The sequence below is a fragment of the Thermocoleostomius sinensis A174 genome, from assembly GCF_026802175.1.
GTDB classification, from domain to species: domain Bacteria; phylum Cyanobacteriota; class Cyanobacteriia; order Elainellales; family Elainellaceae; genus Thermocoleostomius; species Thermocoleostomius sinensis.
Map to the genome: position 1 here is coordinate 5,417,038 of NZ_CP113797.1, position 115,343 is coordinate 5,532,380.

At 49.1% G+C, this 115,343-nt stretch carries 102 protein-coding genes, 1 tRNA gene and 1 pseudogene (1 of these 104 running past the window's edge); 53 read left to right on the top strand and 51 right to left on the bottom strand.

The window, feature by feature from the left end; genetic code table 11:
- From OXH18_RS23475 to OXH18_RS23495, 5 genes are all read left to right on the top strand, one after another.
- A protein-coding gene (locus OXH18_RS23475; RefSeq protein WP_268609942.1) for a CIS tube protein crosses the window boundary here: on the top strand, nt 1-315 show its 3' portion. The gene continues 198 nt to the left of window position 1, outside the view; 315 of the gene's 513 nt are visible here — the last part of the coding sequence; the start codon falls outside the window, past its left edge; the stop codon is at nt 313-315.
- 41 nt (nt 316-356) lie between these two features.
- Nucleotides 357-2,099, top strand: coding sequence for a VgrG-related protein (locus OXH18_RS23480; protein WP_268609943.1), 1,743 nt, complete (start codon nt 357-359; stop codon nt 2,097-2,099).
- Between the two features lie 57 nt (nt 2,100-2,156).
- Complete coding sequence (locus OXH18_RS23485) at nt 2,157-2,873, top strand: hypothetical protein (RefSeq protein ID WP_268609944.1); 717 nt, start codon at nt 2,157-2,159, stop codon at nt 2,871-2,873.
- A gap of 73 nt (nt 2,874-2,946) precedes the next feature.
- Nucleotides 2,947-7,563, top strand: a complete 4,617-nt coding sequence (locus OXH18_RS23490) for an eCIS core domain-containing protein (RefSeq protein WP_268609946.1) — start codon at nt 2,947-2,949, stop codon at nt 7,561-7,563.
- Between the two features lie 48 nt (nt 7,564-7,611).
- On the top strand, nt 7,612-8,358 hold the full coding sequence (locus tag OXH18_RS23495; protein ID WP_268609947.1) for a hypothetical protein: 747 nt from the start codon (nt 7,612-7,614) through the stop codon (nt 8,356-8,358).
- Between the two features lie 134 nt (nt 8,359-8,492).
- On the opposite strand, the gene OXH18_RS25590 is transcribed toward OXH18_RS23495, so the two are convergent.
- The gene (locus OXH18_RS25590; RefSeq protein ID WP_390904342.1) at nt 8,493-8,720 is read right to left on the bottom strand and encodes a PIN domain-containing protein; all 228 of its coding nucleotides are present in this window, start codon (nt 8,718-8,720) and stop codon (nt 8,493-8,495) included.
- Between OXH18_RS25590 and OXH18_RS23500 the strand changes: the two genes are divergently transcribed.
- A complete protein-coding gene (locus tag OXH18_RS23500) occupies nt 8,617-8,874 on the top strand; it encodes a hypothetical protein (RefSeq protein WP_268609948.1) in 258 nt (85 codons plus the stop codon). The genes OXH18_RS25590 and OXH18_RS23500 overlap by 104 nt on opposite strands.
- 406 nt (nt 8,875-9,280) lie before the next feature.
- Nucleotides 9,281-9,559, top strand: a complete 279-nt coding sequence (locus OXH18_RS23505; protein ID WP_268609950.1) for a hypothetical protein — start codon at nt 9,281-9,283, stop codon at nt 9,557-9,559.
- On the opposite strand, the gene OXH18_RS23510 is transcribed toward OXH18_RS23505, so the two are convergent.
- Together OXH18_RS23510 and OXH18_RS23515 are read right to left on the bottom strand one after the other, a co-directional pair.
- Complete coding sequence (locus OXH18_RS23510) at nt 9,540-10,220, bottom strand: hypothetical protein (protein WP_268609951.1); 681 nt, start codon at nt 10,218-10,220, stop codon at nt 9,540-9,542. The genes OXH18_RS23505 and OXH18_RS23510 overlap by 20 nt on opposite strands.
- 98 nt (nt 10,221-10,318) lie before the next feature.
- Nucleotides 10,319-11,245: a pantothenate kinase gene (locus OXH18_RS23515; RefSeq protein WP_268609952.1), complete on the bottom strand. Its 927-nt coding sequence runs from the start codon at nt 11,243-11,245 to the stop codon at nt 10,319-10,321.
- 87 nt (nt 11,246-11,332) lie between these two features.
- Between OXH18_RS23515 and OXH18_RS23520 the strand changes: the two genes are divergently transcribed.
- On the top strand, nt 11,333-13,378 hold the full coding sequence (locus OXH18_RS23520) for an amylo-alpha-1,6-glucosidase (RefSeq protein ID WP_268609953.1): 2,046 nt from the start codon (nt 11,333-11,335) through the stop codon (nt 13,376-13,378).
- A 144-nt stretch (nt 13,379-13,522) separates the two neighbouring features.
- Nucleotides 13,523-14,272: a 2-phosphosulfolactate phosphatase family protein gene (locus tag OXH18_RS23525; RefSeq protein ID WP_268609954.1), complete on the top strand. Its 750-nt coding sequence runs from the start codon at nt 13,523-13,525 to the stop codon at nt 14,270-14,272.
- A gap of 295 nt (nt 14,273-14,567) precedes the next feature.
- On the opposite strand, the gene OXH18_RS23530 is transcribed toward OXH18_RS23525, so the two are convergent.
- Both OXH18_RS23530 and OXH18_RS23535 read right to left on the bottom strand, forming a co-directional pair.
- The gene (locus tag OXH18_RS23530) at nt 14,568-15,500 is read right to left on the bottom strand and encodes a pentapeptide repeat-containing protein (RefSeq protein WP_268609955.1); all 933 of its coding nucleotides are present in this window, start codon (nt 15,498-15,500) and stop codon (nt 14,568-14,570) included.
- A 474-nt stretch (nt 15,501-15,974) separates the two neighbouring features.
- Nucleotides 15,975-17,375 (bottom strand): TldD/PmbA family protein, encoded by a 1,401-nt coding sequence (locus OXH18_RS23535; RefSeq protein ID WP_268613242.1) that lies wholly within the window; start codon nt 17,373-17,375, stop codon nt 15,975-15,977.
- Between the two features lie 105 nt (nt 17,376-17,480).
- Between OXH18_RS23535 and OXH18_RS23540 the strand changes: the two genes are divergently transcribed.
- On the top strand, nt 17,481-17,750 hold the full coding sequence (locus OXH18_RS23540; RefSeq protein WP_268613243.1) for a YciI family protein: 270 nt from the start codon (nt 17,481-17,483) through the stop codon (nt 17,748-17,750).
- Between the two features lie 24 nt (nt 17,751-17,774).
- Here OXH18_RS23540 and OXH18_RS23545 read toward each other — a convergent pair whose 3' ends face one another.
- The 3 genes from OXH18_RS23545 to OXH18_RS23555 form a co-directional block, all read right to left on the bottom strand.
- On the bottom strand, nt 17,775-18,587 hold the full coding sequence (locus OXH18_RS23545) for a cobalt-precorrin-6A reductase (RefSeq protein WP_268609956.1): 813 nt from the start codon (nt 18,585-18,587) through the stop codon (nt 17,775-17,777).
- Between the two features lie 19 nt (nt 18,588-18,606).
- Nucleotides 18,607-19,344 (bottom strand): class I SAM-dependent methyltransferase, encoded by a 738-nt coding sequence (locus tag OXH18_RS23550; RefSeq protein ID WP_268613244.1) that lies wholly within the window; start codon nt 19,342-19,344, stop codon nt 18,607-18,609.
- Nucleotides 19,345-19,445: 101 nt separating this feature from the next.
- Nucleotides 19,446-19,625, bottom strand: a complete 180-nt coding sequence (locus tag OXH18_RS23555; RefSeq protein ID WP_268609957.1) for a hypothetical protein — start codon at nt 19,623-19,625, stop codon at nt 19,446-19,448.
- Nucleotides 19,626-20,444: 819 nt separating this feature from the next.
- On the opposite strand from OXH18_RS23555, the gene OXH18_RS23560 reads away from it, so the two are divergent.
- On the top strand, nt 20,445-23,006 hold the full coding sequence (locus OXH18_RS23560; protein ID WP_268609958.1) for a mannose-1-phosphate guanyltransferase: 2,562 nt from the start codon (nt 20,445-20,447) through the stop codon (nt 23,004-23,006).
- A gap of 6 nt (nt 23,007-23,012) precedes the next feature.
- On the opposite strand, the gene OXH18_RS23565 is transcribed toward OXH18_RS23560, so the two are convergent.
- From OXH18_RS23565 to OXH18_RS23580, 4 genes are all read right to left on the bottom strand, one after another.
- Nucleotides 23,013-23,489, bottom strand: coding sequence for a hypothetical protein (locus tag OXH18_RS23565; RefSeq protein ID WP_268609959.1), 477 nt, complete (start codon nt 23,487-23,489; stop codon nt 23,013-23,015).
- 67 nt (nt 23,490-23,556) lie between these two features.
- A complete protein-coding gene (locus tag OXH18_RS23570) occupies nt 23,557-25,803 on the bottom strand; it encodes a ComEC/Rec2 family competence protein (protein ID WP_268609960.1) in 2,247 nt (748 codons plus the stop codon).
- 157 nt (nt 25,804-25,960) lie between these two features.
- Nucleotides 25,961-26,446, bottom strand: a complete 486-nt coding sequence (locus OXH18_RS23575; RefSeq protein WP_268609961.1) for a DUF4079 domain-containing protein — start codon at nt 26,444-26,446, stop codon at nt 25,961-25,963.
- A 56-nt stretch (nt 26,447-26,502) separates the two neighbouring features.
- Nucleotides 26,503-26,754 carry a hypothetical protein gene (locus OXH18_RS23580; RefSeq protein WP_268609962.1) on the bottom strand — a complete coding sequence of 84 codons (252 nt, stop codon included), beginning with the start codon at nt 26,752-26,754 and terminating at the stop codon, nt 26,503-26,505.
- 184 nt (nt 26,755-26,938) lie between these two features.
- On the opposite strand from OXH18_RS23580, the gene OXH18_RS23585 reads away from it, so the two are divergent.
- The 3 genes and pseudogenes from OXH18_RS23585 to OXH18_RS23600 form a co-directional block, all read left to right on the top strand.
- Nucleotides 26,939-27,130 (top strand): ribbon-helix-helix domain-containing protein, encoded by a 192-nt coding sequence (locus tag OXH18_RS23585; protein WP_268609963.1) that lies wholly within the window; start codon nt 26,939-26,941, stop codon nt 27,128-27,130.
- Between the two features lie 195 nt (nt 27,131-27,325).
- Nucleotides 27,326-27,550 carry a hypothetical protein gene (locus OXH18_RS23590; protein WP_268609964.1) on the top strand — a complete coding sequence of 75 codons (225 nt, stop codon included), beginning with the start codon at nt 27,326-27,328 and terminating at the stop codon, nt 27,548-27,550.
- 341 nt (nt 27,551-27,891) lie between these two features.
- Nucleotides 27,892-28,623: pseudogene (locus OXH18_RS23600) on the top strand (formylglycine-generating enzyme family protein); the annotation flags it as partial.
- Nucleotides 28,624-28,814: 191 nt separating this feature from the next.
- On the opposite strand, the gene OXH18_RS23605 reads toward OXH18_RS23600, so the two are convergent.
- A complete protein-coding gene (locus OXH18_RS23605; protein ID WP_268609968.1) occupies nt 28,815-30,230 on the bottom strand; it encodes a cytosine deaminase in 1,416 nt (471 codons plus the stop codon).
- Between the two features lie 57 nt (nt 30,231-30,287).
- Here OXH18_RS23605 and OXH18_RS23610 point away from each other — a divergent pair, with 57 nt between their 5' ends.
- Entirely contained in the window at nt 30,288-30,548 is a 261-nt protein-coding gene (locus tag OXH18_RS23610; protein ID WP_268609969.1) for a DUF2087 domain-containing protein, read from the top strand.
- A gap of 65 nt (nt 30,549-30,613) precedes the next feature.
- Here OXH18_RS23610 and OXH18_RS23615 read toward each other — a convergent pair whose 3' ends face one another.
- The 7 genes from OXH18_RS23615 to OXH18_RS23645 form a co-directional block, all read right to left on the bottom strand.
- On the bottom strand, nt 30,614-31,399 hold the full coding sequence (locus tag OXH18_RS23615; protein ID WP_315874789.1) for an ABC transporter permease: 786 nt from the start codon (nt 31,397-31,399) through the stop codon (nt 30,614-30,616).
- Nucleotides 31,400-31,641: 242 nt separating this feature from the next.
- Nucleotides 31,642-32,928, bottom strand: a complete 1,287-nt coding sequence (locus tag OXH18_RS23620; RefSeq protein ID WP_268609971.1) for a glycoside hydrolase family 10 protein — start codon at nt 32,926-32,928, stop codon at nt 31,642-31,644.
- 43 nt (nt 32,929-32,971) lie between these two features.
- Nucleotides 32,972-33,802: an ABC transporter ATP-binding protein gene (locus OXH18_RS23625; protein WP_268609972.1), complete on the bottom strand. Its 831-nt coding sequence runs from the start codon at nt 33,800-33,802 to the stop codon at nt 32,972-32,974.
- Between the two features lie 115 nt (nt 33,803-33,917).
- Complete coding sequence (locus tag OXH18_RS23630) at nt 33,918-35,033, bottom strand: ABC transporter substrate-binding protein (RefSeq protein ID WP_268609973.1); 1,116 nt, start codon at nt 35,031-35,033, stop codon at nt 33,918-33,920.
- A gap of 187 nt (nt 35,034-35,220) precedes the next feature.
- Complete coding sequence (gshB, locus tag OXH18_RS23635; RefSeq protein WP_268609975.1) at nt 35,221-36,246, bottom strand: glutathione synthase; 1,026 nt, start codon at nt 36,244-36,246, stop codon at nt 35,221-35,223.
- A gap of 83 nt (nt 36,247-36,329) precedes the next feature.
- Nucleotides 36,330-36,599 (bottom strand): glutaredoxin 3, encoded by a 270-nt coding sequence (grxC, locus tag OXH18_RS23640; protein WP_268609976.1) that lies wholly within the window; start codon nt 36,597-36,599, stop codon nt 36,330-36,332.
- A 71-nt stretch (nt 36,600-36,670) separates the two neighbouring features.
- Entirely contained in the window at nt 36,671-36,913 is a 243-nt protein-coding gene (locus OXH18_RS23645) for a hypothetical protein (RefSeq protein ID WP_268609977.1), read from the bottom strand.
- Between the two features lie 233 nt (nt 36,914-37,146).
- Here OXH18_RS23645 and OXH18_RS23650 point away from each other — a divergent pair, with 233 nt between their 5' ends.
- The 5 genes from OXH18_RS23650 (at nt 37,147) to OXH18_RS23670 (ending at nt 42,372) form a co-directional block, all read left to right on the top strand.
- Nucleotides 37,147-38,658, top strand: a complete 1,512-nt coding sequence (locus tag OXH18_RS23650) for a UbiD family decarboxylase (RefSeq protein WP_268609978.1) — start codon at nt 37,147-37,149, stop codon at nt 38,656-38,658.
- 24 nt (nt 38,659-38,682) lie between these two features.
- The gene (locus tag OXH18_RS23655) at nt 38,683-39,270 is read left to right on the top strand and encodes a DUF3318 domain-containing protein (RefSeq protein WP_268609979.1); all 588 of its coding nucleotides are present in this window, start codon (nt 38,683-38,685) and stop codon (nt 39,268-39,270) included.
- 42 nt (nt 39,271-39,312) lie between these two features.
- Nucleotides 39,313-40,173, top strand: coding sequence for a fructosamine kinase family protein (locus OXH18_RS23660; RefSeq protein WP_268609980.1), 861 nt, complete (start codon nt 39,313-39,315; stop codon nt 40,171-40,173).
- 132 nt (nt 40,174-40,305) lie between these two features.
- Nucleotides 40,306-41,781 (top strand): aminobutyraldehyde dehydrogenase, encoded by a 1,476-nt coding sequence (locus OXH18_RS23665; protein WP_268609981.1) that lies wholly within the window; start codon nt 40,306-40,308, stop codon nt 41,779-41,781.
- A gap of 222 nt (nt 41,782-42,003) precedes the next feature.
- The gene (locus OXH18_RS23670; RefSeq protein ID WP_268609982.1) at nt 42,004-42,372 is read left to right on the top strand and encodes a response regulator; all 369 of its coding nucleotides are present in this window, start codon (nt 42,004-42,006) and stop codon (nt 42,370-42,372) included.
- A gap of 140 nt (nt 42,373-42,512) precedes the next feature.
- Here the strand turns inward: OXH18_RS23670 and menD are convergent, their stop codons facing one another.
- Nucleotides 42,513-44,294 carry a 2-succinyl-5-enolpyruvyl-6-hydroxy-3-cyclohexene-1-carboxylic-acid synthase gene (gene menD, locus OXH18_RS23675; RefSeq protein ID WP_268609983.1) on the bottom strand — a complete coding sequence of 594 codons (1,782 nt, stop codon included), beginning with the start codon at nt 44,292-44,294 and terminating at the stop codon, nt 42,513-42,515.
- Between the two features lie 516 nt (nt 44,295-44,810).
- Between menD and OXH18_RS23680 the strand changes: the two genes are divergently transcribed.
- From OXH18_RS23680 to OXH18_RS23725, 10 genes are all read left to right on the top strand, one after another.
- On the top strand, nt 44,811-44,894 hold the full coding sequence (locus OXH18_RS23680; RefSeq protein ID WP_268613245.1) for a hypothetical protein: 84 nt from the start codon (nt 44,811-44,813) through the stop codon (nt 44,892-44,894).
- A gap of 123 nt (nt 44,895-45,017) precedes the next feature.
- A complete protein-coding gene (locus OXH18_RS23685) occupies nt 45,018-46,217 on the top strand; it encodes a class I SAM-dependent methyltransferase (RefSeq protein ID WP_268609984.1) in 1,200 nt (399 codons plus the stop codon).
- Nucleotides 46,218-46,380: 163 nt separating this feature from the next.
- Complete coding sequence (locus OXH18_RS23690) at nt 46,381-46,764, top strand: ATP synthase subunit I (protein WP_315874790.1); 384 nt, start codon at nt 46,381-46,383, stop codon at nt 46,762-46,764.
- 67 nt (nt 46,765-46,831) lie between these two features.
- Nucleotides 46,832-47,584, top strand: coding sequence for a F0F1 ATP synthase subunit A (gene atpB / locus OXH18_RS23695; RefSeq protein WP_268613246.1), 753 nt, complete (start codon nt 46,832-46,834; stop codon nt 47,582-47,584).
- A gap of 170 nt (nt 47,585-47,754) precedes the next feature.
- Nucleotides 47,755-48,000, top strand: coding sequence for an ATP synthase F0 subunit C (atpE, locus tag OXH18_RS23700; RefSeq protein ID WP_088893994.1), 246 nt, complete (start codon nt 47,755-47,757; stop codon nt 47,998-48,000).
- Between the two features lie 92 nt (nt 48,001-48,092).
- Entirely contained in the window at nt 48,093-48,584 is a 492-nt protein-coding gene (locus OXH18_RS23705; RefSeq protein ID WP_268609986.1) for a F0F1 ATP synthase subunit B', read from the top strand.
- Nucleotides 48,585-48,610: 26 nt separating this feature from the next.
- The gene (locus OXH18_RS23710) at nt 48,611-49,144 is read left to right on the top strand and encodes a F0F1 ATP synthase subunit B (protein ID WP_268609988.1); all 534 of its coding nucleotides are present in this window, start codon (nt 48,611-48,613) and stop codon (nt 49,142-49,144) included.
- Nucleotides 49,141-49,698, top strand: a complete 558-nt coding sequence (gene atpH / locus OXH18_RS23715; protein ID WP_268609989.1) for an ATP synthase F1 subunit delta — start codon at nt 49,141-49,143, stop codon at nt 49,696-49,698. The genes OXH18_RS23710 and atpH overlap by 4 nt, the downstream gene beginning before the upstream one ends.
- A 125-nt stretch (nt 49,699-49,823) precedes the next feature.
- Complete coding sequence (atpA, locus tag OXH18_RS23720) at nt 49,824-51,344, top strand: F0F1 ATP synthase subunit alpha (protein ID WP_268609990.1); 1,521 nt, start codon at nt 49,824-49,826, stop codon at nt 51,342-51,344.
- A 123-nt stretch (nt 51,345-51,467) separates the two neighbouring features.
- On the top strand, nt 51,468-52,421 hold the full coding sequence (locus OXH18_RS23725; RefSeq protein WP_268609992.1) for a F0F1 ATP synthase subunit gamma: 954 nt from the start codon (nt 51,468-51,470) through the stop codon (nt 52,419-52,421).
- 570 nt (nt 52,422-52,991) lie between these two features.
- On the opposite strand, the gene pirA is transcribed toward OXH18_RS23725, so the two are convergent.
- Nucleotides 52,992-53,162 (bottom strand): arginine synthesis PII-interacting regulator PirA, encoded by a 171-nt coding sequence (gene pirA, locus OXH18_RS23730; protein ID WP_268609994.1) that lies wholly within the window; start codon nt 53,160-53,162, stop codon nt 52,992-52,994.
- A gap of 131 nt (nt 53,163-53,293) precedes the next feature.
- Nucleotides 53,294-53,488, bottom strand: a complete 195-nt coding sequence (locus OXH18_RS23735; RefSeq protein ID WP_268609995.1) for a chlorophyll a/b-binding protein — start codon at nt 53,486-53,488, stop codon at nt 53,294-53,296.
- A gap of 1,054 nt (nt 53,489-54,542) precedes the next feature.
- On the opposite strand from OXH18_RS23735, the gene OXH18_RS23740 reads away from it, so the two are divergent.
- Both OXH18_RS23740 and OXH18_RS23745 read left to right on the top strand, forming a co-directional pair.
- Nucleotides 54,543-54,737 carry an NblA/ycf18 family protein gene (locus OXH18_RS23740; RefSeq protein WP_268609996.1) on the top strand — a complete coding sequence of 65 codons (195 nt, stop codon included), beginning with the start codon at nt 54,543-54,545 and terminating at the stop codon, nt 54,735-54,737.
- Between the two features lie 502 nt (nt 54,738-55,239).
- Nucleotides 55,240-56,127 carry a universal stress protein gene (locus OXH18_RS23745; RefSeq protein WP_268609997.1) on the top strand — a complete coding sequence of 296 codons (888 nt, stop codon included), beginning with the start codon at nt 55,240-55,242 and terminating at the stop codon, nt 56,125-56,127.
- Nucleotides 56,128-56,169: 42 nt separating this feature from the next.
- On the opposite strand, the gene OXH18_RS23750 is transcribed toward OXH18_RS23745, so the two are convergent.
- The 10 genes from OXH18_RS23750 to OXH18_RS23795 all read right to left on the bottom strand — a co-directional run bounded on the left by OXH18_RS23750 (nt 56,170) and on the right by OXH18_RS23795 (nt 66,619).
- Nucleotides 56,170-57,711 (bottom strand): serine/threonine protein kinase, encoded by a 1,542-nt coding sequence (locus tag OXH18_RS23750; RefSeq protein ID WP_268613247.1) that lies wholly within the window; start codon nt 57,709-57,711, stop codon nt 56,170-56,172.
- Nucleotides 57,712-57,917: 206 nt separating this feature from the next.
- The gene (locus OXH18_RS23755; RefSeq protein WP_268609998.1) at nt 57,918-58,802 is read right to left on the bottom strand and encodes an ABC transporter ATP-binding protein; all 885 of its coding nucleotides are present in this window, start codon (nt 58,800-58,802) and stop codon (nt 57,918-57,920) included.
- On the bottom strand, nt 58,792-60,105 hold the full coding sequence (locus tag OXH18_RS23760; RefSeq protein ID WP_268609999.1) for a branched-chain amino acid ABC transporter permease: 1,314 nt from the start codon (nt 60,103-60,105) through the stop codon (nt 58,792-58,794). Before OXH18_RS23760 ends, OXH18_RS23755 begins: the two co-directional genes overlap by 11 nt.
- Nucleotides 60,106-60,327: 222 nt before the next feature.
- Nucleotides 60,328-61,158, bottom strand: coding sequence for a tetratricopeptide repeat protein (locus OXH18_RS23765; protein WP_268610000.1), 831 nt, complete (start codon nt 61,156-61,158; stop codon nt 60,328-60,330).
- 182 nt (nt 61,159-61,340) lie between these two features.
- A complete protein-coding gene (locus OXH18_RS23770) occupies nt 61,341-63,068 on the bottom strand; it encodes a PhnE/PtxC family ABC transporter permease (RefSeq protein WP_268610001.1) in 1,728 nt (575 codons plus the stop codon).
- Nucleotides 63,065-63,838: a phosphonate ABC transporter ATP-binding protein gene (locus OXH18_RS23775; RefSeq protein ID WP_268610002.1), complete on the bottom strand. Its 774-nt coding sequence runs from the start codon at nt 63,836-63,838 to the stop codon at nt 63,065-63,067. The genes OXH18_RS23770 and OXH18_RS23775 overlap by 4 nt, the downstream gene beginning before the upstream one ends.
- A 10-nt stretch (nt 63,839-63,848) precedes the next feature.
- Complete coding sequence (locus tag OXH18_RS23780; RefSeq protein WP_315874791.1) at nt 63,849-64,784, bottom strand: putative selenate ABC transporter substrate-binding protein; 936 nt, start codon at nt 64,782-64,784, stop codon at nt 63,849-63,851.
- Nucleotides 64,785-64,893: 109 nt separating this feature from the next.
- Nucleotides 64,894-65,049 (bottom strand): hypothetical protein, encoded by a 156-nt coding sequence (locus OXH18_RS23785; protein ID WP_268610006.1) that lies wholly within the window; start codon nt 65,047-65,049, stop codon nt 64,894-64,896.
- Nucleotides 65,050-65,055: 6 nt separating this feature from the next.
- The gene (locus OXH18_RS23790) at nt 65,056-65,244 is read right to left on the bottom strand and encodes a CPXCG motif-containing cysteine-rich protein (RefSeq protein ID WP_268610007.1); all 189 of its coding nucleotides are present in this window, start codon (nt 65,242-65,244) and stop codon (nt 65,056-65,058) included.
- A 148-nt stretch (nt 65,245-65,392) separates the two neighbouring features.
- Nucleotides 65,393-66,619, bottom strand: coding sequence for a site-specific integrase (locus OXH18_RS23795; protein ID WP_268610008.1), 1,227 nt, complete (start codon nt 66,617-66,619; stop codon nt 65,393-65,395).
- A gap of 212 nt (nt 66,620-66,831) precedes the next feature.
- Between OXH18_RS23795 and hemH the strand changes: the two genes are divergently transcribed.
- A complete protein-coding gene (gene hemH / locus OXH18_RS23800; RefSeq protein WP_268610009.1) occupies nt 66,832-67,995 on the top strand; it encodes a ferrochelatase in 1,164 nt (387 codons plus the stop codon).
- A gap of 335 nt (nt 67,996-68,330) precedes the next feature.
- Here the strand turns inward: hemH and tkt are convergent, their stop codons facing one another.
- Complete coding sequence (gene tkt, locus OXH18_RS23805) at nt 68,331-70,343, bottom strand: transketolase (RefSeq protein ID WP_268610010.1); 2,013 nt, start codon at nt 70,341-70,343, stop codon at nt 68,331-68,333.
- Between the two features lie 628 nt (nt 70,344-70,971).
- Here tkt and OXH18_RS23810 point away from each other — a divergent pair.
- The gene (locus tag OXH18_RS23810; protein WP_268610011.1) at nt 70,972-71,184 is read left to right on the top strand and encodes a hypothetical protein; all 213 of its coding nucleotides are present in this window, start codon (nt 70,972-70,974) and stop codon (nt 71,182-71,184) included.
- A gap of 156 nt (nt 71,185-71,340) precedes the next feature.
- Here OXH18_RS23810 and OXH18_RS23815 read toward each other — a convergent pair.
- Nucleotides 71,341-71,413, bottom strand: a tRNA-His gene (locus tag OXH18_RS23815).
- Nucleotides 71,414-71,632: 219 nt separating this feature from the next.
- On the opposite strand from OXH18_RS23815, the gene OXH18_RS23820 reads away from it, so the two are divergent.
- The gene (locus OXH18_RS23820) at nt 71,633-72,022 is read left to right on the top strand and encodes a DUF4359 domain-containing protein (RefSeq protein ID WP_268610013.1); all 390 of its coding nucleotides are present in this window, start codon (nt 71,633-71,635) and stop codon (nt 72,020-72,022) included.
- 288 nt (nt 72,023-72,310) lie between these two features.
- Here the strand turns inward: OXH18_RS23820 and lnt are convergent, their stop codons facing one another.
- Nucleotides 72,311-73,990, bottom strand: a complete 1,680-nt coding sequence (gene lnt / locus OXH18_RS23825; protein WP_268610014.1) for an apolipoprotein N-acyltransferase — start codon at nt 73,988-73,990, stop codon at nt 72,311-72,313.
- Nucleotides 73,991-74,082: 92 nt separating this feature from the next.
- Here lnt and OXH18_RS23830 point away from each other — a divergent pair, with 92 nt between their 5' ends.
- Nucleotides 74,083-75,282: a serine hydrolase domain-containing protein gene (locus tag OXH18_RS23830; RefSeq protein ID WP_268610015.1), complete on the top strand. Its 1,200-nt coding sequence runs from the start codon at nt 74,083-74,085 to the stop codon at nt 75,280-75,282.
- Between the two features lie 54 nt (nt 75,283-75,336).
- Here OXH18_RS23830 and OXH18_RS23835 read toward each other — a convergent pair whose 3' ends face one another.
- The 3 genes from OXH18_RS23835 to OXH18_RS23845 form a co-directional block, all read right to left on the bottom strand.
- The gene (locus OXH18_RS23835) at nt 75,337-76,044 is read right to left on the bottom strand and encodes a uracil-DNA glycosylase (protein WP_268610016.1); all 708 of its coding nucleotides are present in this window, start codon (nt 76,042-76,044) and stop codon (nt 75,337-75,339) included.
- A 709-nt stretch (nt 76,045-76,753) separates the two neighbouring features.
- Nucleotides 76,754-77,323 carry a DUF1499 domain-containing protein gene (locus OXH18_RS23840; protein WP_268610017.1) on the bottom strand — a complete coding sequence of 190 codons (570 nt, stop codon included), beginning with the start codon at nt 77,321-77,323 and terminating at the stop codon, nt 76,754-76,756.
- Nucleotides 77,324-77,425: 102 nt separating this feature from the next.
- Complete coding sequence (locus tag OXH18_RS23845) at nt 77,426-77,839, bottom strand: VOC family protein (RefSeq protein ID WP_268610018.1); 414 nt, start codon at nt 77,837-77,839, stop codon at nt 77,426-77,428.
- Between the two features lie 172 nt (nt 77,840-78,011).
- On the opposite strand from OXH18_RS23845, the gene OXH18_RS23850 reads away from it, so the two are divergent.
- From OXH18_RS23850 to OXH18_RS23860, 3 genes are all read left to right on the top strand, one after another.
- Complete coding sequence (locus tag OXH18_RS23850) at nt 78,012-79,178, top strand: pyridoxal phosphate-dependent aminotransferase (protein WP_268610019.1); 1,167 nt, start codon at nt 78,012-78,014, stop codon at nt 79,176-79,178.
- 206 nt (nt 79,179-79,384) lie between these two features.
- The gene (locus OXH18_RS23855) at nt 79,385-80,050 is read left to right on the top strand and encodes a hypothetical protein (protein WP_268610020.1); all 666 of its coding nucleotides are present in this window, start codon (nt 79,385-79,387) and stop codon (nt 80,048-80,050) included.
- Nucleotides 80,051-80,141: 91 nt separating this feature from the next.
- The gene (locus OXH18_RS23860) at nt 80,142-81,506 is read left to right on the top strand and encodes a CRTAC1 family protein (RefSeq protein WP_268610021.1); all 1,365 of its coding nucleotides are present in this window, start codon (nt 80,142-80,144) and stop codon (nt 81,504-81,506) included.
- A 36-nt stretch (nt 81,507-81,542) separates the two neighbouring features.
- Here the strand turns inward: OXH18_RS23860 and OXH18_RS23865 are convergent, their stop codons facing one another.
- From OXH18_RS23865 to ndhM, 4 genes are all read right to left on the bottom strand, one after another.
- Nucleotides 81,543-82,490 carry a GDP-mannose 4,6-dehydratase gene (locus OXH18_RS23865; RefSeq protein ID WP_268610022.1) on the bottom strand — a complete coding sequence of 316 codons (948 nt, stop codon included), beginning with the start codon at nt 82,488-82,490 and terminating at the stop codon, nt 81,543-81,545.
- A gap of 71 nt (nt 82,491-82,561) precedes the next feature.
- Complete coding sequence (locus tag OXH18_RS23870; protein ID WP_268610023.1) at nt 82,562-82,942, bottom strand: hypothetical protein; 381 nt, start codon at nt 82,940-82,942, stop codon at nt 82,562-82,564.
- A gap of 135 nt (nt 82,943-83,077) precedes the next feature.
- Nucleotides 83,078-85,555, bottom strand: a complete 2,478-nt coding sequence (locus OXH18_RS23875) for a PP2C family protein-serine/threonine phosphatase (protein WP_268610025.1) — start codon at nt 85,553-85,555, stop codon at nt 83,078-83,080.
- A gap of 261 nt (nt 85,556-85,816) precedes the next feature.
- The gene (gene ndhM, locus OXH18_RS23880) at nt 85,817-86,194 is read right to left on the bottom strand and encodes an NAD(P)H-quinone oxidoreductase subunit M (protein WP_268610026.1); all 378 of its coding nucleotides are present in this window, start codon (nt 86,192-86,194) and stop codon (nt 85,817-85,819) included.
- 391 nt (nt 86,195-86,585) lie between these two features.
- Here ndhM and OXH18_RS23885 point away from each other — a divergent pair, with 391 nt between their 5' ends.
- Both OXH18_RS23885 and OXH18_RS23890 read left to right on the top strand, forming a co-directional pair.
- Nucleotides 86,586-87,656, top strand: coding sequence for a DUF4230 domain-containing protein (locus OXH18_RS23885; protein ID WP_268610027.1), 1,071 nt, complete (start codon nt 86,586-86,588; stop codon nt 87,654-87,656).
- Nucleotides 87,657-87,999: 343 nt separating this feature from the next.
- Nucleotides 88,000-90,702 (top strand): pre-peptidase C-terminal domain-containing protein, encoded by a 2,703-nt coding sequence (locus OXH18_RS23890; protein ID WP_268610028.1) that lies wholly within the window; start codon nt 88,000-88,002, stop codon nt 90,700-90,702.
- 159 nt (nt 90,703-90,861) lie between these two features.
- Here the strand turns inward: OXH18_RS23890 and OXH18_RS23895 are convergent, their stop codons facing one another.
- Nucleotides 90,862-93,135, bottom strand: a complete 2,274-nt coding sequence (locus OXH18_RS23895) for a RelA/SpoT family protein (RefSeq protein ID WP_268610029.1) — start codon at nt 93,133-93,135, stop codon at nt 90,862-90,864.
- Between the two features lie 517 nt (nt 93,136-93,652).
- Between OXH18_RS23895 and patD the strand changes: the two genes are divergently transcribed.
- Together patD and OXH18_RS23905 are read left to right on the top strand one after the other, a co-directional pair.
- Nucleotides 93,653-94,030: a heterocyst frequency control protein PatD gene (patD, locus tag OXH18_RS23900; RefSeq protein WP_268610030.1), complete on the top strand. Its 378-nt coding sequence runs from the start codon at nt 93,653-93,655 to the stop codon at nt 94,028-94,030.
- A gap of 80 nt (nt 94,031-94,110) precedes the next feature.
- The gene (locus tag OXH18_RS23905; protein ID WP_268610031.1) at nt 94,111-94,665 is read left to right on the top strand and encodes a TFIIB-type zinc ribbon-containing protein; all 555 of its coding nucleotides are present in this window, start codon (nt 94,111-94,113) and stop codon (nt 94,663-94,665) included.
- Nucleotides 94,666-94,718: 53 nt separating this feature from the next.
- Here OXH18_RS23905 and OXH18_RS23910 read toward each other — a convergent pair whose 3' ends face one another.
- A complete protein-coding gene (locus OXH18_RS23910; RefSeq protein WP_268610032.1) occupies nt 94,719-95,030 on the bottom strand; it encodes a hypothetical protein in 312 nt (103 codons plus the stop codon).
- Nucleotides 95,031-95,173: 143 nt separating this feature from the next.
- On the opposite strand from OXH18_RS23910, the gene OXH18_RS23915 reads away from it, so the two are divergent.
- Nucleotides 95,174-96,142 (top strand): glycosyltransferase family 2 protein, encoded by a 969-nt coding sequence (locus tag OXH18_RS23915; RefSeq protein WP_268610033.1) that lies wholly within the window; start codon nt 95,174-95,176, stop codon nt 96,140-96,142.
- 155 nt (nt 96,143-96,297) lie between these two features.
- A complete protein-coding gene (locus OXH18_RS23920; protein ID WP_036531950.1) occupies nt 96,298-96,435 on the top strand; it encodes a photosystem II reaction center protein K in 138 nt (45 codons plus the stop codon).
- Nucleotides 96,436-96,563: 128 nt separating this feature from the next.
- Here OXH18_RS23920 and OXH18_RS23925 read toward each other — a convergent pair whose 3' ends face one another.
- The 3 genes from OXH18_RS23925 to glgB form a co-directional block, all read right to left on the bottom strand.
- Complete coding sequence (locus OXH18_RS23925; RefSeq protein ID WP_268610034.1) at nt 96,564-97,196, bottom strand: TenA family protein; 633 nt, start codon at nt 97,194-97,196, stop codon at nt 96,564-96,566.
- A 114-nt stretch (nt 97,197-97,310) separates the two neighbouring features.
- Nucleotides 97,311-97,508 carry a DUF2283 domain-containing protein gene (locus OXH18_RS23930; protein WP_268610035.1) on the bottom strand — a complete coding sequence of 66 codons (198 nt, stop codon included), beginning with the start codon at nt 97,506-97,508 and terminating at the stop codon, nt 97,311-97,313.
- Nucleotides 97,509-97,743: 235 nt separating this feature from the next.
- Nucleotides 97,744-100,050, bottom strand: coding sequence for a 1,4-alpha-glucan branching enzyme (glgB, locus tag OXH18_RS23935; RefSeq protein ID WP_268610036.1), 2,307 nt, complete (start codon nt 100,048-100,050; stop codon nt 97,744-97,746).
- A 626-nt stretch (nt 100,051-100,676) separates the two neighbouring features.
- On the opposite strand from glgB, the gene OXH18_RS23940 reads away from it, so the two are divergent.
- Nucleotides 100,677-102,356 carry a mechanosensitive ion channel gene (locus OXH18_RS23940; RefSeq protein WP_268610037.1) on the top strand — a complete coding sequence of 560 codons (1,680 nt, stop codon included), beginning with the start codon at nt 100,677-100,679 and terminating at the stop codon, nt 102,354-102,356.
- Nucleotides 102,357-102,458: 102 nt separating this feature from the next.
- On the opposite strand, the gene miaA is transcribed toward OXH18_RS23940, so the two are convergent.
- On the bottom strand, nt 102,459-103,370 hold the full coding sequence (gene miaA / locus OXH18_RS23945; RefSeq protein WP_268610038.1) for a tRNA (adenosine(37)-N6)-dimethylallyltransferase MiaA: 912 nt from the start codon (nt 103,368-103,370) through the stop codon (nt 102,459-102,461).
- 329 nt (nt 103,371-103,699) lie between these two features.
- Here miaA and gyrB point away from each other — a divergent pair, with 329 nt between their 5' ends.
- Nucleotides 103,700-105,637, top strand: a complete 1,938-nt coding sequence (gyrB, locus tag OXH18_RS23950; protein ID WP_268610039.1) for a DNA topoisomerase (ATP-hydrolyzing) subunit B — start codon at nt 103,700-103,702, stop codon at nt 105,635-105,637.
- A 129-nt stretch (nt 105,638-105,766) separates the two neighbouring features.
- Here the strand turns inward: gyrB and OXH18_RS23955 are convergent, their stop codons facing one another.
- Both OXH18_RS23955 and OXH18_RS23960 read right to left on the bottom strand, forming a co-directional pair.
- A complete protein-coding gene (locus OXH18_RS23955; RefSeq protein WP_268610040.1) occupies nt 105,767-106,702 on the bottom strand; it encodes a methyltransferase domain-containing protein in 936 nt (311 codons plus the stop codon).
- A gap of 132 nt (nt 106,703-106,834) precedes the next feature.
- Nucleotides 106,835-108,022, bottom strand: coding sequence for a glycosyltransferase family 4 protein (locus OXH18_RS23960; RefSeq protein ID WP_268610041.1), 1,188 nt, complete (start codon nt 108,020-108,022; stop codon nt 106,835-106,837).
- Nucleotides 108,023-108,481: 459 nt separating this feature from the next.
- Between OXH18_RS23960 and OXH18_RS23965 the strand changes: the two genes are divergently transcribed.
- The 6 genes from OXH18_RS23965 to OXH18_RS23990 all read left to right on the top strand — a co-directional run bounded on the left by OXH18_RS23965 (nt 108,482) and on the right by OXH18_RS23990 (nt 115,236).
- Nucleotides 108,482-109,663, top strand: coding sequence for a histidine kinase (locus OXH18_RS23965; protein WP_268610042.1), 1,182 nt, complete (start codon nt 108,482-108,484; stop codon nt 109,661-109,663).
- Between the two features lie 610 nt (nt 109,664-110,273).
- Nucleotides 110,274-111,107, top strand: coding sequence for a DODA-type extradiol aromatic ring-opening family dioxygenase (locus OXH18_RS23970; protein ID WP_268610043.1), 834 nt, complete (start codon nt 110,274-110,276; stop codon nt 111,105-111,107).
- Nucleotides 111,108-111,220: 113 nt separating this feature from the next.
- Nucleotides 111,221-111,658: a DUF6918 family protein gene (locus tag OXH18_RS23975; protein WP_268610044.1), complete on the top strand. Its 438-nt coding sequence runs from the start codon at nt 111,221-111,223 to the stop codon at nt 111,656-111,658.
- 111 nt (nt 111,659-111,769) lie between these two features.
- The gene (glpK, locus tag OXH18_RS23980; protein ID WP_268610045.1) at nt 111,770-113,272 is read left to right on the top strand and encodes a glycerol kinase GlpK; all 1,503 of its coding nucleotides are present in this window, start codon (nt 111,770-111,772) and stop codon (nt 113,270-113,272) included.
- 62 nt (nt 113,273-113,334) lie between these two features.
- On the top strand, nt 113,335-113,796 hold the full coding sequence (locus OXH18_RS23985; RefSeq protein ID WP_268610046.1) for a MarR family winged helix-turn-helix transcriptional regulator: 462 nt from the start codon (nt 113,335-113,337) through the stop codon (nt 113,794-113,796).
- A gap of 99 nt (nt 113,797-113,895) precedes the next feature.
- Nucleotides 113,896-115,236, top strand: a complete 1,341-nt coding sequence (locus OXH18_RS23990) for an SCP2 sterol-binding domain-containing protein (RefSeq protein ID WP_268610047.1) — start codon at nt 113,896-113,898, stop codon at nt 115,234-115,236.
- The last annotated feature ends 107 nt before the right edge of the window (nt 115,237-115,343 follow it).

Consider the following 115,343-nt stretch of genomic DNA (forward strand, 5'->3'; position numbering starts at 1 on the left):
TTTGATACCTATGAAGATCAAAAAGATGTCGTCAAGCAATACATTAATCCTTTAAAAGAAGCCGTGCAGTTTGTGGGTGGACAGCAGCGCCCTCCCATCTACCGTTTTGTTTGGGGTAGCCATATTTATTTACAGCGCTGTTTTGTCGAACAACTGACCTACAAACTGACGTTGTTTCTCCCTAATGGTACTCCTGTGCGGGCGATCGTTGATAGCCTCACTTTGAAAGAAATTGATGAGCCACAGCGTAATACCTCCTTGGCTCCAGAACAATTTCCTGATCGCAGTGGTGATAGTCTGGATGCTCGACGGTAGATTAAACCAGTTTTGATGAGTTATTGATTAGTGGATTGATTATGTCAACTGCCAACTATCGATCGCTACCCATCATTGAAATCGACGGACAAGTTGCTTCGACCAACTTTATGGAAGACTTGCTACAAGTGACCGTCGAAGAAAGTTTGCACTTTCCGGCGATGTTTACCCTGATGATGAAAAATGATTATCAGTCGGGGATACGTTCCGATCGCCCCTGGGAACACAAAGACCTGTTGCAAATTGGCAAACCGATTCGGATTGGGTTTACCTCTAGCACGATTGAATCCTTCGACTTCAGCGAATTACAACAGGGATTATTAATTGTTGGTGAAATTACTGCCATTGAAACTCATTTCACCGACAAAACTAAGGCTCCCATTATTATTCGAGGCTACGATGCTTCCCATCGGTTACATCGTGGGCGACATAATCGATCGTTTCAGAATATGACGGATAAAGATATTGTCAAAAAGATTGCTAGTGAAAATGGAATTGAACTAGGAACGATTGAAGATAGTGGCGCTCCCCACGAGTACCTGTTCCAAGAAAATCAGACGAATATGGAATTTCTACGCGAGCGAGCCGCTCGCATTGGATTTGAGCTATTTGTTCAAGATGGTAAGCTACATTTTCGTCAACCCAAGGCTACGAATGAACTTGACCTCGTCTGGTTGAAGGATATTGATACATTCCGAGTGCGAGTAACCAGTGCCGAACAGGTGCAATCGGTGGAAGTACGAGCCTGGGATTACAGCGAGAAACAAGCGATCGTCTCTACAGCCGCCGTTGATCAGGTGATTACCGCTACGGAAAACGGTCGCGGTAGTCAAACTAGCTCTCAGTTCAACGGTAAACCTATTCAGCCCAAGATGATTGTTGTCGATCGCCCTGTTGCTCATGCCAAGGAAGCCGATGCCATTGCTCAAGCTGTCTGCAACGAACTGGGTGGGCAGTTTGTACAAGCCGATGCCAAAGGTGAGGGCAGTCCTGCTCTGCGCCCTGGAAAGGTGGTAAAGCTGGCTGGGCTGGGCCCCCACAGCGGACGCTATTACATTACTGAAACTCGGCATTCCTACAGCCAGCGAATTTATCTCACTGAGTTTGGCGTGCGGGGGCTGCGATCGAACCATCTGCTAACGACCTTGGCTCCTGCGCCGCAACTACAACCGGGACAAACGCTGCTTGTGGGAATTGTCACGGACAATGACGATCCAGAAGGTTGGGGGCGCGTTAAAGTCAAATTTCCCACTTTAACCGATGATCATGCCAGCACTTGGGCCCGAGTCGTTGCCGCCGGAGCCGGAACCAATCGGGGTTTTGATTGTTTGCCCGAAATTGATGATGAGGTGCTGGTAGGGTTTGAACACGGAGATATTCATCGTCCCTATGTCATTGGCGGCGTGTGGAACGGCAAAGATCAGCCCCCCGAACCTGTAGCAGAAACGGTGCAGCAGGGCAAAGTACGCTTGCGGACGTTTAAGACCCGCAGTGGGCATCAAATTCAGTTTGTAGAAGAGGAGCAGCGCCGCAGCAAAGCGGGGATTCGCTTGGAAACCAGCGGCGGGCACAAAATTTATCTAAATGATAGTGACCAGTCGATCGCGATTCAGACTACAGGCGGACATCGACTGCAATTGGACGATCGCACTGGCACTATCAGCCTAGAGGGGACAGCCGCCGTTAATCTCACCGCTGCTGGAGCCATTACGCTTTCTGCCAGCACCATTCGCCTCAATGCTGGACTCATTACTTCTAGCGTGCCGATCGTCGTTGGAATATAAATGTAACCAAAAATGTAATCAAAAAATGCAATCAAAATAACCAATTGGAGAACTATTATGGCTAGGCGACGAACATCCAAAAAAGATCTGCCAATTCCTGAACCGGATCAAACTAGAACCAGTTTGACTCAACGCCCCTTCTATGACGAGATGGATGCAGATGCAGTACCCGTTTCGGCTCCGGTTTCAGGACGCACCACCCAAGTTCCACTGACCCAGGGACAGCAGGATCGCATTGCCCGCACTACCCCCAATATTGCTGATATTCCGCTGTACCCACCCGAGCAATTGGCAACTCCTTCAGAACCAGAGGTGGCGCAGCGTCAGCTTGACACAACTGCAATGCACGCCCCCAGAGGTACTATGCAGCGTAAAGCTACCAAGCAGGCAACCAAAGAAGAACAGCTTCAGCAAACTCTCCCTGAAGACGCCGCAAAACCCGCGGTCGTGGCAGAGGCAACCGAGAAAACTGCTGAGGAGCAGGATTCTGAACAACGCCAAGATGTACAAGAAGCCCAAAAACAAAAACTCGATCAAGAAATGACGCAAACTCGCGAAGCCCAAAAAGATCAAAAACAAGCAAAACAAGAGCAGATACAGGAAGAAGTAGAACAACAGAAAGATGTCAAAGAAGAAGAAAAAATGGAAAAGAAAACCCAGAAAGAAATGAACCAAAAAACAGAAGAGAACATAAAAGAAAAAGAGCAAATGCAAGCCACTGCCAAAAGCGATCGCCAGCAACAACGCCAAGAATTAAAACAAGCAAAAAAGTAAGAAAAAGATAACCACATAAGCAAAAACTTACCTTTTCTCCGACTCCCGACTCCCGACTCTCCACTCCCCACCCATGAGCAGCAAAGCCCAGATTCCCACTAAAAATACCGCCTACCCAACTCAGGAAAACACCCGCCTGAAGTTGGAGTCGCGGCCGTTTGGTGAGACAGCGGCTCTATCGATCGCAGCGGGCACCTTGGGATCTGGGACATCGGGATCTGCTGGCATTGGAGGAACATCTGGGGGAACAGCAGGCGATTCCACGATGCCATCTATTCAAACCCAACAGGAAAGAAGAGGACGGGCTGGCTTTAACCTTGCGGATGTGCCGCTACGTCCCACCAAACCCAATTCGCCGATCGTCACTAATCGCCCTACTGTACAAGCCAAGTTTGAGGGAATTCAACGCAATGTTGATGAATCGAATGATGATCCGCTGAAGACTTTTTCGGTGATTCAAACGAAGCTGACAATCGGCAAACCAGGGGATCGGTATGAGCAGGAGGCCGATCGAACGGCGGCTCGGATTATGCGAATGCCCGATCCGCAGGCGAGTGAAGCGATCGCACCTCCACAGTCGGCTGAGCCACAGATTCAACGGATGTGTTCAAAGTGTGAGGAGGAACAGGAGCAACCTGCGGTTCAACGGAAGGAGGGCGATCGCTCTACCTCTGATCCCACTACAGCTTTAGAAAGCCGTTTGTCTAACCAGAGTGGAAAGGGACAACCGTTGCCAGATCGAGTGCGATCGTTCATGGAACCCCGCTTTGGCAATGATTTTAGCGGAGTGCGGGTACATACCGATTCGTCTGCGGTACAGATGAATAAAGAACTTGGGGCACAGGCGTTCACCCACGGAAATGACATCTACTTCAATGCAGGTAAGTACAATCCGCGGTCGAGTGGTGGGCAGGAGTTGTTAGCCCATGAGTTAACGCATACAGTCCAACAAACGGGAGGAGTACAGTTCAAGCCTGAAGCAAACCAAGTTCATTCCCATATACATACCGAAACTCCACAAATTCAACAGCGGCAACAGCCTGGAGCGAAAGCTGCTAGCAACGGGGCAAACGGTTCTCACTTCCTTTGGCGAATGGTGCAGACCAAGAAGAATCTGCATCCAATGGAGGAAACAGAGGAAAGCGTGGAAACGACTGAGGAGCCTCAGGCTGCGCCACCGCCACCCGATGCCCCTACAGATAACGGGGACGGACAACCCAACGAGAATACTCCTAACATTCAGGCTAAATGCAGCCAGTGCGAGGAAGAGACGATTCAGCAAGACCCAATTACACCGATCGCTTCTGGCGATGAAACCGTTCAAGCTGCCCCAGAATGGATGGAAGCAACTGGGGAATGGCTTGGCGATCGCGGACAAGATGTTGTCGATAGTGGTCAAGAGTTGCTGGGGGATGTAGCTGATGTAGGGTTGAATTTAGTTGCTCGACTTTCTCCAGAACTGGCTGATCTGATTCGCCAAGGTCCAATTGAAGTTCTTAAAGAAACCGTTGGGGAAAGTATCAAAGACTGGTTTGAAGGATTACTCGACGAGTTAGGCATTTCAGATATTGTCGATGACTTTAGAAGCTCGTTCGACAACCTATTTGCCACTGTTCGGCTAATTATGGAAGGCGATCCAGAAACCTGTGAAGCGGTAGCAGACAAGCTCAACTCCATGACGGAATTTGTCAGAGGGGTGATGGACAATCCCAAAATTCAGGCGTTGCAAGATGCCTTTACTCAAGCGGGTGAAATCTTTCAGCAAATCCTGGATGTTTTCGTTGCTCCAGTCTTCAATACCATCATGGATCTGGTGGGGGACGCGTTCCAAGGCATCACCGACTTTGGCCGACAAATTTGGGAATGGAGCAAACCTGTCCGAGATTTTATTGGGGATGCCTGGAATTGGGTGATGGAACAGCTTGGCATCGGTGGCGGTGATGGCGACAGTGAAGGCGGCTTAATCAATTGGGTGAAAGACAAAGCGAGTGAGGCTTGGGAAGCCATTAAGGAAACCCTTGGACCAGTGGTTGAACCGATCCGAAATGTTGTGATGGTGGCAGTGGCGCTGTCTCCGATTACCTGGATTGCCGCAGCCGTCAGATATGCACCTCAAGTGATTGAAATGGTGCAGTGGTTGTGGCAAAACCGCAACAATCCCAACATCGTGGAATCAGCCCATGAGGAAATGGGACATACGATTTTGCCGCAGTTGTTGTCTAGTTTGCAGGGCTTTGGAGATGGGCTGCAAAGCGCTGTAGATACCCTCATTACAGAGGTCACAAAAATTAGCGATGGGTTCATCTCTCTGGTTAGTTCACTAACGGGTCTGCCGTTGCTGAACATGATTAAAGGCACGATGGAAACCATCTCAAACAGCGTTCGTGATTTTGTCACCTGGAGCCGCGACAAATTTGATTCCATCAGCAAGGCGGTTGTTGAATTTGCCCAAAAAGTTCAGGAGAAAATTAGACCCTGGATTGAAGTTCTGACCTCGATTGGCACTGCCATTCTTAATCCAGGAGCGATTCCAGGAATTCTTCTAGGATGGGCATGGCGCAAACTTCCAGACTGCTACAAAGGTCCCATTATCGATTTCTTGCTAGATACCCTAATTGAAATCCTATCGGGAATGCCAGACTTCCCCTTCTTTGGTGTTCTGTGGCCTTTGATTAAAGAAGGAGTTTTAGGCTATCTGCGCGGGTTGAGAGCACAAACGACCGAAGTTAAAGTTACTATCTCGAATAAGGTTGCCAAGATTGTTAGCGGTAGCAGCGTGGACTTCGCTGTCGGATTTGTTAAAGGATTCCTCCGTGGGCTTTGGCAAGGTTTGACCGATCCATTCGTTTTAATTTATCAAATCATTCAAGGCTTTGCTGGTCTCGTTACTTGGCTGAATGACGCTGCAACCCAGGCTCTCAATCCTCAACCAGAACCGCAAGCTGCTTCTGCTAATACAACTAATGCAGGAGTTACTCCCGAAACTGTAGCTTCAGTTGAGGAACCAGGTGCTGTTTCAGAAGAGACTAAATCGAATCTTGGTCATCGCATGGGAGATATGAAGGGTGAACTTGAACCTCCTGTGAATGACGTGACAGAAAACTTTATGGGTGCCGTGCAAGAGGTCTTCACAGGTAGTGGAGAAGGTTCATCGTTTGATACCTTGACGCAACTGTTTGGAAACGCCTGGGAGTCTATGAAGACTGCTATGAGGGAAGCCGGAACGCAGCTTGCTAACAGCATTTGTGAATTCATGATGCAGGATGAAGCTGAAAGCAAAATCGGAGACACCGTAGGTTGGCTGGCTGGAACGATTGTCTTTGAAGTATTGCTGGCAGTTTTAACAATGGGTACTAGCGTGCCTGCACAAGGAGCGTTAGGAGTGCTGAAAGTGTTCGCTCGAATCCTGGATTGGACGGGCGAGGCACTGGGCATGGCATTCCGGGCAATGAAACAGCTAGGTGGCTTTGTTCTCGATATTGTCAGGGGTGTTGGCAATTTCCTGAATAAAACAGATGGACCCTTTGCCAGAGTGATGGATGCGCTAAGGCAAATTGGCGATACTCTTCAGCGATATGCCGATGAGCTTTTGGGATCGACTCCTCAAAGAGCACCTGGTCAACCTGCTGGGACGGGTACTGGAGGAACAACCACAACGGGCGGTGGAAGTGCTACCACAGGAACCGGAGGTCAAACCACTGAGCAGACCCTGACTACCAACACACAGACACCATCAACAAGAGTAGAACCAGAAACCTCAGCTCCCAGAAATGCAGATGGAACAGCAGATATTCGTAACACTAAACCTGAACCCACTCCTGCTCGTGAATCTAGCGTAGCCGAGAGCGGACGAGTTGAAAGTGATCAACTGAGCAGCCAACAACTAAGAAATGAAGTTGATTATGTTAGCGAGCATCCAGAAATTATCAGTGGTAAATCACCGAATCGTAAAGCAGAAATTGGTAATCATGAATGGCAAGAAAATCCTGATGGAGCTTGGTGCCGCCATTCTGAAGAAGTTTGTCTAATCAGCGAAAGTGAAAATCCTGGTCAACTGTTTGATCCAGAAGCATCTGGTGACCCAATTACGGCTGGTGCTACACCCAGAAATCCAGTCGAACAAGATGCTGCTGAGGATTTTTATGGAGATTATGAGCTGATTAAATCCGAAGGACTTTATGGAGATATTGATTATTGGGACGCTCTTTTAGATGATGCACGCCGTATGACAGGGGTTGATAGGACTGTAACTACTGTCCCCGAAAAGCGTCCTAGAGTCCAAGGTGGTACTGTTGCAGTGGGAAGTGTTGGTGGTTCTCCTGCGGTAGCGGAGGTAATTTTTGAAGGTCATTCAAGACAAGCACATCCAAATGGCATTTCCCACCACAGTCAAGTTCCTCAAGTATATAGCCCCTCTAACCCAAACCCTATAGCTCAGGATCATGCAGAGCAAGAACTTGTCAATTTTATGCATAATGCTCTTGGAGATCCTAACCAAGCTGGGATAATTAGATTACATGTAGAATCTTCCCCATGCATCGGCAATTGTCGCGCAGGTTTGGGTCCAAAAGCTTCTGGAAACCCAGGTGTCCTCTCTGCATTTAGTAGGGACTATCCTAACCTCACAATTTGTATAACAGTGAAAGACTCAGATGAAGTCTTACTTATCAGAAATGGCAGGAAGATCTAAAAAAAAACACAATAAATGCTTTATAAAGCAGATTTTGAATGCACAAATATGAGTTTCCAAGAAATCTATCACCTTTGGTTCAATCTTGAAAAGTTTTCGTGTTTTTTGATCGCTCAAGACCAGATTCCAATGGAGGGGGATTATCAAATTTGCAATCTTCATGGCAATCAAAAGTCAGTTAACTTTAACACGATTACTTCTTTCCAAATTGCTGAGGAAAAAGCAAAGTCTTACATCAAAGCAGAACGCGATCGCGCTTGGCAAAATGCAAAAGAAGCGTTCCCCATTTTCACTAAGTTTGCAGCGGTGGCTCAAGGAAAACCCAATGATTCCTCAGCTAACTCACCTGTTATTGATGCGATTGCATCTCTTCTTCTCATCACGCTAGAAGAACGCCAAAGTGATCCTGGTGCCCTCAAAGAAGGCTTAGGCAATCTCTTCAATGGCTTCCAGGACATTCTGCAAGGAGCCGTATCAGATGATCCGGAGCAGATTGAAATTGCCCGAAACCGAATGCGATCGCTCCGGCAGTATTTGGAAACTCAAGGCGTTACTGTCAGCAATGATTTTGAGGTCCTCCCCGACAAACTGCGCGATCGCTGTCAAACCGCCACATCTGATCCTGAACTCAAAGAAAAAGCCCAACAGTTTGTCGAAGCGACTGAAGAAGTCAAACAATCATTCACCAATCTACTGCAAACTCTCAAAACCGGAGTTGAAAAATTCAAGCAGGCGATCGATGAAATCAACGAGAAGGCAGAGGCTGAACAGGACGCAGAAGACCAGGATCACTGATTTGATGATGTAGAAAGAGTGCTACAAACCCAGTATTGACGTTGAAGGCGATCGGACTTCTATATCAGAATCAGAGTCAGTACCTCATCACCCTAAACGAGAATATGCCAGATAGAAAAGTGAATTCTGAAGTATCAGGATTCCAAGCCAGTTTCCAAAGATGCCAGGAAAAAATTAACCCCAAGCAAGCGAATCTGATGAATAGCTATAGCTGATCGCAAGACCTCATCATCGCGCAAGTCATTATTCCCAGACACAATGACATCTGCCCTACCATCGATTGCAGTTGCCAGTACTGGCAGATCTCTTGGGTCGCGGCAGTTAGGAGGTATATTAGCAGTACGATCGCCCCACCCCCTCAAGAACCAGACCCAGAGGGCGATCGGGCGTCTGCATCAAAAACAGAGTCAGTACAATGAAGTTAAATTCAACCCATTGCAAGGAAAACTGCGTGCAGCCATTGATCAGGTCGCTGAGGAACAACAAATTGCCTATGCCTTTCCTGCACTGAAATGATGTAGTTTTGGCAATCGTTCGTATCAATTGTAGGCAAGCAGTGCAGTGCCGAAATTCAGTGACGTTTCTAAGCTGAAATAGCGGAATTTACGTCTTAAAGGTTACGGCTTTCCATACTAGAGAGCTATCTAAGAAAAGCTGAGCGGGCGTTAATCTAGCTAATAGTCTTAAGTGAATCGCTGTTCCTGCCGTCGTGGTTCGCCTACTGGAACCTGGAAACCCGATCGCAGTCGATGTATTTACTTCGAGCGAACTTTATCAAGCTAATGTCTAAACTGCCGCTGTGTGCTTTGGGGTTTCACCATTGCGCATCATTCAGCGACGTTTAGGTTGGTTACGTTTTGCTGTCTTTGCTCTTTTAGCATTGGTCAGTTTGTATTCAATTGACATCAGGAGATCCATGGTTATGTTTACCCCCACTCACTTCCTAGTTTCGCGTTCCAGAAAAACTCCCGTTCAACTGATTCCATCTGCCAGCGGGTTCAAAATTTTAACTGAACCGGAATGGCAACAAGGCAAGGAACCCGCCTTTGAAATTCGCAGTCGTCAAGGGTTCTTCTGTCAGGGTGTATCAGTCGTCGGTTACCGCTTAGAGCCGATCGCCGTTGCAGTTACCCCGACCCATACAACCGAAACGAACCCAGAGATTCAAGAAGCATCGCCGCTTATGCCGAAGTCGAGATAGGTTTGGGATAGTGCACCATCCAGCTAATCGGATAGTTGCGAGTACCAAGATGAGACTGAAGGCGAGCAGAGGCTTCATGAACTTCCACTACTTCCCAGATTGCAATCAACTCAGCGCTCGTCAGTTTAGGGTTCGCCAACAAAACCACGGCATCTCCTACCTTTAGCAGGGGTTGATTGCAATCAGAGTGCTCTAGGGTGTGCCAACCCTGTAAAGCTCGGACATCTGTGGCAGGACTCGCGACGGCGGTTTGACGAATTTGCTTTAACTTGAGTTTGATGGTTTCTGGGGTGTGACTCCAGACTTGACGTTTTTGAGCGGTTGTCAATGCTTCTAAGATAGTGAGTTCTTCAACGGTGGCGATCGTTGTCAAGATCTCTAATACCGTTGCCAAACTGGACTCATCTAACAGCAAATCTTGCGTGGTATCTGCTGTCGAGATTGGGAATGGCTCGGTCTTTGGTGTCAGATGCGAGTCAGCCAGTAATTCTTCATCTCCCAGCAAATTGTTTTCGAGTTCCTCGTCCTCGACAAATTCCTCAGCCTCAGCCTCAGAATTGGATAGTGAGATCAGTTCGGTCGGGGTTGATTGATTGAATGGTCGAGACGATCGCCCCGCTTCGCGAACCAGGCTGGGCTGAATGATATTGAACCTTGGCATAGTCCAGATCACGGCAAAAAGCACAATAACATCGAGATGCTTTCTCTATCCTGACATTTCTTTTTAGAAATAGTAATTTTGTACTAGTAATTTTGTACTTACTTGGGTGATTGGGGCGATCGAGGTGAAAAATTCTTCGATGCTTCCTGCTCTACAATGCCCTGCATTCCCCAGAATCCTAAGTTTTGATCAATGGTAATCTGTGTACCAATAGCGGGTTCCTGCTGTTGCCAGGCGTCAAACAGGCGATGGCTGTCTCCTCCAGTCAGCAGGATGGCACTAGTTGGATAGTCCTGCTGCCACACTTGGACAAAATCACGCAGTCCTGCGATCAGGGTATACATCACACCGCTGAGCATGGCATCGGGCGTATTCGTGGCCCAACGAGGAATAGCGGCTGGGTTGAAGGTACCTAGTTGATCTTGTAGCGCCGGCAAGGCAGCCGTTTGTTGAGTCAGCGATCGCAACTGAAGCCCCAATCCCGGTAAAATGGCTCCGCCAATTAGGTTGGCATGGGCATCGGCAGCGGTCAAGGTCAGCGCGGTTCCCGCATCAATGACAAGGGCGGGTAGTCCATACCGGATAGCGGCTCCCCATAGGGACAGAGCGCGATCGATGCCAAACGTAGGGTAGAGATGGTGCAGCGGGATGTGATCAAGTGTTAGTTGATGGATCTCAACCGAATGTGACTCAGCATGATGCAGCCAATGTTGAGTTTGCACTGGCACTACAGACGCCATCCACAACGGCAACGGAGCATCGATCGACGGGGTGATTGAAGACCATGGGTGAGCTTCAGTACCGCTGGTTTGAGAGGTAATCGACGATGCCTGAATGAACTGAAAACAGCAGTTAAAATCAAAGCGGTGTTTTATCAAGCAAGCAACCGCTTTAGCCGATAGATGGGGTGTATTCCAGGTTTGTTGAAGACAAGTTTGTTGAACTAGGGAGTGGTCAAACCATGCCCAATGCAAGTGGGAATTTCCGATTATTAACGCTAGCCAATCCCTTGCAAGCTCTGTCATGAGAACCGTTCATTATTTCTTAAGCATATTCTCAGTATTGCAGGAGATTCAGGCTCCATACTCGTTGAAGGTGGAAAAACAACACTTATGAAGATTGGATTCGGTCGAGAAGTTTGCGGCAATCTGGAAACCGCCGCCTCGCGAGAGTGGCTGGTGACGAATGGTATTGGAGGGTATGCCTGTGGAACAGTGGCCGGCGTGCTAACTCGGCGCTATCATGGCTTGTTGGTGGCCGCCCTAGACCCGCCGTTGGGGCGAACCTTGTTGCTGACCAAACTAGAGGAGGTGGTGCACTATCATCATCAGGTTTATTCATTGAGCACCGATCGCTGGACAGATAACAGCATTGACCCGGCTGGGTATCGCTACATTGAACGGTTTTCTTTGAATGGCACCATTCCCACCTGGCGGTTTGCCTGTGGCGATGCCCTGCTAGAAAAGCGGGTCTGGATGCAGCAAGGAGCAAACACGACGTATGTTCAGTACACGTTGCAGCGGGCAACTCAGCCCTTAGCGTTGATGATGAAGGCGTTGGTCAACTATCGCGATCATCATGGCGGCATTCGTAGTTGGGGTTGGCAAATGCAGGTCGATCGGCTGGAACAGGGTGTGGGAGTGACGGCCAGCGACCATGCCACACCATTTTATTTGTTGAGCGATCGGGCCGATGTGCTGCTCACTCATGATTGGTACTACGGGTTTGATCTAGCAGCCGAGCGCTATCGTGGACTGAGCGATCGAGAAGACCATCTGCACGTGGCCACCTTTCACCTGACGCTGTTGCCCGGCGAAACCGTAACGATTGTAGCCAGTACTGAGCCAACCCCCAACTTAAATGGAGCCACCGCCCTGAAGCAGCGCCAAGCCTATGAACAAAAGCTGCTCAACCTTTGGAAAACCGATCGCCCGGATGTTAACCGCGATGCCTCGCATTGGATTAGCCAGCTTGTATTTGCCGCCGATCAGTTTATTGTCAACCGAGCAGTGAATTTTCTAGAGAATTTTCCAGAGGCAGAGGCGGGAGATATAGCCAATTCGCTTGAGGCAACGTCTCCTCCGCTGCTCAACGGCAAAACGATTTTGGCGGGCTATCCTTGGTTTAGCGACTGGGGACGTGACACCATGATCAGCCTGCCGGGGCTGACGTTAGCAACGGGGCGATCGGAAGTGGCGCGGCTAATTTTGCGCACCTTTGCTCACTATGTTGATCAAGGCATGTTGCCCAATCGCTTTCCCGACGAAGGAGAAGAGCCAGAATATAACACCGTTGATGCCACGTTGTGGTACTTTGAGGCCATTCTTCAGTACTATCGCCTGACACAGGATGATGATCTGTTGATGGAATTGTTTCCGGTACTAGCAGATATTATTCATTGGCACTGTCGCGGCACCCGCTATAACATTCACCTCGATCCCACCGATGGGTTACTCTATGCTGGAGAAGCCGGATCGCAATTGACCTGGATGGATGCCAAGGTTGGGGACTGGGTAGTAACACCGCGTATTGGGAAGCCGATCGAAGTCAATGCCCTTTGGTACAATGCTCTGCGCACCATGGCCAAGATTGCCCGGCAGTTGGGCAAACCGCATCAAGAGTATGAAGCCATTGCCGATCGGACGTTGGCGCGGTTTTCGCGGTTTTGGAATACCGAATTGGGTTATTGCTATGATGTGCTGGATGGGCCAGACGGCCATGACAGTGCATTGCGCCCTAACCAAATTTTTGCCGTATCGCTGAGCGAAAGCCCCCTCACAGTTACTCAGCAGAAAGCTGTTGTTGATGTATGCGGTCGATCGCTGTTAACATCTCATGGGTTGCGATCGTTGGCCACCGATCATCCGCATTACCAGGGTCAATACGGCGGTACACCACTGCAACGCGATGGAGCCTATCACCAAGGCACGGTATGGGGCTGGTTGATCGGCCCGTTTGTGGTAGCCCATCTGCGGGTTTATAGTGATGCGGAACAAGCCAGACAGTTTTTGCAGCCGATGGCGGATCACTTGGTGGCCCACGGGGTTGGGTCTTTAAGCGAAATTTTTGATGGGGATGCCCCCATGACGCCGAGGGGCTGCTTTGCCCAAGCTTGGACGGTAGCCGAAGTGCTGCGAGCCTGGATGGTGACCGAATGACGATCGGTTGTTATCTATTCAATCCAAAGGCAAAAAACCATAGAGACACGCAAACAATCTTATAGAATGTAGAACGACTGTAAAAATTTCAGCATTCATTTTTATTCTTCATTTTCATTATTCATTAGCAGGTGTGAATTCCTTGTGAAACTGTTTGTCTTCCACACGCCAGAATTGACGCCAGCGGAGCCAACTCCTGACTGTGCCATTGCGATCGATGTTTTGCGAGCGACCACCACAATGGCAACAGCCCTCAACGCCGGGGCGGAAGCAGTACAAGTCTTTAGCAGTATTGATGAGTTAATGCAGGTGAGTGAAGCTTGGCTACCGGAAAAACGGCTGCGGGCGGGTGAACGCGGTGGAGCAAAAGTGCCAGGTTGCGACTTGGGTAACTCGCCGTTAGACTGTACGCCAGAGGTGGTAGGAGGGCGGCGGCTGTTTATCAGCACAACCAACGGCACTCGCTGTTTAGAGCGCGTTCAACACGCTACCACGGTTTTGACAGGTGCTTTAATTAATCGATCAGCGGTGGTCAGCTACCTGTTGCAACATCAACCCGAACTGGTCTGGATGGTGGGGTCGGGCTGGGAAGGTAGTTTTTCCCTTGAAGATACGGTTTGTGCCGGAGCCATTCTGTACAGCCTTAGCCAACAGCTTGCTGCATCTGGGCAATCCTTAGAAGCGATAGCCGGCAATGATGAAGTGTTTGGGGCGATCGCGCTTTATACCCAATGGCAAGATCAGCTATTGCAACTGTTGCACCACGCTAGCCATGGTCAACGTCTGTTGCGCTTGAATGGCCACGCTGATTTAGAATACTGCGCCCAAACCGATATCTTGAATATCCTTCCCATTCAGAAAGAACCCGGTGTTCTGATTAAACAAACCCTTTAGCCGACAAGTCTGTCTGACGAGTCTGTCTATAGCTGCACATTAGACATGCACAAAGAACGTCTGGGGCGCTCGACAAAGCGCCCTTGTCGCACCTTACAGATTTAAGGATTTGTCGCAATCGCTATTTTGCTCGGCATGGCGACAAGTGGATATAGCCGTTGGATGTAGCAGTAAAATGATGAGGATGATTCGGACTGTTTTGTGCCCTAAATCCATTCGTGTCGAATGTTAGCTATCTGAAATTGTTCGCCCGAAATTGTCCTCACTCACTGATCCCACTGATTCTGTTGCCAGGCTAATTCAAAGAATTACCATTCCACACATTTCGATCCCATTTTGTGTTCGTTAGAATTGCATCGCTAAAGTCGGTGCTTTTGAGGACAGCCCGGCTGAAGTCGGCATCTGTTAAATCGGCTCCTCGGAAACTGGTACCCCATTTAGTAGCCAAAAAATTGGCAATGGTCCAGGTAATGGTGTGCTTGCGATCGCCCTTGAGGGTACGCCATCCTACATAGCCTGCTAGGGGAAGTACAATGGCTGCTACGGCTATGGCTGAGGCAATGCTGCTGGTAGGCACCGTTGCCTCGGTATAAACCAGTGCCAGCGCAAAGGAACCGATAAATCCTCCGGCTACAACTAAAGCGATCGTAATCCGAAAGGCTAGTACCGCTGCCACCATCAGCGAACTCACCGCCGCCGTCGCTCCAGCCACCAGCGAGTTTACAGCAATAGCCGCCGCCACGCTGCCAGCAAACGGTACGGCCGCTGAGCTAATCAACGCTCCAACCGTGGCAATGACGAAGGCGAGCGCAAAGATGCCAAAGCCCACCGCCATATTGCGCGTCAGAGACACAAACGTGAACCCCATAATCACAATCGGTGTAATCCAAGCGAAAGCCGCTTCATCGGTTTCATCCACCGCCACAAACCGAACTTCGGCAAACGCGCCGATAATTCCCGCCACAACACCTAACACGATCGCTGCCACAATCAACACAGCCAACAAAGTCATTGCCTGCCGTTTCTGTAAGCCAGCCGTGACATTAGTAAAGTTCACCCCTGTAAGGATGGCATTGGTAAAATCTGCCCCTCGAATATCACATCCACTGAAATCACAACCAGACAAATCCTCCCCTCGGAAACATTTTCCTTTGAGGTTTTGCCGACGGAAGTTGCGCTCACCTAGTTCATAAAGCCACACAACTTCTTCTTTGCGCGTATTTTTCATGGCCCCTACCTCATCAAACAGTTGCCCTAAACATGACGGATAGGCACCCTGCAACTGAACAAAAACCCTGAGATAAATAGAACCAACCGTACGCAGATTAAGACGTAGTTAAAATCAACATAACGGTCAAGCTTAGCAATTAAAATGAATGATTCAGGTTTTGCACTGTTAGTTTCTAGATACAGTGAGTTTATTAACTGCTCGGAGTCCGATCGAGATTGGGAACACAACCATGCATCAACACAATGAACCCGTATGGTGCTGTATCAAGCGGTATCAAAAATTAACCCTGATCACATTTCACTTATTCTTTACAGGCTACTCCAAGTTTCTTAATTTTTCCACTGTCTGTTGCGGCGTAAACTATTTGACTTAGCTAGCACTGAAGAGTGGGGCTGCTGGAAAACCGTATCCAAAACTATAATCCAAAATTATAGGACGTGGTCAAGGCGTAACGTTCAACTTGCACGATGGTCAGTCGATTGCCTCGCCACCAACCACTACATTGCGAATTCTGAGACTAGGTCCGCCCACGCCAACGGCTAAGCCACTTTGCCCTCCTTTGCCACAGCCGCCCGATTCATCCCAGAAGAAGTCATTGCCGATTGCTTCAATGTCTGCCAGGGTCGTAAACACATTGCCAGACAAATTCACGTCACGGACAGGTTCTGCAATTTCACCGTTGCGAATCATCCAGGCTTCCCCGGCTGCAAAGGTAAACATTTCGCCGTTGGTCATTCCCCCTAACCAATTACGGGCATACACCCCTTCCTTGATATCGGCAAACAAGTCGGTCACGGGGGTTTTTCCAGGTTCAATCCAAGTGTTGGTCATGCGCACGATCGGCGGGTAATGATAATCTAAACAGCGAGCGTTACCCGTAGGGGATTCACCAAGTTTGCCAGCGGTTTCCCGAGAGTGCAGCCGACCAACCAACACCCCATCTTTGATTAACTGAGTGGTGGTTGCTGGTACCCCTTCGTCATCGTAATAATAGCTACCTCGGTGTCCTTCTGGGGCGGCTCCATCAAAGATCTGTAACTCTGATGAGCCAAACCGCCGACCTAGAGTCATCACCTCCAGCAGGTCAGGATTTTCATAGGTCATATCAGCCTCCGACAAATGTCCAAAGGCCTCATGCACAAATAAGCCAGACAAAATTGGGTCAATCACCACCGTGTAGGTATTACCTTTAACCGATGGTAACGCCAACGCATCCACAGCCCGTTGAGCGGTTCCTCGCACCTGCTCATCCAGGTTCGCTAAATCTTCATAGGCTTTACGAGAGCCAGTGGTTTCTCGCCCAGTTTGAACGGTTTCACCATGGCGAGCAGTGGCAGCAAAGCGCATTTCCAAATCAACCCACGATTGTTCAATCAATGTTCCGTCAGAGGTTGCCAACACAATGCGTTGAGCACTATCGCCATAGCGAACCGAGGTGGTGGTAATCCGATCGTCTACACTTCTGAGAATTTCAGCATAGCGATGGCAGAGATGCTTTTTTTGAGCTAAGGGAATATGACGCGGATCGATACCTGTTATCGGAATTTGCCGAGAATCTTGGATCGAGGGCACCGGGGCCAACAGCGTTTCTTCGTCTCCAACCAACCGGGCTGCGGCGATCGCTTCTTCAATGTGTTGATTGAGGTTGCTTAAGCGGTTGAAGCTGGCAAATCCCCACCCACCCTTATAGCAGGCACGAACCTGTCCTCCAATAGAAATTCCTTCACTTAAAGTCTCTATCCTACTGCCGCGCAGCAAAATGTCAGTGCCCTCGGCTTCCTCCAAGCGAATAGCCAGGTAGTCTACTTGAGCTTGGTAGCGACGAATCAAATCCGTCAACACGTTCTTGGCATCAGCCAGCAGAGTCGGCATCATCATCACAGGATTGAATCACTGATTCTATTTTGTCGCAAAGTGGGGAAGCAATTGTCGTAGGCTGGTAAGAGATGACAAATTCTTAATTTTGCTGTGGTGGCTATGCCAAAGTATGTGGTGTGGGGACGCTATTGCCAAGACGTGGTAGAAAAACGTGCTCCCCATCGTCAGGCTCATCTCGATCGTCTGACCCAACTGAAAGCATCAGGTGAATTAGTGACGCTAGGGCCCACTAAGGATTTGACCTTGTTTTTTGGGGTCTATGATGCCGCAGATGAGGCTGCTGTAAAACAGTTAGTAGAAGCCGATCCCTACTGGCAACATGGCATCTGGACCGATTATCAGGTAAAAGAGTGGATTCAAGCATTCTAGCGTTCGGCGTTAGCTCAGCCCACCTTACGAAGGGGTTGGTGGATAGGCTGTCCCAAGGGTGTCGCAAAAGGACAGGGCTGTTTGGAAGTCGCTAGTTTGGCAGGGGTAAGCAATGGCTGGACGATCAATCACAATCAGTTGAACACCCAATTCGGCGGCAATTTGGTACTTGATGTCTTCGCCACCAGCGCTGCCAGAGGCCTTTGTCACAACTTTTGTGATTTGCCATTGTTGCCATAAAGCCCGTTCGAGTGCGGCTGTGTAGGGTGGGCGCAGGGCAATGAGGCGATCGCTGGTAAAGCCAGCTTGTAGAGCTGCCTCTAAAGCAACCGTAGACGGCAGAATACGAGCAAACAGGCAAGCCCGATCGTGCCAAGCGTGAAACAGTGCCAGGTTTTTATAGCCAATCGTCAGTAAGACCCGTTGCCCAGCTAGATAATTGTCTGTCAGCAGCGCTTGCCAGGAAATAAGATGCAGGGGTGAGTTAAGGGTTTGGACGAAAGAGGGGGATGCCAAGACCGGGCGCTCGTAGCGTAAGTACGGCAGGTGATAGTGCTGAGCAAGGGCGATCGCCAGTGTCGAAATTTCCACCGCGAAGGGATGAGAGGCATCAAGAATGCAGCCGATGTGATAGGTTCGCAGCAAGGTTTCAGCTTGTTCTCGGTGCAACGCCCCCACCCGAACCTGTAAGGTTGGCGTTGTGGGATATAGCGATCGGGCGGCGTCCGTCGTGACAGTGACCAGGCAAGGGACCTGACGGTGGGCGATCGCGTTGGCCAATTCCGCGCTTTCTTGCGTTCCCCCAATCAACCAAATAGTCGGTGAAGTACTGGTCATGGAAGCTTGGCACTCGTTCTTATGGAAAGCGAACTTTATAGAGTTGGAACAATTCTCCTGGTAAGGTTTTCACCAGTCGTCCGTTCAATTGTTGAATTAACTTCTGCCAGTTTTCCAGAGGTTCCAGAAATACTTCAGCCCCCAAGTAAGTTTCCAGGATAGCCCAATTCTCTGCTAACTCGGTTGCCGGATCTAGCACGTCAAATACAAAAAAACCGTCTGGTTTCAAAACGCGCTTCACTGCGTCTAGTACATCTCCCCAATAAGCCAGTGGATAGTAGCAGCTAAAGCCAGTGGCGATCACCAGATCAAACTGGGATGGTTCATAGTTTAGTTCGTGGGCGGCAGCCAGTTGAACCCCTTTGAATAGTTTAGAGTTCAATTGAGAGCCACGCGCGTTCAATAAATCGCAAGCAACAAGGCTAATGTCTTGTCCATAAAAAAAAGCGTCCCATTCATACCAAGGATAAACCAAGAAGCTAACACCACAGCCTAGATCCAAACAGCGTTGATTTTTCTTGGGTTTAGCGATTTGCCAAAACGGAGAATTGATTTTTCCTGCCAGCAATCCGGCTGACCATTCTTGAAAAATTGGCATGGACTCGACTTCGGCAGGCAAGTCGAACGGCTCACGGCGATAGTCTCGATTAAACCGCAGAGCGACAGCATCTAGTTGGGGTTGCCAGGAGGGGGGACGATCGCCCAAAAAATCAGAAAGGTTGCCATTTAAAAAATTTTGCTCTTTCTCACGGGCCATACTCAACCGTCACTCCTATCCCAACGTTCCAACCTTTGGCGATCGGTCAGTTGTAGATTAGAACCGATCGCGCTTAACTCCCATAGTTTTAGCCTTAGTTATCAACCCTTTAAGGCTCGATTAAAGTTTTGCCGATAGGATTTATTAGCAATTAGGAAAATGGGCCACAACAACGACAGATGCAACCGACCACTACTGAAATTAGTGCGGTTAAAGCCCGTCCAAAATTTCCAAGCTCCACCACCATAGATCAACAAGCCCAGCAGAATCAGAAGATTCATTCAGTTAGACCTCCCTACAAGCTAAACCTTAGCAATTTGTAACACTTATAAATAACGAAGCGTCAGAATGATACATCGTCAGCCATAAGCGACAAGTATATCAGTTCGCTCTTTGCCTCTCTTTCAGTGTAGAATAGCCCACTAAACTCCTGCCACCGATCGGTCTAAATCGTGTTAATTAGATAGCAGGATAAGACTTAACAGATTTTTCAGGTTTGACTTGAGCGATACTAGAAGAGCGGTCGATCGATGAACCAGCAGGCTAGGAGATTCGGTACAAAGGAGACACTGACATTGCTGCATCGAGCTATGAATCTGAGCCTCCCCCTCCCCCTCGCCCTGTTGGGAGAGGGAACGCGCAATCCGGCTCTCTTCTCCTCGAAGGAGAAAGGTTGGGGATGAGGGCAAATCCTACGTGAATGTAGCAACGCCGAGACACTCAATGATCTAGCTTGAGCACCTACCAAGGCTATTGGGTTCAATGAGGAGTGGAATACAAATTTGCATCTTTAAATGAGAAGTTGGGTGAACAAGATGGACTAGGCTTGAGGGCAAAGCGATTCATTGATTGTCACCCACTAGTTTTTTGAAGCAGATTCAATAGAACCCACTGAAGATGTGAATGGAAGATATGAATAGAAAATTGAATTAGGTCTAAATTTTGTTCCATCGACTCAATCAAATTAATGTTTGAGATTGGTTTCACAACCGTCTTTTTTCGCCTCTCCTTTCCATAATCTTTTCACTAGTTTCACACAGCAATTCAACAGATTAACAGATCAATTCAATGCTACAGACAGTTGGGCGCAAGGAGGATTTATGAGAGCAGTACTGATGGCTGGTGGATCGGGAACACGGCTACGCCCCCTCACCTGTGACTTACCCAAACCAATGGTTCCAATTTTGAACCGTCCGATCGCACAGCATATTATCAATCTGCTCAAACGCCATCACATTACTGAAATTATTGCAACGCTGCACTATTTGCCCGACATTATGCGGGATTATTTCCAAGACGGCAGCGATTTTGGTGTGCAAATGACCTATGCCGTCGAAGAAGATCAACCGCTGGGCACAGCCGGCTGCGTGAAAAATGTGGCGGAATTGCTCGACGAAACCTTTGTGGTGATCAGCGGCGATAGCATTACTGATTTTGATCTGTCAGCCGCCATTCAGTTCCACAAACAACATCGATCGAAAGCCACATTAGTGTTGACCAGTGTGGCCAACCCGATCGAGTTTGGGGTGGTGATTCTTGACGACGAAAACCGGATTCAGCGGTTTCTGGAAAAGCCCTCCAGCAGCGAGATTTTCTCGGATACAGTCAATACCGGAACCTACATCCTGGAACCGGAGGTGCTAGATTATCTGCCAATTAATCAGGAAACTGATTTTTCCAAGGATCTGTTTCCGCTGCTGCTGGAAAAGGGAGAACCCATGTATGGCTATGTGGCAGAGGGCTATTGGTGCGATGTGGGCCATCTAGATGCCTATCGAGAAGCCCAGTATGCGGCATTGTATCAACGAGTCAAGCTAGAGTTTGACTACACCGAACGATCGCCGGGCTTGTGGGTAGGACAGAACACGTTCATTGACTCCACGGCTCACATTGAAACGCCCGTGCTAATTGGACACAACTGCCGAATCGGGGCCCGCGCTCAGATTGCATCGGGCACGGTGATTGGTGACAACGTGATTGTGGGGGCAGATGCAGATATCAAGCGCCCCATTGTTTGGAATGGTGTCATTATTGGCGAAGAAGCGCATTTGCGGGCCTGTGTGGCGGCCCGAGGCACACGAATCGATCGTCGAGCCAATGTCCTAGAAGGGGCGATCGTAGGATCACTCTCAACCGTTGGTGAAGAAGCGCTGGTAAATCCGAATGTGCGGGTTTGGCCCAGCAAAAAGATTGAACCCGGAGCCACCCTTAACATGAACCTGATTTGGGGACATGCAGCGCATCGAAATCTGTTTGGGCTGCGGGGGGTTTCGGGCTTAGCTAACGTGGATATTACACCAGAATTTGCTGTGCGGCTAGGAGCCGCCTTTGGCTCAACGCTGAAACCCGGTTCTCAAGTCACCGTATCTCGCGATCAGCGCCCAATCTCTCGCATGGTGACGCGATCGTTAGTAGCAGGGTTGATGTCGGTGGGCATTAACGTCCAGCATTTAGAAGCTACAGCTATTCCTGTCTCGCGGGCGGTTGTACCAACATTGGCAGTAGCGGGCGGCATTCATGTGCGAGTGCATCCAGAGCGATCGGATCATATTTTGATTGAATTCTTTGATCAAAAAGGCATTAACCTCTCGAAGGGGCGTGAAAAGAAGATTGAAGGTGCATATTTCAAGGAAGATTTTCGCCGGGCGCAAGTGCAAGAGATTGGCAATGTCGTGTACGTGACGCAAGCCAGCGATATCTACAGCGCTAGTTTCGAGCGGCATTTGAATGTGGATGCAATTCGCAACAGCAACTCGAAGGTGGTGATCGATTATGTGTATGCTGTATCGGGCGCGATTTTGCCGCAAATTTTAGGTAAATTTGGCTGTGATGCTGTTGTGCTGAATGCCAGCCTGAGTCATCTTGTGCCGTCCATGTCCGATCGCGAAGTGTTGCTGAACCAGTTGGGGCACGTGGTGGAAGCGTTGAAAGCCAATTTGGGGGTGCAGGTTTCGGCCAATGGGGAGCAACTGATTTTAGTCGATGAGTCGGGCAGCGCCATTCGTGGCGAAATGCTGACAGCCTTGATGGTGCACATGATCCTGACCGATCATCCTAGAGGAACCGTAGTCGTGCCAGTGAATGCATCGAGTGCGGTGGAACAAATTGCCCGTCGCCATGATGGCAAAGTGATTCGTACCAAAGCAAACCCCACGGCCCTGATGGAAGCGTGCCACACCAACCCCAACGTTGTACTAGGGGGTAGCGGTGAGATGGGATTCATCTTTCCCCAATGGCATCCGGGGTTTGATGCGATGTTCTGCATCGCCAAGTTGATTGAAATGCTGACGTTGCAGCAACGCGACACGTTTAGTATGCCGCGAACGTTGGGACAAATTCGTACAGAATTGCCGCGTGTCTCACATCGCATGTTGACGGTGCGGTGCCCTTGGTCGGTGAAAGGATCGTTAATGCGCCATATGGTGCAAACTCACCCGCCGGAGGTGTTAGATCTAACCGATGGAGTCAAAATCTTTAATCCTAATCACGATAGTTGGATTTTAATTTTGCCAGATGCCGGAGAGCCATTGGTGCATCTTTATGCAGATAGTCACGATCGCGGTTGGGTTGATGAAACGCTGCGAGAATATCGCGCCAGTGTGCAAGAATTTGTCGATCGCGATCACGGCATGGAGGATGTACAAATGGAGGAGGTTGAGTAGAGCTACCTACCGTTCGGCATCAACTCGAAATTTCTTCAACTCGCGCCACCATCGATCTGCCAAAACACTGTCATCATACAAATCATTGATTTCGCTAGCAGTGGTTAATTTGACCAATGTTGTAGGAATAAAAATGATTCGGCGGCGGCGATAACTGACGATCGGATGGGGTAATTCTTGCAACGGCGATAGTTCTAATTTGTAGTAGTAATTTTGACTCTTTCGGTTCTTTTGTTCTTCTGGAAATAGTTCACACCGCATTACTTTATGAATTATTAGAACACGAGCATAGTACTGAATTGAATACGCTTCGCTGCCAAAAACTTTGGTTTGGTAAAACGCTATCCATTCTGGCGGCCATCGCCGCTGAAGGGATTTTTTAACGCTGGCAACGGGAATACGATACCAATGCTGCTCGCGAGCAATCTCTAGATCCCGTTGGTTATTCATAATGGCAACGAGTACCTCACCAGGTTTTGACATACAGCAGAAGGAAAGATGAAGGATGAAGAGCACGTAAGGGCAGTACCGCTGTGTTTGCCCATAGAAATCAATCAACCGCTTCTAGTTGAGAACGAAATCCTCTTTGCGGTGTCCACTGTACGGCTCCATCTCGATCGGTGACAAAGGTCGTAACGGAATGTGCTTGCAGCCAGCGATCGGCTGATGGTGCAATAGTGCGTCCCGAAACAATGGCAACGGTAGGATTGATGGCAGCTAAGATTTCTGCGCTCAATTCCTCACCAGTCCACCACAGAACCGAAGCAGAGGGTAATTGAACCTGTTGATTCACCGCAGGTAGGTGATTCAGGAAAAGCCACCGCTGCCCGGCCATGTCTAGCACCAAGGCGCTGGCAGTCTCGCTAGTATTGTGACCGAGCGATCGCACCGTGGCCGCACCCAGTTGCATAGGTCGATCAAACGCTAGAGGAGCGATCGAGGTACCCGGAAGGGATGCCGATGGGGCAGCAGCATACATTGCTTGAATAGCAAGATGAGACTGAAGGCGCTGCCAACCCTCCCGATCGACGGATTGCAGGGATGGAGAAACAGCCCAATCGATGCGATTCACGCCCTGCTTCAGCAAAAACGGCAGCACGGTGAATTTAGCGTCGGTTTCACTACCGCTGTTAATAAGCGCTACCTGCCCCTGCTCTTGCCATACCAGCACCGGGCGATCGGTGGTGTCTAACACTGTAGCTTGCAGCAGAGTCGTTGAGGTATACCAAGCGGGAATCAGAATCAAACTCATGCCTACAATCAGAGCGATCCACCAGTAGCGCTGTGCTGCTTTCCATGCCCAAATCAAGCCCATTAACCCATACAGCAGCAGTAATCGAACGATCGAAATGCTGCCAACAGCCCAAGTATTGCCCGGTAGCTGATTGCCCCACTCCGCCAACTGGATGAAGAGATAGCTAGGCAGATGCAGTAACCCTGCCAAGACGCTGCCTGCTGAAGGATAGATCAATGCTGCCACAGCACTGATCATGCCACCAACACTGATTACGGCGATCAGTGGAGTGGCAACAATATTAATGAGCACGCTGTAGGGCGAGGTGATGCCAAAGGCAAACAGCAACAGCGGTAACGTCCAAAGGAACGCAGCGATCGGTACGGTAAAGAGGGGAATCAAGAGAGCAGGCAACCAATCCAACCATTGGCTTAACACAGGAACCGTGACCAGTAATCCGAGGGTGGCTAAAAAACTAAGCTGAAAGCCCAAATCAAACATCCACAGCGGGTTCCACAGTAAGAGCAATGTGGCGGCAAATAGAATCGAGGCGATCGGGTTAACTTTGCGTTCTACTGTTAGTGCTACCAAGGCGACAGTTCCCATTATGGCGGCCCGCAGCACTGAAGCCTCAATGCCAGTCAGACTGAGGTAAAACAGCAAGACACTGAGGCCTAGTCCCAGCCTTAAATTGGGCTGAAGCCGCTGAGTGCAGGTGAGGACAATGCCTACCAAAAGGGAAACCTGTGCACCAGAAGCCGCTAACGCATGAGCTAACCCTGCCCACCGAAACTGATCGCGCATCTCATAGGGCAGGTCCACCGATCGCCCCCCCATCACCATTGCGCTCACCAGTGGGCCCTCTGGCACTCCCAACCCAGCTACCTGCGATCGAATAATTCGCTGCCGAATTGACCAAAGTGGCGGTGGGAGGTGGGGGGCTGTCACCGTCACTGTTTGACCACGCAATCCCGTGAAAATACCTTGTTGGGCTAGATATTTGGCAAAGTCAAATCCGCCTGGATTTGTTGCAGGTTTGGGTTGATAAAGCGATCCGGCGATCGTCACCCGTTGTCCGGGATATAACCCAGTGGCTTGCAGCGGCGGCACCGTCACCAAAACACGACCTGTAACGGGCCTGGGTGAAGAATTCGGGGGATCAATCGCTTGGGCTTGCGTTGCCTCCAGTTCAAACTGAATCCGCTGGCTTTGCGTTAGGCGGGGCGATGTGGCAATCGTGCCCTGTACCTGATAAAGTTGACGCGGCAGAATTTCAGTCGTGGCGTTTGAACTCAGGAACAAGTGGCTAATGTCAGTGGCAGTAGGTCGAGGAATGCGTGCTTGAAAATATAAACTCGCCAGAACACCAATCACCGCCGCCACCAGCCAAACTCGCGAACGTGGCCCCATGCGCCAAAACCGAGGAACCAGGAAAGCTACAACCACACCAATCACTAACAGCCCGATCGCCCCGATTGGAATATTTGCTACCTTTCCCGGAATTCCCGTCAGCAATAAGCCGAGAATGTAAGCTAGACAAATTACCGCAGCGCTGGTAGCCATGAAACCTCCGATCGGCAAGGGTCTTGCCTGTGTTCCGTGGCACGATGCAAGGTGAAAGGGGAAAAGCGAAAGGGAAAAGCGAACAGTAGTAAAGAGCTTCAGCATTCAGCCAAAACTGATGCCAGGACAATTTTTGCCCTTCATTCTTTCGCCTTTTCTAGATTGCCATTCCCAGCTTCAAGCCCAACAGCGCATGAAGGAACAACAGACATAGTGCTGCACTGCCTAAATAAGCGTGAGTGGTACGCAGCACTGCTTTATTCTTCCCAAATCCAGTCAGCGCGACGACGCTATTGAGGGTTAGCAGCACAATCACAATCGATCCAGTCCAGAAGTGCGGGCTTTGAAAGATTGGTTCGCCTTGCATCACCAGCGACAGCACGCCGCCTGTGTATCCCAAGGCAATGAACAGAAACATGAACGGCGCAATTTTGCGGTGATCCAGACGGCTTTGCACAGCGGCATCTTTGTTGACTGCCATTAGGGCTCGACCACGCCACCCTGTTAACCCCACAAAACTCCCCATGACAAACACCACAATTGCCATCATGACCGGATGCCCCCAATGCACGATCGGTTCAGGGACACCAAGCGTGCGAAACCAAGCCGCGATCGGCTCCAACCATTCACGAATATTCGACATTGTGTTCTCCTTTTCTTTCCCTAGCAAGGCAAGCATTAAGAAATATTAAGGATATTTCATGAACCTGGCAATAGTTGTTCTAGCAATTGGCTGAATTCACTTCTGCCCCAAGTTTGATCGCCCTCATTTGAATCAGACCCAACCGGATCAAACACGACAACAAACTCAGCATCGGGAATCAACCGTTGCATCGCCTGAGCGTGCCCCTCCGCATTCGATCGACTGCGAAAGCGATTCACCACGACCCGTTGGAAATTTGGCAGTAGACGCACCACCGCCCAGTGATTGAGGCGATCTCGATAAGTCATAATTAAATTGTCTCCATGAAAATGTGGAACCAGAGCCAGTCCCCCGGAGCCTGAGAAACTTGGGAGGGCTGGCTTTTGGTTTTTGATTAATCTGAATCTACCACACATAACCACAAAATGACGCATTGTGACGCACAATGTGCTATTTGTAGATATGGTGGTTTAAAGCAGCGTAAAATAGGCTATGTTGCGACATTTTGTGATTGAATTCATGGCTACACGTGGACGTGTGACCGCCTATTTGCCAGAGGACATTCAGAAGGCATTGGAGGAATGGGCCGCTGAGGAGAGTCGATCGATCAGTAGTCTGGTAACGTATTTGCTGACTCAAGCGGTGAAAGAACATCAAGAGCGAAAGTTGAAGGGATCTGATTAAGAATTAGCTTGACGATTAGCCTCTGACACCATTGCAGCGTTGCAGAAAATCAATCAGGATGCTGCGAAGGATTTTGTTCGGCTGTATTTGGGCAATATTGCTGATGAGTTGGACTTAAAGTAGTAGTGTTGTGGTTCCGTTGTAGGAAGGCGATCGCTTAAGCTACGATCGACCCATTAGTTCAGCTTTAACTCAATGCAACCTCAGTTTGAAGTGGAATACTTAACGGATAAAGCCGGTCAACCCAAAGCGGTGGTGATTCCGATCGAGCTATGGAATCAGCTATTTCCTCAAGAGGATTTGTCTACGGAAGAGATGGTAGAGGCAATTGAGGACTACTGTTTAAGTCGGGCAATGAATGATGCAGAAAATAGCCCACTGCTCGATCGAGATGCAGCATTGGCTTATCTAGAGGAGTGAGGCTTTGCCGATGAGCTTGGCTTGGAGTAGGAACCGTTCACCATTTGCAGTTTTTTACCGTTATTTGCCAGAATAAACCCAGCTTCTTTTTATTCTAGGTGCGCTGCAATGACCGCATTAAAGGGTACGCTGCTTCGTGGTCGCTACAGAATCACCCAGTCTCTTGGCAGCGGCGGCTTTGGAGATACCTATTTAGCCGAAGATCAGGATTTGCCCGATCGCCCCTTCTGTGTTGTCAAGCACCTTAGCCCCAAACAGTCCTCTCCAGAGCTTCTCATAACAGCGCGACGCTTGTTCAATGCCGAGGCAATTGTCCTGCACCGCTTAGGACAGGAGCATCCAATGGCATCACCCTGGAAATGGTGGAAATTCTGGGGGGGACATTCACGATGGGATCGCCAGCCGATGAGCCAGAGCGACGGGATAGCGAAAGTCCACAACGTCAAGTCACGGTTCCGGGATTTTTCATGGGACGGTTTCAGGTGACGCAGGCACAGTATGAGGCGATCGTGGGCAGTAACCCTTCAAACTTTAGTGGAGCAAATCGTCCAGTTGAACAAGTGAGTTGGAATGATGCGATCGAGTTTTGTGAAAAGCTGAGTCAGCGCACGGGACAAACATATCGATTGCCAAGTGAAGCAGAGTGGGAATATGCCTGCCGAGCCGGAACCACAACCCCATTTCACTTTGGTGCAACCATCACGACCGATTTAGTGAACTATAACGGTAACTTCACTTACGCTTCAGCCCCGAACGGAGAATATCGTCAGCAAACAACGGATGTCGGCAGTTTTCCGCCCAATGCTTTTGGGCTGTACGACATGCACGGCAATGTCTGGGAATGGTGTCAGGATGTGTGGCATGAGAATTACGCTGGCGCACCGACCGATGGTAGTGCCTGGATAGAAGGTGGAGAGAGTAATAACCGGCTCCTGCGCGGTGGTTCTTGGAACAACAACCCTAGGAACTGTCGTTCTGCGAATCGCAACAGGAACTTACCGGATAATCGGAACAACAACAACGGCTTTCGGGTTGTTCTGTCTGCCAGCACTCCTGACTGTCAGAGTCGGTAGATATCAGATTTACCGAGCGTACTCAAGGAGTCCAGACCTGCTCCAGCGATCGAGGCAACTTGATCCAAAAATCAGCCAAGGTCAGATAGCTTGGTAGATCCACGATCGAACAGCTATCTGATCCAAATATTATGCGCCCACATGTCCATCATTGAATTCTGCAATCACCAAATCTCCTTTGGGAAGAAGAGTTAGGACAATTGCAGGAGATCGTCGAGTTCAGAGTAGTCCGGTAGGGTGGTGTCGATCGGCTGTCCATTGCGGAGAACAATGCGATCGTGCTGTGACCGCGAAAACAGTTCACTGTAATATCGCGCTTTGAAGACAATCAAATCGGCTGGCTGTGACGCGGCAATTCGTCCAGCTTCAGATAAGCCCATTAAGTCGGCAGGGGTCATGGTGACAGTGCAGCACCAATCGCCGTAGGGAGCGTCTAAATGCTCAATTCGCGTGGCTTGTGTGTAAACTTCCAGCACATCATGATCGCCAAAAGCATAAAACGGATCGCGGCAGTTGTCGCTGGCGACTGCAACGGGAATTCCCTGGTGCTTCAGTTCGTGTAATAAGGTGACGCCACGCCAGCGGGGCGTTAGGGAAGGAAAAGATGCAAGGCGAGATGCATCCGGATTGGATGCTGAACGATTTGTCTCTCCATCCTGAATCCAGCCCCAGGAGGCAGACTGATTGCGATCTTGCAGATATAAGTTGCACATGGGCAAACTAACAATGCCAATCCCTGCTTGTTTTACCAAGGTGAGGGTTTTCATGATTTCTGTAGGTGACTGCACAGCCAGACTACAGCAGTGACCACAGACGATTTGCCCTGGAAAATCATGCCGGAGAGCGGCGGCGGCCACACGTCGCAAGGTGATGGTGTTGGGATTGCCGCTTTCATCGGTGTGAAAATCTAGATCCAGGTTGCGTTCTTTGGCTAGTTCAAACACGCGATCAAGTTGCTTGTCCAATTCCTCACTCATCATTGGTAAACCGCCCAAAAGCCCGCCAACTTCGGCAATTTGATCGGCTAGTTTCTCACCTTGTGGTGTTTGAAAATAATCCAGCGACACCAACGATACAGCTTGCAACGTTAGCCGATCGCGCCATTCGTCACGCAAGGATTGAAACACCTCCAGGCTAATATCGGCTTGATTGCCAAATGCGTCAATGTGGGTACGAAGTGCTTTTGTTCCGTGAGCATAGCTGCATTTCAAGCCAAACTCCATGCGGCGAAACACATCGTCTGCATTCCAGTATTGTTCGCTGTCCTTCTGCACAACCGTCAAGGCATGATCAAAGGTTCCCGCTAAATTGGGCGATCGTTCCCATGTGTGCCCTTTGTCCAAGTGGGTGTGCATGTCCACAAAGCAAGGAAACACAATTCTTCGTTGAAGATCGATTGCAGGAACAGATGCCGGAACAGCAATGGTATTTGGCTGAATTTGTACAATTCTTCCTGATTCCACTTCTAGACTGACGCAAACGAGACCGTCGCGGGTGGATTGAAGTGTCTGCGTAAGACTGGGTTCTTCTAATAGAGCAACTGGGACATGTGCATTCGTCAGCCAGTAGTGGGTTGACCCTGGAAAGTCGAAAAAACGGTTGACCATGTTGTTGTTAAAGTAGATGGAGTCGGTGCAAACAGGATCATAAACGCTCTAGCTGAATTGGAAAACTATCTAGATGCAAAGGGACGAGTTACACAATGGCCGTCTAAGCGCCATCGAGCCAAACAGCGCTTAGTGCTAGAGTATCTGGCGCTGAAATTCGATCCTACCGTGACTTATACCGAGAAAGAGGTGAATGCGCTGCTGAGACAATTTCACTGTTTTAATGACCCGGCCTTGCTGCGACGAGAATTGTTTGAAGCTGGATGGCTCGATCGAGAACGCAATGGCTCAGCCTATTGGAGAATAGACAAATGGTAAAAACAGAAGAATAAGGGATGCCCTACTCCCCGCTCCCTAACCCCCTGCTCCCCGATCGCCAACTTTTAATTTTCCCGCTTAATGGCGCTTTCATGCCAATGGCGCAATAACAGATCTGAGAAAACCGTAAGAGCCACAAAAATCATGACACCAAGCAACGTCGTCATGAACAAGGCGGCAAACATCCGAGGAATTTGCAGATTAAAGCTGGAGATTAGAATTTGGTAGGCAATGCCCGATCGCGTTCCTCCAGTTCCAGCCACGAATTCAGCCACCACGGCTCCAATCAAAGCCAGTCCACCGCTGATGCGTAAGCCCCCCAGAAAATAGGGCAAGGCACTAGGTAGGCGCAAATAGAGGAGGGTTTGCCAGCGGGAAGCTTGATAAAGTTGAAACAGATTGATCAGATTATGATCTGCGCTGTGAAGTCCTAGGGTTGTGTTTGACAAAATGGGAAAGAATGCCACAATCCACGCACAAATAACCAGCGAAATGAAGGTAGATTGCTCTCCTGGTACAAATTGCCGTACCCAAAGAATGATTAATGGCGCGATCGCTACGATCGGTGTCGTTTGCAAAATTACTGCATAGGGAAAGAAACTGCGTTCAATCCATTTGCTTTGCGTAAACACAATTGCAATCAGCAGACCCGATACTACGGCTGCAATGAAAGCGACGATTGTGATTTGCAGCGTAATCAACAGCGATGGAAAGAGATCTCCCCAGTCCCTGATCAAAGTTTGGAGTACAAGTAGAGGCCCAGGCAGAATGTAAGGAGGAGTGTTGGTGAGGCGGACAGCCACTTCCCAACCAATTAGTACTAACAAGCCAACAATGATTGGCGCTAGCACATCGGGTGAAAGCCACGGTTTCCACGCAGAGACAGGAGAGGCAGACTGTTTACCTGCGCTAAAAGAAACCGTTTGATTAGACGAACGATCGAAAGTTTTCACAGGCAAAACGACTTACACAAAGATGTCCCTGAGAACACGGTCGCATGTTCTGCTCCAGCTTGACAAGCCTATCCTATCGCAATGACGCTTGATGGAGTGTTCAAGTTCAACAAGTCGCAACTGATCGAAACTACACAGGTTTATTGGAAAAGCTGTTGTAGTTGCGATTGACTGCGAGGAACGGTAACGGGAAACAAAGCTTCGTTCAACAGAGTTTCATAGAAAAAGAAGGAAATACCGGCAAAATTGCGATGACGGACGGCGTGGATTTGTTGCTGCAATCGATCGCTGCTGACCGATTTTTGTTTCAGCCCCGCAAGAAGACCGATGGAAACGGGAATTTGTTGGCAACTCCTGACAACTTCTGGCTTCTCAAGTTCGTTGATCAAGCTGGTCAAATTGTCTCGATACACTTGCAAAACCAATTCGTCCACCAGTCCGCGCTGAATCCAAGTGAGCCAGTCTACACAATAGTTCGTTTGAGAGAAAGCCAACGGATTTGGGGAAATGGAAATCACACAATTGGGATGGTTCACTTTAATGCGGTGGACTAAATCACTCAGCAATTCAGTCATTTTCTGAGTCTTCCAAGCGTTGCGATCGACCGACTTAAACCATTGCGTTAACCAGTTGATGTGGTTCTCTTGATTAAAGCATTGGGTTGTAAATGCATCCTGCCCTAATTCTACGGGAAAGCCAAAATGATCATCTAGTTGAATCCCATCCACGTCATAGCGATCGACCACATCCATAATCAAATCCACAAAAAATTGTTTGACTTCTGGATGACAAGGATTTAGCCATACAAACGTATCAGGTTTACCATCGGTTCGTTTGGTGCGAATTGGATTTCCAGTTTTGTCGGTGGTCACACAATGGGGTTTTTGAGTGGCTAAAACCGATTTCGGCAGCGTCGCCAACCCATACTCAAACCAGGGAATCACTCGTAATTGCAGCGCTTTGGCAACGTCTACTATCTCTGCCAACATGTCTCGCGTGGCAAACTTGGGATCGGGAACCGTGGCAGGACCAATAAAGGCTTGGGCGATCGGGCTAGGATATAGGGTGAATCCGCGCTGCCACACCACAGGATAAATGGTATTGATACCAAGCTGTTTCAGGTGTTGCAAGCCCTGTTCAATCCTAGCTTTGGATTCTAAAACCCGGCTGTCTACGTTCGTCATCCAGACGCTGCGAATTTCTTCAAGCTGGGTTTTAACATGCGGTAAGAAGAAATAGCCGATTTTGCCGACAGGTTCGATCGGTTGAGATAGCTTGACCCAGCAGTGTTGCCCCACACGATAGGCTGCTTCGAGTTCCAGGACTTGCCCGGCGAGCACACTCGCTTTAGCGGAGGCTGACAAATCAGATGATTGGGCCGTTGATTTTTTGAAAACAGTGGGTTGAGTTACAGTTAGCGACGCCATTGCCTCTCTGATTCTAGTCTCTGTGGTTGATCAAGCAAGTTGATCAAGCAACCGGATCATACACGCTGGCAGAGTGCGCATTCATTGAGTCAGAGTCAGTTGATTGATTGGCGGCTCGGGACAAGGCCGCCGAAATTTGACGGCAGTAGTCATTGAACAATGGAGACGTGCGAAATGCCTCGGTGCGGGGATAGGGGGCGGCGATCGGCACTTCGGTAATGACACGACCGGGACGAGCCGCCATTACCACCACCCGATTCGACAGATACACCGCCTCGTAAATATTGTGGGTGACAAATACCACCGTCCATTGCATCCGGTTCCACAAGTCCAGTAGATCGCTGTTTAACCGACTGCGGGTCATTTCGTCGAGGGCACCAAACGGTTCGTCCATCAACAGCATTTCGGGATGGGTCACCAGCGCTCGGGCAATTGATACCCGCATTTTCATCCCGCCGGACAACTCACGCGGATAGCATTGCTCAAAGCCGTGCAAATCGACAAGTTCGATCGCTTCCATCACGGCACTTTTGGCGGACCGCTTGGTAATACCTGCTAGCTTTAGCGGTAAGTAAATATTGTCCCACACTGTTGCCCATGGCATCAGAGCCGCTTCCTGAAACACATAAGCCAGCTTGCGATGTTGAGGTGTATCCTCTAACAACGGCGACTGATGCCAAGCAATCTCACCTGAACTTTTTTGCCCCAATCCTGATACCAACCGCAACACCGTACTTTTACCACAACCCGACGGGCCCAAAAGGCTAACGAATTCACCATGCTGCACCGTCAGGTTCAAATCCTGCAACGCAACCGTGCCATTGGAGTAAACTTTGCTGATATTGCTCAGCGTAATGACAGGAGTAGGAGTCATCTAGGAGTTCCTCTAGCGATCGGGATTAGATGGAGGTGAATCAACAAACCGAGAGATGGTGAAATGGATTTACAGTAGCGTAATCCATTCCGCCGCCCATCATAGTCGATCACCTCTAGGCTCGATATGTTTCAGCGCCCTTGTTCACGAACTCTAGGGTGTAAGCTTGGGTGTAATCTGTATCCGGTTGAAAAACCCCTTCCTCAGCCATAGTTTCAAAGAACGACCGCCAGCGTTCATCGGTCATAGCTCCTATGCCATCGGTTTCGGCTTCCCCCGAAATGACAATGCCATACTCTTTCATCTTTTCGATGCCATAGGCAATTTGCTCATCCGTCATTTCCGGATTGTCTCGCTTGATCAGTTCATTCGCTGGAGCCGGATCACCCTCTAGATAGCTGTACCAGCCTTTAATTGACGCTTCCACAAACCGCTGTACCAAATCTGGGTTTTGCTCGACCAATTCTCGTTTACATTCGATCGTCGTAGAGTAGGGATCATAGCCATGATCGGCCAGCAGGAACACGACTGGCTCAAAGCCACCTTCCTTTCGGATGGACAAGGGTTCAGAACTGAGATAGCCCTGTTGTACCGAGTTTTTATCTGCTAAAAAGGGTCCGGGGTTAAAGTTGTAAGTGCGTTTTTGATCGTCAGTGAAACCGTATTTTGCCTTCAGGAACGGCCAGTAGGTTGTATTCGCGGCAGCCGAAATGAAAATGGGGCGACCCTTCAAATCTTCGATCGAATCTGCTCCCGTATTGGGATGAGCAATCAGGATTTGCGGGTCTTTCTGGAAAATTGCCGCTACAGTTACTTTGGGAATGTTTTCCTCGATCGCCTTGATGGCATCAGATGTATAGCCCATGAAAAAGTCAACGGCTCCACCCATCAATAGCTGCGTACCATTCACCTGGGGTCCGCCCATCTGGATTGTGACATCCAGCCCGTAATCTTCATAAATTCCCGTAGCCACCGCTTGATAAAAGCCACCATGTTCAGCCTGAGCGTACCAGTTTGTGCCATAGGTGACTTTAGTTAGCTCTCCAGATGCCGCCGGACTCCCGCTATCGGCAGGTGCTTCAGCCACCGGAGATTCAGCCGTTGACGTAGAAGATTGATTGGATGCACACGCTGCAACTAGCCCGCTACCAACAGCAAGCGCCCCATACTGGATAAACTTTCGCCGACTGACGCCCAAAATTTGACGTGGCGGATACCGTAGTAGACTCATTCATTTCTCCTTGTGACACGCTGAAAACCGTTTGCAAAACGCACTACCGCTTTTTACCTAATGAAGCTACTAAAACCCATTGCATCAAATTGTATTTTCAAATACCGCCTTTAGGGATTCACTCGGCTCTAACAATGCCGATCAAGCATCAGGAGAGATAGCTAAAGAGAAACTAACCCACATTTTGTCATGCCTCATGTCCTGCCTCATACTCCATTCCCGACTCCCGACTCGCGATGCCCGACTCCCTTCTTCCCCGATCGACCACCCACTCAATCACCTGCTTACCTAGACTCACCCCATTGAGCCGATCGATCTCACGAATTCCGGTAGGGCTAGTGACGTTGACCTCTGTAAGATAGCCGCCAATCACATCAATACCGACAAACACCAAGCCATCGCGTTGCAGGGTTGGGGCAAGCTGTGCACAAATTTCCCGATCGCGATCGGTGAGGTCTACAGCCGCCACTCGTCCCCCCACAGCCATGTTGCCGCGAAACTCACTGCCCGTGGGAATGCGATTGACGGCTCCGATCGGTTCACCATCTAGTAGGATAATCCGTTTATCGCCCTCTTTGGCGGCAGGCAAAAACTGCTGCACCATGACAGGGACTTTGCCTTGAAAGGTGCTGATCTCAATCAGAGAGTTGAAATTGCGATCGCCCGGTTCCACAAACAAAATCCCCTCCCCGGCTTTGCCACCCAATGGCTTGATCACAGCGGCTCCCTGTTGTTCGACAAACTTGCGGATGATCTGCTTATCTTGGCTGACGATCGTGGTGGGAATGGCATTCGTAAACTGAAGCGCGTACATTTTTTCGTTGGCTGTTCGTAACCCGTGCGGCGAGTTGATCACCCGCGTTTTGCTTGGATCAACATAATCCAGAATATAAGTAGCATAGAGATAGGGAATCGTCACGGGTGGATCGGTACGCATAAACACCGCATCCATCTCATTTAACGGCAGCAGGTGACTCTCGCCCAAGCGAAACCACTCAACCACCGACACCCAGCGCCCTTCCACAAGCTCAACCGCTTGCAACTCAATGGGTTGTGCGATCGCCCAGGCGCTACCATCCGCCACACTAAGCCGTTGCGCTTCGGTAATCCAAACCTCATGACCTAAGCCTTGTGCCGCTTCCATTAACGCCACACTTGTATCATGACCCGGATCAAGCATTTGGATCGGGTCAATAATAAATAGAAATTTCACCAGATTCTCCTTTGAAAAGGCTAAAGGCTAAAGGCTAAACATGGACTCTACCCCTGATATCTTTTGACTTTATCCTTTCCGCCTCACCCAGCCGCGCCTTGCAACAAGGAATCAAGCTGTCCTTTGGCATTGAGCGCATATAGATCATCACAGCCGCCAATGTGGGCGTCGTTAATAAAGATTTGCGGTAGACTGCGCCGTCCATTGGCTCGTTGCGCCATCTTGGCTCGCGCTCCTTCGTCACCATCAATGCAATATTCGGTATAGTCTACCCCTTTTTTATCTAGCAAAGCTTTTGCCCGGATGCAAAAAGGGCAAGCACTCCAGGTGTAGATCTCAACATTGGCAGCCATAATTAGTTTTAGTTGCGCAACACGGTATATTTACCGATCTTAATATAAGCGCTTCCGAAGAGATAGCCGTGCTACGAAGTCGGCACAGGACGTTGGTGGTGATGATGCGACTTGACCCACTCGTCTAAGTAGATCACCTTGGTCGTGGCGATCGGTCTCCAACCGACTTGTTTGAGTTGCTCTGGACTGCCTGTTGTCACAATCTCGTATTGTGGACAATATACCACAGCCATCTGTTCATTCATTAGGGTGAGATAGCAAACTCCCCAATTCAATCCTTCACATTCGACGCGCTGTCCCTCTTGCCAGTTCATGAACCCACCTTGAACGCTACGTATTACCAACTTTAAGGCGCAGGTTTTAATGACCCTTCCTGCGCTTATCTCAACCAAACGGGTGATTAAGATTGTTCGAGTGTTCCCTCAGCCATTCGATCGTTTGCATTGCAATCGTTAAGAAAACCCTAAGGCGAGCCAACGTCAACCCGATCGACCAAGATGGCCATAGCAACTCATAATAAAAGAAGCACGCTTTACATTCCTTTACTATGGCGAGAGATTTGCGGGAATTCCTCAAACAGTTGGAACAGCGAGGACAATTGCGACGGGTTAGTACAATGGTAGACGCCAATTTAGAAGTTGCCGAAATAGCGAACCGCTTGTTGCAACAGGGTGGCCCTGCCTTACTGTTTGAGAATGTCAAAGGAGCGAGCTATCCCGTTGCTGTGAATGTACTGGGAACGGTAGAGCGTGTCTGTTGGGCTATGAACATGGAGCGCCCAGAAGAATTAGAGGAGTTGGGCAAAAAGCTAGCCATTTTGTATCAACCGCGCCCACCCAAGAAGATGTCGCAGGCGATCGAACTTGGCAAGGTTTTGTTAGATGTGGTTAAGGCCAAACCTGGGCGCGATTTTTTTCCCGCTTGTCAACAGGTTGTGCTCAAAGATGAGCAGGTCGATTTGACGAAACTGCCCCTGCTGCGGGTGTATCCCGGTGATGCTGAGCGGGTGATTACACTGGGACTGATGATCACCAAAGATCCGGAGACCAAGATTCCCAACGTGGGTGTGTATCGCTTGCAGTTACAGTCTCGAAACACGATGACGGTACAGTGGCTCTCAGTGCGAGGAGCGACACGACACTTGCGCAAAGCCGCAGAACTGGGTCAGAAATTAGAAGTAGCCGTGGCGATCGGGGTGCATCCGCTGGTGATTATGGCCGCAGCAACTCCGTTACCTGTAGACTTGTCCGAATGGCTCTTTGCAGGTCTCTATGGCGGTTCTGGACTTTCGTTAGCCAAGTGCAAAACGTTGGATTTGGAAGTGCCAGCCGATTCAGAATTTGTCCTGGAAGGTACGATCGACCCTAAAGATACGGGTGTGGATGGGCCAGCGGGAGATCACATGGGCTTTTATGGTGGCGTCAATGAACAAGCGCCGTTGGTTCGCTTTCACACCATGACCCATCGTAAAGACCCGATTTACCTCACAGCTTTCAGTGGTCGCCCTCCCAAAGAAGACGCAATGATGGCGCTGGCATTGAATCGCATCTATACGCCCATCTTGCGGCAACAGGTTCCCGAAATTGTCGATTTCTTCTTGCCGATGGAAGCCCTAAGCTACAAGGCCGCCATCATTTCCATCGACAAAGCCTATCCAGGACAAGCACGGCGAGCAGCACTGGCGTTTTGGAGCGCGCTGCCGCAGTTTACTTACACCAAGTTTGTGATTGTGGTAGATAAAGACACCAACATTCGCGATCCGCGCCAGGTCGTGTGGTCGATCGCCTCCAAAGTTGATCCGGGGCGCGACGTGTTTATTCTGCCCGATAATCCCTTCGATCGATTGGACTTTGCCACTGAAAAACAAGGTTTGGGCGGCCGCATGGGGATTGATGCTACAACAAAAATCTACCCGGAAACCGATCGCCCTTGGGCCGAACCGCTGCAATCTGATCCAGATACCGCTGCAATGGTCGATCGCCGCTGGGCTGAATATGGATTAGCCGATTTACAACGAGGCGATGTTGACCCCAATTTGTTTGGCTATGATCTGCAATGAACCTGGACTCTTGCTCGACCCTCGATGAATACTGTCTCTGAAATCGATCGCTTGCTTGATCTGATGCCAGCTTCTGGGCGCATGTGGACAAAACTGGTCAGTGCCCCAAACCAATCACAGGTGATTGCGGCTAAGTTTCCGTTACCTCGATCGCAGGTGCGTGCAATTACCATTAATTTCGATTTGTGGGAGAAGCTACCCCAACCCCAACGCGATCTCTTGTTGCTACATACCGTGTGTTGGTTGATTGGAATTCGTTGGTTCAAAGTGGGTTTGTATGAGGGATTAGCTGCTGTTGGGCTTTCCGGAATGGCGGTAGAACTGCTGCTAGGAGATGTTGCTGGTATAGTGACAGCAGGTGGATTGACCGTTGTTGCCATCAGTCGAATTTGGCGAAAAAATCGTGGAGTTCAACCTTTGCAGGACGCCGATGAAGCAGCGATCGCCGTCGCTAAACGACGGGGCTATGACGAAGCAGACGCTGTCCGGCACTTACTCGCCGGCATTGAATCGGTGGCGCAACTAGAAGGGCGCTCTTTAAGTGTCACAGAACTGATGCGTAGCCAACATTTGCGATCGCTGACTGGACCGTTACCCGTTGATTTAATCTAAGCCATTATCAAACCAATAGCTATCCTGCTGGCAAAAACACGAATGTGGAATCAAATTGCAGACCAAATTAGTCGGGCAACTGGCAAAGCGTTTCAAGTGGAACAGCATCGCTCGGTGAGCGGGGGCAGCGTTAACCAAGCTTATGCCTTGGTTGGAGGTGCTCAGTCCTATTTCGTCAAATTGAACCAAGCTAGCCGGGTAGATATGTTTGCGGCAGAAGCATTGGGATTACAACAGATCTTTAGTAGCCATACGATTCGGGTGCCACAACCAATCTGCTGGGGAATTGCTGGAAATTCGGCTTATCTTGTACTGGAGTGGCTAGAGTTAGGACGGGGTGACTCCCAAGCTTGGGCCGCCATGGGGCGTCAGCTAGCGGCGATGCACCAAGTCACTAGCTCTCAAGGGTTTGGCTGGGAGCGAAATAATACGATCGGCTTTATTCCCCAGGTCAACCACTGGTCTACAGACTGGGTTGATTTTTTTACAACCCATCGATTGGGCTATCAGTTTCGCTTGGCTAAGCGCCGTGGGGGACATTTTCCCCTACAAGAGCGCTTGCTGGCAGCGGTTCCAGACATTCTGGCGGGCTACAATCCGCAACCCTCTTTAGTACATGGAGACTTATGGACGGGCAATGCGGCGGTAACGGTGCAAGGTGATCCTGTCATTCTTGATCCGGCAACGTATTTTGGCGATCGAGAAGTAGATTTAGCCATGAGTCAATTATTTGGTAGTTTCCCGTCCAACTTCTACAGTGCCTATGATGAGGTATGGCCCCTAGAGCCGGGGTACCAGCAGCGCAAAATTCTTTACAACCTGTATCACATCCTGAATCACTTCAATCAGTTTGGCGGCAGCTATGAACATCAAGCCAATCAGATGATCGCTTCACTGCTGTAAACCACGAGTGAAGCCTAAGGAAACATTGAGATTTTCTGGAGCGTTGCTCAATCTGTATCAGCATGAAGGAAAAAACGCTTCGTTTTCTGAGAATTTAGATTTAACCTTTTGCAAGCACAAATAGAGGACCTAATGGAAGAAAAATTAACGCATTACCCAATGGTAATTGGCAAGGACTGGATCGCAACTGGTAGTGAAGATTTAATAGAGCCAGCCACCGGTAGCCCCTTTGCCACTGTGGCCTTGGGAACCAAAGAGGACGTCGATCGCGCGGTTGCTGTTGCCAAGCAAGCCCAAGCCGAGTGGGGCAAGCTGTCTTACGGAGAACGCAGTGCAGCGTTGCTAAAATTTGCCGATGCGCTGGAAGCCAACAGTGAACATCTAGCTCGCTTAGAAAGCCAGAATGCCGGAAAACCACTGAAATTGACTACAGGCGGCGATATTCCCTTTGCAATCGACAATTTGCGCTACTTTGCCTCGGTGGTGCGACGTCAAGAGGGCACAGCTGCTGGCGAATATGTAAGCGGCTATACGAGCCTGATTCGACGAGAACCGATCGGTGTGGTGGGAGCGATCACGCCGTGGAACTATCCGTTTATGATGGCGATTTGGAAACTGGGCCCAGCGTTGGCAGCGGGCAATGCGGTAGTAATTAAACCTGCCCCTAATACCCCAGTAACAACGATCGAACTGGCAAAGATTGCCCTAGAATCGGGGTTGCCCGCCGGATTAATCAACGTGGTGACGGGCGGCGCAGAAGTAGGAGAAGCCATTTGCACCCATCCTGATATCCGCATGATTAGCTTTACAGGCAGCACTCGCACTGGTCGCCGCATTGCTGAACTGGCGAGTCCGCAGGTAAAGCGCGTTACGTTAGAATTGGGTGGCAAAGCTCCCTTTGTGGTATTTGCCGATGCCGACATCGAAGCCGCTGCTCGCGGAGCCATCCCTGCTGCCTACATGAATACCGGACAAGACTGCACTGCTGCTACGCGAATTTATGTGCAAAACGACGTGTTTGACGCCTTCTTGTCTCGCTTTACTGAACTCACCCAAACCCTAAAGGTGGGACACCCGTTTGATGAAATGACTGACATTGGCCCTCTAGTCAGTGAAACTCAGCGCCTCAAAGTCAAGGGGTTTGTGGAAGAAGCCAAGCAGCAAGGCGTCAAAATTGCTACAGGTGGTACTCTTCCTGAAGGCGAGGGATTTTACTATCCACCTACTATTTTGGTAGAAGCAGCCCAATCGGCAAGCTGTGTGCAGGAGGAAATCTTTGGCCCGGTGGTGGTGGTCAATCGCTTCTCAGATGAGGCAGAAGCCGTTCGTCTCGCTAATGACGTTCCCTATGGCTTGGCGGGCAGCGTTTGGACAACCAACGTGCAGCGGGCCATGCGCATGTCAGCGGCGATGGAATGTGGAACGATTTGGGTTAACGATCACTTGCCCATCTGTAGCGAGATGCCCCACGGTGGCTTCAAGCAAAGCGGCATTGGCAAAGACATGTCCTACTATGCCCTCGAGGAATACACGATCGTCAAGCACGTTATGTTTGATGTGACAGGGGATCAGAAAAAAGCGTGGCACTCGGTTGTGTTCGATGCTTAGAAGGCATGATTTTTTCACCTTGATCCCAACTGTAAGGGCGTTTCACGAAATGCCCTTACGAGATTCATCCATCCGAGCAGCAACGCCGAAGTTTTCATCAATGATCTATCCCTCATTACTGATTCCCCTTTGACAGCTTGGGAATCCTGTAATCCAACTAGCAGTTGTGGGAATACTGCTATAGAAGGGCTGAAATTAAAGGGTTGCGGGGGCAAAGGGGGGATGAGCACAGTTCTGATTGTGGACGATAGCCAAACGCTGCGGCAAATGCTCACGGAACTGTTAGAGAACAGTGGACTGCGGGTGGTTGAGGCAATTAACGGAGCGGAAGCTAAGGAAAAAATTCAAGCAAAAGCACCTGATCTGGTGATTACAGACCTGATTATGCCGCAAATGAACGGCTATGAACTTTGTCGCTGGATTAAAAGCGACCCTACCACGCAAGCAATTCCTGTCTTAATTTGCTCGACTAAAAGCGAAGAGTTCGATCGCTACTGGGGCATGAAGCAAGGGGCCGATGCCTACATCACCAAGCCCTTTCATCCCGTTGAGATGATGAAAACGGTAAAGCAACTATTGCGCAGCAGATAAATGATGATCTAATTAATCTAATACCGCCTAGTACCGCTTTAAATAATCTTCGCGACAAACAAACCACTCGTAAGGGCGAATCGCGAATCGCCCTTGTCCAATCTGCCACGTTCTCAATTCAAATTGGTGTAACGATTGATCTAACGATCGCAATCGCTAAACTGAGAAAACAATTGCTGTCGCCAGTGGGCGCTGGCTTTTCGATCACACGGTATTTCTAGCACTCGAACCCCTTCTGTTGGCAACGGCTTTAAGCGCTGAATTAGTTGCTCCCATGTTTGAATTTGCTCATATTCTATGCGGTAGGCGGCACAGAGTTGCGCCACATTGACAGATTGCGGTGTGGCAAAAAACGCTTCAAAGGGTGGATCGAATTGGGCGATCGGCAAAAGTTCAAAAATACCACCACCGTTGTTATTGATTAAAACGATGGTTAAATGGCCCTGAAATTGGTTTCTCAGTAAGAACCCATTTGTATCGTGCAGCAGTGCTAAATCTCCCGTCAGCAACACACTACTTTGATAGCCATGTGCTATCCCCAGTGCTGTTGACAGGGTTCCGTCAATGCCGTTTGCTCCTCGGTTGAAATAGGGTTGCGCTTTTGTATTTCCCGGTTTCCAAAACCATTCCACATCCCGCACTGCGGTGCTATTGGCAATGATCACAGGGGTTGCCTCTGGCAGATGCTGTGACAGCAGCCATGCTACTTTGCTTTCAATCAATGGGTCGAGTTGTGCCATTGGGTGATCAATCGCCTGCCGCGCCCATGCTTCTGCCTGACACCAGTGCTGTAAATATAGATCAGATGGTCGTTCTGGGCTGTTTGCACCGGATAAACACGCCGCTACTTGGTCGATCGATCGACGAAGATGAACAGTTGGTAAATGTAGCGGATCGAGGTGGCGATCGGTCGCGTCGATAATCCATTGCCGAGGCTGAGTGCGTGTTAACCATTGTCGTAGCTCCTTGCTGGTGGGCATCTCCCCAATGCGAATGACAAAATCTGGTCGCAGCTTATCCGCCCAATCTGGTTGACGCAGAATCAGATCATAGGTTGAAATTAAATCTGGGTTCAACACGGCATAATTACGCACCGGAGATAGCCCTTCTGCCAATACAGGTAATTTCAACGTTTGAGCAAGATGAGCGATCGCTTCACAGTAGGCTTGGGGCGATCGGGGTTGAGCCACTCCCGCAATTACAATTCCCCGATCTTCTGCAAACCACTCGGACGGAACAATGTTATCACTGTTCTGTCTCTCTGACTTTTTGCGATTTCTCAAGGCTGTAACCGCTCCACCCACTGCGGCAAAAAATGTCTCTTGCTCTAACTCATCAAACTGCGCAGCAAACGCTTGTGCCTCTGCTTGCGGTACGGGAGCCAACGGATCGCGAAACGGTAGATTTAAATGAACACATCCGGAAACTGGATACTGTGATCGCTCCCACGCATAAATCACGGTTTGCCGCAGATATGCTAAGAGGGATTGTTCCAAGGCTGGCACAGAAAGTTCACTGTACCAATTAGGATAGGTTCCATAAAGCTTTTGTTGATCTACCGTTTGCCCGGCGTTGCAATCGCGCAGTTCTGGCGGGCGATCGGCAGTTAATACCAGCAGCGGTACGCAGCTTTCTTTCGCTTCAATGATAGCTGGATAGAAATTGGCTCCGGCCGTTCCCGACGTACATACCAAAACTACAGGTTCTCCAGTGCGTCGAGCCATCCCCAGCGCAAAAAAAGCCGCCGATCGCTCATCCAACACCGGAATGGCTTCAACTTGCGCATGAGCTGCAAAAGCAATCGCTAATGGAGCCGATCGCGACCCCGGACAAATTACCGCTGTTCTTAATCCCAACCGAACCAGCGTTTCAACGAAAACCGAAGCCCAAACAGAATTAGTGTTGCGAAAATCGATCGGCATGGAGGAAAGTACCCAGACGTATCCAGAAAGCAGTCTAGCGATAAAGGCGAATTACCGGAGTTCCATTGGTGCGGGAGGAGCAGGAGAAACACCCCTACTAAACGCTTAAACAACCTCACTAAAAAACCTCGATCCGTTGCGATCGAGGTAACGTGAACGCTTTTTTGAACGAACACCAACCTAAATAGAACGTTTAGAAAGGATTACAAGACAGCTTGCAATCTTTCTCTAATAGGTTCCTTGCAAAAGAATTTCTCGGCTCAACTGGATCAGCAGCGACTTAATTTCTGTAACCTCTGCATCCGTCAACGTGATCATAAATCTACCTCTAGCATAGATGATTAACGTCAAACAATGTTAAATAGCAACTAATAACGTTTTATAACGCTATCATATTCGTGCTGTGACATCTTAGAATTTTTGAAAAATGTTGACGTTAATTGGCACCAAGTGGCTACAGACAAGGAGCGAATTACGGTATACCTGCCCTCAGAGCTTAGAGAGAAGTTGACTAAAATGGCTGAGAGGGATAAGCGATCGGTGAGTGCCACGATCGAAATTTTGTTGTCTGAAGCGCTGCAAGCCAGAGGTGAAGATTAGCTGGCAAGCTTAGCCCTGTTGATAGAAACGTCGATCGCCAGAGAGGAATGCCCGCTTTTCGATACACTCAGATCGGATGAGTTCGCGAGCGATATTCTGCATTCAGCAGTCGAAAATTTTTCTATGTCAGATCCCCAAGCCGTTAGTGCCGCCGTTGCCAAGCTCTACGATACCTATCCTTTCCCTCCAGAACCGCTGCTAGACGAGCCGCCACCGGGATACAACTGGCGCTGGAACTGGCTAGCTGCCTATAACTTTTGCACCGGACAGAAACCCACCAAGCAAACCGTGCGAATTCTTGATGCTGGCTGTGGCACGGGTGTGGGCACAGAGTATTTGGTACATCTTAACCCTTATGCCCAAGTGGTGGGCATCGACTTAAGTGCAGGTGCGTTAGAGGTTGCCAAAGAAAGATGTCGCCGATCGGGGGCCAATCGTGTGGAATTTCATCATCTCAGTCTCTATGACGCCGATCGCTTGCCAGGAGACTTTGATCTCATCAACTGTGTTGGCGTGTTGCATCATCTGCCTGATCCCATTCGCGGCATTCAAGCCTTGGCCAAAAAGCTGGCTCCGGGTGGACTGATGCACATTTTTGTTTATAGCGAGTTGGGGCGCTGGGAAATTAAGCTAATGCAGCAGGCGATCGGTCTATTGCAAGGCAACCAGCGAGGCGACTATCGGGACGGCGTGCAAATTGGGCGACAAATTTTCTCGTCGCTGCCGGAAACTAATCGCTTGGTGAAGCGGGAACAGGAACGGTGGTCGCTGGAAAATCAGCGAGACGAGTGCTTTGCTGATATGTACGTGCATCCCCAAGAAATTGACTACAACATCGAAACGCTGTTTGAGCTAATTGATGCGTCTGAGCTAAAATTCATCGGCTTTTCCAACCCGCGCACCTGGCAACTAGAGCGGCTGATTGGGAAAGCCCCAGAACTGATAGATCGCGCCCAAGCCTTGAGCAATCGCCAGCGATATCGATTGATTGAACTGCTTGATCCGGAAACCGTGACGCACTATGAATTTTTCCTTGGGCGCGATCCGTTGCCTCAAAGAGATTGGTCATCCGATCAAGACCTGTTAGCTGCGATTCCAGAACGTAACCCTTGTATGGAGGGCTGGGACAGCCGCTGTTTGTTTAACTACGATTACCAGATCGTGAACTTAAGTGAAGCGGAATGGAATTTCCTCAAAGCGTGCGATGCTAATCAACAAGGGCAAACAGTCGCGGAAATTCTCCAAACAATCGATCTGGAGCTGGAAACCGTGCGATTGCTCTGGACGCAACAACTGATTCTTCTCAGTCCAACCAACATTTAATTCATTGCAAGCAAGTCATTAAGTATTGTTACCTGTCAGTGATATGATTTTGTAGGGTCAGTAGTGACCCAGCCAACACTCTGGACTTAGTTCGATAACGCCTGTGAACTCACCAGAATCCTTGCCCGGAACCCCATCTCAAGAGACCGAACCCACCTCGGATATGGCCGTGCCAGCCGAACCGAATGCTTCGATGCAGGAGTACTACCAGCTTCAAGCAGCGTTGCTAAAGACAACCCTGATCCTAACAGGGATTACTTTTGGCTCTGTGTGGATTTTTTATTCTCTTAATACGGCTCTGAATTATCTGATTGGAGCGTGCACAGGTGTGGTTTACTTGAGAATGTTGGCTCGAAACGTAGCGCAGCTTGGAAGAGAGCGCAACAAGTTAGGCAGTGCCCGACTTGCGTTGCTCATTGGGGTGATCGTTCTTGCAGCTCAGTTAAACGAGTTACAAATTATGCCGATTTTCCTTGGCTTCCTAACTTATAAAGCTGCCGTCATCTTCTATATGCTGCGAACCACCATCCTGCCTGACTCAAATTAGGTTCTGGATATCCTAGCACTCCTCTCGGTTTCTAGGAAGCCCATCACATCAATGAATTTGCATGGAAATGCTGAACGCCTTCAATTTATCCAATGTTCTCTTAGCTGAGCTAGAGGTTGGCAAGCAGTTCTATTGGCATTTAGGCAATCTTGAGCTACACGGCCAAGTTTTCTTGGTCTCCTGGTTTGTGATTGGTCTACTCGTCGTTGCCTCTGTCCTTGCAACCCGCAAAATCCAGATGGTTCCTGCTGGTGTCCAGAACTTGATGGAGTATGCCCTGGAATTCATCCGAGATTTGGCTAAAACACAAATTGGTGAAAAGGAGTATCGCCCCTGGGTTCCCTTTATTGGAACATTATTCCTGTTCATCTTTGTTTCCAACTGGTCGGGTGCGTTGGTTCCCTGGAAGTTGATTCGGTTGCCAGAAGGTGAACTGGCGGCCCCCACCAGCGATATCAACACGACGATCGCGCTGGCGCTACTTACCTCGTTGGCTTACTTCTACGCTGGTTTCAGCAAAAAGGGATTGGGCTATTTCGGTAACTATGTCCAGCCCGTGCCTTTTATGTTGCCGTTCAAAATTATTGAAGATTTCACCAAGCCTCTTTCCCTTAGCTTCCGTTTGTTTGGCAATATTTTGGCAGACGAGCTAGTGGTTGGAGTGCTAGTTCTCCTGGTTCCTCTATTTATTCCACTGCCAGTTATGGCATTAGGACTATTTACGAGTGCGATTCAGGCGCTAATTTTTGCCACACTCGCCGCCTCGTACATTGGGGAAGCCATGGAAGATCACCACGGTGAAGGACACGAAGAGCATTAGTCTCTTCGGCGGGGATAACGCCTCGATTTTCCCCAGTTCAAGTGTTTCGATTACGGGTTGCTGGTTTTAGGCATCTGTAATTTTGAAACGACACATAGCGTGTAAACGCTGGTCTCACATCTCGTCCATTTCGTTCTTTCGTTCTGTAGATAAAGGTAAGGAAGATCATCATGAATCCAACAATTGCTGCCGCTTCTGTTCTTGCTGCTGCTCTCGCTGTCGGACTGGGCGCGATCGGTCCTGGTATCGGCCAAGGGAATGCGGCAGGTCAAGCTGTGGAAGGGATTGCCCGCCAGCCTGAAGCAGAAGGTAAAATTCGCGGTACCTTGCTCCTGAGCTTGGCGTTTATGGAAGCGCTGACGATTTATGGTCTGGTGGTGGCATTAGTGCTCCTATTCGCTAACCCCTTCGCTTAGGTTAATCCGCTTCGATGGAGACGCGCAACTCGCGTCTCTACTCATATTTTGTTCTTTCGTTGTTTCACCCCTGATGAATGGGGTCACTCAATATGATGTATTGGACTATCCTGCTAGCGGCTGAAACGGCTGCTGAGGGCAGCAAAGGGGGATTGTTTGACATTGATGCCACACTTCCCCTCATGGCAGTTCAGTTTATTCTCCTGGTCATTGTACTCAACGCACTGTTTTATAAACCGTTGGGAAAGGCAATTGACGATCGCAATGCTTTTATTCGCAATAACCTAGCCGACGCTAAAGAGCGGCTATCGAAGGCTGAAACCCTGGCAAAGCAATATGAGCAGGAATTGGCGGAGACGCGCCGTCAATCTCAAAAGATCATTGCAGATGCAGAGGCGGAAGCTGAAAGTATTGCAGCACAGCAGCTTGCAGAAGCCCAACGAGAGGCTCAGGCTCAACGGGAAGAGGCGCAGCGAGAGTTGGATCGGCAAAAGGAAGAAGCATTCCAATCGTTGGAACAGCAGGTCGAAGCCTTAAGCCGTGAGATTTTGGAGAAATTGCTGGGGACGCAGACGGTTGGTTAAGACACTATAGGTATTTGAATGTAATCATGGGGACTTTCATATTACTGACTGCTGAGGCAATCGAGGAGCCAGGGTTCGGGCTAAACTTTGATATTCTTGAAACGAATCTGATCAATCTGGTCATTATCATTGGAGTCTTGGTGTACTTTGGTCGCGGGTTTCTCGGTAAAACCCTGGCCGAGCGAAAGACACGGATTGAAGAAGCCATCCGAGAGGCTGAAACTCGTAAAAAAGAAGCCGCAGCCGCTTTAGCTGATGAACAGCAAAAACTCGCCCAAGCGCAAGCAGAAGCCTCGCGAATTTTGGCAGAGGCTCAAGAACGAGCCAAGGCAGTCCGCGAATCTGTGTTAGCGAGAGCACAAGACGATATTCAACGTCTGAAAGCGGCTGAAGCTCAAGGTTTAACTAGTCAGCAAGAACGGGTGACCGCTGAATTACGCCAGCGAATTGCGGCCTTGGCTCTGCAACAAGTGGAATCGCAGTTGAAGTCTGGCATTGGTGACTCTACTCAGCAGCAGTTAATTGATCGCAGTATTGCTACGATAGGAGGCCCTTCATGAGATCTACTCTGCTCTCCAGTGAAATTGCAGAACCCTATGCCCAAGCCCTGATGTCACTAGCGCGGGACAATGACCTGGTCGATCGCATCAGTGAAGATGTCACCTCATTGTTAAGCCTGATGAGTGAATCGGACGATTTGCGCGCCTGTCTCATCAATCCGATCTTTAAGGCAGAGGATAAAAAGGCAGTGCTTAACCAAGTGGTGCGGGAGCAATTGCATCCATTTACCTATAACTTCTTGATGATTTTGATCGATCGAGGCCGGATTATATTTCTAGAACCAATTTGCAAACAGTTTCAGGAACTGGTGCGTCAACTCAAGCAAACGGTTCTAGCAGAAGTCACGTCTGCGATTCCTTTGTCAGACGAGCAACAGGAATCAATTCGCCAAAAAGTCAAAGGCATGGCTCAAGCTCAGCAGGTGGAACTAGACACAAAAATCGATCCAGACTTGTTAGGCGGTGTCATTATCAAGGTGGGTTCTAAAATCATTGATGCCAGCTTACGGGGTCAACTGCGTCGCATTGGCACGCGCTTGACTAGCGCTGTCTAGTTAAGGCAAGTGTGGACTAAGCTTTGGTGTTTCGATTGCTAGGTTTCCACGCAATACCCATTACTTCTACTTCACTCCCAATCCTGAATTCTTAATCTCCAACTCCTTTATCAAGAGAAAACCCTATGGCAATTAGCATCAGACCTGACGAAATCAGCAATATTATTCGCCAGCAGATTCAGCAGTACGACCAGGATGTCAAAGCCACAAACGTGGGAACGGTCCTTTCGGTCGGAGATGGTATCGCTCGTGTCTATGGCTTGGATCAAGTCATGGCCAGTGAACTGCTAGAGTTTGAGGATGGCACGATCGGTATTGCGCTGAATCTGGAAGAGGACAATGTGGGCGCAGTATTGATGGGAGAAGGGCGAGACATTCAAGAAGGTAGTACTGTAACAGCTACGAGCAAAATTGCTTCGATTCCTGTAGGCGATGCCATGCTAGGTCGGGTGGTTGATGCGCTGGCTCGCCCAATCGATGGTAAGGGCGATATTCAAACCTCTGACACTCGCTTGCTGGAATCTGGTGCGCCGGGGATTATTGATCGTCGCTCGGTGTGTGAGCCGATGCAAACCGGCATTACCGCCATTGATGCTATGATTCCCATCGGTCGGGGTCAGCGAGAACTGATCATTGGCGATCGGCAAACCGGCAAAACCACCATCGCAGTAGACACGATTCTCAACCAGAAGGGGGGAGATGTTATCTGTGTTTATGTAGCGGTTGGTCAAAAAGCGTCAACGGTGGCGCAGGTGGTGGAAGTCTTCCGCGAGCGAGGTGCACTAGACTATACTGTGGTTGTAGCGGCAAATGCGAATGATCCGGCGGCGCTGCAATATTTGGCTCCTTACACGGGTGCGTCGATCGCTGAATACTTCATGTATAAGGGCAGACACACACTGGTGGTGTATGATGACCTATCTAAGCAAGCTCAAGCCTATCGTCAAATGTCGCTGTTGCTGCGTCGTCCACCGGGTCGAGAAGCCTATCCGGGTGATGTGTTCTATCTCCACTCTCGTTTACTAGAGCGGGCGGCTAAATTGAACGATGAACTAGGTGGTGGTAGCATGACCGCCTTACCGATCGTAGAAACTCAAGCAGGTGACGTTTCAGCTTATATTCCTACCAATGTGATTTCGATTACCGATGGACAGATTTTCTTGTCCTCGAACCTGTTCAACTCGGGTCAGCGCCCAGCGGTGAACCCTGGTATTTCCGTATCTCGTGTAGGTTCAGCAGCCCAAACTAAGGCCATGAAGAAGGTGGCGGGCAAGGTGAAGTTGGAGCTTGCTCAGTTTGACGAACTTCAGGCATTTGCTCAATTTGCGTCTGATTTGGATAAAGCAACGCAAAATCAATTGGCGCGGGGTCAGCGGTTGCGGCAAATCCTCAAACAGCCTCAGTATTCGCCTCTTTCTGTTGGCGAACAGGTAGCCCTGATTTATTCAGGAATTAACGGATATTTAGATGATATTCCGGTGGAAAAGGTAACTGACTTCACCAAGGGGCTGCGCGATTATCTCAAGACCAGCAAGCCTCGCTATGGAGAAATTATTGCCAATGACAAGCAATTGAATGAGGAAGCCGAAACCCTTTTAAAGGAAGCTATTGCAGAATACAAAAAGACCTTTGCAGCAATAGCCTAAGTTAATGATGTTAGGGGCTAGGGACTGAGGCTCTTGAACTCAAGTTGCTTTTCGTGACTGATCCTTGGTTTCTTCCTAACCCCTAACTCCTAATTTCCTAACCCCTAATTCCCAATTCTAGCTATGGCAAATCTCAAGGCAATTCGGGATCGTATTCAATCGGTCAAGAATACAAAGAAAATTACGGAAGCCATGCGGCTGGTGGCGGCTGCCAAGGTTCGCCGCGCTCAAGAACAAGTGATTGCCACTCGTCCATTTGCCGATCGCCTTGCCCAGGTACTCTACGGCTTGCAGACACGACTACAATTCGAGGATGTCAATCTACCGCTGTTACGGAAGCGCGACGTGCAAACGGTGGGTTTGTTGGTCGTATCAGGTGATCGAGGACTCTGCGGTGGATACAACGCTAATGTGATTAAACGCGCTGAGATGCGCGCCAAAGAACTAGCAGCAGAAGGGTTAGACTATCGTTTGATTTTAGTCGGTCGCAAAGCGACTCAGTACTTCCAGCGTCGCGAACAACCCATCAGCGCTACGTTCACAGGCTTGGAACAGGTGCCAACAGCGGGTGAAGCCTCGCAAATTGCTGATGAGCTACTGTCGTTGTTTCTCTCGGAAACGGTCGATCGGGTAGAACTGATCTACACCAAATTTGTTTCTACTATTAGCTCTCGTCCTGTTGTGCAAACGCTACTACCGCTTGATCCACAGGGCTTTGAAGCGTCGGATGATGAAATCTTCCGATTGACGACACGCGGAGGCGAATTTGAAGTAGAGCGACAAAAGGTTGAGGCAACGTCGTTCCGAGTTTTGCCCAAAGATATGATCTTTGAACAAGATCCAGTCCAAATTTTGGATGCCTTGTTACCACTCTACTTAAACAACCAATTGCTGCGGGCACTGCAAGAATCAGCCGCCAGTGAATTAGCTGCCCGAATGACGGCAATGAGTAACGCCAGCGATAATGCCAGTGAATTAATTAAGACACTGACCCTGTCTTATAACAAAGAGCGGCAAGCTGCTATTACTCAGGAAATTCTTGAAGTCGTTGGTGGTGCTAATGCGCTTGCAGGCTAGTTTTTGAGTGTCAACAATCGCGCCGTGGCAGCAATCTGTACCTTGTCGTTGTTCAAGGCATCTCTCAATATCTGACATATTAATCCTCGGACAGTGTGTGTGAAAACGCTGAACGCTGAAGACCCTGGTCATGCTGCCAATTTTAGCCCTCACCCCCAATCTCTCTCCTACGTTGAGAGCGGGATGTTGATCTGTCCCCCTATGCCCAAAAGAAGAGCAGAGGTTGGGGAATAGGGGCGATTCGGAATACGAAGTTTCCGACCTATTGATACATCTAGTTAATTTTCTATGGTTGAGGCTACTATCTTTTCAAGTTCAGTCTCGGCTGTTGTCATAGCCTCTGCTGGGTTATCTGGCTCATGTTGAAGGATGACAGTAAAAACTACAAAAAAGGCACGGATCGATCCGTACCCTTCTCGTAGTTTTTACTAGGTGCTCATTTAGGTGCTGCCACTTCGCAGCAGGATATCCTTAGCACCTAAAACATCAGTGCCTTGACCAATAAACTGAATTAAATAGAGAGATCTAGATCACGCTAGTTACATCTGTAGGCTCAGCGGAGCAGTCATCCTAGCCCAAACTAGCCAAACCGATGTAGTTTGCTTCGGCTTCAAGCTGGCGTACCAATTCTGTGTTGCCTTGCGCTCTAGCGACCTCTAGACGACGCTGTAAATTTTTCCGTAGGTTTTCGCGGTGCAATTGAGTGGTTTGTGCAATCAGTTGTTGACGATTTTTGTTCATAGCGGACATTTCTACAAGCTACTCTGTGATAAGGGGAGTATCTTTAAAGTTAGCACAAAAAGAAAAAAGTAACATAAGCTACAGAATTTCTTGTCATTGAGGCGGAGGTATTCACCCGTTCAGAATTCGCGTCATCGCACTCCTATCCAGGTAAAAAAATCTTGATGAGTCAAGAGTTCTAGAATCAGCAGTGCCACAAACCCGATCATGGCAAACCGTCCATTAATCCGTTCAGCATAATCTGTCCAACCAAAGGCAGGTTCCGGTGGTTGAATATTTGATTGTGGGGATGAGGATTGAGATGCAGAAGTTTGTTCAGAAGTCATGATGATGTGTTGCCCCTAGTCCTTGCAAGAAGCTAGGGTATCAAACTCTCTTTCCCTTGACAATGTTCTAGCCTATAAGCTAACCAGTTCAGGCTTCAGCGAGATGCTTATCTCCGTCAAGGAGTTAGAGCAAGGATCTAGATGGGAGCGTGTCACGTCCATTGCTCTTACCCTAAATCCCTCGTTTTTGGGAGAGAGGCTTCAATCCGGCTCCTCTTCTTTCTGCGTGAGAGAAGAAGTTGGGGGATGGGGTTGGATTGGCAAAGGTGACATGCCCCATTTAGACTAGGCTGCTTTAGTCTGAACCGATCGCAACGTCATTTGCAATGAGTACCTTCTAGCTAATCGGTCAGGAGATTTTGTTATTAAAGTTCCTGAAAAAACCGATAAGAATTGGCAAAATCCTGGTGAAACTAAACAACTTTGTAGCTTTAGTCACTGAAATAAGATCAGTAAAATTAAAATACAAAATTTTGTCAGTTTGAATACATTTTCTACTTGCGAGTTGTTTCAGTTTTCCTATTGATTTCTCTCATAAGACGTATTAGGTTTTTCCCTCCTTTTCATTAAGAATTGACGAAAATTCAGAACCCTTGCGCGGAAAACCACTGATAGTCCTTGAGGGAATCTGTATTAGCTATGAATTAAGCAACGTCCTCAGCGATTTGGCAAAGCTGTTCAGTCTGAACAACTTTGCCGGGTTGAGATTGCTAAATATAACCCAATTTCACTTCTGCGTCGCTGAAATTCTCGATCGCTGAACCTGAAATACTTGCTCTGTAACAGTTCTATTATTTACAACAAAAGATCTGTCCAAAGAAACAACTTAAGGGGGTGGTCATTTTGTCAAACGATTGTTATCTTTTGTAATAAATAAGGTGTTCATGAATGGTTATGGGCATACTCATACCCAAACCTAGGATTCAACTCCTTAGCTTCGTTTATTTGCTTTATCAACAGCGGTGCAATCTTGGCTCATCATTCTTTAACCCTTGAATCTTTGAACCACGATGCTCGCAATTGTTTATCACTCATCACCTTTTGGAGGTCTATTGTGGATAAGCCGATCGAACTTTCTCTAGAACAGCAGTTCAGTCTTCGCTCTTTTCAAGATCAAGTCGCCAACATGAGTAGAGAGCAAGCTCAGCAGTTTCTTATTAAGCTCTATGAACAAATGATGTTACGAGAAACCATGTATAAGCACTTCCTCAAGCATCAGTGGGGAATTGAATCAGGTCCTCAATTTTAATTGAGGTTACGTAGTTGGAACCTCCCTCTCTTGCTTTGTTCTCGCGAGGAAAGGGGCTGGGGATGTTGGGGCGACAACTCGTTTCCTAATGGCTTAGTTTTGTACTTATTGTTCTTCAACTTCTACGTCTAAGTTTTGCGCTTGTATTTCCGTGGAGTTGCTGCATCGTTTGCGAATCTATCGTTCAGTTTGTGGGATGGTATCCGCTCGCTCATGCTCTGCTTCCTGGTTATTCGCTACACTCCGGGGTTATGGTTCCCGTCAACCTGGTTCAGCACGATCGCCTCTGCTAGTGAGTTTGTTTCCCACTCTAGCAACGCTAAAAAGCTTTAATCCTATCAATCAATAGAGTAGTTACAAAATTAGCCCACAGAGTGGAAAATCCTGTGAAAGATCTCTACTGGCGGTTTCACGGGATAACAAGGCTGGGCTATCAAGAATGGTACAAGAGTGTTAGGGTTATGAGAGGTCAAATTCGCTCATAATTCTGCCTAAGCTAGCCATGTTTCAGCGCCTTTTGATTTGCACAGACCTTGTCGATGGATTGCAGCGGTTGGTTGACTTTGTCCCCAGTCTGGCGGTTGGTGGTGTTCAGCAAATTGTGTTTTTGCACATTGTTCCACTGTCGGGCGATCAAGCTGTGCCCCGAGCCGACAAAGAAGCCATGGAAGCAGCCCGTCAAAAGCTGGCAGTGGCTCAAAATCATACCCCTAACGGAGTTGAAGTTCACGTTGAAGTTCAGTGTGGGCAGCCTGTCGATCGCATTCTCGACACCGTGGATACCTACCGTTCTGACATTGTATTAATGGGGACTCAAAGCCGTAGCCTGTTGACCGAAAAGCTATTTGGCAGTACCACGATGGCCCTTTGCCAACGAACGAAGGTTCCCTTACTTGTCTTTCGCCCTCAATTGCTGTCTACTTACACCGTAGAAGAATTGAACTTGCGCTGTCGGCACTTATTCCGCTATTTCCTGATTCCCTATGATGGCAGTGATGTTGCCAAGTATCTGGTCAATCAGGTGAAACGCTTGGCTCAAAATCGTGCCCCAGAGTCGCTAGAGGAATGCTTACTTTGCTGGGTGGTGGAAGAGGTACGTCGCAGAGCCTTGGCTGATTTGGTCAAAGAGGAAGCCAAGAAGGCCCAAGCAGAGTTAGAGAAAGTAAAAGCCGATCTCGAAACCCTTGATTTGAAGGTCAGTACTGAGGTATTGCAGGGTGTTCCTGTGTCAGAAGTTCTGATGGCAGCACAAATTTACGACATTACTGCGATCGTGTCTGCATCTGACAGCATGGGCAAAATTTTAGAACTGTCTACATCTAGTTTCACAGGGGACTTGTTACGGCGCAGTTGGCACCCGGTCATCTATTTTCCAATGCAGCGGAAGTGAGGCTCAGGTTCGACCGTTCAAGCCCATGACTGCATTAAAACATTAAAACAACTGGCTGGGTGGATCGTCGCCTTGGCGATCGTATAACGACTCTAGTTTTAGAAGAATTTGGGGCTTGATGTCTTCAAGTGCGCCTTTAAGGTAGTCTTTACTGAGGCTAGGATTAGGTGTGGCTGAAAACCGTTGCCCGATCGCAGCCCATTGTTGTAATAGTTTGCATTGTGCCGCCGCAATGGTTGAGATCTGAATTAAGTAGCAGTGTTTAGGATTTTCTTGCGCAAAGAACAAAAGGCGATAGTGTTGGTGCTGCCCTAGCAATTGCACCATTTGCTGCCCTTGAGCAGTTTTTAGATCGAGATAACACGGCAACCATCGTGGGCCATGCTGTTCGTTATACAACACCGTCAGCCACAGCGTCATTGGATGCGGTAGTTCTAAAAACAAAAACTGATTATAGCGCGTGCATTTCGTCCGCTTTTGAATTTCTACCAGCGGCAACATCACCCACAGTGTAGGAATGATGCCTTCATGGCAGGCGATGGCTCTAGAAAAAACAATTTCAGCGATCGGCATATTGGCAGGCCAAGTGGCGAATCGGCAGGCATCGTTGGCAGAGAGCGTGTTGGATTCTTTCAGGTACGGCGGTGTAGTCAGGCGCGACAGCGAGGCTCCAATGCGTCGGGCAATCTGTCGTCCTGTACCGTAACGCTCTTCCAACGGCGCCAGGGTTGTCAAAATCTCTGCTACCGTTTGAGGGCGATCGGTTGGAGATTTGGCCAAACAACTCATCACCAATCTCTCTAGCGTTCGCGAAAGTTTAATGCTGGGGTTGGCAGTCTCAAAAGATTGTGGTGGTTGAAAGTGATGAGCTTTGTACCAACCGCCAAAGCTGTGGGTGTTGGCGTGCAGCGGCATGCGCCCAGTCAACATCTGAAACATCATCACACCCAAACTGTAGATGTCCGATCGAGCATCCAGTTCCCGTCCTTCCATTTGTTCAGGAGAGGAATAGGCCAACGTTCCCATAAAGCAATTGGTTTGACTGGCTTCAGCTTGCATGACCTTGGCAATGCCGAAATCAAGGATTTTGGTCAATTCTCCGAAGCTGTCGTTTTGGCTAACTAGGATATTGCTGGGTTTGATGTCGCGATGTACGATTGGGTAAAGCTCCCCGTCGATGTGAATGCCTTCATGGGCGCACTGTAGCCCTAAACAAATCTGGCGACACAGATGCAGAAATCGAGGAATGGAGAGCGGCTGGCGGCTGATCAAACTGCTGAGGTTATCACCCCTGAGGTATTCCATCACATAAAACGGAATACCCTCCTCGTCTATGCCATAGTCTGTAACACGAACGATGTGAATACTGCGTTGCCCCAACTGGGCACAGGTTTTAGCCTCTCGCTCAAATCGCGATCGCATTTTGCCATTCAGAAGCGTTTGGGAAAGAAATTTAATGGCAACAGGTACCCCGCCCAAGGTAATATCATCGGCTCCATACACTCGACCCATCGAACCTTGGCCCAATAGTCGCGCTAATTGATAGCGTCCTTGCAAAATTCGCCCAATGTTGGGGTCTTTCATCATGGGGGACTCTTCTTAGACCAGATGCTGGCCCAGACCTGAGGAGTGATTTACGATGTCAATAGGGAACAGGAAAGAACAAAAAATAGGGGGGTGGGTTCAGTAAAATGCCTTGCTTTGGTGCCAGCGATTGCCGTAGGTAAAGAATTCCCACATTTGCCAGTATTTGTAACAAACGTAGCAACCCTTTGTAATAGTTGTGTGAACTATTGCCCCAGATAAGCTTCCAATACGGCTGGATTGCGTTGTACTTCAGCCGGCGTGCCAGATGCTAAATTGCGTCCCTCGGCTAATACCCAAACGCGATCGCACAGGGACATAATCACATCCATGTTGTGTTCAATAATCAAAAAGGTAATGCCTTCCTGGTTCCAGCGTTGAATGTGATTACAAATCTGATTAATCAGGGTAGGATTTACCCCTGCGGCGGGTTCGTCTAACAAAATCAGCTTGGGCTGCACCATCATGGCTCGGGCAATCTCTAGCAGCTTTCGTTGCCCGCCCGAAAGTGCTCCCGCATAGGACTGAGCCATGTGCGATAGTCCTACCGACTCCAAAATTTCGCTCGCGAGTTCACGCTGCTGCCGTTCTTGCCGAGCCGTTTTTCCAGGGCGAAACCACACATTCCAAAAATTTTCGCCTGTTTGCTGCTGGGCTGCCAGTAGCATGTTTTCCATGACTGACAGTCGGGAAAGCACCCGTGCTACCTGAAACGTGCGCACCATGCCAAGTTGAGCAATTTGGTGAGATGGCAGATGATGAATGGCATTGCCATCAAAGATCACCTCACCACTGTCAGGACGAGTGAAGTTGGCTAGCAAATTAAACAATGTGGTTTTTCCGGCTCCATTAGGGCCAATCAGCCCTGTAATGCTACCGTGGGGCACCTCGATCGAAGCGCGATCGACCGCTTTGATGCCACCAAAGTATTTGCTGAGGTGAGTGGCGGTGAGGAGAGAGGGAAGTGGGGAGTGGGGAATCGGGAGTGGGGAATCGGGAGTGGGGAATCGAGAGTGGGATTTAGAGTCAATTGCATCTCTGTTCGTCCTTCTACTCTCATCGTGCATCCTTTGTTGTTGCCTATCGTCCAAGGGTCAGTTCCTCCTTCTTGCCTAAAATACCTTGGGGTCGCCACATCATTAAGACAATCAGCAATAACCCAATCACCATGACGCGGAAGGCTCCCAGTCGGGCGTCTTCTAGGGGGATAATATCCCGTAGCACAAATCGAGTGATGGTATCATAAGCCCAGAAGATGGCGGCTCCCAGTAGGGTTCCAGCGTTGCTGCCTGCCCCCCCTAACACTACAATCGTCCAGGCGTTGAATGTCACTAGGGGTTGAAAGTTGTCGGGATAAACGGTGGTGAGTTGCCAAGCATAGAAAGCTCCGGCGATTCCAGCGATTGCGCCACCCAACATCAGCGATTGCAGCTTGTACCAAAACACATTTTTGCCTAAAGCTCTGGCCACGTCTTCGTCTTCACGGATAGCCTTGAGCACTCGACCCCAGGGCGATCGCACTAGTTTTTCCAAAGCCCAGTACAGCAACGCTACCGTTAGAACAGCCAGGAACATCAGCCCGGTTTTGGAGGGATTGCGATCGTAGGTATAAAGTGCACTGACCGCAAACCGCAACACCCAAAGGCTTAGCAATGCCAGAATCACATTACATACGATCGTTAGTCCGGGTGTCCAGGCATCTAATCGCGGCATGATGCGCTGTCCAAGCCAGCTATAGAGAACGATTGTACCGATCACAGCAGCTAATAGCCCTAATCCAAGCACGCCCGCAGGAATCGTATTAGCGAGTTTCAGTTCCCTAGCCACCAGTCCAATGCCATAGAGCAGTAGACCACAGGAGGTGACATATCCCAAGGCGGCCAACCCACTTTTTAGCAACCCTTCTGAAGGAATGGTTTTCACCTGTTGCTGTAACCACTTCCACCACTGCCAATATCCCAACCCCATGACTCCTAAGAGAACAGCAATCATAGCAATCCGAATGGGCAGTCCAGGGTTGAAATTAGCTAGGGGCAGGGGAAAGCGCTGAATGCCAGCCGTGCCGCGAGTCAGCCAGGTTTCATTGATTGCCACCAAACGTAACAGTTCGGATACGCCAATCGTCACGATCGCTAAATAATCTGTGCGTAATCGCAAGGTGGAGAAGCCAATTAGCAGACCCAGCAAAGCAGCGACAGCGGCTCCGGCCAGTACAGCAAAAATTAGGGGTACCCCTCTGAGCGCTAGCAGTACCGTGGTGTAGGCTCCCAGCGTCATGAACGCTACATGTCCAAAGTTAATTAGCCCGGTGAATCCCCATTGCAAATTGAGTCCTAACCCAAAGATGGCAAAGGTGGCTGCGAAGATGATTAGAGAAACAATAAAGCCTTGCATGATTGTTTGGGGCAGTCACATAAAGAGATATCAGCGATCGTAAAGGCTGATGGACTCCTGTTTTGTATCATTTTTTGAAAAAATAGGCGTTGTTGCTCGGAGATATGGCTCTTGTTAGGGCATTTTGTGAAACACCCTGACAGTGGGGATCAGGGATGGCAAATCATGCTTAAATTCGGTAATGCCAAAAAAGATTTGAACAGGTGCTTCTTCGGCGAGTTTCTAGCGACTGTTCATCAAATTTCGAAACGCATCAGTATCACGAATGGCATCAAAATACGCATCGGTTTGAGCCATGACTCGATACAGGTTCGGGCTGAGAATGATCGCTCGATGTAGATATTTGATAGCTTGCTCCAAATTGCCTTGCCTGACATAGGCGCAGGCTTTCCCATACCAGGCATTAGGATTATCCGATTTGTAGTTGAGGGAGGTATCGAAACTAATGATTGCGTCTACCAGGCGATCGAGTTTGATCAGCACCAACCCTCGATAGTTCCAAGCATAGAAGCAAGTGCGCTTTAAAGTCAGGACAGTCTCTAGACAGGACAGGGCGTCGTCGTAGCGCCGTAGGGCTGCCAACGCCACTGCTCGGCTGTACCACGTTCGATAGTGATCGGGCTTGAGTTCGATCGCCCGCTCAAAACTAGCGATGGCTTCTCGATAGCGATAGAGGCAACTGTAGGATTGCCCTTGGTTGTACCAGACTTTAGCATCATTGGCATCAAATTTGAGCGCTCGACTGAAGCTTTCGAGGGCAGCTTCATGGCGTCCTAGTTTAGCCAGGGCAATGCCTTTGCCATGCCAAGCCATGGCAAACTTGGGTTTAATGTCAATGGCTCGTTCAAAACTGGCAATTGCGTCTTCATGTAAGCCTAGTTCGTATAAGGCACAGCCCCGTTCACTCCAAGCTTCATAATGATCGGGTTGGCGATCGAGGACTTTATCAAAGCGGGCAACCGCACCTTCATAGCGCCCTACTCGATAAAGGGCGTGTCCCTGTTCGTATAAGGTTTTGAGGTCTTGATAGTGGCTCTCTGGATGGTGGCTCATAGTGAATCTGAGTAGAGATAATCGACTGGTTGCCTCTATAGAAGAAAGTCGTCTCTACAGAATGAATTCAGAAATGGTAAATGCTATGACCCCTGAACTGGCTAGTTTAGTGTTCCCACTTCGAGGGGGTGAAATCAAATTCACAGCTAAAAAATTCACAGCTAGAAATCTTGGAGTGGCATTTACCGCAGCGATCGTCTAGCAGCCCCACTGACCCAATCAACCGCAAAAGTGAGCAGTACAAAACACCCCAACGTCACCAGCACTTGTTGATAGGCAAAGCTGCTCAATTGTTCGGTGAGCAACCGCCCCAATCCCCCTGCCCCCACCAAGCCCACAATCACCGTCTCGCGGGTACAAACTTCCCAGCGGTAGAGAATATAAGCCAGAAACCGAGTTAAGGTTAGTGGCAAGACGCCATACAAAAACACTAAACTAGCGGGTGCTCCTTGGGACTTTAGCGCCACCAGCGGGCGTTGATTCAGGTTTTCGTTCACTTCTGCCATCAGCCGTCCCAAAATCCCCATATTGTGTAACCCCAAGGCGATCGCTCCGGGTAGGGTGCCGGGAAACACCACAAACAACACCACCAGTGCCCAAATCGGAGCCGGAATAGCGCGAGCAATTAACAACAGCGATCGCGTTGCCACATAACCAACCCATGCCAAGCTGCGATGGAACCAATGCTGTCGAGAGTGACTGAGAAAACTGCCCGGCAGCAAGAAATTGTGTGCCGCAGGAAAAGACAGCACGATTCCTCCAAGTCCGGCTAGAGCAATCGCCAAAATCGACATCGCGATCGTTTGTCCAGAAAGTTTCAGCAGCAATCCGAATTGATCTGGGCTAACGATCGGTGGCCAAACCGATTGCCCAATGTCTTGTAATAGAGTTAGGGTACGCCGCGACCAAAGTTTACTGAAGTCAGCCTGAACCGTCCAAAAGCAGAAAGGGATGAACCACAGGGACATTAGGATGGCGATCGTGGGGCGATGCTGCCACCAGAATTGGGAAACCTGCTGATTTGAGAATGGGGGAGTCGGGGATTGAGAAACGGCTTGCCGTCGCCAGTTTAAATCCAGGCGGCTTGGAGATCCCAACCGCTGGCGCAACAGGGCACTGGTAAGATCAACGCTGCCTGTCAGTAAGAACAGAGCCAAAAACAGTGTCCACAGTTGTTCGTAGCGCAATGACTGAAGGCTGAGCAAAATTTGGTAGCCCAGTCCGCCTGCACCGATGATGCCGAGCACCGCTGCCGATCGAATGGAGCACTCAAACCGATAAAAGCTATAGGACAGCAGATTCAGAAATGCCTGGGGCAATAGGGTGTAGAGAAAAGCGATCGGCGGCGCAACGCCACTATTAAGTAAGGTAATTAGCGGTTGACGGGGGGTTTCATCAAGCAGGTCTGAAAACACTTTGGCCACAATCGCGCTATAGGGAACTGCGATCGCCAGAATGCCCACCAATGGATCGAGTCCGAAAATGTTGACAAAAAATAAGCCCCAAATCAATTCGTGAATAGCACGAGGAACGGCAAGTCCGGCTCGTAACAGGGTTCGTAGGTTACGGGGAAACGCATGATGGGGAAACCAAGCTAGCCACCAAATTTCGCAGCAAAGCAAGCCGCCGATCAGTCCAAACCCAATGCTTAGCGTTGTGCCACACACTGCATAAGCCAGGGTGATCTGCGTTGCAGTCCAGGTGAGGTACAGAAAGTCGGCGCTGAAATCCGGCTGCAAGGCGGCTGCAAAAAACCGTGCTAGTTGTGGTAGTCCTCTAGGATTCAAAACCTCCTGCTGAAACACGCCAGTTGTCCACAGCGAAAGCCCGATCGCGGCGATGCCGACCAATCCCCAGCGTAGGACAGGTGGGAACCAGGGACGAGGGGGAAGGGACGATCGAACCGTCATGCAGGAGATTCAGGAGATTTTAAACGATATAGATCATCAATCATGGCAGTAGTAAGCTGAGCCGCTGGCACATCGAACATGATTTGTCCGTGACGCAAACCAATGATGCGATCGCAGTAGATCTGTGCTAGTTCAACCGAATGTAGGCTAATTATCAAGGTGCGACGCAAGTCTTGCACTAACGATTGCAGCAGGGCCATGATCTCGCGGCTACGTTCAGGATCAAGGCTAGCTACCGGTTCATCCGCCAAAATTATCGCGGGATTTTGTACCAACACCCGTGCAATGGCGACTCGTTGCTGCTGCCCTCCCGACAAGCGATCGGTGCGCTCGTACAGCTTTTCGGGAATGCCAACGCGATGCAGAGCCTTAGCCGCCGTTTCTACCTCTAGAGGATAGAGCAATGATAGAGCCGCTTTCCAAAACGGCCAAGTGCCCAAGTGCCCCGCATTGACATTGTGGATCACCGCCAGATTATCCACCAAGTGAAACTGCTGGTAGATCGTGCCAATCTGCCGCTGTACCCGTCGCCGTTTGGAACCAGACAACTGACTTAACGGATACCCCAACGCCCATACCTCACCCTGGGTTGGCAACAGCGTACCGTTTAGCAGTTTCAAGAGCGTACTTTTGCCCGCGCCACTGGAGCCAATCAGCGCTACTCGTTCCCCGGATCGAATTTGTAGGTTCAGGTGATGCAGTGCCGAAATGCGATCGAACCGATGAGACACCTGCTTTAACTCCAAAACAGGCGATGTGCTTGGGTACATTGCCAGAGTCTTACTGAATTTTGCCGATCTGCCGACCAATTTCTTCAATTTGCGAATAGTTGGAATTTTCCGTGGGAATAAATCGATCGGCTCCAAACAACTCCAGAATCTCTTGGTGTTCCGGCACAGTCGGATCAAGGGCTAACAGTGCAGCTTGCACTTTTTCCACAAAACCATCGCCATAGCGATCGTTCACGTCTGGATTGATCACCCAGTGATAGTCATAATAAGCGGGCGATCGCCAAATCACCTGCACCTTGTCTAGGTCAACCTCTCCAGCTTCCACGCGCTGGTTCCACACCTGCTCATTCAACACTCCTGCGTCGTAGGTGCCTGCTTCTACAAGTTTGATGGTGGCATCGTGATTTTGCGAAAACCCAACCTCGCCCTTAAAGGCATCCAACGATACATTTCCTTGTTGCAAAAAATACTGTGGCATCAGCCGTCCAGAAGTGGACGATTCGCTGCCAAAGGTAAAGGTGTGATCTTTCAAGACTTGCAGTTCGCTGATATCGTCAATCGGTTCAATGCCAGATGCCTTGTTAGCAATAAACACACTGTGAAACTCGGCGTCAATGTCCCGTTGGGCAATCGCCTCAGCCCCAGGAACTTGCAACCGTGCCTGTACCCCGGTAAGTCCCCCAAACCAAACCATGTCCAGATCACCCACCCGAAACGCTGTCACAGCCGCTGCATAATCGGTGACGGGTTGATACTCCACAGGCACGCCCAATGCTTCACTCAGGTAGTCTGATAGCTTACTGTAGAGGCGCTGAAGCTGTTCGGGGTCTTGATCGGGAATTGCCCCCGTGACGAACGGCTGAGTGGTCGTAGGCTCCTCAGACGAGGCGGAAGGATTCGAGGTAGAACCAGGTGTACAGGCAGTTAAGGGTAGAAGCACCGCCAACAGGGCTGGCATCAAGGTAGAACTCAAAACTCGCAGCATCTTCAATGTTTTAATCACGTAGTTATGTCTGTGTTCTGCTGGGTCGTGTTGTGTCTCTTTTGCGTCTTGATGGTGTCCTTTCTTTTTTCCCTCATCTCTCAATTCCTTTCTATTCTGTTAGTAGCCAAGACAACAAACCGAGCCCGATCGTCCAGCCTAACCACAGGGGAATGTGGGGCAAATGCAGCAGGTGAATCGGAAAGCTGATGATGTTTGTGATAATTACACCAATCAACACCGACATGGACAACAGTACCAAATTCATGCTGGTTTATCCTTCATACTCACTATTAATGTCAATCTCTAAACGGTCTGGATCAATGGAGATATACAAAATGTTAGGGCGGCAGCAAACTTGGCAGTCTTCCACATAGGATTGATATTCTCCAGCGCTAAGATCCACAAACGTTAAATTGGGTTCGCCACAGTAAGCGCATTGATATTCGGCTGTATTTTCCATTTTGACAAGGTTTGGTCCCTAGTTTTGGTCTCTGACAGTTAAGTTGAAAGACAGTCAAGTTGAAAGCAGATGCGCAGAGCGATCGATTGCTGAGTAATTTGTGCTGAGTGATTTGGTTCCTACTTTGTGTCAAGTTGTCTACCAGATTTCAATCGGTCCTGATATCGCTTGCTAGAGAAGCTCGGCGTTTTGTTTGATTCAGGGCTGCTTGGACGGCTTGTTGCTGGTCGCGATGGGTAAGCCAGCGGTGATAGGTACGGGTATGAATGGTGACGGAATGCCCCATCATCCGCGCTGCTACCGCATCTGGTAGTCCAAAGTGGATGGTACGCACGGCCCAAGCATGGCGGAGATCATACGGCGAAAAGGGAAGTTGATAGCGGCGAAACTGTCGGGATACCAGTTGCCCAATGCGTTGAAGTGTAGTGTGATTTAGGTCGGTTTCGATCGCAGGTAGCTGAATTTGCCGTAAGTTGAACTGTTCTACCCATTCCGGATGAAACGGCCAAACTTCGTGATTTCCAGTTTTTGTGGTACCCAGAACTTCCACCATTGCCTCTACATTGCCCGTTTCAAGGGCGCTATAGTCACAGAAAAATACCTCATGATTGCGTAAGCCATAGGTAGCTATGATGCCATACACCCAGCGCCAAGCTGGATTGGGAATCTGGTTAAAAAAGCTGACAATCTCTTGATCTGACGGAAGATTGCGCAGTTGGGTACGGCTAGGACTATAGTTGCCCCATAGCGTTTTGAGATCGATCGGCAATTCCACATGCAGGAATTTGGCCAAGGCTGCTAGCGCCGTACAACAGATCTGCCGACTGCGAGAGTTGGGACGAGTGGAGTCAATGGCTGCATAGATCGCTTCCGACAAACTTAGCTGGGGCGAGGCTTGGGCGATCGTTTCTAGTTTTTGAATATAGGGCCAATAGGCTTTCTCCCAAGTTGTTCTGACCGAAGCAATGCTAGATTTCTGAAGTGCTTGCTCGAAAAAATCAGCTTTGAACGCGGCTAGCTTTTCTGAGATATCCATTTGGCTCAAGCGTCCACCGCCCACTACAGGCAGATACTCATGCCAGTCAAATGTATTTTGAATGATCTGAGCCGCAATAATTTTGGCTTCTTGCTCGGCTTGCTTCAACCCGGCTGGGGTAGCGGGCAAATTCAGACTAATACGCTGCTGATAGTTGCGAAGACGATGGCTACCTGGGCGTGGTGGCAACGTTCCACGTAAATTTAATGTGTGACCTCGTCGCTCAATTCGCAGTCCCAACCGCGCCGCCTTTAAGCGCTGATTGGTTTGTAAAATCTGCCGATCGATAGTGGCAATTGCTTTCGGAATTTGAGCAGATGGGAATGAGGAAGATGGCATTTTGATTGAGTCCACTCGGCGAAGAACTTGCAGTCAGAGCGTTGTCGGTCTTTAATCTAAGAATGGTCTGAACCAATTAAGTGGCGATCGAGCCTTGCTGTCTCAGTAAGGTTGAAATGTTGAGAATTTCTGCTAACTAAATACGCTGAAATTAAAAAAGATTATTGTTAAAATCGGTAACAAATATTAAAGACAAGGAAGCTGTGGTAACTATGGGTCGTGTTGGTGTGTTGTTACTGAATCTGGGAGGTCCAGACCAGTTAGAGGACGTTCGTCCCTTTCTATTTAACTTATTTTCCGACCCAGAAATTATCCGCTTGCCGTTTACTTGGCTACAAAAACCATTAGCATGGCTAATTTCTACGACTCGCGCCCGCAAGTCCCAAGAAAACTACAAGATGATTGGTGGAGGGTCGCCGCTGCGTCGCATTACTGAAGAGCAAGCTCAAGCCTTGCAAGCATCGTTGAGACAACGGGGGCAGGATGCGCAAGTTTACATCGGAATGCGCTACTGGCATCCATTTACCGAGGAGGCGATTGCTCGAATCAAGCGGGACAATATTGAGCGATTGGTCATTCTGCCACTCTATCCTCAGTTTTCGATTAGCACCAGTGGGTCAAGCTTTCGATTGCTCGATCGGCTTTGGCAAGAAGACCCCTCGCTGCATCGGATTGATCATACGGTGATTCCTTCTTGGTATGCACGATCGGGCTATCGTCAAGCTATGGCACAGTTAATTGCTCAAGAACTCGATCAATTTCCTGAGCCAGACAGCGTTCACATTTTCTTCAGTGCCCACGGGGTGCCACTCAGCTACGTTGAAGAAGCGGGCGACCCCTACCAACAGGAGATTGAAGAATGTACTGCCTTAATCATGCAAACGCTAAACCGCCCAAATGCCTATACTCTGGCGTATCAAAGTCGGGTTGGGCCTGTAGAGTGGCTGAAGCCTTACACCGAAGAAGCAATTCCTGAACTGGCTGAACAAGGTGTAGAGAACTTGCTGGTTGTACCGATTAGTTTTGTCTCAGAGCACATCGAAACCTTACAAGAGATTGATATTGAATATCGCGAATTAGCCGAGGAAGCTGGCATTCACCATTTTCAGCGCGTGCCGGCTCTCAATACCCATCCGGTATTCATCGATGATTTGGCCGAGATGGTCGTGTCGGCAGTAAACGCACCTAGCCTAAAGCTGTCAGAAGTGCCACAGATGCGGAAACAGGTGAAGATGTATCCGCAGGAGCGGTGGGAATGGGGCATGACAACAGCGGCTGAGGTGTGGAATGGTCGCTTAGCGATGATCGGCTTTATTGCCCTACTAATTGAGTTGATCAGCGGGCATGGACCCTTGCATTTTGTGGGGTTGTTGTAAGAACAAGAGCAAAGCAAAAACGAACATAAACACCAACGAAACAAGAGGGACGATCGATCTGCTACTGATAAGACCGAGGCCCTGGAGCAGGTCAGCACCCTGGCAAAAGCAGGGCAGAACCCGCAAGACGGTACATTGAAAAAATTAGCCAGTACCGCAATTAAGATAATTAAAGGCACTGTCGTCGCGCTGCCTGCCACTGCCACAGTGGTAGAGGTAGTGAATAAATTATTGCCGTCGATCGCCGCTCTGCTAGAATTATGAGCAAAAAACCCTCCGCTGGGAGGGTTGAATAGCTTTAGCAATGATTAATGGCGTGTCTTAGCCAACGGCGCTTAACCTAATAATGCTTTAGCTTTAGTGACGACATTTTCAACCGTAAAGCCAAACTTCTCCATACAGACACCACCGGGAGCCGATGCCCCGAAGCGATCGACGCTGATGATGTCTCCTTCCGATCCCATGTACTTGCACCAACCGAAGCTCGTTCCTGCTTCTACAATCAAGCGCTTGGTGACAGCTTTGGGCAGCACCGATTCTTTGTAAGCGACATCTTGTGCTTCAAACAGATCCCAAGCGGGCATTGACACCACGCGAACTTTTTTGCCTTCTGCGGTCAGCTTTTCAGCCGCTTGCACACATAATCCCACTTCAGATCCCGTACCAATCAGGATGATATCGGGTGTACTGTCGCAGTCCACTACTGCATACGCCCCTTTCGCCACTCCATCGATCGATGAGCCTGCCAGGTTCGGCAAACTCTGACGCGACAGGGCCAGTAAGGTGGGGCGATGGTTACGAGCGTTTTCGATCGCCACCTTGTAAGCGCCAGAGGTTTCTGTTCCATCCGCCGGACGAATCACCGTCAACTGAGGAATCGCCCGCAGCGACGCGATCGTTTCTACGGGTTGGTGGGTGGGGCCGTCTTCCCCTAGGGCGATCGAATCGTGAGTCATCACCCAAATTACACCGGCCCGCGACAGCGCCGACAGACGAATCGCTGCCCGCATGTAATCGGTAAACACCAAGAAGGTTGCGCCATAGGGAATCAACCCCGAACCGTGTAAGGCAATGCCGTTACAAATAGCGCCCATGCCATGCTCGCGTACGCCAAAGCGGATATTGCGGTTTTGGTATTGCCCCTTTTGGAAGTCCCCAAATCCTTTCAACTCCGTCAAATTCGAGTGCGTCAAGTCAGCCGAACCCCCAATCAATTCTGGCAACACAGGTGCTAGGGCGTTCAGACAATTTTCCGAGTGTTTGCGGCTGGCTAGGGCTTTGTCTTCGGGCTTGTAGGTAGGCAGCACCGTGTCCCAACCGTCGGGCAGTCTACCGCTTAACATCCGATCAAACTCAGCCGCTTCATCGGCATACTTCGTTTTGTATTGCGCCCAGATCTCGTTCCACTCGGCTTCTAAGCTAGCACCCCGCTCTACGGCCTTGCGCATGTGGCTGAGAGCATCGTCTGGTACTTCAAACGGCTCATAGTTCCACCCCAAATTTTCGCGAGTCAGCTTAATCTCATCACCGCCCAAGGCCGCTCCATGGACACCTGCGGTATTGGCCTTGTTGGGCGATCCGTAGCCGATCGTCGTTGTCACCTTAATCAAAGAGGGTTTATCGGTTATGGCCTTGGCCGTTTCGATCGCCTGCTGAATGGCTTCTAGATTAGTGTCGCCATCTGGCACATGCTGCACGTGCCAACCATAGGCCTCAAAGCGCTTGCCCACATCTTCAGTAAAAGCAATGTCTGTGGAGCCGTCAATCGAGATATGGTTGTCATCATAGAGAGCAATTAATTTACCCAATCCCAGATGTCCGGCCAGGGAACAGGCCTCGCCAGACACCCCTTCCATATTGCAGCCATCACCCAAAATTACGTACGTATAGTGATCAACCAAAGTGAGATCAGGCTTATTGAACTTAGCAGCCAAGTGTGCTTCGGCCATAGCCAATCCAACCGCATTACAAATACCTTGTCCAAGCGGGCCCGTTGTCACTTCAACACCAGGGGTTTCAAAGTTTTCAGGATGTCCTGGGGTTTTTGATTCCCATTGACGAAATTGCTTGATGTCCTCGATCGTTACGCTATCGAAGCCCGTTAAATACATCAGGGCATACTGCAACATGCAGCCATGTCCGGCTGATAAGACAAAGCGATCGCGGTTAAACCACTTGGGGTTTTTGGGGTTAACCCGCAGAAACTTGTCCCACAGAACAAAGGCCATAGGAGCAGCGCCCATCGGCAGCCCAGGATGGCCAGATTTGGCCTTCTCAACGGCTTCAATCGCTAGAAAACGAATGGAATTAATACAAAGCTCTTCAAGAGATTGGGTTGCAACAGCCATGACTTCCTCTACTCAACAACGGCTTGATTTAGGGTGGTTTCAGGTTTTCGGGCAAAGACACTACTCATCACCAAAACGATAGGTAACTATACCTATTGCCCATTATTTATAGTTTATAACAAGCAGTCCTGGATCTATCCTCCCACTAATAGGAATGGTTTGAGGCGGAAATTTATGCTTCATCTCAATTTGCCAATAGTTCCTGCATGAATTGTTTCCACCTAGTGAAGATGTTTCTGTCCCCAATTTTTCAAACGAAGCCAGTGCCACACCGACTGCTGCACTCAACGGTATAGTAGTTTCTATGAGATTCTTCACAGTATTCAACAAGTTTTTGTTGAGTTATGGTGTGTGTGCTTTACAAGCTAGGGCAGATTCACTAAAGTTGAACCACTGCTCCTCATAAGTTGTTGAACTAAGTTGTTGAACGGAGTCAACCCTCTGTAGGATGCGTTATGACCAGTGTTATGTATTGATTCTTTGAATTGCATGGGTACGTGATGTATTCCATCCTACAGAATCGTTGAGGCTATCTGCTTAGTTTGGACTTAGTTCGGCAATTTAATTCAACAAAAGGTCAGGTTATTGCAGACTATTATCACGGCAGTTCTGCCACGCTTTTTTTCCTATGTTCACTATCCAGGTTGCCGATCGCACCTTTGAAGGACGTAAAAAGCTGGTGATTGAAGACGGCAAAATTTATATTGATCATGAATACATTCAAGTCTCTACGCAGCAAATCATCGTGACTGGAGACGTAGAGAATTTTGAATCGGATGGTTCGGTTGAAATTCTGCTTGGAGATGACAAAACCTGGATTGCTCGAAGCAGCTACCGCTAGGATGCGATCGCCCCTATCTACCTGTTTCAGCGGTTAGCGTGCCAGGGAAATGGTTGTCGAGTCGGGACTCACTCGATTTCGGCAATCCGTCCGACCGTCTCCCTAGGCTCGTCTTACTGAGTTCAATATTAAACCTGGATTCAACATAAGAAAAAGGGCGAACGATGGGACTCGAACCCACGAATGGCGGAACCACAATCCGCTGCCTTAACCACTTGGCTACGCTCGCCATCATGGATTTAATATAACATTTTGCCAGTCTGATGATCTAGACCTGTGCGTGACCTTAGCCTCAAAACCAGGGTCACAAGATAACCTTGCGGATCTGGAACCTTTGGAAGGCGACCTGTTTCCTTAATATGTAGATCTAGACTGGTTTTCATAAATTCCTTGTTTGCACCAGCCATCCGATCGCCCTAAAGCGGTTCTATCCCTTCTAACGTTCACTATGAAAAATCTACATGGTCTTGCCTTCATTCTGGGTGCTTCCTTGCTGGGAATTGGCGTCGCCACATTTGTCACCAATCCTGACCAAGCAAGCTATGAAACCTATGCCACTCGTCGTCTCACGGCTCATCTTCAAGATCAAGTCTGTCCTCAAGCTGGCATTCTGGAAGATGTTTGCAATTCAGCCCTACGAGACAATCAGCCGCAAATTCGGCAGTTTATTGCAGACAATACAGAACGTCAGAATTATTTGTTTTGGAGTATTTATGAAACAGATTTGTCGGCAGGTGAACTGGTGCCAGCGGTAATCCGCACGGTGATTCCCGAATATCACTTTAAGACGATCGGCGTTTTCAGTAGTTTTTATACGTATCAGGCGGAGCGAAGATAGGAAAGATAGGGAGTTAGAGGAGATAGCAAAGAGATTGGCCCATCGATTTATTCACAGTATTCCCTGATCTAACGCGGTGTGCGACTATCTGGTCTTCCCCTCCTCAACCCCCACCTTCGCAATCTGGGAGAGGAGGAAAGCTAGAAGCAGGTTGGTAAGTTCGGCTGCTCTCCTCCCTTCTCCCACGGGCGGAAGAAGGGTGAGGGATGAGGGTACAGGATTCATTCGCCTCTTTCTGAAAGACAACTTTCTAAAAGTTGCCCATCGCATTATTCACTTTGTATTCACTTATTTACTTTTATTGCTCACTCTGCTGCTATACAGTCCTCTACTCACTAGTCCAATTGCCAATAAACTTGGAGTCAACCAATCTCCCCACCGTACATAGAGCGTTTGGGTGTGGCGACGGTAGATGATGTCAGCGTGGGTTTCATAGGTTCTGAAGCCAGAGATCCATCGGGTATTGCCGTGAGCGTCAATGATGCTAGAAAAGCCTGTGTTGGTGGCGCGGGCAACCCAGCGATCGGTCTCAATGGCACGCATTACATCTTGGGCATGATGTTGAGTCATCATGCTAGCTCCATAGGGATCATTATTGGAAGCGGTGAGAATAAAGGTTCCGCCAGTCGCCGCTTGACGACGAAACAACCAGGGAAAGGCTGAGTCGAAACAAATGCCTGCGATTGCTTGACCAAAAGGGGTGTCAAGTTGCTGATTGGGCTGCCCCGGAATTAGGGTCGCTTGCACGGGCGAGAGGCGATTAATGAAACCACCAAAAATCGATCGTAGCGGAATATATTCGCCCAAGGGCACAAGTTTGATTTTGTCGTAGCGACTGAGAATGTCCCCGGTTCCGGTAATCGTCACCAGGCTTTGCGTAAACCCGTTTGGCTCTGAGACAATAGTTCCAACCCAAGCAGGAATTTGTCGTCGCTCAATCTCTTGATAGAACGGATGTTGAGCTTGTCGAGGGGTATTTAGCCACAGCCAAGGAAAAGCTCCTTCTGGAGTGAGTACAGCATCGACTCCTTGCTCGGCAAGCGTTTCATAGCCCATGGTGTAATGTTGTAGCGCCAACCGCATTCCATCCTCAAACTGCTTGATGCGGGTTGGCACATTTCCCTGAATGATGCCAATTTTCAGGGCAGTGCTGGGAGCGTTAGCCAGGGGCTGGCTATACAAACCAAGACCAATTAAATGCAATCCTATAACAAAGACAAGGGTAAATCCTAAAAGATGGCGAGCAGGCAAGACTGCTTTTTGTCGCCACCGTATCCAGGTTTCTGCTAGCAGTCCGTTGCCAGCGACGATCGCCCCTGTCACTACGGTTGGGCCCGAAAGTTGTCCCAAATGTAGAATCAGGAGATTGCGAGGACTTTGCGTATATGCCAACGAAGACCAATAGAGCGGACCGTAAGACCAAAGCCATTCCAACGCACACCAAAGGGCTGTACCCAACAGAATCCGCAGCCAGAGGGGAAAGGGGGGAGGGGAGAGGGGAGAGGGGAGAGAGGGAGGCGGAAGTTGAGGCGATCGAAATGGTTGCAGTGGCCAGTGACACAAAGTATGGAATAAACAGGCCCAACTTCCTGCTAGAACGGCTCCCCAAAGTGTGATGAATACCCAAGCAAATAGGACGGTGGCAATGCTCCCTAGCCAGGGAATTCCCAACCACATCAGCGGGTGCAGATCTCTAATCCACCACAACGCTAGTCCGTGATACCCTATGCCCCAAACCAGTCCATACAGAAAGGCACGCGATCGATTGACCGTTAACCATTGATCGAGGGATCTCACCAGCGTCCACAGCGGGGCGAGGGCAATCCAGGCCAAAAACCAGGCATTGGCTGGAGCAGGCGTTAAACCCATAAGCAGTCCAGCTACAAGAGCAATGATTAATCTCCCTTGCGGAAACTGGAGCAGCCCCACCGCTTGGGATGAGGAAATGCTGGATTTCGTAGATTGCACAGACTGGATCTTCATCAGGATCTTTATGAGGACAGAAAAACTTCCCTAGCTCGATCGCGTAAGCTGGTGATCGAAGGGCACGGACACCGGATATGAAGCAAGGACTAGCGGTGGCTACTCTCATCATCGTCTTGATTGGTGCAGGTTGTCGAGGTGACGAGATGATCAAAACCTTGAATGAACAGACTGCACCCGATCGAGCGTCTACAACGCTGCCACCGGAAAACCCGAGGCTGTTTGCTCCTGATATTGAACGGCAACTTCAACGGCTTTTGAGTGAAAAGGTTGCCCAAGATGACTTTCCTGGCGTTGTCTTCTACATTGCCACATCGGATGGCATGTGGATGGGTGCTGCTGGAGAAGCCAATCGTGAATCCAAGGTAGTATTAAAGCCAACCGATCGCTTTCGGATTGGCAATTTAACGAACATATTTATGGCAGTTCTTTGCCTGCAACTGGCAGAAGAGGGACTCCTTGATCTAGATGTGCCAATCGAGAACTATTTGCCGCCAGAGGTGAGTGATAGATTCCCCACCAGCGATCGGATCAGTACTCGCCAATTGCTGAGTCACCGTAGCGGACTGGCTGATTTTAATACCGATGAATTTCAGCAAATGGTTCGTGCCACTCCCGATCGTGACTGGACTGCCCAAGAGATTCTGGAATATGCCTATGACCTAAACCCTGCCACCGTGCGCGGAGCCTTTTCCTATGCCAATACGAATTATTTGCTGGCGCAACTAATTATCGAAGGGATTACGGGCAAACCATTAGCAGAAGTGCTGCGACAACGCATTCAAACACCGGCCGGACTAACTAATACCTTCCTAGAACTGCGCGAACCCATTCCCGGTGGCTTCACTCAAGGCTATCAGGATTGGCATGAGGATGACACGCTGGAAAACGTCACTCAAGCAAATTTCAACAATGGTCTGGGTTTGGGCGATCGAGGAATCGTTTCCAACGCTCCTGATTTGGTTCGATTTTTTCAAGCGTTGACCAACAGCGACAAACTGCTATACCAGTGGTCACTAGAGCAAATGCTGGAAACGGTACCAATCGGGATGGGAGATGGTTATGGACTTGGCATTACCCACCTTGACACTCGCTGGGGAGAAGCTTGGGGACATACAGGTCGAGCCTTGGGCTTTCAAGCGACCCTTTTATATCTACCCGCCCATGATATGACTGTGGTGGTGTGGATGAATGTTGGCGATCGCAAACGAACAACCCCCCTCTCGATCGCTCAAGAAGGACTGAACATTATCTTAGGCGATCCTGAATTTCGTTGAGTGCGGAGGTTGGAAATGGAGCGCCCATTTTTTCTTTGTTTGCTCTTCCAACTTCTAACCCCCAATTCCTGCCCCCCTAACTTCGTCCAACTTAGCACGAACAGCTTGAATATCTTGCCACATGTACCACTTGGGGCTACCTCGCTCTTTGGAGGGATTGCGCAACAAATAGGCTGGGTGAAAGACTGGCATACAGAGGCGATCGTTCCACTCAATCCATTCGCCCCGAATTTTGGTGATACCGCGCTTATCACCAGTTAATCCGCGTACAGCCGACGCCCCAGAAAGCAAAATGATTTTGGGATCGACCATGCGAATTTGTTCCAGGATATAGGGACGGCAAGCGTCCATTTCTTCTTGGGTAGGGGTGCGATTTCCCGGCGGACGGCACTTGACGATGTTGCAGATGAACACATCGTCTTCGGTCAGATTCACAGACGCCAAGATTTTGTCTAATAGCTGTCCGGCCTTCCCCACGAACGGCAATCCAGTTTCGTCCTCGTTTTGTCCGGGGCCTTCTCCTACGATCATCAAGTCGGCATGTAAGTTGCCTCGCCACACAACCGCATGGGTACGAGTTGCACCCAACTCACAGCGTTGGCACTGATTGCAATGCACCTTCATCTGCTCCATATCCGTATAGGTGCCAGAAGGAATGGGTACTTTGGCACTGGTGGGAATTAAATCTGGGTTGAAGTCATTCGGAGCAACCGTTGCGAGTTCAGTGGAGCCGAATAGGTCCATTTGGTTGTCGATAGCCATGAGCGTTTTAGGCAGTAAACACAGGTGTGCGATCGATCAGGTGGTAGAGTACCCGAATACCGCGATATCTTAGACCATTCAACGAGTTTTAGTCCAACTCCTTAGGAGCGATTCATGAAGCGATTCATAAATTAATGCGCTGACCCTGCTGGAACTGCGATCGTCCTTTGCCCACAAAAACCGAACTCATAAAAAACCGACAGTCCCAAATGGAAGCTGTCGGCAAGTCGTGTGTTCCCTGTTGATGACTCGGCTAGAGTTGAGTCTTCTTAAGTATGCGTGTGTCGCAAGCCAGTGATTGCGATCTAGATCATGACTAAGTTGTGATCTTTGTCACAGCTTAACCTTCCGGAGAATAAAATCAAGATATGTCACCTTATGTATCAAACTTTATCGTGACAGATAGTAGAGATTACTCAATGCATCCTCCTGAACACGATCGGCTGCCAAGGAACACAAAAAGCGTCACAATAAAGGAGAACCTTAAGCAAAGCTGAAGAGGTACAGCCAATGAAAGATAAAGACTATTCCTGGAAAGGAAGTCCAAATGCAGGGCTTGTTCTCAGTATCCTCGCTTTAGGGGCGGCTGTGGTTCTATTTCTTGCAGGTTTTAACTAAAAATCACGCTTTTTCACATTCCGTTCATCTTTTTCCTAGTGGTCAGGGCGGTTTTTACGGGCCGCCCTACCTATTTTCTTTTGAAGGTTCTCTAGACGTTCTTCTGCACGAATTTAGCTCGAATTTCCTCAATGCGCTTGCGATTGACGCCTAAATCTGACTGCCCTAAACGGGAAGCCGATCGTACGTGAATGACCTTAGCGGACGGATCAACAAGAAACTCGACATCATCGACATAGCCCATCAGCGCACTTGTGAATTCAACGTAGAGGTAATTTTCGTCTTCGCGAATAATTTGTGTACGCTTCATACCTTGAATCACGCCTTTCAGGGCTGTCATTGCTTCCGTAGGAGATTTGGTGTAGCTTAACGGCGCAATTTTGTGCTGCACATCTGTGTCGGGCGCTTGGCTATTGACACAGTTAGGCGTGCCGGGACAATCAGCTAACTTACCATCTGTCACGCCTAAGTTGGTCGGCCGTTTGCCAGAAAATGAAAATAGTGGTTTGCTCATAGCCATTTCCAGAGTAGCGAGGGGTATGGGATGCAGAGGCAACAAAGGCTGGGCCATTGCTGGGGCAACGGCTCCTGTCCAACAGAGTAGGACAATCCCTAGCAAGAATGCGATCGAACGCTCAACCGAAAAGCCAGATTGCTGCATAACAGTGAGCCTAGAATGTCTTTAACAATACTTTACAATGTAAAGACACCCTAAAAGTATGAAACAGCGCTGGGCCTAGCCCCAACTTATCCATCGATTGCTTCATGCTGCTTCATGCAAAATCAAGCGATTGCCCGCCGGATCGTAGGCATACACTTCTCGCCCGTGAGATGCAATCGTAATGCTGTGAGTCACTGGATGGCCGATTGCGGCTAACCGATCGATCGCGCTTTCCAGATCCTTGACTTCAAAGCAAAGGCTCATACTGCCACTAGAACCGCGATCGAATTCTGCTTGATGACTCTCTTTGGGCTTAAAAATTCCTAGTCGTAGCCCAGTTAGCTGAAACTCTGCATAAACATTGGGCATATAGATGCTTGGTTCTTGCTGAAGCAGGTGTTGGTAGAACGGCACTAGCAAGCCATCCTCCACATCTGCTAAGGCTACAAATACGGTGGTGTAGGGGAAAGACATGAGGGAAGAGGGAATGGGGAGTAGAGAGTAGGGAGTAGGCATAAAAGATAACTCTCAATCCCTCATCCGTAATGTTCAACTCCTAATTGTGAGGAATAGTTGACATTTGCGCTCGAAATTCTTCCGATCGGAGTTAAGCAGATGAACTAGAGTTAATAACAGGTGTATCGCCCTCTTGCTCACAACTCTAGAATTATTTCGCTTTTTTAAAGTCATGAAACTGGCAGCACGACTAGCAGAGATTACTCCGTCCTTAACCTTGGCGATCGATTCGAAGGCAAAGGCCATGAAACGGGATGGAGTCGATGTGATTAGCTTCAGCGTGGGGGAACCGGATTTTGATACCCCGGCTCACATTCGCTCTGCGGCGGAAGCGGCGTTGGAAGCGGGCAAAACTCGCTATGGACCGGTGGCAGGAGAACCTCAATTGCGCGAGGCGATCGCTCACAAGCTGCAAACAGATAACAATCTCTGCTACGGCCCTGACAGCATTCTTGTTACCAATGGTGGCAAACATTCGCTGTTTAACTTGATGCTGGTGCTGATTGATCCAGGTGATGAGGTAATTATTCCTGCTCCTTATTGGGTTAGTTATCCAGAAATGGTGAAGCTGGCTGGAGGTACACCAGTGATTGTGCCCACCACGATCGACAGTGGCTTCAAAATTAGCCCAGAGCAACTTCGACAAGTGATTACGCCTAAAACGAAACTGTTTGTACTTAACTCACCGTCTAATCCAACGGGGATGGTATACAGCCCGGATGAAGTGCGCGCTTTGGCGGAGGTGATTGTAGAGCACGATATTTGGGTTGTGTCCGATGAAATTTACGAAAAAATTCTCTACGACGGAGCCGAACATCTCAGCATTGGGGCAGTGGGACCCGACGCATACGATCGCACTATTGTCAGCAGCGGTTTTGCCAAAACCTATGCCATGACCGGATGGCGCGTGGGGTTCTTGGCAGGGCCTCCGGAAATTATCAAAGCTGCTAGCAAAATTCAGGGACACAGCACCTCGAATGTCTGCACCTTTGCTCAGTATGGAGCGATCGCTGCCTATGAACAGCCCCAAGATTGTGTCACGGAAATGGTGCAAGCCTTTGCCGAACGGCGTCAAGTAGTGTTGGAGTATTTGAACGCCATTCCAGGGTTTACCTGTCCTCGTCCTGATGGAGCATTCTATGTCTTTCCCAGCATTCACAAAACGGGCATGAAGTCGCTGGATTTTTGCGAGTCTTTATTGGAAACAAAACAGGTAGCGGCTGTACCAGGAATTGCCTTTGGAGCCGATGATTGTATCCGGCTTTCCTATGCCACCAGTCTGGACAATATCCGCCAAGGCATGGAGCGCTTAGCAGACTTTGTGCAAGCGTTGCTGTAAAACAGATTGCCAACATGAAAGGGTATACGTCGCGATCGTATACCCCGTGCTTGCCGATGCCGTAGATTGTCATTGCAGATCCGTGGTGAGCAGCCCTCGCCTGCAACGACAATTCATCCTTCATCGGTCATGCAGAACCCATTGCTGGGTTACAGTTTTTGACCTTAACCGTAGCTGGAGGTTCCCCGATGAAATTCAATGGTTCGATGAAAAGCTCATTTGTGACGATCGGGCTTCTGGTTTCAGCCACGCTGATTGCGGCTCCAGTAGGGTTGGCGCAAGCTCCCACGGAAACACCCACTGAGCAAGCTCCAACAGAACCAGTACCCACGGATCAACAGCCCATTGATCAAACGCCAGTAGAACCAGATCCGGTAGAAGCTCCAATCGAACAAGCTCCGGCAGAACAGAACTCTACAAGTCCAATTCCCGCCGATTACCAGGTGATTATGGGCGATGGCTGGTCATTTGCAGTGCCTTCCGACTGGCAAAATGCTCTCTCTTCGACGGCTGAACTGGGCGACGCTAGCATCGTGGCGCAACTGAATGACAACCAGAAGCAAACGGTGGTGAATTTGGTGACGCAAACCTATGACGGTAGCGGAGAAGAGTACATTCAACGCAGTGTTGCTACCCTCAACGACTTAGGCTTCACCGTCCATGCCCAAGACCCCATTTCCGTTTCAGGCTTTTCAGGAATGGCATTAGAAGTTAGCTTAACGGCTAGCGAAACTACGGTACGGTTGTGGCAACGCATGGTTGTCCGCAATGGTATGAGCTTTGCGTTGACCTGCGGCGGACCAGAGGCAAATCTGGAAGCGGCTCAACCCATTTGTGCCAATATTCTCAATTCCTTCCAAGTTATTCCCTGAATTTCGCATATAATCAGTTTCTCGCTGCTAGTTCTCACCGCATCTATTCTGCGATCGAGCAGTCGGGCGTCTATCGCGCAGATTCTTCACTATGTTGATCGATAAAACTGGCTTACTCCTCGATAATCCCAGTCAGCTAAATTACGGTATTGCCGTTACCGATGTCGATGGAGATGGAGCCTTTGAACTGTTTGTTGCCGGGTTTGGCAAGCGCAACTTAGTCCTAAAGTGGCAAGGAACAGGCTTTGTCGATATTGCCAATGAAAGACTCGCGGACGCTGAGCGGCAGGCGATCGGGGTAGCAGCGGGCGATTTGGATGGCGACGGCCGCGAAGAAATTTATGTGCTCAACACCGATGTCTTTGCCGGACGCAAGCAGTTTGGCGATCGATTGTTTGACTGGCAAGACGGTGCCTGGCACGATTTGTTCTCACTGCCGCAAAACTTAGATGCCCTAAATTTAACGGCGGGTCGATCAGTGGCTTGGATCGATCGACATGGAAATGGTCGCTATGGTTGTTTAGTGGCGAACTATGGCGGACCGATTCGGCTCTATGAGTTAAACAGCGATGGTATGTTGGCTGACATAGCCCGCGATGCAGGATTAGCCTTTATCACAGGAGGGCGAGGCATTGTCGCGTCGCCACTGGTGACAGAACGCATGGACATTTTTATGGCCAATGAAAACGGTGCCAATTTTTTGTTTCGCAATCAAGGTGATGGTACGTATGTGGATATTGCGGCGATCGCTGGGGTCAGTGACCCTTACGAACACGGGCGCGGCATTGCGGTACTGGATGCGGATGGTGACGGTCGCCTTGATTTGGTCTATGGCAACTGGGAGGGCCCGCATCGGCTGTATGCTCAGTATGCACCAGGCAAATTTCGCGATTTGGCTGCCAATGTGATGTCAATGCCGTCGCGGATTCGCACGGTGATTGCGGCTGATTTTGACAACGACGGCTACGAAGAAATTTTCTTCAACAACATTGGTCAACCCAACCGTTTATTTGGCTGGCGGGATGGCAAATGGACAGCACTTGACATTGCCGATGGATTGGAACCAAGAGGCTTGGGCACAGGCGCAGCAGTGGGCGATTTTGATGGCGATGGCCGCTTGGAACTGGTTGTGTCTCATGGCGAATCTGCGGCTCAACCCCTGTCGCTGTACCACGCAATACCGAATCACAACTTCTGGCTGCGAGTATTACCATTAACCCCGCAGGGTGCTCCAGCCCGGGGCGCGATCGTCACTCTAACAGCAAACCACCGCACCCAAATTCGATCGATTGATGCAGGCAGCGGTTATCTTTGTCAGATGGAACCCGTGGCCCATTTTGGTTTAGGGCAGGTAGAGGCGATCGATGCGATCGAAGTGCGCTGGTTGGATGGCAGGATCACGCGAATCATGACCCCTGAGCCGAACCAAACAATACGGGTGCCCTATCCTCGCTAAGTTTTTCCAGGTTACTAGTGATGAGATGGCGTAGCCCTACACTGCATCCACCATCATCTGAGCCACTTCCCGCATCCTATACTTGGCTTGCCAACCCAGTTTTGCTTTCGCTTTTGCCGCATTGCCCCGACTCACAGCAATATCTGTGGGTCGAAATAAACTGCAATCCACTTCGATATGCTCTCGCCAATTTAACCCCAAGTAGCTAAACACCTCTGCCACAAACTCCTCCAGCGTATGCGACGAGCCAGTGGCAATCACATAATCATCGGGGTGATCTTGTTGCAGCATCAAATACATGGCTTCCACATATTCCGGCGACCAGCCCCAATCGCGCTGAATCGAAATATTGCCCAAACAGAGTTTGTTGGTTTTACCCGCCGCAATTTCATGGGCACAAGCCACAATTTTTTGAGTCACAAACCGCTGGGGCCGCAGTGGCGATTCGTGGTTAAATAAAATGCCAGAACAGGTAAAGAGATCGTAAGCTTCACGGTAGTTGGCCACTTGCCAAAAAGCGGCTGCCTTAGCCACCGCATAGGGACTGCGAGGGCGAAATGGAGTTTCTTCGTCGGCTGCATCAGTCCCCGTATCGCCAAAACATTCACTGGAACCGGCATTGTAGAGTTTGATCGGGTTTCCAATAAAGCGAATCGCTTCTAAGAGATTCAGCGTTCCCAGGGTAATGCTTTCCATTGTTTCTACGGGTAGCTCGAAGGAAAGCCCCACCGAGGTTTGCCCCGCAAGATTATAAATTTCATCCGGCTGAATTTTTTTGATGACCTGAAGCACGCTGCGGAAGTCATTCAGAGCCATGGAGCAGGTTTTAATCCGATCGCGGATACCCAACCGCACCAAATTGCGGAACGTAGACATCTGGGCATCTCGTGAAGTGCCATAGACGCAGTACCCCTGGTTGAGTAACAGTTGCGCTAGATAAGCACCATCTTGTCCAGAAATGCCACAAATCAGGGCTGTTTTCATCGCTTAAATCGGGGGTAGACATGAAGAATCAGAAGGGTAGACTCAGTTCGCCTTCAGCCCTTCTGTTCCTATCATTCCCCTAGGTTCGGCTCTTCACTCAGCGGCTGAGCTTTCTCGATCGTAAACGAGATCGATCGCGGTGCTGGTGAAGTAAAGTTAGGCAATTGCACCCCCGGATAGTGGCGTGGCGGTGCGACTGTTGGCGGCGGAAAAGCGGGATGCGCAGAGGGTTGATCGATCGCTGGGGTCGATTTGGGTGGAGCAGCGGGTGGCATAGCCTGCCATTGGGTTTGTTTGGGCAAAACCTTGTTGGCGTTAGACGCCACCGCTAGCAGTGCTCCAGTGATCACAAACACAGGCATGGGCAATGTTACCCCTTGCAGCCATTGGTAAAGTTCTGCCGCTCCAAAGAAGGCCAAACAACACACGATCCACACTTGCATCAGTTTCATGCGATCGATTCACACTCCCTTTATCCAGCGTCCAATCTAGAATAGACGAGAGGCGGAGCCTTCAAACCGAAGCCCCAAAATTCTTCAATTTTGCTTATCATCTCTGTAGAGTCAGAATCATAGTTTTGGCATCTACTAGATAGAAGGAGTCTCATCAGCAGATGGTTTTGGGGCTATCTGCTCTTCTGGGGGAAAAACCGGACTTGTTTCTGCACCCGGTTGGGCATCGATCGGGTTGCTGCTGCCGGGTTGGGGTGATCTGAGGGATGCATTGCTGCAAGCTGCTTTCAAAGCAGGATCACTGTTAAGTTGTAGGGCGCTACCAAGTGAAGCACGATATCGATTGCTCGGAATCCACCCTGCTTCTCCTACCAATAAATTTTGAGGTTCAGTTGAGATTGGCTGTTTTTGAGCTTTCTGAACCCGGTTAGAGTCTAGTGAATCTATAAATTGTGCGCTATCGGACACATCGGGTCCAACATCTGGCGAAACATCTGTAACAGGTGTATCAGCAGGAGTTGCAGCCGAAACATCACACACCTTTAACCGCACCCAATCTTCATTCCTAAAGCTTGTCCGGGCAATCTCATGCACAACGCTACCCGTCACAATCTGCCGATCGAATTGTTGGGTTGTCAAACTAGACGCGACTAGAATATCCGTACTGGCTTGCAGCGGTTCAGTAAAGATGGGTGGTTCTTCTCTGCGAGCCGAAGAAGATGGCGATGAAGTAGTTCGATCGGACGGAGAATTAGCGGGGAATGGCGAATTTGGCGGCTCAGCATTCGTGACGGGAGAATTTGGGAAACGCAACAGTCGCATGGGTGCCATTAACAGGGCCGCGATCGCCAGCAAAACCCCACCTGAGAGCAGAATGCCCAAAATCAGCGGCCACAAGCTTGACCGCTTACCATCTTTGGGTTCGATTTGTCGAGTCGGAATTGAGCTTAAAGTCGATGTAGGTTGCAACTCGGAAGGATGAGATGTTCGAGTCCCTACCGTGACTGGGGCAACCGCACGAGTGCGCAATGAAGGCGATTGCAGCGTTGTCGAAGACTGCGTCGTGGTTTGGAGGGCAGAAGATTTGGCGCCTGTCACTTTGCAGTGAATAATGCCAACCGTCGAGTTATCGTAGCCATTTTGAGTATTGGCAATTTCAATCAACTGCTTGCTGACCGTTTGCAGATCCTTTCGACCATTGAGCAGCGGCAGAATTACGCTGTCCCAATGCTTTTCCACTTGATCGTTGTCACTGAGTCCATCCGAGCACAGCAGAAACACGCTGTCATCGTCCAAAATGAAGCGCTGCACCGTTGGATAGAGATTGCTGGCGCTGCCCATGCCCAACGCTTGCACCAACGATCCTGCACTCGGTTGCTGTAATGCTTGAGGATAGCTACTATAGCCCAGTCGTACCTCTCGCGATGCCACATCATCATCCTGCGTAATCTGGTGGCATCCCCACCGGGTAATTAGGTAAGCGCGGCTGTCTCCCACATGGGTAATGTATAGCTCATGAGACCGTATCAAGGCCATAACCACAGTGGTGCCCATGCGCTGGCGATCAAACCGTTGTTCTTGATCGTTTTGTTGGCTGATTAAATCATTCGCAGTGGCAACGGCTCGTTCTAACCCCATTTCCAGCGCAACAGCATCGAGTTGATCGGAATTTAGCGCTTTTACAGTTTGTTCAAGCGATTTAATAGCCAGGCTAGATGCCACGTCGCCGCCTTGATGACCGCCAATGCCATCACAAACGATCACCAGTGGGTCGGCCGGTGGAACTGTTGCTTGGGTTCCACTTTCCGGATAACAAGCGTCTTCATTCCGAGCACGGCTAGGGCCTTGATCGGTGCGAGTAGCAATGTAAATTTCGCGGGTTTGTTGCGAGTGCCCCAAGCTAGCGATCGAGCCATCTATGTACTCAATGAGGGTTTCTGCATTGCGAATACTTCCCTGGCTCAAGTCTTGAACAAGCTGCTGTAGTGGAGCTTGAACTTCAGGTTGCGCCGTTTTTACAAGCGGCAACAAAAAGTCTCCTAGGGCGGACAGTGAAACCGCATGCTGATCAAACTGTAGTTCTCGTAGCCGGACGATCGGGCCTTCGACTCGCAGCAAGTCCCAATTCAACAAACTAGAAGCAACTCCCTCAGTGCTCGCATAATCCCACAAAGTTGCTAACTGCCAGAGCCAATTTAACTGGCGTAGCGCCGAAGCCGTCTGCCACAGATCCGCCAAGCTGGGTAGAAGTTGAACGTCCGCTGCTGCGTCTATTGACGCTTGGTTTAGCACAACCCCTCGTTTTGCTAGGACCTTGGGTTCACAGAGAGGTGCTTGATCAAGCAGCAGCAACGTTGAACTGGGAGCATCCCCTGCAAACTCAATCCAATCGTAAACTTGAGGGATGTGCAGTTGATTCGGGGAAAGTTTCAAATATGGAATACAGAATTCAGGAATTTCATCTAAGTTACCAGGCAGCAACGCTGGCTTCGTGTCCAGGAAGATTTGCGGACCCTTGCACAAATAACGGTCAGCTAAGACATCCCCGGCGTTGAAGGTTGCGGCACTGTCACCGACCGCCCATAAGTAGCGACTCATTAATGGTGTGGACACGTCTGGCAGAACTTAAAGGATCTTCAGAATGTAGGAGTCTAACTGCTGCATCGGGGCAAAAGAGTAGCGTGCTCGGCTCGGCTGAAATACCTTCTAGAACGATCGCAGTCATACCAGGATATCCCAGACTCTTGCCGTCTTGCAGTACTTACACTGAAGAATTTACAGGAAACACGCAAGTAGCACGCTCTCACCAACTTGCAACACGCGAACGTTGATCCCCAACCAATCAGTTGCCCCTCACTAGTATGTCTTCACAAGCTAACCCTCGTTCTTCGGAATGGCCAAGTGATTTCCTTCAGATGGCTCAGCGTCAACCCTCGGCAAACCCAAGCTATAGTTGAGGACGCGGCTGTTGAGATTGTAAGAAATTGCGCCAGCTTGTAAGAGCGATCGAACAAAATGTTCCAAATCAGAGCCAATTCGTCGCAAATTATAATCTGTTAAATCGGCACCTGCGTAAGCCGCCACCAATTCTTCAAATTTTTGGTATACCTGTTTCAGGGCGTCGTCGTTCCAAAGTAGCTCATCGTCTGGATCGACATCGATCGTGAGCCGATCAGGACTAGGAACTAGTTCATCATTCTGAACTTCGGCCGCAAAGATGCGAATGTGACGAGTTGTTGACTTAAGCAGCATAGAGTCTCGGATTGAACGCACTAATCATAACGTTATCTTACAGGTAGGTAGGCGGCGATTGCGTTGCATTTTCTGATAAAACTCATTCACGAATCCACCATGAATCAAATTGCTGAGGACGATTCCCTCAATTGTCTCTAAATTTTATCCTTCTAAGGAAATATTGCCTAAGATAAAAAGGTGGTTAGACTGGTAGGTTGAAAATGATTTTAGTTAACCATCAGTGATGAAGATTGATTAGCTGTGGAACTGCAACAACATTCGAACCTGCACTATCCCAAGGAGTTGCTGAGAGCAATCACTTGATACTCAATCGATAGTCTCCTTTTGAACCCCAACGCCGCCTGTATATAAGCAATTGTTCTCAGTCCTGAACAAAGGAAAATTACGCATGGGTACATATCGATATCAAGGTCATCAGGATGGTAAACTGCGAAACTACAGCAATGTTCAAGATCCTCCCCCTAAACCCATTCAAGAATTGCCTGACGATTCTTCGTCTCCCCATTCTTCCAATCAAGATTGGCATACCTATGAACTGCTCCAAGACTGGCAAGTTCAGGACAAGCCACAAACTCGCCGCAAACGTCATAACTGGTTGAAAGTTGGAAAGCAGGTTGGGTCTACCATGAAAAACCTGTCTGTTGTTGTCACTGGGGGGGTTGTTGTTGTATCTACAGTGGCGTTGGTCAGCGTTTGGCGATCAGGATCACAGTTTTTAGATAGTGTTTTTGCCCGCTTCAACCAACCTCAGCCTGAGCCTACGATCGATATGCAGCCCGTTTTGGTGCAGCAATTACGTAACGCCAGCGAACTGACCACGGCTGTTTTCGCGATGCAAACCGTAGTGCCTGCTAGCCGCGATCGAACCTTTGGGGGATATGTGATTGGTCGTACAACTATGCTCTATATCGCCTATGGAGAGGTGCGAGCAGGTGTCGATTTGGGTAACTTACGCCCCGAAGATGTGCAAGTGAATGGCAGCAGCATTAGTGTGCTTTTACCGCCTCCACGCATCCTTGACAGCAAAGTCGATGTGACCCGTTCAAAAATTTACGATTACGATCGAGGATTTTTAGGTCTAGGTCCAGACGCCGCTCCACAACTGCAAGAATTTGCTCAGCAGGAAACGCTAGCACAAATTGTACAAACGGCGTGCAGTCATGGAGTATTACAAACAGCAAACGATCGAGCCAAGTTGACCGTTAGTCAGCTACTCATGACCGCAGGTTATACCACTTCTACCGTAGAAACTCAGGAACCAGCCGTAGACGCTTGTGCCACAGCGGTTCCAGCTACCACTGCGCCGATTGACCCAGCACCTTCAGATAATCCAGCGGCTCCTATGCCATCGGCTAACTCCACCCAGCCCAATTCGATCGAACCTGCAACACCGCCCGAATCATCGATTCAGCCAAATGCTCTTGAGCCATCGCAACTGGAATCTGCCTCACCTCAATAAGCTTTGACACCAAATTTGACACCAAAGGAATTTGCTCAAGTCAATGATTTAGATCACCGAACATCATTAAATTAAAAAAATATTAATTTATTTGGTTTATAGCCATTGCCAACTGGCGGTCAGATTCTTTGTTAAATTGTCCGCTACGTTTTGCTAGGTTGTCGAATCCGTGTACTTAGAACATATGTGATCCAGATAACTCAATGAGAGATGATTCCTTGGTATAAACACGTAAGCACGATACTGTTGATTGAAAGGAGGTAATCTTTTCGCGTTTCTTGAGCGATCTTGTCTGTGTCAGGGAAAACTAGCCTTCGTAATGCTATTAGATCACGCAGAAGCTATGGCAGACAGGGATAGCCGCCTGAGCAGAGCTAGAAGCTTGGGAGTTCTACCGATCGCTCGCAGAGATAAACTTGATCAAAAGGATTTAGATGATCTGTTTCGCTTCAATGTATTGGGCAGAAGCCGCCTCGATTTAAGCCTTTCTGGCATGAAGAAGGCTAATTTTGATGTGGAACTATACGCCTTTAGAGTGCCGCCTAGCCAAATTAGCAAAAAAGAAGGAAACATTGATTTTAGAAAGTTAAAAGCCAACGTTCGCAACAAATATCTGCAATTGCTGGGAGTTTCTAGAAACGGGGGAACTGCTAGTGAAAGCTTACAAGCGGATCTGGCGGCAGGAGAATATCTGGTTCGTGTTTCTCGGCGTCGGGGCAAGAGTCGGTATCTCTTGCAGTTAAACGGGGCACTGATTCCAGATCCCACCCCACTTCCCACCCCACTTCCCGCTCCAGCACCATCTCCGACTCCAGGTCCTACCCCACTTCCTATTCCCACTCCGCTTCCTGTTCCAAACCCCTCTCCCGCCCCAGCGCCTAATCCGACCCCAAGCCCCCCTCCCGCACCCGGTAATTCTCTGGCAACTGCCTTTAACCTCTCGCTTCCTAGTGCTTTGGTAACTGGACGAGTGAACAACGACGATCGCAGAGACTACTACACCTTCACACTCGACAGGGCCGAAGATGCGCTATTTGAATTAACCGGGTTGAAAAAATCTACCATCACACTCTTAGATGAACAAGGTCAAACCCTCTCTCAATTCACTCCTAAAACCAGTTTTGATCGCGAAAAATTTATTAAATCGCTAGAGGCTGGTAAGTACTATCTGTTATTCGAGCAGCAAGCGATCGGAACAACGGGTAATTACTCCATCAATGCCTCAGTTCTAACAGATGCCGTTTCGGACGAGGTTCCTGCCACCCCCAATGTGACACTGAGGACGACAACCCAACGATTCAGCAACTATGTAGTAGATGGTGGCAAGCGATCCCAAGTAGACTACTACCGCTTCAGCGTGAATGCGACGAGTAGCCTCACGGTAGAAGTGAAAAATTTGTTTGGCAATCTGGACGTTCGCCTTGGCAAGGTGAGCGATCCGCAAGAACAATGGCGCGTGTTTGATGATGCCAGTAACAGCCCACCCGAAACCTATGGCCGAGGTACCGAAGCATTCCGAGGAAAACTATCAGCAGGCGAATATATCCTTCAGGTTTATGCACCCGAAGGACAAGGCTCAACTTACGATTTGTTTGCATCGCTCAGACCAACCTTCGATCAACCCGCTATTAGTCGTGATATCAACTTCAATGGCAATGCCCAAGCCAAGAACTTAATTAACGTAGGCAACTTTGCCTTCTTTTCTGCCAATGATGGAACCCGAACGTCCCTCTGGCGCACGGATGGAACTTTGACCGGAACTGAGCGCGTTCGTGATTTCACGTCTATCAGCGATACCGCCGTTTCAGCGAACAATGCCCTCTACTTTGTAGCGGATGGCGGAACTGGTAATGAGTTGTGGAGGAGTACAGCAGGCGGAACCATCAGGCAGCTAACCAACTTCACTGGCAACGGTGGTAGTTCTAGTTCTGATATTTCTCAAATTACGGTAGTCGGCAGTCGCGTTTACTTTATGGCAAACCCAGGCGGCGGACAACGCTTTTATCGCACTAATCTTAATGGAGCGGGTGTAGAGGACATCACGCAGGTAACGGTCAATGGTCGCACTCTGCCGTTATTCACTGACCAAATTCGCAATTTAACGGTCGTAGGAGATCACCTTTTCTTTGTTGCAGACACGGATGGCGGTGACAGCGATATGGAACTGTGGCGAGTTCGGAACGCAGGCACAGCCGATCGAGCGGTCGAGAAAATCGATATTAACGCGCTAGGTTCTTCCAATCCTGCTAATCTCACGGTCGTTAATGGCAACACCCTCTACCTCACCGCTACGCGACCGAATCTAGCAACCTTTGTGCAAGAGCGCCGATTGGTGAAGCTGGAAAATATTCTGGATGACACAGACGATGACATCAACGACAATACCGGGATCAAAGCCATCAATATCAACATTCAAGGTTCGTTAACCGATAGCACGCTGTATTTATTGAAGGGGGATGCGGCCAATGAGGCGGATGATATCTTGTATCTTACTGCCGACGCCAATGATGGCAGCAGCAGAGGTCGGGAGTTGTTGAAACTGGAGAATCCTGTAGCAGCTACCAGTGCTTCCATAGCGACGATCGTCAAGGATATTGCCCCTGGGAATGCGGGTTCTAATCCGAGAAACTTCGCAGAGTACAATGGGCGTCTCTTCTTCACCGCCAATGATGGTACTGGTGAGAGGCTTTGGTATACCGATGCTACTGAAGGTGCGAGGTCGATCGACGTTGGCTTATTAAACAGCACTGACAATACTAGCCAGGTCGCCTATAGTAATGCCTCTCAGTTAACAGTGGTTGGCAATACGCTGTATCTTTCGGCAAGGAGCGAGCGGCAGGGCATAGAACTGTGGCAAATTCGGGGAACGACCTTGAGCCTGGTTCAAGATATTAATATGGTGCCGTCAGAAGATATTTCATCTGCGAACAATAGCTCTAGCCCACAACAGCTTGTGTCGATTAATGAAACCCTATTTTTCGTAGCGGATAATGGCCCAAGTGGCTTGGAAGTTTGGTCTGTGACACCAGATGAGGAGCTTGCCTAGATTGAGTCTGGATTGAGAGGGTTGGGTGCTGGCTGCGCTCAGCCCTTCAACGTCTCTAAGCTGAGGGCATGGCTATTACAGAGTCGAGAGGCAACTGACTCCATCAAACTCATGAAAGGATGATTAAGCAGTTGCCTCATTTCAGATAATCTCACCTACCTATGATTCATCAACCTGGTTGAGGCGGCGAATTTTCAATACATCGCTCATCTTGCGGATTTGGACAAAAATGCGTTCTAATTGGTCGTGGTCTACTATATCAATCCCTAAATTGATCACCGCTGTTTGTCCCGGAAATGTTTTAACCTGGGCACTGCGGACGTTGATGTTGTAGTCGCTTAGCCGTGACAAAATATCTTTTAACACCCCCACCCGATCGAAGACTTCAATATAGATTTGCACAGGATAGGTATGGGGGCGAGTATTGGTAGCACTATCAGCATTCCAGCGCACAGGAATTAGCCGATCGCCTGGAATATTATCGATGTTGTGGCAGCCTTGACGATGAATAGAAATGCCGCGACTACCAAGTGTGACAACGCCAATAATCGGTTCTCCTGGAACTGGATTGCAGCAGCCAGCCAAGTTGTGCAACAACCCTTCTACTCCAACGATTGGAGATTCCTTGGCTCGGTTAGGAGCAATGGGAGTTGACAGCGTTGAAGATAGTAGGAGGGTTTCACCTTGGAGACTGGTAGGGGCTGGCTCGATGGGTTGTTTGGCTTTAATGGCTTCCCGTAGCCGATTAATCACTAGATTCAATGTCACTTCGCCATAGCCCAATGCTGCTAGCAAATCTTCTGGAGATTGATAATTACATCGCTCGGCTGTGACTTGCATAGGTTCTGATTTCAGCAAAGCTTCTAAGCCGCTTTTGCCCAATTCTTTCTCCAACATTTCCCGTCCGCGCAGTACATTCTCGTCGCGGTGCGATCGTTTGTACCACTGGCGAATGCGATTGCGAGCGCTGGGCGTCACAGTAAAATTGAGCCAATCTAAACTAGGATGAGCGTTCTTTTGGGTCAAAATTTCGACAATATCGCCATTCTTGAGCGGGGTTTCCAGGGGAACCATACGTTCATTAACCCGTGCTCCGGCACAATGATTCCCTACTTCTGTATGGATGCGATAGGCAAAATCAACGGTGGTGGCTCCTTGAGCAAGTGCTACAACATCTCCATTGGGAGTAAACACGTAAACATCGTCAGCAAACAAATTATCTTTGATGTTCTCTAAGTACTCCTGCGCATCTTTAAGATCGCTCTGCCACTCAAGCAATTGCCGCAACCAGGTGAATTTTTCATCATCGGTGGTGAGTTTGCTATGGCTACCACCAGATTCCTTATACTTCCAATGGGCGGCGATCCCATACTCTGCCACATGATGCATTTCTAAGGTGCGGATTTGCACTTCGATCGGCCGTCCTGTGCTACCGATGACAACCGTGTGTAGCGATTGATAGCGATTGGGTTTTGGGAGACCAATATAATCTTTAAAGCGGCCAGGAATTGGACGAAATTCATCGTGCACAACGGCCAATGCTCGATAGCATTCGTCATTACTTTGCACAATAATGCGAATGGCAGCAATATCGTAAATTTCTTGAAAGCTCTTTTGCTGCCGCTGCATTTTTTGATAGATACCATATAGGTGCTTAGGGCGACCGCTGATATCGTGACATCGAATTCCCAATTGATTTAACCGTTCCCGCAATGTAACCGCCACTGCCGCCAGTCGAGCTTCTCGATCAGTGCGTTTGTCAGCCACAAGTTCCTGCATTTGCCGGTAAGCATCTGGCTCAAGATACTTGAAAGACAGATCTTCTAGTTCCCACTTAAACCGGCCGATCCCCAGACGGTTAGCCAGCGGAGCAAAAATTTCGCGGGTTTCTAGGGCAATGCGTCGGCGCTTATCATCCGGTAAATGTTCTAGGGTGCGCATATTGTGCAGCCGATCGGCCAACTTTACCACAATGACGCGAATATCCTGGGCCATGGCTAAAAACATCCGGCGGAAATTTTCAGCTTGGCGCTCCGTTTTGCTAGAAAAGTTGAATTTGGAGAGTTTGGTGACGCCTTCAACCAAACATCTCACTTCAGGACCAAATCGCCGTTCAATTTCTTCGCCCGTCACATCGGTATCTTCAATGACATCATGGAGAAACCCGGCTGCAATCATTGCTGCACTGCCCCCCAATTCGCGTAGTAGCCCAGCTACCGCCACCGGATGGGCAATGTACGGTTCACCAGAAGCGCGGGTTTGCCCTTTATGCAAGCAGTAGGCAAATTCAAAGGCTTGACAGACTAACGTGGTGTCGGCAGGAGAGGCTTCAGTTCCATCGCAGGCAAGCGGCGATCGCTGATCGATGATGCATTCTGAAAGCCAGTCGGGCAGCGTAATGTCGTTAGGAATAGACAGAGCTTCTACGTTCATGCTGTTAAGCCCGGAAATCATAAGGTAAAGGGCTAGAATTTAAAGGGCTAAAAAGTAGATGTTTGCTGATTTTACGGTATTTAGCCTTCATCAGAACAGGAAACAAATCGAAAGGGTTTGAGCTTCCGCCCGGAGCAACGCCTATCTTGTCTCACGTAGGGACAAACTAGAACTCAACTGCTCGTTCGGCATTACTTTTAATCCATCAATAACCAAGTGCAAATGATCCCAAAGAGTATTGCCAAAAGCCTGCTCGAACTCAATCCACCAGATAGGCTTTGAATTCAATGAACGTTGCCCACTCTACGAAAGGATTTTCGGATAGGCGTAAATATTGACCCTTAAAAGATGGAGACGCTGAGAAGGCACGCCACTACAAACTGTCACCCTTCGTGTAACGGAATGTATGACTAAACCCTCATACAACACTTTTTAACATTACTTTAACCAATTGTGTAACCGAAACGAGATTTTTGTTCAAATTTTGCTTAATTAATTTCCTACTTACCTTATTCCTATGGTGTTAGACGCTCAGCGACGTTCCTACTTCAACTTTCAGCGTGATTTGTTGCAACTTCAAGACATTTTGCAAAAACGGGTGTCTGGTACGGTCTTGCAATCTGCGTTTCAAGATTTGCAGCAAAGCTGGCAATCCTTACTGGAAATGGATGTCAGTCAGAATGAAGGTCAACTGGCTCAAGGTTTGACAGCCAATGTGCAAACCTATCAAACCGAGATGAGTCGATTGATGCGTTTGTTAGGTATGGATATTTTGTTTCTGAAAGCTGCTCGGCAATCTGCTACCACTCAGCAACGGTTACAGCAAGCAAGCGATCGAGTGGCTCAGCTACTTCAGTATTGTGAGGGAATACTCGGCATGGAGAATGAAGCATAATCAAGGATCTTCGGAACTCTATCCTGACGTTCCTGTTCTTTGAGTGATTTAATAAGAAAAACCTGTCGGGAAAGTGGGCTGTGCGCTGTCCGAAAAATAAAAAAATTGAGTTGCTAGACGATCGCCTAAGCGTGGATTTGGCAGTAAAACGCTGTCCAGACTGCAAAGGTATATGGATTCCATCCAATGAGTACGAAGTGTGGCAACAGCGACACGTTCAAGATTCTCTGGAGCAGTTGCCATCTACGTTAAATGTGGATTATGTACAGTCGCCCTTAGATGCCAAAGCCGCATTTTGCCCTGAGTGTCATCGTTATTTAGCGCGTGCCAAAGTTGCAATCAAAACGCCTTTTTATGTTGAACGTTGCTCTCAATGTGGTGGGATTTGGTGTGACCATGGCGAGTGGGATGTTTTGACACAACTAGGGTTAAATACGATTGTGCAACAGCTATTTACTAGTGAATGGCAAGCGCGATCGAAACAACGAGAGCAGTCTGAGCGTGAACGGCAAGCTACGATTGATAAACTAGGTCAGGAATTAGCAGATTTGGTATTTGAGTTAGCTGAACGCCTGGAAAAACATCCAAATGGCGATTTTGGCATGGCGTATCTAATGCGACGATTCAACCCATGACGAGGGCCCGAATCGAACTGCTAGTGAGTGGCTTTGCACTTAAAGCTTCAAGCTTAAAGATCTAGGCTAGCTAACCAGTACATCGCCGCAATCGCTCCTGCCAAACACACTCCAACAGCAATTAAGGCAATTGCAGCCCCAAACCCTGCCGCCATGGCCACAGCCATGATAATTGTCAGGTAAGTTGCACCAAACCCTATGGCAGTTAAGGCAATAGTTTGAGGCGTCCAATGAATAAATTTGGTGTAATCACGGTTGAAGTTCAGTTTGGCTCGCTTGGTATGAGGGCGATACACATGACCCCGATCGCCAATAATAGGTTTGCGGGATGGGCGGTACACAGAATCAGGTTTGTGAGATGGCATAAAATGCTGACACAGCGACAGAATAAGTCTGGCTAAATAAGTCTTGCTAAATTACTGTACCCACGCTGACAACGATGATTAAAATAGCTCTGCTCTTGCTTAACGGTTTTTGCCGATCGCCGGGTTAGGAGTGAATTAGCTCTATGGTTACACCGCCCCCCCACCAACCACTGGTCAGTGTCATCATTCCAGCCCACAATGGTGAACAGTTCATTGGGCAAGCGGTGGAAAGTGTATTGGGGCAAACCTATCGACCCATTGAACTGATTGTTATTAACGATGGTTCTACCGATCGCACTGCAAACGTACTACAGCCATATCTTCGCAACCTTCGGTATATAGAGCAGCGCAATGGTGGAGTAGCCATGGCTCGCAATCGTGGGTTAGCGATGGCTCAGGGTGAGTTCATTGCGTTTCTAGATCAAGACGATTGGTTCGCTGCCGATAAACTGGCGGTTCAAACTGCCTGTATGCGAACAGATAGGGCAGTGGGGATGCTTCACAGTAGCTGGCACATTGGCGACGAACAAGGACAGATTCGAGGCACGATTGCTCCGTGGCAAACAATGCTGACCCTTGATTTAGCTGGTTGGGTGCAGTGGAAACCTGTCTTTTTGGGTGCTATGTTGTTTCGTCGCGACTGGCTATTGCGATCGGGTGGGTTTGATTCTCGTTGGCAGCAAACCAATGATGTCGATTTAGTTTTGCGCCTTGCCCGCTTGGGCTGTCGAGCAAAATGGGTACAGCAAGCGACCGTTTGTTATCGACAACATGCAAACAATGTCTCGCGGCAGGCATTGCAACAAGCGATCGAACTACAACAGGTATTAGATAATTTTTTTGCGTCTTCAAATTTACCTACGGTCATTCGACAATTGGAACCGGCCTCACGGTATCAAAGTTTAGTTTGGAGTGCCTGGCGGCTTTACCGTAACGAGTGTGTCAGTGAAGCGATCGACTATTTGAACCAATCACGACAGTATACGACACAACTCCGATCGGAAGTGATATTAGATTGGATTGAGGCATTCAGGCGCTATGAAGCAGAGTATGGCCAGCAATTTCATCCTCAGTCGCTTAACGTTCCAGCGCTTTGGCACCTATTGACTTAACATTTTGCCCCATGAATCCTTGCTTTAATGACCTTGATAGACGAACCAAACGAACTTTCCTTCTCTATCCTTGGATACAGGCAATGATTCTGTCCCCCCCCTATGTTAAGATGCGTAGCAATTATGAGTTTTGTGTTGGAGAGGTAGAGTCACACATGGAAGCCGCATTGCTGTTGGCAAAGTTGCCCGAAGCCTACGCGATTTTTGATCCCCTGGTAGACGTTCTGCCAGTGATTCCTGTCTTCTTCCTGTTGCTCGCCTTTGTATGGCAAGCAGCCGTTGGTTTCAGATAAGTTGCAAAACAAACCTCTATTGTCCACCCTGATCCCTATCTCTTTTTTCATAAGTGGGGGATGAGGGTGAATTTTACTATTACACATTTACTATTACAAAATATTACATGGCGGGCAAAATTACTCTGCTAGTCCGAGGGTTCTTTTTGCCAAGCTGCTTGAAAGAAATCTAATTCACATCGCATGGCGTAACGATAAGTCGATCGCACTAAATCAGTCAAGGTGGCGTATCGGTCAGCGAGTTCAGCAAGTTGAACAGTCAACGGTGCAAATTCGTCGCTGCTATAGGTACGAATCCAGTCAGCATAGCAATGTTCAGGAATACCATTTTGGGCTAGGCGTTGTCCTAAAAAAGCGTAGAGTTTCATACAGGGCAGCATGGCAGCGGTAGTGGTGCCAACATCTTGGCTCCAAGCGGTTGCCAGCAGAAAATCTGTGTAGCGTCGAGTGGCAGTTCCTGGCTCCACCGATTGCCAATCGACTGCCCAGTTAGAGGCGTAAGACTGATGCAGTTGCAGTTCTTGTAGAACGCCGCTTGCTAGAGCGTGAAATGTGCCAAATCCTTGCCAGTCAGGAGCTTTTGCGGCAGCAATGCTGTAAGCCCGTGCAAAAGCTTCTAGAAAAAAGGCGTCTTGTCCCACATAATAAGCAAACTTGTATTGAGGTAAGCTTCCCGTGGCAAGTCCTTGCACGAATGGATTTTCAAGACAGGCGATCGCCAGATCTTGGTTTGCTTGCCACAATGATTCAGCAATAGACATGGAACATAAAGAAAAAACAGGAATAACGGATCAAACGGCAGACCGGCTTCTGGAGGGTCAATGAGATGGGGCTGCTTTTAATTTTTACGTTCAACCATTCTGGTCATCTATTCGTTAATCCATCACAGCATGATCAACCGCTCGAGGATTATCCACTAATTTGGAGGCTGCTTGAATTTCTAGCGCCACAATCTGGTCATCTGCATCGTAATCGATAGTCACACCCGATCGGTCTTCGCTGAAATATTCAACTGGCGCATCTTTAAAAACAATCTGCAAAATATCTTTGGTTGCGTCGTAAATTACTTTCATAAGCGACTTTCCTGACTCTCTCGTTGAAATGTCAGCATCATACCCGATGTCTCGGCTGCTTCACGGTAATCTAGACGCTGAATAGGAACTGAGTTCCCTCAATTCCACGATGGGTAGCTCTACAATCGGTAGCCATTCATTCTAATAAGGAAAGCAGGGGGCGTTCTGTCCGAAGCCCACCCACTTTACGGGCATGGGTGGGCAAAGCTCACCAACAATCGGGAATGCTACCCTCCTAGTTGGCATCTTGATCTGACTTACCCGGTAGATCCTTTGTGCGATCGAGCTTCAGCACCAATACCCCCAATGGAGGTAAGCAGAGGTCGATCGAGTAGGGACGGTTGTGGAACGTCCACTCCTCAGCCCACTTACCGCCCAAATTGCCCATGTTGCTGCCGCCATACTCACGCGCATCGCTGTTAAATAGCTCGGTGTAGAAGCCCATTTCCGGCACCCCAACCCGATAGTGAGAATGGGGCTGTGGCGTGAAATTGCACACCACTACCACATACTCTTCTGGATCGTCCTTGGCTCGACGAATAAACGAAACAACACTATGGCGTTGATCGTTGCAGTCAATCCATTCAAACCCGTCGTAGGAGAAATCCTGGGTATATAGGGCCGGCTGGCTCTTGTATAGCTCATTCAAGCGGCTCATGAAATACTTCAGTCGTTGGTGAGGTTCATAGTTAAGCAGATGCCATTCCAGATCGCCCCACACATTCCACTCGCTCCACTGCCCAAACTCCATGCTCATAAACAACGTCTTTTTGCCGGGGTGGGTAAACATATACGAGTAGAGGGCCCGCAAGTTGGCGTACTTCTGCCACTCGTCGCCAGGCATTTTACCGATCATGGGACTCTTGCCATGCACAACTTCATCGTGTGACAGAGCTAGCATAAAGTTCTCGGTAAAGGCATACATAATGCTGAACGTGACATTGTTCTGATGAAACTGCCGGAACCATGGGTCCATATGGAAATAGTCCAGCATATCGTGCATCCAGCCCATATTCCACTTCAGGTTGAAGCCCAAGCCGCCCACATAGGTCGGCCAGGATACCATTGGCCAGGTTGTGGACTCTTCGGCAATACTGAGGATGCCGGGGAAGTAACTGAAAATCACGTGGTTGGTTTGGCGAAGAAAGTCAGCCGCTTCAATATTTTCTCGACCACCATACTGGTTAGCCACCCACTCTCCATCTGGTCGCAGATAGTCGCGGTACAACATAGACGCTACGGCATCGACGCGAATACCATCAATGTGGTACTTGTCGAACCAGAACAGGGCATTGGCAACTAGAAAGTTGCGGACTTCGTGGCGAGCATAATTAAAAACTAGCGTTCCCCATTCTTTATGTTCGCCAATTCTGGGGTCGCCGTACTCGTACAACGCCGTGCCATCAAAGAAAGCCAAGCCGTGTCCGTCTTTAGGGAAGTGACCGGGAACCCAGTCGAGAATCACGCCAATCCCGTTTTGGTGGCATTGATCCACAAAATACATGAAGTCTTGTGGCGTGCCAAACCGAGACGTAGCGGCATAGTATCCTGTCACTTGGTAGCCCCAAGAACCATCGAAGGGGTGTTCGGCGATCGGCAGTAGCTCAAGATGGGTGAACCCCAGTTCTTTGACATAGGGTATCAATTTATCGGCTAATTCACGGTAAGTAAGAAAGCGAGCGCCAGGCTTGAGGTCGGCCACAATCACTGGCGGAATTGGATTGCCCTCCGCATCAATTGCTGGTTCCGAAGCGCTACCGTGCATCCACGACCCTAAGTGCACCTCATACACTGAAATGGGTTGAGTGAGTGGCTCGGTGTGACGGCGCTTTTCCATCCAGTCACTGTCGTGCCAGTGATAGGAATCCAAGTCTGCCACGATCGATGCTGTTTTGGGACGCACTTCTTGCTGAAATCCGTAGGGATCAGACTTTTCGTAAATGTGCCCGTGATGATTTTTAATTTCGTACTTGTAAGCAGCCCCATAGGTCAGCCCTGGAATGAACAGTTCCCAAATGCCATTGTTGCGAATCCGCATCTGGTGCTGGCGGCCATCCCAGTGGTTGAAATCGCCTAGAACCGAGACGTTGCGAGCATTGGGGGCCCAAACTGCAAAATAGACTCCCTGTACTCCGTCAATTTCAGTGACGTGGGCACCCATCTTTTCATAAATACGGTGGTGATTGCCTTCCCCGAATAAATAAATGTCATAGTCGGTGAGCAAGGGAGACCGAAAAGCATAGGGATCATAAATTACTCGTTCGTGATCCCCTTCCTTAATACGAAGTTGGTAGTTCTTCAGATGCTCTCGCTCTAAAATACACTCGAAGAAATGAGGATTATGTACCACCTGCATCGGATATTCTTGCCGTTCTTCTGGGCACACAACCCAGGCTTCTGTCGCTTTGGGAAGGTAGGCTCTTACCGCCCAGACGGATTTCCCGTTTTGATGGATCTGGTGCGGGCCAAGAACTTCAAAAGGGTCATGGTGCTGGTTCCAAACAATTCGGTCAATCTGTTCTGGAGCAACGGTCATGGGCATGAAATCACCTACCTTACCTATGTAAAAAAGCTACTGAAAGAACGACAAGAAAAAGAAATAAGGCAACACCCGGAATGATTCCAAGGGGAAACGGCTGATGCTATCGAGGATTCTCTATAACGTGAGTGTATGAAGAATTATAGAAACTTTAGATGCATAATTTTGACGCATTGATGGTAAATTGCTGAATTGCTGGTTTTGATTAACGGTGCGATCGGCAACTGGGGCAGAGGGTAGGGGATCAAAGAAGATCATGGGTCGGACAGCACTAAATTATGAAGAAACCACAACAAGACTTAACAAAGCGTAGCAAATTGCGGCATAACACTCAAATCCTACCCGTCTCGCGACGGATTCTCAAGTCATTTGCTCCGTAATTCCCTGGGTTCTGATGCGACTCCGGCAAACGGGTGTTCAGGAATCTATTTAAGTAGATACTTTCAAACTAATAAGTTTTTATTAAGCTGCATTTGTCATCCGGTGTTAACGCTGATGAATTAGTCACTATGAATTCTCTGCAAAACGATTTATTTTTTTATTGATTGAACTTTTCCTTGGTTCACTACGTTCGTTGTTTTACTGCAAGCAGTGTTCTCCTGAACTCAATCTTTTTCTGAACTAGTACCATGAACGACGTTTCGTGTATTACGACTGTCTTACCACGCGGGGAACTCGCGAGTTCTTTGCGGTTTGCCCAATTGCGACCGATCGATCAACCGGCCACGTTTGGGCAATATTTCACTCAAATCGGTGCATTTCTCCCAAATTTGCTGGCTGCCCTGGCCATCCTGATTGTCGGGTGGCTGATTGCCACGATCGTTGCATCAGTAATTCAAGGCTTATTAAGGCGTACGGATCTGGATAATCGCTTAGCGGCATCCATTACAGGTCGTCCCGAAGATGCTCGCAATCTCGCCGTCGAGAAGTGGATTTCGGCTGCCATCTTTTGGATCATTATGGCGTTTGTGTTGGTGGCGTTTCTCAACGCCCTCAACTTGCAGGTCGTTTCTGCACCGCTTAATGGATTCCTCCAGCAAATTTTTAATTACTTACCTCGTCTGGGTGGGGCGGCCCTACTGTTGCTAGTCGCCTGGGCAGTTGCCTCACTGGCAAAACTCATCCTGACGCGAGGTTTGGCGCGGTTCGATTTAGACAATCGGTTGGCGGCTCAAACTGGTAATCAAACCAGCCCATTTTTGCTCAGCGAAACCCTGGGCAACGCAGTGTATTGGTTTATTTTTCTATTTTTTCTGCCAATCATCCTGGATGCGTTGCAGCTTCGAGGGCCGCTTCAGCCCGTACAAAATCTACTGAATGATATTGTGACGTTCTTGCCCAATATCATTTATGCCATTGTGATTGCGGCGGTGGGTTGGTTGATTGCGCGAATTGTACGTGGCATTGTCACCAACTTGTTGGCGGCTGTTGGCACTGATCAAATTGGGGCACGGGTTGGGCTAACCCAAGCCAGAGGTGGGCTGTCGTTGTCAGCGTTATTAGGCACGATCGTCTATGTGTTAATTTTGATTCCCACGGCAATTGCGGCCCTTGACGCTTTACAAATTGCCGCTATTTCCGCCCCAGCCACTAATATGCTGCAAGAGTTTCTCTTGACGCTGCCTCGCATTTTTACGGCGGCTCTGATTTTGGTGGTGTTTTACATCATTGGACGATTTGTGGCAGATCTAGTGGCCAATATTCTCACAAGCCTTGGCTTCAATAACATTTTTAGCTGGTTAGGACTGCCAAGAACCGTTCGTCCTACTCCTGCTGATTTGCCACCACCAGCCACAATGTCTGATGTTCCACCGCCAGGGGGCACTCCAACCACGATTCAGCCGACCCCACCCGTTCCATCCCGGACTCCGTCAGAGATTGCGGGGATTGTGGTGCTGGTTGGAATTCTGCTGTTTGGAGCCGTCGCGGCCACGGAAGTGCTCGGCTTTGCTGTGTTGACGGCGATCGTCAATGGCATTTTACGAATTTCGGCTCAGGTACTCAGTGGCTTAATTGTGTTTGGCATTGGCTTGTACTTGGCAACGTTGGCCTACAACCTGATTACCAGTTCTGGCGGCCGACAAGCCCGGATTTTGGGACAGGTCGCTCGTGTGGCCATTATTGCCCTCGTGACAGCCATGGCATTACAGCAAATGGGGATTGCTAGCAACATTGTGAACTTAGCGTTTGGGTTGCTGGTGGGAGCCATTGCCGTTGCAATCGCCATTGCCTTTGGGTTGGGCGGCCGCGATGTTGCCTCCGACCAACTGCGCGATTGGGTCGCTTCCTTCCGACAACAGCGACCATAATTGAGGATTGTTTTAGCCCATCAAACCTCGCACTCAAACTTGAGTTACTTCAGTTACTTCGTTTTCAATTGGGATAAACATAATCAGAACAGGCGTGGGCAACTACGCCTCTTTTTGTGACGGCGGGGACATGGATGGATTACTTCCACTCACATTCTGCGCAAACTGCCGCAGGCGCTCCCATACCTGATGGACTAAATCTGGGGCATCTGCCTCGAACCATGCGATCGATCGATCGGCTCGAAACCAAGTGCGCTGCTGCTTGGCAAACTGGCGTGTATGCAAGACGATTTGGGCTTCAGCCTCCGATCGCGACAGATGCCCTGCTAAATACTGCTTGATTTCCTGGTAGCCCAATGTATCGAGCAAGGGCAAATCGGCTCCGTAGGTTTGGCACAGGTATTTCACCTCCTCCACAAATCCGGCAGCTAACATCTGCTTAGTGCGCCGCTCAATTCGTCGAGTTAACCCATCGGGATCACGTAGGCAATCTAAGCCAATTTGTAAAATTGGATAGGGCGGCGGCGCTTCACCTTGCTGTTGTGAAATCGGTTGCCCCGTTACATAAAACACTTCTAAGGCTCTCAGGGTTCGCACCTGATCGTGAGGATGAATTTTATGGGCAGCGCTGGCATCAACCTGCTGCAAGAAGGCATAACACTGAGCTTGACCAAGGGCTTGAAGCTGCGATCGCAAGATTGGCTGGGGAGCTACTCGAGGAATATGTAGTCCACGCACAATTGATTTGATATAGAGTCCTGTCCCGCCAACGAGGAGGGGAATTGGGGATTGGGGATTGGGCACTGAGTGCAGGTCATTGATCAGGGTTTGGGCTTGCTGTTGATAACTTGCCAGGGTGAGGGTCTCAGTGGGATCACAAATATCAATCAAATAATGAGGAACTTGCTGGCGATCGTGTTGAGTCGGTTTGGCTGTGCCAATATTAAATTCGCGATAGACCTGTCGTGAATCGGCACTGAGAATAACACAAGGGAAGCGCTGAGCTAATTGCATCGCTAACCCTGATTTCCCAGTTGCAGTCGGCCCGCAAATAACAATTAGAATAGGAACAGGAAGATGTAGTACAAAAGTATTAGCTGAATTCACAGAAGAAGTCTTTGAGATCACGGGTAAATCACTAGAACCACTGAACGGCAAACTTTGGAACGCGATCGATGCTTTATATATCAAGTATTCCTAACAAACAATTTGATCCATCCCCTTAGTAAACTTCACCTGAGGCTGCGTTAAAATCGCCTTCAACCCTTTTGTGCTAAAATTTTGGTATATTTTGATATTTATAAATTTGGGACGCTTCAAACACTCATAGGAGTTCTTCGTACATGACAACTAACTACGGTGCTAGCCAGATTCAAGTCCTGGAAGGTCTAGAGCCTGTTCGGAAGCGCCCAGGGATGTACATTGGTAGCACTGGTCCCCGTGGTCTCCACCATCTAGTGTATGAGGTTGTTGACAACTCCGTAGATGAGGCATTAGCAGGCTACTGTAAACACATTCAGGTAACGCTTCACGCAGACGGATCGGTGTCTGTCGCCGATGATGGTCGGGGCATTCCCACCGATATTCATCCCCGCACTGGGCGATCGGCGTTGGAAACGGTGATGACGGTCCTTCATGCTGGTGGTAAATTCGGCGGTGGCGGCTATAAGGTTTCTGGAGGTCTACATGGCGTTGGAATTTCGGTTGTAAACGCCCTGTCAGAATGGGTAGAAGTAACCGTTTGGCGCGACAAGCAAGTCCATACTCAGCGGTACGAACGCGGTGTTCCCAAAACAGAATTGATCACAAAACCGATCTCGGAAGCCCGCACTGGTACAGCGGTTAGCTTCAAGCCAGATGCCGAAATTTTCACAACTGGAACTGAGTTCGACTTTGCGACTCTAGCTGGACGATTGCGTGAATTGGCTTACCTCAATGCAGGGGTAGAAATCACATTCACTGATCAGCGTTTAGAGTTGCTGAAAAGCGATCAACCGAAAGTGGAAACCTACCACTATGCCGGTGGCATTCGCGAATATATCACCTATATGAACAAGGATAAGCAACCCTTGCACGAAGAGGTGATCTATGTTCAGGGCGAGCGCAACAATATTCAGGTGGAAGTGTCGCTGCAATGGTGTGCGGATGCCTACACCGATAACTTACTGGGGTTTGCAAATAATATTCGCACGATCGACGGTGGGACGCATCTAGAGGGCTTGAAGGCAGTGCTGACCCGAACCATGAATGCGATCGCTCGCAAGCGCAATAAGCTCAAAGAAAATGACCCGAACTTGGCCGGAGAAAACATCCGTGAAGGGCTGACGGGTGTGATTTCGGTGAAAGTCCCCGATCCTGAATTTGAAGGACAAACCAAAACCAAGCTTGGCAATACGGAAGTTCGTGGCGTTGTAGATTCCTTGGTTGGTGAAGCGCTGACTGAGTATCTGGAGTTTCGCCCGAGTGTGGCCGATGCCATTCTGGAAAAAGCGATTGAAGCATTTAAAGCTGCTGAAGCTGCCCGGAAAGCGCGAGAGTTAGTGCGCCGTAAATCGGTGTTGGAATCCTCAACCTTGCCTGGCAAACTAGCTGACTGTAGTTCTCGCGATCCAGCCGAATCAGAAATTTTTATTGTCGAAGGAGATTCTGCGGGTGGCTCGGCTAAGCAAGGGCGCGATCGGCGCTTCCAGGCTATTCTGCCGCTGCGAGGTAAAATCCTCAATATTGAAAAAACCGATGACGCCAAGATCTACAAAAATACAGAAATTCAAGCTCTGATCACAGCGTTAGGGTTGGGCATTCGTGGCGAAGAGTTTGATGCCTCACAGTTGCGCTATCACCGCATTGTGATTATGACCGATGCCGACGTAGACGGCGCGCATATTCGCACGTTGCTGCTGACGTTCTTCTACCGCTATCAACGATCGCTTGTCGATCAGGGCTATATCTACATTGCTTGTCCGCCCCTATACAAAATTGAGCGAGGGCGCAATCACTACTATTGCTACAGCGATCGAGAACGCAACCAGGTTATTGCCAGCTTTCCGGAAAACGCCAAGTACGAAATTCAGCGGTTTAAGGGCTTGGGAGAAATGATGCCGCAACAACTTTGGGATACCACCATGAACCCCGAAACGCGGACATTAAAGCAAGTGGAAATTGAAGATGCTGCCGAAGCCGATCGCATTTTTACTGTGCTAATGGGCGATCGAGTGGCTCCCCGCCGAGAGTTCATTGAAACTCATGGTCCACGTCTCAATTTGACCGATCTAGATATCTAGACATCTAGAACCTAGACTAGGTGTCTAGGGTGGAGACTGATTTGTATTCTAGTGCCTGGCAGGGGCAAGAATTGAATGAAAACCGCAGATTGATAGGCACACTGAATCGGGCTTCGTTCAGTTTGCTCCTCACCGTCGCACGGCTCGAAACATACCAAATCGACATAAGCCAGTGCCAAATGCCAACCGCATTAGCAGCAGTGTGGGGACTTCTCGTAACGATTTAATCAATCCAGATAGACCAAACTTCACCAATCCCCTCGGTCGAGCGATGCCTTGCCAAATCGAGTCAAGCCAAGAAGGCAGTGTCGGTTCAGTCCAATCGGCTGTGATGACTGATCCTTCCACTAAGCCCGTTGCTTCTAAATGTTCGGCAAACTCTTCAATGCTGGCAAAGGCAGGATGAGACCATTGATCCAACAGTTGTCGCATCACTGGCCGCTCCCAGAAATTCAGTGGCTTTTGGCGATCGTCTCGTTGGTTCCAATCTGCCACAACTAAAATGCCGCCGGGTTTTAGCACCCGCATCAGTTCTTTAGCAAAGACTGCCTTATCGGGCATGTGTGGGCCCGCTTCGATCGACCAGACCACATCAAAACTAGCATCGGGAAACGACAAATTCATGGCATCATCGACCAAAAACCGAACACTGAGGTCTGCGGGTGACAATTCCTGTGCCCGCTGTACTTGCTGAGGGCTAATGGTAATACCAGTTACATCGAAGCCATAGTCCTGTGCTAGGATGCGACTGCTGCCGCCAATGCCACAACCGACATCTAAAACCGTTGTGCTGGCTGGAAGCAAGTCTAAACCACCCCAATGCACCATTTCATGCACAAAATCCGCTTTTGCAGCTAGAAAATCCTTGCGCCGTGGTGGTGAACCATAATGCCCCAAGTGAATATGCTCACCCCAGTAAAATTCCAGAATGCCGTCTTCTGTCCATTGGTCGTAGGAGGTTGCCACCGAATCAGAGGATTGATAGCGACGAGCCGTAACTAAATACAGCACAATCCCGATCGTCAGAGATATTAGAAAAATTCCAACTACTACAAGAAAACTCATGAGACCCTGAAGTCAGTGATTTGAGCGACAAAGGCAATGTAACAAACAATGAATTCGCCCTTTCATTATGAAAGGGCACGCCTCAGCAGGCAAGGTGAGTTGTAGCTAATAGTCTGTCATACTGCTGTCTTGCTACCACGCGACCTGCTTGCGCTCATGTAATACGCGGCCGTATACAGCTTCGGTTTGCTGTGCCAGCTTTGCCCAATTAAAGCGTTTGTCGAGGTCTTCATAGGCGGTTTCAACAAGCTGCCTAGCGTAGTCTGGATTTTTTAAAATTTCCAGAATGCCCCAGGCGATCGAATCTGGATTTCCTGCCCGCGTTACAATCCCCGTCTTTCCATGTTGCACCACTTCAGGAAAACCGCCCGTATCAGATACCACGACTGGAATGCGAGCGGCAAAGCTTTCTAATGCGACAATGCCAAACGGCTCATAGAGGCTGGGAAATACTGCGCAATCCGCCACATGGCGAAATTGGTTTAAATCATCCTCTGGCATAAACCCCGTGAAATAGCATTGCTCCCAGATGCCCAGATGCCAAGCTTGATGCTTGAGTGGTTCCAAATTGCCGCCGCCAATGATGACAAACTTTGCCTGCCCTGCCATTTCCCACAGCACTTTGGGAGCCGCGCTCAACAGTAAGTTGATGCCTTTTTCGTAGGTCATGCGCCCAACATAATAGACAATCTTTTCGCCATCTGCCGCGAAGCGCCGCCGAAACCGCCAATAATCAAAATCGGGGGTTGGCTCTCGCTTTTTCACGCAGATGCCATTGTAAACCACATCAATTTTGTCCCATGCACACTGTAGCGCCCGTTCCATTTCCAACCGCATATAGTTGGTGCAAACAATCACTCGCCAGGCTTCAGCCGCCAAATTAGTCTCTTTACCATGAATATAGCGATGAGTGTCTGTGTAAATGCCGTTGTATCGCCCGTACTCCGTTGCGTGAATGGTGGCGACAAGGGGAATTTTGAAAATGTGTTTGAGGGCGATCGCCGCATCACCCACAAGCCAATCGTGGGCATGAATCAAATCAAACGGTCCATCTTCCATCAGCAGTTTGCCGCCGTGTTGCCCCATACTTTCGTTCATATTGGCAACCCAATGGAAGAAATTGTGGCTTTCTCCTACATGGACACGATGAACGCGAATGCCATCTACAACTTCATAGCGAGGAGCTTGTCCAAACTCGACCGTTAGCAAATGAATTTCATGACCCAGGTCAACCAATTCAGGATAAAGCTCTGCTACATGCCGAGAGATTCCTCCTACAATCCGTGGTGGAAACTCCCAAGCTAGTACCAGAATCTTCATTCCCTATGCCTCGCGCTGCTAAAGTTATCGTGGACTATTGTTACCAGACTATTGTTACCAAGCTATTGTATGCGGCTCACTTAATGATGATAGGCAGCTTTGTACAGCCCTAGCTCAATCCTCAATAATTCATGAAATTATCCTATAGCGTGGCTATTTTTACGGCTGCTTTGTGAAGTCTTTTCCAACCCTATGGCAATTCTGTACAGCGTTATCAGATTCCTATTCAGATTCCTATGATGAAATTTCGGTCAATCGATCGCATGTGTAACATATGTAATCTGTATCGGCGATCGACAAAATCGTTGAAATTAAGCAGATTGGTGCAGCAAAACAGAGAAATTGACAGGAAACCCTCGACCATACCTTTGCAACTTTCGATAATCCGTGAGTAAATCTGTCAAAATAATTAAGAAAACCTGCTAGGTATTAAACCCCGTCACTATTGAGCGAATTCTCATGGAGGCATTGCCCAAACAGCCCGTTAATCCTGAAACGCCGTTACAACTCTTGCTGTTTGTAGACAAGCGCCCCTCCTCGGGTGAGAGGATTCGTCAAATTCGCCACTGTCTCAAAGAGTTGGCTGCCGAGGATGTCTATGAACTTCAAGTTGTCGATGTCAGCGAACAGCCCCATTTGGCTGAACATTTCAAGATTGTAGCAACGCCTTCGCTGATTAAGATTCATCCAGAGCCGCACCAAACCCTTGCGGGCAGCAATTTAGTGGCTCAGCTAAAGATCTGGTGGCCCCGTTGGCAACGATCGATCGAAGAGTATCAGTCGCTGATAGAACGAGGCACGGTCGCAGAGGTTGCCTCTCTCAATCAGATTCAGTCGATCGCTCAATCTGCTGAAGTGATTCGCTTGTCCGATGAAATTTTTCGACTGCAACGCGAACGCGAAGAATTACAATCGCAGCTTCAATTTAAAGATCAATTAATCGAAATGTTGGCTCACGATCTACGCAATCCGTTGACGGCCGTTTCGATTGCGTTAGAAACCCTGGAACAGTTGGGCCACGCTTCTAAACAAGAAATTGTCTGCTCTAATCCACAGCTAATGGGGCAACTGGTGCGTCATGCCCGTATGCAAACCAAGGCCATCGATCGCATGATTACCGATGTGTTGCAGGCGGCCCGTGACAAAAGTGCTGAACTGCACATTCAACCAAAAGAATTAGAGTTGGGACACCTATGTCTAGAGGTGATCGATCGCTTGCGAGAACAGTTTCAGGCAAAATTTCAGCAGCTAAAAACTGATATTCCCTCAGACTTACCTAAGGTTCATGCTGATCGGGAACGGGTGAGGCAAGTATTGATCAACCTGCTGGATAATGCTATTAAATACACCCCCGAACATGGCACGATCGAAATTGCTATTTTGCATCGCACCACCCAAAAAGTGCAGGTCAGCATTTGTGACACTGGCCCAGGAATTCCATTAGAAAATCAAAAATCGATTTTTGAAGAACGCTTCCGCCTCAAACGCGATGAAGCTAAAGAAGGATATGGCATTGGGCTGGCACTATGTCGGCGCGTTATTCGAGCACATTATGGGCAGATCTGGGTCGATTCAGAACCGAATCATGGCAGTTGCTTTCACTTTACCTTGCCTGTCTATCGATCGATCCGATCTACCTAAAGGATGCTGATATCCGGAGTTTGGCTAATACAAGGCTGAGGATTACGGTTATTCTGATTGAAATAAGCGCAGGTATTGGGAATGGGTAATCGATAATGGGAATGGGTACTCAATCGTAACAGTGCTATGGCAAAACCAATTCTCTAATTCGTTTCATTAATAATTGCAATTGATTCTTCATATAACTCCTGATTTAGGTACAACACTGAATCATGGTTTGAGTAGTTTGAACTGATTGGGTAGTGACTTTGAGCAATAGCCCTTACGATTTTTGTTCTTATATGATGTGATACCACTTTCAAAAATCTTCGCGACAAACGAACTCTCGTTAGGGCAATTCGCGCTTCGCCCCGACTCAATCTGCCACATTCTCAATTTCAATGCGGATAAGATCGAGTTTCAACTTCGTTCAGCAATCAGGTTGATATGGGTTGCGCTGCGGTTAACTCAATATCCCTAGAATCTCAGGAAAAAAGATAGCCTTAAAGAATCGATCGCAGTGCCACAACAGTTTCAACCCGTGGCATGAGAATTTGGTCGCTTCCCAAGCAGTACATGACACTAACAAACTTCTCTAACAAACTTCTATCGAACTATTCAGGAGAAGCAGATGGCATCCTTTCCAAGCATTTTTGTATCTCACGGTGCGCCTGACCTATTGCTAACCGCAAGCCCAGCGCTGGAATTTTTTCAGCAATTGGGAGCGCAATTGGGTCAACCAAAGGCAATTTTGGTGATCTCGGCTCACTGGACAACGCCTCTACCGACGGTGAGTTTGGCGACGCAGCCTGAAACGATTCATGATTTCTGGGGATTCCCAGCTCCGTTGTACGAGCTAACCTATCCTGCCCCCGGTGCGCCTGAGTTGGCTGATCGGGTAAGCAAACAGTTAATCGAAGCGGGGATGAGCTGTGAACTGGCGGCCGATCGCGGCTTAGATCATGGCGCATGGGAACCGCTGATGGCAATGTATCCAGATGCCAAAATTCCTGTGACGCAACTTTCGGTGCAGCCGCATCTGGGCCCAGCCCATCATGTGCAAATGGGACGAGCACTGGCAGCACTGCGGCAAGAGGGGGTATTGGTATTAGCCAGCGGAGCCATCACGCATAATCTAAGCAAATTTCGGGGTCATGCCTTTGATGCCCAACCGCCAACTTGGGTGACGCAGTTTGATGATTGGCTGACAGAGATCATTACGGCATCTGAACTTACGGCGTCTAGTCTCGATCGCCTGTTGGAGTATCGTCGTTTAGCCCCCTACGCGGTCGAGAACCATCCTACGGAAGAACATTTTCTGCCGTTGTTTGTGGCGATCGGGGCAGGCGGTCTAAAACCACAAGGTCAACGCCTACACTCCAGTTTCACCTATGGCATTCTCAGCATGGCGGCCTATGCGTTTAATGAGGCAATGACAATCCCTGTAGTTTTTAAAACAAAATAGAAAAATTTACACTCTTGTTAAGTAATGTCGAGAAGCTGGTACAAAGACTTGGATTTTGTCAAGGTGTGCTCATATTTTAGACATCAGTACACATTAAGTTGAATAGAGCCAATATGGGTCTTACCGAGAAAATTAGCGATCAACACACACAAGCAACGGTGGCGGCAGATTGTGCCAAGTTGATAGACGAGCAGGTGGCAGCTAAAAATGGCATTTCCGGCTTGGCGCTGAAAGCAGCCTATGGTGTTGTTAAAGGAGTTGAGCCTAGCTACATTCCAGGGGCCATTCAACGGCTATTACCAGATGCTCTTGTGGCGCTTGATCCACTGTGGAATGAGGGGGTTCAATCGGGCGATCCTGTCCAACACTTGATCCAAAATCGATCGCGCACAGCAGAAACCTTGCTGAGCATTACCGATGCCAAAATTAGCAAAACCAAAAATGGCGTCGTACGTTCGTCCTACAACAAGCTGCGTAAGTCCGTAAAGAATGATGTGGAAGAGGCAGTTCCAGGCTTAGCTAAAATCTTGGCAACCCATGCCCAAGCTTAGCGTTGCATTGCTTTTAATCTATCTAATCCAGCCCTGGGTCTGATTGTCAGGCTCAGGGTAAGTTGTACCTGTATCATGGATGACAGTACGCCAGTCGGTTAAGACGCAGCCATGACTCAGTACATTCTCGCCTTAGATCAAGGAACGACAAGTTCTCGCGCCATTGTGTTCGATCGCCAAGGTAACATTCTAGCGCTGGCTCAAAAAGAATTTCAGCAAATTTTTCCGCAATCTGGCTGGGTCGAGCATGATGCCGATGAGATTTGGGCCGCTCAAATTGGGGTCGCTAATGAAGCCTTAGCTCGGATTGGCATTGCTGCTAGTGATATTGCCGCGATCGGTATTACTAACCAGCGCGAAACGACAATTGTGTGGGATCGCAACACAGGACGCCCAATTCACAACGCCATTGTTTGGCAAGATCGCCGCACAGCAGGGCTGGCAGATGCACTAAAAGCGGCCGGACACGAACCCCTGTTTCAGCACAAAACGGGGCTGGTAATCGACGCCTACTTTAGCGGCACAAAACTCAAGTGGCTCCTCGACCATGTCCCTGGTGCAAGAGCCAAGGCCGATCGGGGTGAACTGGCTTTTGGCACGGTCGATAGTTGGCTGATTTGGAAGCTGACTAACGGAGCACTGCACATCACCGATGTCACCAATGCCTGCCGTACTTTGCTCTACAATCTGCATACGCACGATTGGGACGATGAATTACTGACCCTGCTCGACATTCCCCGCAGCCTATTGCCGGACGTTCACCGTTCTTCTGAGGTGTATGGGCACACGGCAGCCGGGTTACTGGGGGCGCAGATTCCGATCGCCGGGATTGCCGGAGATCAGCAGGCAGCTACGTTTGGGCAGGCGGCGCTGCAATCAGGCATGGTGAAAAACACCTACGGCACGGGCTGCTTTATGCTGCTCAACACCGGGGAAAAGCCAATTCCTTCCCAACACAAACTGCTGACGACGGTCGCTTGGAAAGTCAACGATCGTACGAACTACGCGCTAGAGGGCAGTGTGTTTGTAGCGGGGGCGGTGGTGCAGTGGCTCCGAGATGGGCTTGGCATCATTAAGCGTAGCGAAGAAGTGGAAGCGCTGGCCAACAGCGTTCCCGACAACGACGGGGTGTATTTTGTACCAGCCTTTGTCGGGTTGGGTGCACCCTATTGGGACAGCTATGCGCGCGGTACGATCGTCGGTCTCTCTCGGGGTTCAACGGCGGCTCATATTGCCCGTGCCGCCTTGGAAAGCATTGCTTATCAAACGGCTGATGTCATTGATGCCATGCGGCAAGACTCACAGCTATCGCTACCCGAACTGCGCGTAGATGGTGGGGCATCGCGCAACGATCTCCTGATGCAATTTCAAGCAGATATATTGGGTGTCCCCGTCGTCCGTCCCAAAGTGACTGAAACAACGGCCCTGGGAGCCGCCTACTTAGCCGGACTAGCGGTGGGTTATTGGCAAGACGAAGCAGAGATTTTGCAATTGTGGCAAATGGACAAACGGTTTGAACCCTGCATTAGCCCCGATCGTCGTGAGATGTTGCGTCACGCTTGGCGGCAGGCCGTTTCTCAAGCACGCCAGCCCAGCCAAGGAATCACCCCCTAACTCTACGATGCCTACCGTTTGACAGTCTTGACAAGCGCCAATTATATGTATATACATATTTTATGAACGATCGACCCTTTGAGCCAAATTTTGCAGTGCTGAATCAGGTTCCCACGGTCTGCATGGGAATGCATATTCGTCGGGCTTCCCGGATCATCACGCAGGTGTACGATGCTGCATTGTATCCAGCAGGATTGGCATTGAACCAATTTACGCTGCTTGTATCCATCTACTTAGCAGAATTCATTACCATTACTCGCTTGGCTCAGGAGTTATTCACTGACCAAACTACCCTGACTCGCAATCTCAAAGTCTTGGAAAAACGGGGCTGGGTGGCGATCGAACCGGGAGACGATCGGCGGGTGCGGTTGGTGTCTTTGACGGCAGAAGGGCGAACCGTCCTGGCGCAAGCCTTGCCGCTTTGGCAACAAGCTCAAACCGAAGTCATGCAGCATTTTGCCTCAGAGCAATGGCAAACGTTGCTATCACTGTTGTCTGAGGTGAGGGCGATGAAAGGCGATTAAAAGAGATTAGCCGTCAAATGGGCTCAAAGTTTTAGTCTCTAGCCTTTCTCTCGTCTTTACTTAGGAAAAACATGTATATACATAAAAATAGAGGTGAACATGGCAAAGTTCGATACCCATCCTACTGTGCAGTGGTGGCGGCAACAGGCGGTAGTCCAATCCTCGGTAAGGCCAGCAAGCTTGAATGCGGAGTCGTTGCGATCGCTGTGCCTGGAAGCTGGGGCAGATGATGTGGGGTTTGTGGAAATTGCCCGTCCGGCCGTTGAGGATCAGCGATCGGAGATTTTGGCGGCGTTTCCGTCTACCAAAACGCTGGTTAGCTTTGTCTGTCGCATGAATCGAGAAAATATTCGCACGCCGGCTCGCTCTGCCACGAATGTTGAATTTCATGCTAGCTACGATCACACGAATGAGGTAGCCCGCCGCATTGCCAAAACCTTGGAACAAGTCGGCATTCGGGCAATGGTTCCGGGGGCAAGTTTTCCGATGGAAATGGATCAGTTTCCGGGGAAGGTGTGGGTGGTGTCGCATAAACCGATCGCCGTTGCCGCGGGATTAGGCCATATGGGCATTCATCGGTTGGTGATTCATCCCAAGTTTGGCAATTTCATTTCGCTAGGAACGGTGCTGCTGGATGCTGAGGTCACAAGCTACACTTATCCGATCGATTACAATCCTTGCTTGGAGTGCAAACTTTGTGTGGCGGCCTGTCCGGTGGGGGCGATCGGTGCAGATGGTCACTTCAATTTCTCTGCCTGTTACACCCACAACTATCGAGAGTTTATGAGCGGATTCACCGACTGGGTAGGAACAATCGCTGACAGTAAAAGCGCTCGCGATTATCGTCAAAAGGTCAGTGATGCCGAATCGGCGTCGATGTGGCAAAGCTTGTCGTTCAAGGCAAACTACAAAGCCGCCTACTGCATGGCCGCCTGCCCCGCCGGAGAAGACGTGATTGCGCCGTTTTTAACCGATCGCAAAGCCTTTGTGCAAGCGGTCGTTAAACCTTTGCAAGACAAACCCGAAACCATCTATGTAGTGCCTGGCTCGGATGCAGAAACCTATGTGGCGCGACGCTTCCCGCATAAAACAGTGAAACGAGTCAGCAGCGGCATTCGTCCCAAATCCATTCAAGGATTTTTGTTTGGATTACCCTTACTGTTTCAGCGAGAACAGGCAGAGGGCTTGAATGCGGTGTACCATTTCACCTTCACCGGAGCGGAAGCCCGCCGCGCCACTGTCATCATTCGAGACAAAACGGTGCAGGTGCAAACCGAGCATGTAGGGAGAGCCAATCTATTGGTGACAGCCGACAGCAAAACTTGGTTGCGGTTTCTTGCCAAAGAATACAATCTGCTCTGGGCACTGTTGCAAGGCAAAATTCGACTCAGTGGCTCACCGAAGTTGCTTCTGGCGTTTGGCAAGTGTTTTCCTGCTTGATTGTTTTGGGGCTGAATCTGGTAGGATATCCTAATCCTTTTTTAGAAAGAGCGATTCCCTCATCGTTTCAGTGAGTTCCCTGCTGACATCACCCCATTACATTCATT

Bases quoted from the DNA above. Each gene is read 5' to 3' on its own strand.
- OXH18_RS23480 (WP_268609943.1), top strand. From the start codon at position 357: ATGTCAACTGCCAACTATCGATCGCTACCCATCATTGAAATCGACGGA.
- OXH18_RS23485 (WP_268609944.1), top strand. From the start codon at position 2,157: ATGGCTAGGCGACGAACATCCAAAAAAGATCTGCCAATTCCTGAACCG.
- OXH18_RS23490 (WP_268609946.1), top strand. From the start codon at position 2,947: ATGAGCAGCAAAGCCCAGATTCCCACTAAAAATACCGCCTACCCAACT.
- OXH18_RS23495 (WP_268609947.1), top strand. From the start codon at position 7,612: ATGAGTTTCCAAGAAATCTATCACCTTTGGTTCAATCTTGAAAAGTTT.
- OXH18_RS23500 (WP_268609948.1), top strand. From the start codon at position 8,617: ATGACATCTGCCCTACCATCGATTGCAGTTGCCAGTACTGGCAGATCT.
- OXH18_RS23505 (WP_268609950.1), top strand. From the start codon at position 9,281: ATGTTTACCCCCACTCACTTCCTAGTTTCGCGTTCCAGAAAAACTCCC.
- OXH18_RS23510 (WP_268609951.1), bottom strand. From the start codon at position 10,220: ATGCCAAGGTTCAATATCATTCAGCCCAGCCTGGTTCGCGAAGCGGGG.
- OXH18_RS23515 (WP_268609952.1), bottom strand. From the start codon at position 11,245: ATGACAGAGCTTGCAAGGGATTGGCTAGCGTTAATAATCGGAAATTCC.
- OXH18_RS23520 (WP_268609953.1), top strand. From the start codon at position 11,333: ATGAAGATTGGATTCGGTCGAGAAGTTTGCGGCAATCTGGAAACCGCC.
- OXH18_RS23530 (WP_268609955.1), bottom strand. From the start codon at position 15,500: ATGAAAAATACGCGCAAAGAAGAAGTTGTGTGGCTTTATGAACTAGGT.
- OXH18_RS23535 (WP_268613242.1), bottom strand. From the start codon at position 17,375: ATGCCGACTCTGCTGGCTGATGCCAAGAACGTGTTGACGGATTTGATT.
- OXH18_RS23540 (WP_268613243.1), top strand. From the start codon at position 17,481: ATGCCAAAGTATGTGGTGTGGGGACGCTATTGCCAAGACGTGGTAGAA.
- OXH18_RS23545 (WP_268609956.1), bottom strand. From the start codon at position 18,587: ATGACCAGTACTTCACCGACTATTTGGTTGATTGGGGGAACGCAAGAA.
- OXH18_RS23550 (WP_268613244.1), bottom strand. From the start codon at position 19,344: ATGGCCCGTGAGAAAGAGCAAAATTTTTTAAATGGCAACCTTTCTGAT.
- OXH18_RS23555 (WP_268609957.1), bottom strand. From the start codon at position 19,625: ATGAATCTTCTGATTCTGCTGGGCTTGTTGATCTATGGTGGTGGAGCT.
- OXH18_RS23560 (WP_268609958.1), top strand. From the start codon at position 20,445: ATGAGAGCAGTACTGATGGCTGGTGGATCGGGAACACGGCTACGCCCC.
- OXH18_RS23565 (WP_268609959.1), bottom strand. From the start codon at position 23,489: ATGTCAAAACCTGGTGAGGTACTCGTTGCCATTATGAATAACCAACGG.
- OXH18_RS23570 (WP_268609960.1), bottom strand. From the start codon at position 25,803: ATGGCTACCAGCGCTGCGGTAATTTGTCTAGCTTACATTCTCGGCTTA.
- OXH18_RS23575 (WP_268609961.1), bottom strand. From the start codon at position 26,446: ATGTCGAATATTCGTGAATGGTTGGAGCCGATCGCGGCTTGGTTTCGC.
- OXH18_RS23580 (WP_268609962.1), bottom strand. From the start codon at position 26,754: ATGACTTATCGAGATCGCCTCAATCACTGGGCGGTGGTGCGTCTACTG.
- OXH18_RS23585 (WP_268609963.1), top strand. From the start codon at position 26,939: ATGTTGCGACATTTTGTGATTGAATTCATGGCTACACGTGGACGTGTG.
- OXH18_RS23590 (WP_268609964.1), top strand. From the start codon at position 27,326: ATGCAACCTCAGTTTGAAGTGGAATACTTAACGGATAAAGCCGGTCAA.
- OXH18_RS23605 (WP_268609968.1), bottom strand. From the start codon at position 30,230: ATGGTCAACCGTTTTTTCGACTTTCCAGGGTCAACCCACTACTGGCTG.
- OXH18_RS23620 (WP_268609971.1), bottom strand. From the start codon at position 32,928: ATGGCGTCGCTAACTGTAACTCAACCCACTGTTTTCAAAAAATCAACG.
- OXH18_RS23625 (WP_268609972.1), bottom strand. From the start codon at position 33,802: ATGACTCCTACTCCTGTCATTACGCTGAGCAATATCAGCAAAGTTTAC.
- OXH18_RS23630 (WP_268609973.1), bottom strand. From the start codon at position 35,033: ATGAGTCTACTACGGTATCCGCCACGTCAAATTTTGGGCGTCAGTCGG.
- grxC (WP_268609976.1), bottom strand. From the start codon at position 36,599: ATGGCTGCCAATGTTGAGATCTACACCTGGAGTGCTTGCCCTTTTTGC.
- OXH18_RS23645 (WP_268609977.1), bottom strand. From the start codon at position 36,913: ATGAACTGGCAAGAGGGACAGCGCGTCGAATGTGAAGGATTGAATTGG.
- OXH18_RS23650 (WP_268609978.1), top strand. From the start codon at position 37,147: ATGGCGAGAGATTTGCGGGAATTCCTCAAACAGTTGGAACAGCGAGGA.
- OXH18_RS23655 (WP_268609979.1), top strand. From the start codon at position 38,683: ATGAATACTGTCTCTGAAATCGATCGCTTGCTTGATCTGATGCCAGCT.
- OXH18_RS23660 (WP_268609980.1), top strand. From the start codon at position 39,313: ATGTGGAATCAAATTGCAGACCAAATTAGTCGGGCAACTGGCAAAGCG.
- OXH18_RS23665 (WP_268609981.1), top strand. From the start codon at position 40,306: ATGGAAGAAAAATTAACGCATTACCCAATGGTAATTGGCAAGGACTGG.
- OXH18_RS23670 (WP_268609982.1), top strand. From the start codon at position 42,004: ATGAGCACAGTTCTGATTGTGGACGATAGCCAAACGCTGCGGCAAATG.
- menD (WP_268609983.1), bottom strand. From the start codon at position 44,294: ATGCCGATCGATTTTCGCAACACTAATTCTGTTTGGGCTTCGGTTTTC.
- OXH18_RS23680 (WP_268613245.1), top strand. From the start codon at position 44,811: ATGGCTGAGAGGGATAAGCGATCGGTGAGTGCCACGATCGAAATTTTG.
- OXH18_RS23685 (WP_268609984.1), top strand. From the start codon at position 45,018: ATGTCAGATCCCCAAGCCGTTAGTGCCGCCGTTGCCAAGCTCTACGAT.
- OXH18_RS23690 (WP_315874790.1), top strand. From the start codon at position 46,381: ATGGCCGTGCCAGCCGAACCGAATGCTTCGATGCAGGAGTACTACCAG.
- atpB (WP_268613246.1), top strand. From the start codon at position 46,832: ATGCTGAACGCCTTCAATTTATCCAATGTTCTCTTAGCTGAGCTAGAG.
- atpE (WP_088893994.1), top strand. From the start codon at position 47,755: ATGAATCCAACAATTGCTGCCGCTTCTGTTCTTGCTGCTGCTCTCGCT.
- OXH18_RS23705 (WP_268609986.1), top strand. From the start codon at position 48,093: ATGATGTATTGGACTATCCTGCTAGCGGCTGAAACGGCTGCTGAGGGC.
- OXH18_RS23710 (WP_268609988.1), top strand. From the start codon at position 48,611: ATGGGGACTTTCATATTACTGACTGCTGAGGCAATCGAGGAGCCAGGG.
- atpH (WP_268609989.1), top strand. From the start codon at position 49,141: ATGAGATCTACTCTGCTCTCCAGTGAAATTGCAGAACCCTATGCCCAA.
- atpA (WP_268609990.1), top strand. From the start codon at position 49,824: ATGGCAATTAGCATCAGACCTGACGAAATCAGCAATATTATTCGCCAG.
- OXH18_RS23725 (WP_268609992.1), top strand. From the start codon at position 51,468: ATGGCAAATCTCAAGGCAATTCGGGATCGTATTCAATCGGTCAAGAAT.
- pirA (WP_268609994.1), bottom strand. From the start codon at position 53,162: ATGAACAAAAATCGTCAACAACTGATTGCACAAACCACTCAATTGCAC.
- OXH18_RS23735 (WP_268609995.1), bottom strand. From the start codon at position 53,488: ATGACTTCTGAACAAACTTCTGCATCTCAATCCTCATCCCCACAATCA.
- OXH18_RS23745 (WP_268609997.1), top strand. From the start codon at position 55,240: ATGTTTCAGCGCCTTTTGATTTGCACAGACCTTGTCGATGGATTGCAG.
- OXH18_RS23750 (WP_268613247.1), bottom strand. From the start codon at position 57,711: ATGAAAGACCCCAACATTGGGCGAATTTTGCAAGGACGCTATCAATTA.
- OXH18_RS23760 (WP_268609999.1), bottom strand. From the start codon at position 60,105: ATGCAAGGCTTTATTGTTTCTCTAATCATCTTCGCAGCCACCTTTGCC.
- OXH18_RS23765 (WP_268610000.1), bottom strand. From the start codon at position 61,158: ATGAGCCACCATCCAGAGAGCCACTATCAAGACCTCAAAACCTTATAC.
- OXH18_RS23770 (WP_268610001.1), bottom strand. From the start codon at position 63,068: ATGACGGTTCGATCGTCCCTTCCCCCTCGTCCCTGGTTCCCACCTGTC.
- OXH18_RS23775 (WP_268610002.1), bottom strand. From the start codon at position 63,838: ATGTACCCAAGCACATCGCCTGTTTTGGAGTTAAAGCAGGTGTCTCAT.
- OXH18_RS23780 (WP_315874791.1), bottom strand. From the start codon at position 64,784: ATGCTGCGAGTTTTGAGTTCTACCTTGATGCCAGCCCTGTTGGCGGTG.
- OXH18_RS23785 (WP_268610006.1), bottom strand. From the start codon at position 65,049: ATGAATTTGGTACTGTTGTCCATGTCGGTGTTGATTGGTGTAATTATC.
- OXH18_RS23790 (WP_268610007.1), bottom strand. From the start codon at position 65,244: ATGGAAAATACAGCCGAATATCAATGCGCTTACTGTGGCGAACCCAAT.
- OXH18_RS23795 (WP_268610008.1), bottom strand. From the start codon at position 66,619: ATGCCATCTTCCTCATTCCCATCTGCTCAAATTCCGAAAGCAATTGCC.
- hemH (WP_268610009.1), top strand. From the start codon at position 66,832: ATGGGTCGTGTTGGTGTGTTGTTACTGAATCTGGGAGGTCCAGACCAG.
- tkt (WP_268610010.1), bottom strand. From the start codon at position 70,343: ATGGCTGTTGCAACCCAATCTCTTGAAGAGCTTTGTATTAATTCCATT.
- OXH18_RS23810 (WP_268610011.1), top strand. From the start codon at position 70,972: ATGTTCACTATCCAGGTTGCCGATCGCACCTTTGAAGGACGTAAAAAG.
- OXH18_RS23820 (WP_268610013.1), top strand. From the start codon at position 71,633: ATGAAAAATCTACATGGTCTTGCCTTCATTCTGGGTGCTTCCTTGCTG.
- OXH18_RS23830 (WP_268610015.1), top strand. From the start codon at position 74,083: ATGAAGCAAGGACTAGCGGTGGCTACTCTCATCATCGTCTTGATTGGT.
- OXH18_RS23835 (WP_268610016.1), bottom strand. From the start codon at position 76,044: ATGGCTATCGACAACCAAATGGACCTATTCGGCTCCACTGAACTCGCA.
- OXH18_RS23840 (WP_268610017.1), bottom strand. From the start codon at position 77,323: ATGCAGCAATCTGGCTTTTCGGTTGAGCGTTCGATCGCATTCTTGCTA.
- OXH18_RS23845 (WP_268610018.1), bottom strand. From the start codon at position 77,839: ATGCCTACTCCCTACTCTCTACTCCCCATTCCCTCTTCCCTCATGTCT.
- OXH18_RS23850 (WP_268610019.1), top strand. From the start codon at position 78,012: ATGAAACTGGCAGCACGACTAGCAGAGATTACTCCGTCCTTAACCTTG.
- OXH18_RS23855 (WP_268610020.1), top strand. From the start codon at position 79,385: ATGAAAAGCTCATTTGTGACGATCGGGCTTCTGGTTTCAGCCACGCTG.
- OXH18_RS23860 (WP_268610021.1), top strand. From the start codon at position 80,142: ATGTTGATCGATAAAACTGGCTTACTCCTCGATAATCCCAGTCAGCTA.
- OXH18_RS23865 (WP_268610022.1), bottom strand. From the start codon at position 82,490: ATGAAAACAGCCCTGATTTGTGGCATTTCTGGACAAGATGGTGCTTAT.
- OXH18_RS23870 (WP_268610023.1), bottom strand. From the start codon at position 82,942: ATGAAACTGATGCAAGTGTGGATCGTGTGTTGTTTGGCCTTCTTTGGA.
- ndhM (WP_268610026.1), bottom strand. From the start codon at position 86,194: ATGCTGCTTAAGTCAACAACTCGTCACATTCGCATCTTTGCGGCCGAA.
- OXH18_RS23885 (WP_268610027.1), top strand. From the start codon at position 86,586: ATGGGTACATATCGATATCAAGGTCATCAGGATGGTAAACTGCGAAAC.
- OXH18_RS23890 (WP_268610028.1), top strand. From the start codon at position 88,000: ATGGCAGACAGGGATAGCCGCCTGAGCAGAGCTAGAAGCTTGGGAGTT.
- OXH18_RS23895 (WP_268610029.1), bottom strand. From the start codon at position 93,135: ATGAACGTAGAAGCTCTGTCTATTCCTAACGACATTACGCTGCCCGAC.
- patD (WP_268610030.1), top strand. From the start codon at position 93,653: ATGGTGTTAGACGCTCAGCGACGTTCCTACTTCAACTTTCAGCGTGAT.
- OXH18_RS23910 (WP_268610032.1), bottom strand. From the start codon at position 95,030: ATGCCATCTCACAAACCTGATTCTGTGTACCGCCCATCCCGCAAACCT.
- OXH18_RS23915 (WP_268610033.1), top strand. From the start codon at position 95,174: ATGGTTACACCGCCCCCCCACCAACCACTGGTCAGTGTCATCATTCCA.
- OXH18_RS23920 (WP_036531950.1), top strand. From the start codon at position 96,298: ATGGAAGCCGCATTGCTGTTGGCAAAGTTGCCCGAAGCCTACGCGATT.
- OXH18_RS23925 (WP_268610034.1), bottom strand. From the start codon at position 97,196: ATGTCTATTGCTGAATCATTGTGGCAAGCAAACCAAGATCTGGCGATC.
- OXH18_RS23930 (WP_268610035.1), bottom strand. From the start codon at position 97,508: ATGAAAGTAATTTACGACGCAACCAAAGATATTTTGCAGATTGTTTTT.
- glgB (WP_268610036.1), bottom strand. From the start codon at position 100,050: ATGCCCATGACCGTTGCTCCAGAACAGATTGACCGAATTGTTTGGAAC.
- OXH18_RS23940 (WP_268610037.1), top strand. From the start codon at position 100,677: ATGAACGACGTTTCGTGTATTACGACTGTCTTACCACGCGGGGAACTC.
- miaA (WP_268610038.1), bottom strand. From the start codon at position 103,370: ATGCAATTAGCTCAGCGCTTCCCTTGTGTTATTCTCAGTGCCGATTCA.
- gyrB (WP_268610039.1), top strand. From the start codon at position 103,700: ATGACAACTAACTACGGTGCTAGCCAGATTCAAGTCCTGGAAGGTCTA.
- OXH18_RS23955 (WP_268610040.1), bottom strand. From the start codon at position 106,702: ATGAGTTTTCTTGTAGTAGTTGGAATTTTTCTAATATCTCTGACGATC.
- OXH18_RS23960 (WP_268610041.1), bottom strand. From the start codon at position 108,022: ATGAAGATTCTGGTACTAGCTTGGGAGTTTCCACCACGGATTGTAGGA.
- OXH18_RS23965 (WP_268610042.1), top strand. From the start codon at position 108,482: ATGGAGGCATTGCCCAAACAGCCCGTTAATCCTGAAACGCCGTTACAA.
- OXH18_RS23970 (WP_268610043.1), top strand. From the start codon at position 110,274: ATGGCATCCTTTCCAAGCATTTTTGTATCTCACGGTGCGCCTGACCTA.
- OXH18_RS23975 (WP_268610044.1), top strand. From the start codon at position 111,221: ATGGGTCTTACCGAGAAAATTAGCGATCAACACACACAAGCAACGGTG.
- glpK (WP_268610045.1), top strand. From the start codon at position 111,770: ATGACTCAGTACATTCTCGCCTTAGATCAAGGAACGACAAGTTCTCGC.
- OXH18_RS23985 (WP_268610046.1), top strand. From the start codon at position 113,335: ATGAACGATCGACCCTTTGAGCCAAATTTTGCAGTGCTGAATCAGGTT.
- OXH18_RS23990 (WP_268610047.1), top strand. From the start codon at position 113,896: ATGGCAAAGTTCGATACCCATCCTACTGTGCAGTGGTGGCGGCAACAG.